The sequence below is a fragment of the Agrobacterium sp. 10T429 genome, assembly GCF_056393925.1.
This window is the reverse complement of record NZ_JBFTGV010000002.1, coordinates 53,689-164,940: the sequence shown is the minus strand read 5'-3', so window position 1 is coordinate 164,940 and position 111,252 is coordinate 53,689. Positions and strand designations below refer to the sequence as shown.

The 111,252-nt window shown below is 58.5% G+C and carries 114 protein-coding genes, 3 tRNA genes and 1 pseudogene (2 of these 118 cut by a window edge); 51 read left to right on the top strand and 67 right to left on the bottom strand.

All coding sequences use genetic code 11. The features are described 5' to 3' along the window. Nucleotides 1-254 carry the beginning of an invasion associated locus B family protein gene (locus tag AC1DCP_RS05800; protein WP_013636323.1) on the bottom strand. The gene continues 400 nt to the left of window position 1, outside the view, so 254 of the gene's 654 nt are visible here — the first part of the coding sequence; it begins with the start codon at nt 252-254; the stop codon falls past the left edge of the window. Between the two features lie 322 nt (nt 255-576). Between AC1DCP_RS05800 and AC1DCP_RS05795 the strand changes: the two genes are divergently transcribed. The 3 genes from AC1DCP_RS05795 to AC1DCP_RS05785 are packed head-to-tail and all read left to right on the top strand — an operon-like array spanning nt 577 to nt 4,116. Then, on the top strand, nt 577-2,424 hold the full coding sequence (locus AC1DCP_RS05795) for an extracellular solute-binding protein (protein WP_065687279.1): 1,848 nt from the start codon (nt 577-579) through the stop codon (nt 2,422-2,424). A gap of 39 nt (nt 2,425-2,463) precedes the next feature. After that, complete coding sequence (locus AC1DCP_RS05790) at nt 2,464-3,132, top strand: DsbA family oxidoreductase (protein WP_003515731.1); 669 nt, start codon at nt 2,464-2,466, stop codon at nt 3,130-3,132. A 51-nt stretch (nt 3,133-3,183) separates the two neighbouring features. Further along, entirely contained in the window at nt 3,184-4,116 is a 933-nt protein-coding gene (locus AC1DCP_RS05785) for a DMT family transporter (protein ID WP_003515734.1), read from the top strand. Nucleotides 4,117-4,173: 57 nt separating this feature from the next. Here the strand turns inward: AC1DCP_RS05785 and AC1DCP_RS05780 are convergent, their stop codons facing one another. The 3 genes from AC1DCP_RS05780 to AC1DCP_RS05770 form a co-directional block, all read right to left on the bottom strand. Next, on the bottom strand, nt 4,174-4,518 hold the full coding sequence (locus tag AC1DCP_RS05780; protein ID WP_065687278.1) for a hypothetical protein: 345 nt from the start codon (nt 4,516-4,518) through the stop codon (nt 4,174-4,176). A 378-nt stretch (nt 4,519-4,896) separates the two neighbouring features. After that, nucleotides 4,897-8,394 (bottom strand): transcription-repair coupling factor, encoded by a 3,498-nt coding sequence (gene mfd / locus AC1DCP_RS05775; protein ID WP_476774181.1) that lies wholly within the window; start codon nt 8,392-8,394, stop codon nt 4,897-4,899. Between the two features lie 3 nt (nt 8,395-8,397). Further along, complete coding sequence (locus tag AC1DCP_RS05770) at nt 8,398-8,709, bottom strand: FAD assembly factor SdhE (RefSeq protein ID WP_003515739.1); 312 nt, start codon at nt 8,707-8,709, stop codon at nt 8,398-8,400. Nucleotides 8,710-8,896: 187 nt separating this feature from the next. On the opposite strand from AC1DCP_RS05770, the gene recG reads away from it, so the two are divergent. The 4 genes from recG to AC1DCP_RS05750 are packed head-to-tail and all read left to right on the top strand — an operon-like array spanning nt 8,897 to nt 11,979. After that, nucleotides 8,897-11,002: an ATP-dependent DNA helicase RecG gene (gene recG / locus AC1DCP_RS05765; RefSeq protein ID WP_065687276.1), complete on the top strand. Its 2,106-nt coding sequence runs from the start codon at nt 8,897-8,899 to the stop codon at nt 11,000-11,002. 12 nt (nt 11,003-11,014) lie between these two features. Next, entirely contained in the window at nt 11,015-11,287 is a 273-nt protein-coding gene (locus AC1DCP_RS05760; RefSeq protein WP_019566116.1) for a hypothetical protein, read from the top strand. A 54-nt stretch (nt 11,288-11,341) separates the two neighbouring features. Next, entirely contained in the window at nt 11,342-11,599 is a 258-nt protein-coding gene (locus AC1DCP_RS05755) for a type II toxin-antitoxin system Phd/YefM family antitoxin (protein ID WP_003515745.1), read from the top strand. Further along, the gene (locus tag AC1DCP_RS05750) at nt 11,596-11,979 is read left to right on the top strand and encodes a type II toxin-antitoxin system VapC family toxin (protein WP_035198363.1); all 384 of its coding nucleotides are present in this window, start codon (nt 11,596-11,598) and stop codon (nt 11,977-11,979) included. Before AC1DCP_RS05755 ends, AC1DCP_RS05750 begins: the two co-directional genes overlap by 4 nt. A 3-nt stretch (nt 11,980-11,982) precedes the next feature. On the opposite strand, the gene AC1DCP_RS05745 is transcribed toward AC1DCP_RS05750, so the two are convergent. From AC1DCP_RS05745 to pcsA, 10 genes are all read right to left on the bottom strand, one after another. Beyond that, nucleotides 11,983-12,651, bottom strand: coding sequence for a DUF502 domain-containing protein (locus tag AC1DCP_RS05745; RefSeq protein WP_003515749.1), 669 nt, complete (start codon nt 12,649-12,651; stop codon nt 11,983-11,985). Nucleotides 12,652-12,664: 13 nt separating this feature from the next. Then, entirely contained in the window at nt 12,665-13,168 is a 504-nt protein-coding gene (locus AC1DCP_RS05740) for a GNAT family N-acetyltransferase (protein WP_112152884.1), read from the bottom strand. Next, on the bottom strand, nt 13,165-14,991 hold the full coding sequence (glmS, locus tag AC1DCP_RS05735; RefSeq protein WP_003515753.1) for a glutamine--fructose-6-phosphate transaminase (isomerizing): 1,827 nt from the start codon (nt 14,989-14,991) through the stop codon (nt 13,165-13,167). Before glmS ends, AC1DCP_RS05740 begins: the two co-directional genes overlap by 4 nt. A gap of 204 nt (nt 14,992-15,195) precedes the next feature. Further along, a complete protein-coding gene (glmU, locus tag AC1DCP_RS05730; protein WP_065687274.1) occupies nt 15,196-16,557 on the bottom strand; it encodes a bifunctional UDP-N-acetylglucosamine diphosphorylase/glucosamine-1-phosphate N-acetyltransferase GlmU in 1,362 nt (453 codons plus the stop codon). A 206-nt stretch (nt 16,558-16,763) separates the two neighbouring features. Next, entirely contained in the window at nt 16,764-17,501 is a 738-nt protein-coding gene (locus tag AC1DCP_RS05725) for a FadR/GntR family transcriptional regulator (RefSeq protein ID WP_003515757.1), read from the bottom strand. Nucleotides 17,502-17,733: 232 nt separating this feature from the next. Beyond that, the gene (locus AC1DCP_RS05720) at nt 17,734-18,807 is read right to left on the bottom strand and encodes a BMP family ABC transporter substrate-binding protein (RefSeq protein ID WP_003515759.1); all 1,074 of its coding nucleotides are present in this window, start codon (nt 18,805-18,807) and stop codon (nt 17,734-17,736) included. Between the two features lie 37 nt (nt 18,808-18,844). Next, nucleotides 18,845-19,765, bottom strand: a complete 921-nt coding sequence (locus tag AC1DCP_RS05715; RefSeq protein WP_019566110.1) for an ABC transporter permease — start codon at nt 19,763-19,765, stop codon at nt 18,845-18,847. Next, entirely contained in the window at nt 19,765-20,856 is a 1,092-nt protein-coding gene (locus AC1DCP_RS05710) for an ABC transporter permease (RefSeq protein ID WP_065687273.1), read from the bottom strand. Before AC1DCP_RS05710 ends, AC1DCP_RS05715 begins: the two co-directional genes overlap by 1 nt. After that, on the bottom strand, nt 20,846-22,402 hold the full coding sequence (locus AC1DCP_RS05705; protein ID WP_013636337.1) for an ABC transporter ATP-binding protein: 1,557 nt from the start codon (nt 22,400-22,402) through the stop codon (nt 20,846-20,848). Before AC1DCP_RS05705 ends, AC1DCP_RS05710 begins: the two co-directional genes overlap by 11 nt. A 212-nt stretch (nt 22,403-22,614) precedes the next feature. Then, a complete protein-coding gene (gene pcsA, locus AC1DCP_RS05700) occupies nt 22,615-23,340 on the bottom strand; it encodes a phosphatidylcholine synthase (RefSeq protein WP_041694542.1) in 726 nt (241 codons plus the stop codon). A 209-nt stretch (nt 23,341-23,549) separates the two neighbouring features. Between pcsA and AC1DCP_RS05695 the strand changes: the two genes are divergently transcribed. After that, nucleotides 23,550-24,758: a UbiH/UbiF family hydroxylase gene (locus AC1DCP_RS05695; protein WP_065687272.1), complete on the top strand. Its 1,209-nt coding sequence runs from the start codon at nt 23,550-23,552 to the stop codon at nt 24,756-24,758. On the opposite strand, the gene AC1DCP_RS05690 is transcribed toward AC1DCP_RS05695, so the two are convergent. Both AC1DCP_RS05690 and AC1DCP_RS05685 read right to left on the bottom strand, forming a co-directional pair. Beyond that, on the bottom strand, nt 24,742-25,680 hold the full coding sequence (locus tag AC1DCP_RS05690; protein ID WP_025593716.1) for an AEC family transporter: 939 nt from the start codon (nt 25,678-25,680) through the stop codon (nt 24,742-24,744). The two genes, AC1DCP_RS05695 and AC1DCP_RS05690, sit on opposite strands and share 17 nt — an antisense overlap. A 35-nt stretch (nt 25,681-25,715) precedes the next feature. Continuing rightward, nucleotides 25,716-26,462: a cytochrome c biogenesis CcdA family protein gene (locus AC1DCP_RS05685; RefSeq protein ID WP_025593718.1), complete on the bottom strand. Its 747-nt coding sequence runs from the start codon at nt 26,460-26,462 to the stop codon at nt 25,716-25,718. 341 nt (nt 26,463-26,803) lie between these two features. On the opposite strand from AC1DCP_RS05685, the gene AC1DCP_RS05680 reads away from it, so the two are divergent. The 4 genes from AC1DCP_RS05680 (at nt 26,804) to AC1DCP_RS05665 (ending at nt 28,808) form a co-directional block, all read left to right on the top strand. Beyond that, a tRNA-Lys gene (locus AC1DCP_RS05680) sits at nt 26,804-26,879 on the top strand. Between the two features lie 310 nt (nt 26,880-27,189). Then, complete coding sequence (locus AC1DCP_RS05675; RefSeq protein WP_019567118.1) at nt 27,190-27,771, top strand: DUF1003 domain-containing protein; 582 nt, start codon at nt 27,190-27,192, stop codon at nt 27,769-27,771. Nucleotides 27,772-28,007: 236 nt separating this feature from the next. Next, a complete protein-coding gene (locus tag AC1DCP_RS05670; protein WP_155846286.1) occupies nt 28,008-28,295 on the top strand; it encodes a hypothetical protein in 288 nt (95 codons plus the stop codon). A gap of 33 nt (nt 28,296-28,328) precedes the next feature. Beyond that, entirely contained in the window at nt 28,329-28,808 is a 480-nt protein-coding gene (locus AC1DCP_RS05665) for a pyridoxamine 5'-phosphate oxidase family protein (RefSeq protein ID WP_236735593.1), read from the top strand. Nucleotides 28,809-28,819: 11 nt separating this feature from the next. Here the strand turns inward: AC1DCP_RS05665 and AC1DCP_RS05660 are convergent, their stop codons facing one another. The 3 genes from AC1DCP_RS05660 to AC1DCP_RS05650 all read right to left on the bottom strand — a co-directional run bounded on the left by AC1DCP_RS05660 (nt 28,820) and on the right by AC1DCP_RS05650 (nt 31,561). Beyond that, nucleotides 28,820-29,563 (bottom strand): glycosyltransferase family 25 protein, encoded by a 744-nt coding sequence (locus AC1DCP_RS05660; protein WP_112152885.1) that lies wholly within the window; start codon nt 29,561-29,563, stop codon nt 28,820-28,822. Nucleotides 29,564-29,706: 143 nt separating this feature from the next. After that, a complete protein-coding gene (locus AC1DCP_RS05655; RefSeq protein WP_162696065.1) occupies nt 29,707-30,963 on the bottom strand; it encodes a YcbK family protein in 1,257 nt (418 codons plus the stop codon). Nucleotides 30,964-31,120: 157 nt separating this feature from the next. After that, nucleotides 31,121-31,561: a VOC family protein gene (locus AC1DCP_RS05650; RefSeq protein WP_065659292.1), complete on the bottom strand. Its 441-nt coding sequence runs from the start codon at nt 31,559-31,561 to the stop codon at nt 31,121-31,123. Nucleotides 31,562-31,751: 190 nt separating this feature from the next. Here AC1DCP_RS05650 and AC1DCP_RS05645 point away from each other — a divergent pair, with 190 nt between their 5' ends. Both AC1DCP_RS05645 and AC1DCP_RS05640 read left to right on the top strand, forming a co-directional pair. Beyond that, nucleotides 31,752-32,330, top strand: coding sequence for a cold-shock protein (locus tag AC1DCP_RS05645; protein ID WP_112152886.1), 579 nt, complete (start codon nt 31,752-31,754; stop codon nt 32,328-32,330). Continuing rightward, nucleotides 32,330-32,815: a DUF192 domain-containing protein gene (locus AC1DCP_RS05640; protein ID WP_162696067.1), complete on the top strand. Its 486-nt coding sequence runs from the start codon at nt 32,330-32,332 to the stop codon at nt 32,813-32,815. The genes AC1DCP_RS05645 and AC1DCP_RS05640 overlap by 1 nt, the downstream gene beginning before the upstream one ends. Nucleotides 32,816-32,874: 59 nt before the next feature. Here the strand turns inward: AC1DCP_RS05640 and AC1DCP_RS05635 are convergent, their stop codons facing one another. Further along, the gene (locus tag AC1DCP_RS05635) at nt 32,875-33,123 is read right to left on the bottom strand and encodes a BON domain-containing protein (protein ID WP_003515953.1); all 249 of its coding nucleotides are present in this window, start codon (nt 33,121-33,123) and stop codon (nt 32,875-32,877) included. Between the two features lie 211 nt (nt 33,124-33,334). Here AC1DCP_RS05635 and AC1DCP_RS05630 point away from each other — a divergent pair, with 211 nt between their 5' ends. Together AC1DCP_RS05630 and AC1DCP_RS05625 are read left to right on the top strand one after the other, a co-directional pair. Beyond that, nucleotides 33,335-33,604: a DUF982 domain-containing protein gene (locus AC1DCP_RS05630; RefSeq protein WP_003515956.1), complete on the top strand. Its 270-nt coding sequence runs from the start codon at nt 33,335-33,337 to the stop codon at nt 33,602-33,604. 583 nt (nt 33,605-34,187) lie between these two features. Further along, nucleotides 34,188-35,330 carry a ceramide glucosyltransferase gene (locus AC1DCP_RS05625; protein ID WP_065687267.1) on the top strand — a complete coding sequence of 381 codons (1,143 nt, stop codon included), beginning with the start codon at nt 34,188-34,190 and terminating at the stop codon, nt 35,328-35,330. Between the two features lie 237 nt (nt 35,331-35,567). On the opposite strand, the gene AC1DCP_RS05620 is transcribed toward AC1DCP_RS05625, so the two are convergent. From AC1DCP_RS05620 to AC1DCP_RS05595, 6 genes are all read right to left on the bottom strand, one after another. Beyond that, entirely contained in the window at nt 35,568-36,275 is a 708-nt protein-coding gene (locus AC1DCP_RS05620) for a hypothetical protein (RefSeq protein ID WP_476774180.1), read from the bottom strand. Between the two features lie 25 nt (nt 36,276-36,300). Continuing rightward, nucleotides 36,301-36,633, bottom strand: a complete 333-nt coding sequence (locus tag AC1DCP_RS05615) for a hypothetical protein (protein ID WP_476774179.1) — start codon at nt 36,631-36,633, stop codon at nt 36,301-36,303. 254 nt (nt 36,634-36,887) lie between these two features. Next, nucleotides 36,888-37,028 (bottom strand): hypothetical protein, encoded by a 141-nt coding sequence (locus AC1DCP_RS05610; RefSeq protein ID WP_476774178.1) that lies wholly within the window; start codon nt 37,026-37,028, stop codon nt 36,888-36,890. 365 nt (nt 37,029-37,393) lie between these two features. After that, nucleotides 37,394-37,690, bottom strand: a complete 297-nt coding sequence (locus AC1DCP_RS05605; protein ID WP_476774177.1) for a DUF2293 domain-containing protein — start codon at nt 37,688-37,690, stop codon at nt 37,394-37,396. A gap of 891 nt (nt 37,691-38,581) precedes the next feature. Next, on the bottom strand, nt 38,582-39,169 hold the full coding sequence (locus AC1DCP_RS05600; protein WP_476774176.1) for a hypothetical protein: 588 nt from the start codon (nt 39,167-39,169) through the stop codon (nt 38,582-38,584). 59 nt (nt 39,170-39,228) lie between these two features. Further along, complete coding sequence (locus AC1DCP_RS05595) at nt 39,229-39,651, bottom strand: hypothetical protein (protein ID WP_476774175.1); 423 nt, start codon at nt 39,649-39,651, stop codon at nt 39,229-39,231. Between the two features lie 446 nt (nt 39,652-40,097). Between AC1DCP_RS05595 and AC1DCP_RS05590 the strand changes: the two genes are divergently transcribed. After that, the gene (locus AC1DCP_RS05590) at nt 40,098-40,550 is read left to right on the top strand and encodes a hypothetical protein (RefSeq protein WP_476774174.1); all 453 of its coding nucleotides are present in this window, start codon (nt 40,098-40,100) and stop codon (nt 40,548-40,550) included. Between the two features lie 3 nt (nt 40,551-40,553). On the opposite strand, the gene AC1DCP_RS05585 is transcribed toward AC1DCP_RS05590, so the two are convergent. Genes AC1DCP_RS05585 through AC1DCP_RS05555 form a run of 7 tightly spaced genes read right to left on the bottom strand, consistent with a single transcriptional unit; the run spans nt 40,554 to nt 46,696 of the window. Continuing rightward, nucleotides 40,554-43,226 carry a hypothetical protein gene (locus tag AC1DCP_RS05585; RefSeq protein ID WP_476774173.1) on the bottom strand — a complete coding sequence of 891 codons (2,673 nt, stop codon included), beginning with the start codon at nt 43,224-43,226 and terminating at the stop codon, nt 40,554-40,556. 11 nt (nt 43,227-43,237) lie between these two features. After that, entirely contained in the window at nt 43,238-44,860 is a 1,623-nt protein-coding gene (locus AC1DCP_RS05580; RefSeq protein ID WP_476774172.1) for a terminase large subunit, read from the bottom strand. After that, entirely contained in the window at nt 44,860-45,252 is a 393-nt protein-coding gene (locus tag AC1DCP_RS05575) for a P27 family phage terminase small subunit (RefSeq protein WP_476774171.1), read from the bottom strand. The genes AC1DCP_RS05580 and AC1DCP_RS05575 overlap by 1 nt, the downstream gene beginning before the upstream one ends. Continuing rightward, nucleotides 45,249-45,563 (bottom strand): head-tail adaptor protein, encoded by a 315-nt coding sequence (locus AC1DCP_RS05570; protein WP_476774170.1) that lies wholly within the window; start codon nt 45,561-45,563, stop codon nt 45,249-45,251. The genes AC1DCP_RS05575 and AC1DCP_RS05570 overlap by 4 nt, the downstream gene beginning before the upstream one ends. Further along, nucleotides 45,563-45,976, bottom strand: a complete 414-nt coding sequence (locus tag AC1DCP_RS05565) for a DUF3168 domain-containing protein (RefSeq protein ID WP_476774169.1) — start codon at nt 45,974-45,976, stop codon at nt 45,563-45,565. The genes AC1DCP_RS05570 and AC1DCP_RS05565 overlap by 1 nt, the downstream gene beginning before the upstream one ends. Further along, nucleotides 45,976-46,404, bottom strand: coding sequence for an HK97-gp10 family putative phage morphogenesis protein (locus AC1DCP_RS05560; RefSeq protein WP_476774168.1), 429 nt, complete (start codon nt 46,402-46,404; stop codon nt 45,976-45,978). Before AC1DCP_RS05560 ends, AC1DCP_RS05565 begins: the two co-directional genes overlap by 1 nt. Continuing rightward, entirely contained in the window at nt 46,394-46,696 is a 303-nt protein-coding gene (locus tag AC1DCP_RS05555) for a head-tail connector protein (RefSeq protein ID WP_113048679.1), read from the bottom strand. The genes AC1DCP_RS05560 and AC1DCP_RS05555 overlap by 11 nt, the downstream gene beginning before the upstream one ends. A gap of 145 nt (nt 46,697-46,841) precedes the next feature. Between AC1DCP_RS05555 and AC1DCP_RS05550 the strand changes: the two genes are divergently transcribed. After that, complete coding sequence (locus AC1DCP_RS05550) at nt 46,842-47,309, top strand: hypothetical protein (RefSeq protein WP_476774167.1); 468 nt, start codon at nt 46,842-46,844, stop codon at nt 47,307-47,309. Between the two features lie 38 nt (nt 47,310-47,347). On the opposite strand, the gene AC1DCP_RS05545 is transcribed toward AC1DCP_RS05550, so the two are convergent. The 7 genes from AC1DCP_RS05545 to AC1DCP_RS05515 form a co-directional block, all read right to left on the bottom strand. Further along, a complete protein-coding gene (locus tag AC1DCP_RS05545; protein ID WP_476774166.1) occupies nt 47,348-47,692 on the bottom strand; it encodes an HNH endonuclease signature motif containing protein in 345 nt (114 codons plus the stop codon). After that, nucleotides 47,689-48,315 carry a hypothetical protein gene (locus AC1DCP_RS05540; RefSeq protein WP_476774165.1) on the bottom strand — a complete coding sequence of 209 codons (627 nt, stop codon included), beginning with the start codon at nt 48,313-48,315 and terminating at the stop codon, nt 47,689-47,691. The genes AC1DCP_RS05545 and AC1DCP_RS05540 overlap by 4 nt, the downstream gene beginning before the upstream one ends. A 4-nt stretch (nt 48,316-48,319) precedes the next feature. Further along, entirely contained in the window at nt 48,320-49,873 is a 1,554-nt protein-coding gene (locus AC1DCP_RS05535) for a phage major capsid protein (protein ID WP_476774164.1), read from the bottom strand. Then, a complete protein-coding gene (locus AC1DCP_RS05530; RefSeq protein ID WP_476774163.1) occupies nt 49,870-50,265 on the bottom strand; it encodes a gene transfer agent family protein in 396 nt (131 codons plus the stop codon). The genes AC1DCP_RS05535 and AC1DCP_RS05530 overlap by 4 nt, the downstream gene beginning before the upstream one ends. A 67-nt stretch (nt 50,266-50,332) precedes the next feature. After that, nucleotides 50,333-51,481 carry a phage portal protein gene (locus AC1DCP_RS05525; protein WP_476774162.1) on the bottom strand — a complete coding sequence of 383 codons (1,149 nt, stop codon included), beginning with the start codon at nt 51,479-51,481 and terminating at the stop codon, nt 50,333-50,335. A gap of 619 nt (nt 51,482-52,100) precedes the next feature. Continuing rightward, nucleotides 52,101-53,780, bottom strand: coding sequence for a site-specific integrase (locus tag AC1DCP_RS05520; RefSeq protein ID WP_476774161.1), 1,680 nt, complete (start codon nt 53,778-53,780; stop codon nt 52,101-52,103). A gap of 20 nt (nt 53,781-53,800) precedes the next feature. Beyond that, nucleotides 53,801-53,877: transfer RNA gene (locus AC1DCP_RS05515), tRNA-Pro, on the bottom strand. A 265-nt stretch (nt 53,878-54,142) separates the two neighbouring features. Between AC1DCP_RS05515 and AC1DCP_RS05510 the strand changes: the two genes are divergently transcribed. Further along, nucleotides 54,143-54,448: an ETC complex I subunit gene (locus AC1DCP_RS05510; RefSeq protein WP_003495468.1), complete on the top strand. Its 306-nt coding sequence runs from the start codon at nt 54,143-54,145 to the stop codon at nt 54,446-54,448. 51 nt (nt 54,449-54,499) lie between these two features. Continuing rightward, nucleotides 54,500-54,576, top strand: a tRNA-Arg gene (locus tag AC1DCP_RS05505). 7 nt (nt 54,577-54,583) lie between these two features. Here the strand turns inward: AC1DCP_RS05505 and AC1DCP_RS05500 are convergent. Next, nucleotides 54,584-55,321 (bottom strand): DUF429 domain-containing protein, encoded by a 738-nt coding sequence (locus tag AC1DCP_RS05500; protein WP_065659271.1) that lies wholly within the window; start codon nt 55,319-55,321, stop codon nt 54,584-54,586. Between the two features lie 64 nt (nt 55,322-55,385). Further along, nucleotides 55,386-55,541 (bottom strand): hypothetical protein, encoded by a 156-nt coding sequence (locus AC1DCP_RS05495; RefSeq protein WP_003515963.1) that lies wholly within the window; start codon nt 55,539-55,541, stop codon nt 55,386-55,388. A gap of 237 nt (nt 55,542-55,778) precedes the next feature. Here AC1DCP_RS05495 and AC1DCP_RS05490 point away from each other — a divergent pair, with 237 nt between their 5' ends. From AC1DCP_RS05490 to AC1DCP_RS05475, 4 genes are all read left to right on the top strand, one after another. Continuing rightward, a complete protein-coding gene (locus AC1DCP_RS05490; RefSeq protein WP_065687401.1) occupies nt 55,779-57,077 on the top strand; it encodes an efflux RND transporter periplasmic adaptor subunit in 1,299 nt (432 codons plus the stop codon). A 14-nt stretch (nt 57,078-57,091) separates the two neighbouring features. Next, entirely contained in the window at nt 57,092-57,811 is a 720-nt protein-coding gene (locus tag AC1DCP_RS05485; RefSeq protein WP_476774160.1) for an ABC transporter ATP-binding protein, read from the top strand. Next, on the top strand, nt 57,801-59,009 hold the full coding sequence (locus AC1DCP_RS05480; RefSeq protein WP_003515968.1) for an ABC transporter permease: 1,209 nt from the start codon (nt 57,801-57,803) through the stop codon (nt 59,007-59,009). Before AC1DCP_RS05485 ends, AC1DCP_RS05480 begins: the two co-directional genes overlap by 11 nt. 62 nt (nt 59,010-59,071) lie before the next feature. Next, the gene (locus AC1DCP_RS05475) at nt 59,072-59,353 is read left to right on the top strand and encodes a hypothetical protein (protein WP_019567106.1); all 282 of its coding nucleotides are present in this window, start codon (nt 59,072-59,074) and stop codon (nt 59,351-59,353) included. Nucleotides 59,354-59,374: 21 nt separating this feature from the next. On the opposite strand, the gene sufA is transcribed toward AC1DCP_RS05475, so the two are convergent. The 7 genes from sufA to AC1DCP_RS05440 form a co-directional block, all read right to left on the bottom strand. Next, the gene (sufA, locus tag AC1DCP_RS05470; protein WP_003515971.1) at nt 59,375-59,764 is read right to left on the bottom strand and encodes a Fe-S cluster assembly scaffold SufA; all 390 of its coding nucleotides are present in this window, start codon (nt 59,762-59,764) and stop codon (nt 59,375-59,377) included. A 112-nt stretch (nt 59,765-59,876) separates the two neighbouring features. Further along, on the bottom strand, nt 59,877-60,260 hold the full coding sequence (locus tag AC1DCP_RS05465) for an SUF system Fe-S cluster assembly protein (RefSeq protein ID WP_003515972.1): 384 nt from the start codon (nt 60,258-60,260) through the stop codon (nt 59,877-59,879). A 23-nt stretch (nt 60,261-60,283) separates the two neighbouring features. Beyond that, nucleotides 60,284-61,534, bottom strand: coding sequence for a cysteine desulfurase (locus AC1DCP_RS05460; protein WP_003515973.1), 1,251 nt, complete (start codon nt 61,532-61,534; stop codon nt 60,284-60,286). Next, nucleotides 61,527-62,798: a Fe-S cluster assembly protein SufD gene (gene sufD, locus AC1DCP_RS05455; RefSeq protein WP_476774159.1), complete on the bottom strand. Its 1,272-nt coding sequence runs from the start codon at nt 62,796-62,798 to the stop codon at nt 61,527-61,529. Before sufD ends, AC1DCP_RS05460 begins: the two co-directional genes overlap by 8 nt. A gap of 24 nt (nt 62,799-62,822) precedes the next feature. Next, nucleotides 62,823-63,578, bottom strand: coding sequence for a Fe-S cluster assembly ATPase SufC (sufC, locus tag AC1DCP_RS05450; protein WP_003507958.1), 756 nt, complete (start codon nt 63,576-63,578; stop codon nt 62,823-62,825). 72 nt (nt 63,579-63,650) lie between these two features. After that, nucleotides 63,651-65,120, bottom strand: coding sequence for a Fe-S cluster assembly protein SufB (gene sufB, locus AC1DCP_RS05445; protein WP_065687246.1), 1,470 nt, complete (start codon nt 65,118-65,120; stop codon nt 63,651-63,653). Between the two features lie 200 nt (nt 65,121-65,320). Beyond that, a complete protein-coding gene (locus AC1DCP_RS05440) occupies nt 65,321-66,490 on the bottom strand; it encodes a cysteine desulfurase family protein (RefSeq protein ID WP_065687400.1) in 1,170 nt (389 codons plus the stop codon). Nucleotides 66,491-66,701: 211 nt separating this feature from the next. On the opposite strand from AC1DCP_RS05440, the gene AC1DCP_RS05435 reads away from it, so the two are divergent. After that, nucleotides 66,702-67,379: an alpha/beta hydrolase gene (locus tag AC1DCP_RS05435; protein ID WP_003507952.1), complete on the top strand. Its 678-nt coding sequence runs from the start codon at nt 66,702-66,704 to the stop codon at nt 67,377-67,379. A gap of 73 nt (nt 67,380-67,452) precedes the next feature. Here the strand turns inward: AC1DCP_RS05435 and AC1DCP_RS05430 are convergent, their stop codons facing one another. Continuing rightward, the gene (locus AC1DCP_RS05430; RefSeq protein ID WP_112152887.1) at nt 67,453-68,574 is read right to left on the bottom strand and encodes an anhydro-N-acetylmuramic acid kinase; all 1,122 of its coding nucleotides are present in this window, start codon (nt 68,572-68,574) and stop codon (nt 67,453-67,455) included. A gap of 150 nt (nt 68,575-68,724) precedes the next feature. Here AC1DCP_RS05430 and tyrS point away from each other — a divergent pair, with 150 nt between their 5' ends. Beyond that, nucleotides 68,725-69,978, top strand: coding sequence for a tyrosine--tRNA ligase (gene tyrS, locus AC1DCP_RS05425; RefSeq protein WP_013636378.1), 1,254 nt, complete (start codon nt 68,725-68,727; stop codon nt 69,976-69,978). Nucleotides 69,979-70,023: 45 nt separating this feature from the next. Here the strand turns inward: tyrS and AC1DCP_RS05420 are convergent, their stop codons facing one another. Next, nucleotides 70,024-73,407: a YhdP family protein gene (locus AC1DCP_RS05420; RefSeq protein ID WP_013636379.1), complete on the bottom strand. Its 3,384-nt coding sequence runs from the start codon at nt 73,405-73,407 to the stop codon at nt 70,024-70,026. Between the two features lie 118 nt (nt 73,408-73,525). Here AC1DCP_RS05420 and AC1DCP_RS05415 point away from each other — a divergent pair, with 118 nt between their 5' ends. The 14 genes from AC1DCP_RS05415 (at nt 73,526) to AC1DCP_RS05350 (ending at nt 86,278) form a co-directional block, all read left to right on the top strand. Beyond that, on the top strand, nt 73,526-73,993 hold the full coding sequence (locus AC1DCP_RS05415; RefSeq protein ID WP_013636380.1) for a peroxiredoxin: 468 nt from the start codon (nt 73,526-73,528) through the stop codon (nt 73,991-73,993). A gap of 14 nt (nt 73,994-74,007) precedes the next feature. After that, complete coding sequence (locus AC1DCP_RS05410; RefSeq protein ID WP_013636381.1) at nt 74,008-74,838, top strand: ferritin-like domain-containing protein; 831 nt, start codon at nt 74,008-74,010, stop codon at nt 74,836-74,838. A gap of 89 nt (nt 74,839-74,927) precedes the next feature. Further along, nucleotides 74,928-76,244, top strand: coding sequence for a peptidoglycan DD-metalloendopeptidase family protein (locus tag AC1DCP_RS05405; RefSeq protein WP_038491369.1), 1,317 nt, complete (start codon nt 74,928-74,930; stop codon nt 76,242-76,244). Between the two features lie 219 nt (nt 76,245-76,463). Continuing rightward, nucleotides 76,464-77,978, top strand: a complete 1,515-nt coding sequence (locus AC1DCP_RS05400; protein ID WP_019567097.1) for a DEAD/DEAH box helicase — start codon at nt 76,464-76,466, stop codon at nt 77,976-77,978. Nucleotides 77,979-78,010: 32 nt separating this feature from the next. Further along, nucleotides 78,011-78,439 carry an NUDIX domain-containing protein gene (locus tag AC1DCP_RS05395; protein ID WP_065687241.1) on the top strand — a complete coding sequence of 143 codons (429 nt, stop codon included), beginning with the start codon at nt 78,011-78,013 and terminating at the stop codon, nt 78,437-78,439. 874 nt (nt 78,440-79,313) lie between these two features. Next, nucleotides 79,314-80,393, top strand: coding sequence for an ABC transporter substrate-binding protein (locus AC1DCP_RS05390; protein ID WP_065687399.1), 1,080 nt, complete (start codon nt 79,314-79,316; stop codon nt 80,391-80,393). 132 nt (nt 80,394-80,525) lie between these two features. Further along, nucleotides 80,526-81,203: a ribulose-phosphate 3-epimerase gene (rpe, locus tag AC1DCP_RS05385; protein WP_003515995.1), complete on the top strand. Its 678-nt coding sequence runs from the start codon at nt 80,526-80,528 to the stop codon at nt 81,201-81,203. 61 nt (nt 81,204-81,264) lie between these two features. Next, entirely contained in the window at nt 81,265-81,801 is a 537-nt protein-coding gene (locus AC1DCP_RS05380) for a hypothetical protein (protein WP_013636387.1), read from the top strand. 107 nt (nt 81,802-81,908) lie between these two features. Further along, nucleotides 81,909-83,216 (top strand): adenylosuccinate lyase, encoded by a 1,308-nt coding sequence (gene purB / locus AC1DCP_RS05375; protein WP_025593893.1) that lies wholly within the window; start codon nt 81,909-81,911, stop codon nt 83,214-83,216. Nucleotides 83,217-83,285: 69 nt separating this feature from the next. Beyond that, nucleotides 83,286-83,849, top strand: coding sequence for an alpha/beta hydrolase (locus tag AC1DCP_RS05370; protein ID WP_003516000.1), 564 nt, complete (start codon nt 83,286-83,288; stop codon nt 83,847-83,849). A gap of 183 nt (nt 83,850-84,032) precedes the next feature. Then, nucleotides 84,033-84,797 carry a phosphoribosylaminoimidazolesuccinocarboxamide synthase gene (purC, locus tag AC1DCP_RS05365; RefSeq protein ID WP_003516002.1) on the top strand — a complete coding sequence of 255 codons (765 nt, stop codon included), beginning with the start codon at nt 84,033-84,035 and terminating at the stop codon, nt 84,795-84,797. Nucleotides 84,798-84,852: 55 nt separating this feature from the next. After that, nucleotides 84,853-85,095: a phosphoribosylformylglycinamidine synthase subunit PurS gene (gene purS / locus AC1DCP_RS05360; RefSeq protein ID WP_003495372.1), complete on the top strand. Its 243-nt coding sequence runs from the start codon at nt 84,853-84,855 to the stop codon at nt 85,093-85,095. Between the two features lie 20 nt (nt 85,096-85,115). Then, nucleotides 85,116-85,787 (top strand): phosphoribosylformylglycinamidine synthase subunit PurQ, encoded by a 672-nt coding sequence (purQ, locus tag AC1DCP_RS05355; protein ID WP_003516005.1) that lies wholly within the window; start codon nt 85,116-85,118, stop codon nt 85,785-85,787. 83 nt (nt 85,788-85,870) lie between these two features. After that, a complete protein-coding gene (locus AC1DCP_RS05350; RefSeq protein ID WP_065687238.1) occupies nt 85,871-86,278 on the top strand; it encodes a hypothetical protein in 408 nt (135 codons plus the stop codon). Nucleotides 86,279-86,410: 132 nt separating this feature from the next. Here the strand turns inward: AC1DCP_RS05350 and AC1DCP_RS05345 are convergent, their stop codons facing one another. Then, on the bottom strand, nt 86,411-86,716 hold the full coding sequence (locus tag AC1DCP_RS05345; RefSeq protein WP_003516008.1) for a DUF1127 domain-containing protein: 306 nt from the start codon (nt 86,714-86,716) through the stop codon (nt 86,411-86,413). Nucleotides 86,717-86,809: 93 nt separating this feature from the next. Between AC1DCP_RS05345 and AC1DCP_RS05340 the strand changes: the two genes are divergently transcribed. The 4 genes from AC1DCP_RS05340 (at nt 86,810) to AC1DCP_RS05325 (ending at nt 91,525) form a co-directional block, all read left to right on the top strand. After that, complete coding sequence (locus AC1DCP_RS05340; RefSeq protein ID WP_003516009.1) at nt 86,810-88,228, top strand: aminotransferase-like domain-containing protein; 1,419 nt, start codon at nt 86,810-86,812, stop codon at nt 88,226-88,228. Nucleotides 88,229-88,335: 107 nt separating this feature from the next. Then, nucleotides 88,336-88,926, top strand: coding sequence for an acyloxyacyl hydrolase (locus tag AC1DCP_RS05335; RefSeq protein WP_112152888.1), 591 nt, complete (start codon nt 88,336-88,338; stop codon nt 88,924-88,926). 114 nt (nt 88,927-89,040) lie between these two features. Beyond that, nucleotides 89,041-91,275: a phosphoribosylformylglycinamidine synthase subunit PurL gene (purL, locus tag AC1DCP_RS05330; RefSeq protein ID WP_065687236.1), complete on the top strand. Its 2,235-nt coding sequence runs from the start codon at nt 89,041-89,043 to the stop codon at nt 91,273-91,275. A gap of 16 nt (nt 91,276-91,291) precedes the next feature. Then, complete coding sequence (locus AC1DCP_RS05325) at nt 91,292-91,525, top strand: BolA family protein (RefSeq protein WP_003516012.1); 234 nt, start codon at nt 91,292-91,294, stop codon at nt 91,523-91,525. A 136-nt stretch (nt 91,526-91,661) separates the two neighbouring features. Here AC1DCP_RS05325 and AC1DCP_RS05320 read toward each other — a convergent pair whose 3' ends face one another. Continuing rightward, nucleotides 91,662-92,810, bottom strand: coding sequence for a hypothetical protein (locus tag AC1DCP_RS05320; protein WP_367078819.1), 1,149 nt, complete (start codon nt 92,808-92,810; stop codon nt 91,662-91,664). 109 nt (nt 92,811-92,919) lie between these two features. Between AC1DCP_RS05320 and AC1DCP_RS05315 the strand changes: the two genes are divergently transcribed. From AC1DCP_RS05315 to AC1DCP_RS05305, 3 genes are all read left to right on the top strand, one after another. Beyond that, a complete protein-coding gene (locus AC1DCP_RS05315; protein ID WP_013636391.1) occupies nt 92,920-93,171 on the top strand; it encodes a hypothetical protein in 252 nt (83 codons plus the stop codon). Nucleotides 93,172-93,341: 170 nt separating this feature from the next. After that, nucleotides 93,342-93,677 (top strand): Grx4 family monothiol glutaredoxin, encoded by a 336-nt coding sequence (gene grxD, locus AC1DCP_RS05310; RefSeq protein ID WP_003516034.1) that lies wholly within the window; start codon nt 93,342-93,344, stop codon nt 93,675-93,677. A 138-nt stretch (nt 93,678-93,815) separates the two neighbouring features. After that, nucleotides 93,816-95,024: a multidrug effflux MFS transporter gene (locus tag AC1DCP_RS05305; RefSeq protein ID WP_065687398.1), complete on the top strand. Its 1,209-nt coding sequence runs from the start codon at nt 93,816-93,818 to the stop codon at nt 95,022-95,024. Between the two features lie 73 nt (nt 95,025-95,097). Here the strand turns inward: AC1DCP_RS05305 and AC1DCP_RS05300 are convergent, their stop codons facing one another. From AC1DCP_RS05300 to rpsD, 5 genes are all read right to left on the bottom strand, one after another. Continuing rightward, on the bottom strand, nt 95,098-95,922 hold the full coding sequence (locus AC1DCP_RS05300; RefSeq protein ID WP_065687234.1) for an inositol monophosphatase family protein: 825 nt from the start codon (nt 95,920-95,922) through the stop codon (nt 95,098-95,100). 30 nt (nt 95,923-95,952) lie between these two features. Further along, nucleotides 95,953-96,780, bottom strand: coding sequence for an inositol monophosphatase family protein (locus tag AC1DCP_RS05295; RefSeq protein WP_003516037.1), 828 nt, complete (start codon nt 96,778-96,780; stop codon nt 95,953-95,955). A 16-nt stretch (nt 96,781-96,796) separates the two neighbouring features. After that, nucleotides 96,797-97,711, bottom strand: coding sequence for a tRNA 2-thiocytidine(32) synthetase TtcA (ttcA, locus tag AC1DCP_RS05290; RefSeq protein ID WP_003516038.1), 915 nt, complete (start codon nt 97,709-97,711; stop codon nt 96,797-96,799). Between the two features lie 63 nt (nt 97,712-97,774). Then, entirely contained in the window at nt 97,775-98,704 is a 930-nt protein-coding gene (locus AC1DCP_RS05285; RefSeq protein ID WP_003495341.1) for a glutaminase, read from the bottom strand. A 69-nt stretch (nt 98,705-98,773) separates the two neighbouring features. Next, nucleotides 98,774-99,391 (bottom strand): 30S ribosomal protein S4, encoded by a 618-nt coding sequence (rpsD, locus tag AC1DCP_RS05280; protein WP_003516040.1) that lies wholly within the window; start codon nt 99,389-99,391, stop codon nt 98,774-98,776. Between the two features lie 451 nt (nt 99,392-99,842). Between rpsD and AC1DCP_RS05275 the strand changes: the two genes are divergently transcribed. Further along, a complete protein-coding gene (locus AC1DCP_RS05275; RefSeq protein ID WP_003516041.1) occupies nt 99,843-100,826 on the top strand; it encodes a TerC family protein in 984 nt (327 codons plus the stop codon). 131 nt (nt 100,827-100,957) lie between these two features. After that, entirely contained in the window at nt 100,958-101,476 is a 519-nt protein-coding gene (locus AC1DCP_RS05270) for a hypothetical protein (RefSeq protein ID WP_065687233.1), read from the top strand. A 3-nt stretch (nt 101,477-101,479) separates the two neighbouring features. Here the strand turns inward: AC1DCP_RS05270 and AC1DCP_RS05265 are convergent, their stop codons facing one another. From AC1DCP_RS05265 to AC1DCP_RS05235, 7 genes and pseudogenes are all read right to left on the bottom strand, one after another. Continuing rightward, nucleotides 101,480-102,997 carry a helicase HerA domain-containing protein gene (locus tag AC1DCP_RS05265; RefSeq protein WP_025593912.1) on the bottom strand — a complete coding sequence of 506 codons (1,518 nt, stop codon included), beginning with the start codon at nt 102,995-102,997 and terminating at the stop codon, nt 101,480-101,482. 126 nt (nt 102,998-103,123) lie between these two features. After that, nucleotides 103,124-104,011, bottom strand: a complete 888-nt coding sequence (locus AC1DCP_RS05260) for an O-acetylserine/cysteine exporter (RefSeq protein WP_013636398.1) — start codon at nt 104,009-104,011, stop codon at nt 103,124-103,126. Nucleotides 104,012-104,048: 37 nt separating this feature from the next. After that, nucleotides 104,049-104,686: pseudogene (locus AC1DCP_RS05255) on the bottom strand (LysE family translocator). A 445-nt stretch (nt 104,687-105,131) separates the two neighbouring features. Then, a complete protein-coding gene (locus tag AC1DCP_RS05250) occupies nt 105,132-105,371 on the bottom strand; it encodes a DUF1127 domain-containing protein (RefSeq protein ID WP_013636401.1) in 240 nt (79 codons plus the stop codon). A gap of 380 nt (nt 105,372-105,751) precedes the next feature. Further along, entirely contained in the window at nt 105,752-106,573 is an 822-nt protein-coding gene (gene murI, locus AC1DCP_RS05245) for a glutamate racemase (RefSeq protein ID WP_013636403.1), read from the bottom strand. Beyond that, nucleotides 106,557-107,399, bottom strand: a complete 843-nt coding sequence (locus AC1DCP_RS05240) for an RNA methyltransferase (protein ID WP_013636404.1) — start codon at nt 107,397-107,399, stop codon at nt 106,557-106,559. Before AC1DCP_RS05240 ends, murI begins: the two co-directional genes overlap by 17 nt. A 174-nt stretch (nt 107,400-107,573) precedes the next feature. Further along, nucleotides 107,574-108,104 (bottom strand): hypothetical protein, encoded by a 531-nt coding sequence (locus AC1DCP_RS05235; protein WP_013636405.1) that lies wholly within the window; start codon nt 108,102-108,104, stop codon nt 107,574-107,576. Between the two features lie 216 nt (nt 108,105-108,320). On the opposite strand from AC1DCP_RS05235, the gene AC1DCP_RS05230 reads away from it, so the two are divergent. Together AC1DCP_RS05230 and AC1DCP_RS05225 are read left to right on the top strand one after the other, a co-directional pair. After that, the gene (locus tag AC1DCP_RS05230) at nt 108,321-109,535 is read left to right on the top strand and encodes an NADP-dependent isocitrate dehydrogenase (RefSeq protein ID WP_003516051.1); all 1,215 of its coding nucleotides are present in this window, start codon (nt 108,321-108,323) and stop codon (nt 109,533-109,535) included. A 335-nt stretch (nt 109,536-109,870) separates the two neighbouring features. Next, nucleotides 109,871-110,497, top strand: a complete 627-nt coding sequence (locus tag AC1DCP_RS05225) for a glutathione S-transferase family protein (RefSeq protein WP_003516054.1) — start codon at nt 109,871-109,873, stop codon at nt 110,495-110,497. Between the two features lie 77 nt (nt 110,498-110,574). Here AC1DCP_RS05225 and AC1DCP_RS05220 read toward each other — a convergent pair whose 3' ends face one another. Both AC1DCP_RS05220 and alaS read right to left on the bottom strand, forming a co-directional pair. After that, complete coding sequence (locus AC1DCP_RS05220) at nt 110,575-110,958, bottom strand: VOC family protein (protein WP_013636406.1); 384 nt, start codon at nt 110,956-110,958, stop codon at nt 110,575-110,577. A 75-nt stretch (nt 110,959-111,033) separates the two neighbouring features. After that, nucleotides 111,034-111,252 carry the 3' end of an alanine--tRNA ligase gene (gene alaS / locus AC1DCP_RS05215; protein ID WP_065687231.1) on the bottom strand. 2,445 nt of this gene lie beyond the right edge of the window, so 219 of the gene's 2,664 nt are visible here — the last part of the coding sequence; the start codon falls outside the window, past its right edge; it ends in the stop codon at nt 111,034-111,036.

The window sequence follows — 111,252 nt, the reverse complement described above, 5'->3', positions numbered from 1 at the left end:
TTGCCCTCGACAGTGATGAGGCCGACGGCAGTGATCATCTGGCCGTTCTGGGCAAGAACCACGTTCTGCACGACGCAGACATCGTTGTCTTCCTGCTTGGAGCAGGTCTTGAACCAGCCGAGCGGCGGAGCGCCAGCGCCCTGATTGGCGGGAGCATCCTGTGCCTGCGAGATGGCCGGAGCGGAAACCGCGCCCAGGGAAAGAACGAGAGCGGACAGAGCTGTCCGGGTGAATGTGTTTGCCTTTTGCATCATAAGAGTTCCGTCTCCTGAATGTCTGCCAGAACAGAACCGCGGGTCCTGCTCGCCGATGGCGGTATCCTTCTGCCCGTTCAACTGTCGTTTAAATGAGGCAAATGCGTGACCCGTCTCTTCCGGCCACCCTGTTACATGCCGTTGGCGGCGATATCCAGCACTTCTTTAACTTTTTCTTGAGGCAACCCAAGATTTCCCGCCCTCGCATGGGTCCAGCCATGGGCTTGTGCTACATATTCGCCAGAATCATAACAAAAAACCAATCATGACGATAATCGACCACGACGACAAAACGGACCGACAGTTGAGACAGGATAGTGACATGCGCAAGCTTGCGGCCCTCATCCCCGCATTGTTTCTTTGGGGAACGGCCCTGCTTTCTCCGGAAATTGCCGTGGCGCAGCCGCTTCACGCCATTTCCATGCACGGCACGCCGGCACTTCCCGCCGACTTCCGGCACTTCCCTTATGTCAATCCGGACGTGAAAAAAGGTGGTCGCATATCATACGGTGTCGTCGGCACCTTCGACAGCCTCAACCCCTTTGTTCTCAAGGGAATGCGCACCACGGCGCGCGGCGTCTGGGACCCTGAATTCGGCAATCTCCTCTACGAGCCGCTGATGCAGCGCTCGAGCGACGAGCCTTTCAGCCTTTACGGCCTGCTTGCGGAAACCGTGGAGTGGGACGAGGAACGCACCTTCACCCAGTTCAACATCAATCCCAAGGCCAAGTGGTCGGATGGCGAGCCGGTGACGCCTGACGATGTTATCTTCACATTCAATCTCCTGAAGGAAAAAGGCCGTCCGCCGTTCAACAGCCGCCTAGACGGCGTGGCGAAGCTGGAAAAGATCGGCGAACACGGCGTCCGCTTCACCTTCAACGACAAGGCGAACCGCGAAACGCCGCTCATTCTCGCCTCTTCCACCCCGATTTTGCCGAAACACGCGATCGATCCGGAAAAATTCGAGCAGGCGGGCCTTGGCGCTGTCGTTGGCTCGGGTCCATACCGAATCAAGACATTGCGACCGGGTGAACGAATCATCTGGGAGCGAAACCCGGACTATTGGGGCAAGGATATCCCGAGCAAGGTCGGCTTCGAGAATTACGACGAGATCAGCATCACCTATTTCCTTCAGGTCACCACCATGTTCGAGGCCTTCAAGAAAGGTGATATCGACATCTATCCCGAAGGCGACGCCATCAACGGCACCTCCGATACGTCCCATTGGGGCCAGGCCTACAACTTCCCCGCCGTTCATCGCGGCGATATCGTCAAGGATGTGTTCCAGCCACGTCTGCCATCGGGCATGTTCGGCCTTGTCTTCAATACCCGCCGCGCGGTCTTTGCAGACGAAAAGGTGCGCGAGGGCCTGTCCTATGCACTCGATTTCGAGTGGATGAACAAGAACATTCTCGGCGGCGCCTTCAAGCGTACGCAAAGCTACTGGCAGAACTCCGCGCTCGGTGCCTATGGCAATGCCGCAGATGAGCGCGAACTTGCGCTGCTTGGCGATGCGGCCAAGAGCATGCCGCCGGAACTTCTGGCGGGAACCTACGCCATGCCCACCACCGACGGGACCGGCGCGGACCGCAAGGTCCTGAAGCTCGCCGTCGATAAGCTGAAAGAGGCCGGATACAGCATCAAGAACGGCAGGATGTCCGATGCCAATGGCCGCCAGCTCGCATTCGAAATCATGACGCAGAACCCGGCGCAGGAACGCATAGCGCTTGCCTATCAGCGTTCGCTGAATCTGATCGGCGTCGCCATGGGCATCCGCTCCGTTGACGATGGCCAATATCAGGCACGCTCCAACAGCTTCGATTACGACATGATCATCCGGTCCCTGCCCTCATCGCTCTCGCCCGGCGCCGAGCAGCTCAACCGCTGGAGTTCATTGTCGCGGGATGCGCAGGGCAGCTTCAACTATGCGGGTGCGGCCAGCCCCGACATCGACCGCATGATCGAGGCCCTGTTGCAGGCCCGATCCACGGAGAATTTTCAGGCGGCAGTGCGTGGTTATGATCGTCTTCTCGTCGCCGGCCACTATGTCATTCCGCTCTACTACATCGGCGCGCAATGGATAGCCCGCTGGAGATATATCGACCGCCCGGATATGACCCCGATATCAGGCAATCAGAAACAGACCTGGTGGGATGCGCGGGCGCAATAACCCGCCCCTGCCCGGTCCAAGACAACGGAAGATAAAGCCATGGAACGCATCGTTATCGACGTCGTATCGGATATGGTCTGCCCCTGGTGCTATCTGGGCAAGGCAAGGCTCGATCTTGCCATTGCCGAGGTGCAGGACGAAATCAGCGTCGACGTGAACTGGCGACCTTACCGGCTCAACCCGGATTACCCGCCTGAAGGCGTTGACCAGAAGGCCGCGCTTGAGGAAAAGCTCGGCAAGGAGCGTCTCGAGCAGGCCCATGCCTCTCTGGTTGAACTCGGCAAACAGGTCGGAATCCACTACGATTTCGATGCAATCAAGATTGGCCCGAACACGCTCGACGCACATCGCCTGTCGCTCTGGGCCCATGCTGAAGGCCGTGACGTTCAGGAAAGGATCGTCACCGCTTTGTTCAAGGCGAATTTCGAGGAAGGCCGCAATATCGGCGATCACGCCGTGCTGACCGATATCGCCGAAAAGGCGGGCATGGACGCCAAGGTGGTAACACGGCTTCTGGCGTCGGATGCAGACAAGGACACGGTGATTGCCGAAATTGACGCGGCGCAGCAAATGGGTGTTTCCGGCGTACCGTTCTTTATCGTTGACCAGAAATACGCCATCAGCGGTGCACAAACGCCTGATGTATTGATTGCTGCACTGCGGGATATTGCAAAAATCAAGGCGGACGAGCATAAGTCGATGAACTGACGGTCGAACACCGGCAGCTTGCCGTAATCGATAAACTGTTGGTGTTTTCCCGTGTCCGACCAGACCCTGAAAGGCATTCTGCTTGCCTTTGCCGCCTTCGCTGCCTACGCATGGAGCGACGCGAGCGTTAAACTCATAGAAGGCCAGATTTCGCCGATCGAATCGGCCTTCTTCGGCGCCCTGTTCGGCCTCATCGCCCTGCCCTTCATCCGCAAGCGCAATGATCGCTGGGTGGATGTGGTGAAGACGACCAACCGGCCTTTATGGATCATCCGATTTTTTGCCGCAGGTACGGGTGCCGTCGGCAGCGTCACCGCTTTCACCCATCTTTCCATGGCCGAAGCCTTTGCGCTGATCTTCCTTCTTCCTTCTTTCGTCACCATCATGTCGGTGGTGTTTTTGAAGGAACAGGTGGGCATCCGCCGCTGGTCTGCGGTCATCATCGGTTTCCTCGGGGTGCTGGTCATCCTGCGGCCGGGTTTCCGTGAACTCGGCATCGGCCATATCGGCGCCATCATCGGTGGCTTCAGCGGCGCGCTCAGCATCGTCATCTTCCGCGCCATGGGTCCGTCGGAAAAGAACGTCTCGCTGTATGGGGCCGGCGTACTGGGCTGTCTTACCATCAGCGGCATCGCCATGGTGCCGACCTTCATCATGCCGGGCGGCGAACAATGGTTGCTGCTGGCGGGATATGGACTGTTAGGGGCACTTGGCAACGTGCTTGTCATGTATGCTGCCCAATATGCACCCGCCGCCATGATCGGCCCAACGCAATATAGCCAGATGCTCTGGGCGATTCTGTTCGGTTACCTGATTTTCGGCGACCGTATTGATGGCTGGATGTTGATGGGCATCGCCCTGATCGTGGGCTCCGGCTTGCTGACGCTGATCCGCGAGAAGCAGCGAAAAGTGCCGCTTCCCGCCTCCATCGCCGCGACCGACCAGAATGTCGCCGTCGGGATCACGCCGGAAGACGAGCGCTAAAGTCAAAAATGCATGAGAACCAGCGACGCATGTTTGCGTCGCTGGCATGGCATTCGATCAATCACAAACCCTGACCCGATACATGTCGCCCCAGGCGTTCTGTCGCCAGGCCACGTGGCAGCGAGGATAAACCGGCTGGTAAACAACAGGCGGTCCATAAGCTGGCACGGCGTAGACGGGTGGACCGTAGGCCGGTGCATAATAAGCGGGGCCATAAGCGTAACCGGGATGCCTTGCCCCGGCGATGAGCGCTCCGCCAATGATCGTTCCTGCGATCCCGGCGGCAAGGCCGCGGCCGAAATTATTGCGCGCTTCCGCCTGACTGGTGGTGGCAATTGTGGTGCCCGCAATTGTCAAAGCAACCAGACCAGCGGTGGCAAACCTGTTGATGTTGGTCCACATCGTCCTGCTCCTTCAAGACCCGGCGGCTTTACGATCCGCCGCACCGGGTATGAAGGAAAGATTACGCCCGCGAAGACTACCGATACATGTCCGTTTCGTTACATCGCGGTAATTTTCGCTGAAGGCAGTGAGTGGAGTTTTCGAGGGATTGGCTAATGGAAATGAGCCGACGATGGGTGGCTTACCCCCTCTGCCCTGCCGGGCATTTCCCACACAGGTGGGGAGATCGATATGCGGCAAGGTTTTGCCTATATCAACGTTAGAGAATGAAGTGGTGACAGCGCGTCTCGCCGATCTCCCTCCTTGTGGGGGAGATGCCCGGCAGGGCAGAAGTGGGGTAAGCCACACCCACCGCCGCCCCCCCCCAAAGGCTTAAATCTACGACCGAGCCAGCTCCGCCAATTGCGTCATGACCATCGCCGCACCCGCCAGCCGTTTTTCCGGCGTCGGCAGATCGCGGTTCAGGAACAGGCTGTGGTCCGGGCGGATCTTCGCCATCGAGCCCTGCTTGCCGATATAACCGACAAGCGCTGCCGGATTGGGGAATTCCTTGTTGCGGAACTGCACAACCACGCCTTTCGGCCCGGCATCCACCTTCTCGACATTGGCCGTGCGGCAGAGCGACTTGATGTAGACGATCTTGAGGAGATGCTGCACTTCCTTCGGCAGCGGGCCGAAACGGTCGATCATTTCTGCGCCGAAACCGTCGATCTCGCCTATATCCGCAAGCTCGCCGAGACGGCGGTAGAGACCCATGCGCAGATGCAGATCCGGCACGTAGTCTTCCGGGATCATCACCGAGGTGCCGACAGAGATTTGCGGCGACCAGCCGCTGTCGCGCACCTCTTCGTCACCCTTCACTTCGGCCACGGCCTCCTCCAGCATCTGCTGGTAAAGCTCGAAGCCGACTTCCTTGATGTGGCCGGACTGTTCTTCGCCAAGCAGATTGCCAGCGCCGCGAATATCGAGATCGTGGCTGGCAAGCTGGAAACCGGCGCCGAGTGTGTCGAGCGATTGCAGCACTTTCAGCCGCCGCTCCGCCATCGTCGTCAACACCTTGTTGACCGGCAGGGTGAACAGCGCAAAGGCGCGGACTTTGGAACGACCAACACGGCCACGCAGCTGGTAAAGCTGGGCGAGACCGAACATGTCGGCACGATGCACGATCAGCGTATTGGCGGTCGGCACGTCGAGGCCGGATTCGACGATGGTGGTCGAAAGCAGCACATCGTATTTGCCTTCATAGAAGGCGTTCATGATGTCTTCGAGTTCACCCGCCGCCATCTGGCCATGCGCCACCGCCACTTTCAGTTCCGGCACATCCGACTGCAGGAATGCATGGATATCGGCGAGATCGGCAAGGCGGGGGCAGACATAGAAGCTCTGGCCACCGCGATAATGCTCGCGCATCAACGTTTCACGGATTACCAGCGGATCGAAGGGCGAAATGAAGGTGCGAACCGCCATGCGGTCCACTGGCGGCGTGGTGATGAGCGACAGCTCGCGCACGCCGGTCATGGCCAGCTGCAAGGTGCGCGGAATGGGCGTCGCCGACAGCGTCAGCACATGCACGTCGCTTTTCAGCTCCTTCAGCCGCTCCTTGTGCTTCACACCGAAATGCTGCTCCTCATCGATGATCAGCAGGCCGAGATTGGCGAAGCTTATGCCCGCACCGAGCAGCGCATGGGTGCCGACGACAATGTCGGTCTTTCCATCAGCCACTTCTTTCTTGGTGAGCGCAAGCTCCTTCGAACCCACAAGGCGCGAGGCCTGCTGCACCCGGATCGGCAGACCGCGAAACCGTTCGGAAAAGGTACGGAAATGCTGTCGCGCCAGAAGCGTGGTCGGCACCACCACCGCCACCTGAACGCCATTCATGGCGGCAAGGAAGGCGGCGCGCAAGGCCACTTCGGTCTTGCCGAAACCGACATCGCCGCAGATCAGGCGATCCATCGGCCGCCCGGCACCGAGATCGTCGCGAACAGCGTCGATGGCGTTCAGCTGGTCCTCGGTCTCGTCATAGGGGAAACGGGCGGCAAACTCGTCGTAAAGCCCGTCCGGTGCGATAAGCGCCGGCGCGTGGCGCACCAGACGCGCGGCTGCAATGCGGATAAGCTCGTCGGCCATATCGAGCAGGCGCTTCTTGAGCTTGGCCTTGCGCATCTGCCATGCGCCGCCACCGAGCTTGTCGAGTGTGGCTTCCGCGGCATCAGAACCATAACGCGAGAGAAGATCGATGTTTTCGACCGGTAGGAACAGCTTGGCGTCGTCGGCATAATGCAGTTCCAGACAGGCGCGCGGCGCGCCCGCTGCCTCGATGGTCTGCAAACCGACGAAGCGACCGATGCCGTGTTCGGCGTGAACCACGAGCGAGCCTTCGTCCAGCCCCGCCACTTCCGCGATGAAATCCGCGCCGCGCTTGCGGCGCTTGGAACGGCGCACCATGCGGTCGCCAAGAATATCCTGCTCGCCGATGATAGCGAGCGTTCCGGTCTCAAACCCGGCTTCGAGGCTCAGCACCGCCGAAGCCGCCTCACCCTTGCCGAGTTTCTCCACCTCTTTCAGCGATGTCACCGGCTTGATCTTCTCAAGCCCGTGTTCGTTCAAGACCTGCAACAGCCGGTCGAGCGAACCTTCCGACCAGCCGGTGATCAAAACCTTCCAGCCCTTGGCCCGGCGCTCGGCAATGTGCTTTACCGCCAGATCGAAAACATTGACCCGCTCTTCGCTGTCGCCTTCCGTCGGTGGACGTGCCCAGCGCGGACCAACATGGGCATCAAGCGTCGCGACCGGGCGACCTTCGCTATCGTGTTCGTTGAAAGGCGTCAGCCGCACCGCATTGACGCTCGCAAGCGCCGCCTCGAAGCTCTTGCCGTCGAGATAGATTTGCCCAGGCGATACCGGCTTGTAAGGCGCGCCCTGCGTCGAGCCCTTGGTCTCGCCGGAAGCCCGCCGCGCCTCGTAATAATCGAGGACCAGCTTGGAGCGTTCCTTCGCCGCCTCGCGCGCCGTATGTTCGGTGACGATACGGAAACCGCTGAGATAATCGAAGGCGGTTTCCAGCTCTTCGTAAAACAGCGGCAGCCAGTGCTCCATACCGGCATAACGGCGGCCTTCGGAGACGGCCTGATAAAGCGCGTCGTCGCGCGTCGCCGCACCGAATAGCGACAGGTAATTCTTACGGAACCGGCCGATCGTATCCGGCGTCAGCGTCACTTCGCTCATCGGATTAAGATCAAGCGAGCGCGCCTGTGCGATGGTGCGCTGGCTGGCCGGATCGAAGGTGCGGATGCTTTCCAGCGTATCGCCGAAGAAATCGAGCCGCACCGGCTCTTCGGTGCCCGGCACGAAGACATCGAGAATGCCGCCGCGCACGGCGAATTCACCCACTTCACGCACCGTCGCCACCCGGTCGAAACCGTTGCGCTCCAGCCGCGCGGCGATGTCCTCCATGCGGATCTGGTTGCCGGGCTTGGCCGAAAAGCCCAGGCTCTCGATAACGTCGCGCGGCGCCATCTTCTGCAGCATGGCGTTGACGGTGACGAGAACGATGGCCGGATGCGGTTTCTTGGCGTGATTGATGAGGCCGGCAAGTGCCGCGAGCCGGCGCGCCGAGGTGTCCGCACTCGGTGACACGCGGTCATAAGGCAGACAATCCCAGGCCGGCAGCGTCAACACCGGAATATCCGGCGCGACAAAACCAAGAATCTGTTCGAGATCGGCGACCCGCTGGCCGTCCGACATCACGTAAGCCACCGATGTTCCCGCCCGCGCCATATCGGCGAGCAGTAGGGCTTCCATGCCGGAGGGCACGTTTCCGATGGTCAGCGGCGTATCGGCCGACGCCACCAGCTTTGCATCGAATCCGGCTATCATGTTTCAGGCCTTCAGGGTTTCGGCTGTGACGAGATCGAAATCGGGACGGTAAGAGGCGATCTTCTCGAACAACGGGGTCTGGAATTTTTCCGGCACCGGCAGGGCACCCGTCACCATCTTGACGAGGTCGTTATCCTCTTCCGCCATGATGATTTCCAGCTCGTCGAGCTGATCGTCGGAAAGCCCGGCAATATTGTCTTCCGCAAATTGCCCGAGCACCAGATCCATCTCGCGAATGCCCCGGTGCCAGCAGCGGTAAAGTATCCGCCTGCGCCTCGGATCGAGGTCGGCGCTCGTGCGCACCAGTCCAGTCATCGCATTCACCTTTCGGTTGGCTATTCAACAGGATGTTGATTGCGCCCTCCTATAGAACAGGAGGCGAACGCTTGGAACCGGTTTTTATCGAAATAATGCCACGGCGGCTAAAATCTGCCGGTGATAAACAGCCTTTGTCGGGCGCCACGTCTTGCATAACGCGTCCCCTTCCCCGATTTTGCTGAGCATGCGTCCCGCCATTCTCGATCCGCTATTTGCTTCCGTCTCCACCCTTGCCGGTGTGGGGCCGAAGCTTGCCGACCTTCTGGCCAAACTGCTGAGCCGGGAAAATGCTGACGACACCCGCGTGATCGATCTTCTGTTCCACGCACCATCAAACGTCATCGACCGGCGCAACCGCCCGGGCATCGCACTTGCCGCTCCCGGCGCCATTGTCACCATCCAGGGACGTGTCGACCGGCATCAGCCAGCTCCACCAGGCAATCGTTCCGCGCCCTACCGTGTTTTCCTGCATGACGAGACCGGGGAACTGGCGCTGACCTTCTTCCGCGCCAAGGGAGACTGGCTTTCCAAGGCCTTGCCCGTCGATGAAGAGGTTCTCGTCAGCGGCAAGGTGGACTGGTTCAACGGCCGCGCCTCCATGGTGCATCCGGATTTCATGGTGAAGCTCTCCGAGGCCGAGAACCTGCCGCTGGTCGAAGCCGTTTATCCGATGACAGCCGGGCTGTCTCCGAAGGTGCTGCGGCGGGCAATTGAAGGCGGACTTTCGAAACTGCCGGTCTTTCCCGAATGGATCGACGAAACGCTGAAGACCCGGCAGGGGTTCGGCGACGTGGCATCGAGCTTCCGTGAGTTGCACGATCCGCGCGACAGCGCCGATATCGATCCTCAGGCCCCGGCACGCAGACGGCTCGCCTACGACGAATTCCTGGCCGGGCAGCTGTCACTGGCGCTGGTGCGGCAAAGACTGCGCAAGGTCGCGGGCCAGCCGATCCGCGCCAAGGGGGACATTGCTGCAAAAATCCTGTCGCAACTGCCCTTCTCCCTGACGCCGAGCCAGAATGCCTCGGTGAAAGATATCCTGACCGATATGGCCAGCGAGGACCGTATGTTGCGGCTGTTGCAGGGCGATGTCGGCGCGGGCAAGACGCTGGTGGCGCTGATGGCTATGGCAACCGCCGTCGAGGCCGGAGGACAGGCGGTGTTGATGGCCCCGACCGAAATTCTTGCCCGGCAGCATTTCGCCACCATCTCCAAACTCGCCAATGCCGCGGGCATTACGGTTGAGGTGCTGACCGGCCGCACCAAGGGCAAGGAGCGTCGCGAGATCGAAGAACGCGTGGCCTCCGGTGAGGCACAGATCGTCATCGGCACCCACGCGCTGTTCCAGGACAGCGTGAGTTACAAGAACCTCGTGCTGGCCGTGGTGGATGAGCAGCACCGTTTCGGCGTACACCAGCGCCTGCGTCTCACCGCCAAGGGCATCACGCCGCATATGCTTGTTATGACCGCCACGCCCATTCCGCGTACGCTGGTGCTGGCCGCCTTCGGCGACATGGATGTATCAAAACTCACCGAAAAACCGGCTGGCCGAAAACCCATCCAGACCGTGACGATCCCCACAGAGCGCATCGGCGACATCGTCGAGCGGCTGCGCGCCGCGCTGAAGGAAGGCAAGAAGGCCTACTGGATCTGCCCGCTGGTGGAGGAGACGGAAGAGTCCGACCTGATGTCGGCGGAAGAACGACATGGGGTTCTCTCGCAGATGCTCGGTGCCAATATCGGTCTCATCCATGGGCGCATGAGCGGCCCTGAGAAGGACGCCGCCATGCTGGCTTTTAAGAACGGCGAAACCCGGCTGCTGGTGGCAACGACAGTGGTGGAAGTGGGTGTCGACGTTCCGGACGCCACGATCATGGTCATCGAACATGCCGAACGTTTCGGCCTGGCCCAGCTTCACCAGCTGCGTGGCCGGGTTGGACGCGGTGACGAGGCCTCCACCTGCATCCTGCTCTACAAGGGGCCGCTCAGCGAAAACGGCCGCGCCCGACTTTCCATCCTGCGCGACAGCGAGGACGGCTTCCTGATTGCCGAAGAGGATTTGAAGCTGCGCGGCGAAGGCGAACTCCTCGGCACCCGCCAGTCCGGCACCCCGGGCTTCCGCATCGCCAGCCTCGAAGCCCATGCCGATCTCCTGGAAATCGCTCGCAAGGACGCCGCCTATGTCATCGAGCGCGACCCCGAACTGACCGGCCCGCGCGGCGAAAGCCTGCGCACCCTGCTCTATCTGCACCGCCGCGACGAAGCTATCCGCTTCCTGCACGCCGGCTGAAAGTGAACCGCCATGAACATGATCGACCCACGCCGCCCACCGCCCGCCTTCAGAAAGGGCTACGCGCTCTGCTCACCGCAAAACATCCTGCAACCCGACACCTTCGCCAAAAGCCCGAAGAAAGCAATCGGCAAGGCCTTCAAAAAGCCCGGCCGCAAGAAGGCATGGACAGAGGCACTGGAACAGGGCTGGAGCGTGCGGCTGGTCTATATGCGGCTTTTCGTTCCCGTGTTCCATGCGACCACGACGGGAACAGAGGTGGATGATCTCGATGACGAGGATTGATTTGGTCCATTCAATAGACTAATCTAAAGCGAGGTTTAACGCTTAAGGTTAGCCATGCAGATATCCGTAACTGATGCAAAAGGCCAACTGACAGAATTGGTACGACGCGCCGAGGCCGGGGACGAAATCATTCTCACCCGGCATGGTCATGCAGCAGTGCGGCTGGTTCCGGTGGTTGTTGTGGCGGATAAAAAATCCCGCAGGGCCGTGCTAGATAAAGTGCGCGCGGCCGTCGCGACCAAGAGCGACGATGGCCCGGATGCCGCGCATAGTCAGGATTTCCTTTATGACGAGCACGGCCTTCCAAAATGATGGTCATCGATACATCTGCTCTGCTTGCAATCCTGCTTGATGAACCCACAGCAGATGCATGTGCCATGGCTCTCGATACGGATGAACCATTGCTGATATCCGCCGGTACGCTTGCCGAAGCTGTGATCGTAGCGCAAAGACGTGGCCGCAGCCGGGAACTCGAGATGCTGATCGAAGGGCTGAGCGTCGAAATCAAACCCGTTACTGCTAAATCAATCCGTGGCATTTCGGAAGCCTATCGCATCTGGGGAAAGGGTATTCACCCCGCCGGGCTGAATTTCGGAGATTGTTTTGCCTATGAGCTGGCAAAAGCTGAAGGCTGCCCTTTGCTTTATGTCGGCAACGACTTTTCGCAAACAGATATCAGCGGCCTCCTGTAACGCTCAAACCGGCGCAATCATTTTCGGCGGCGTGAAATCCGGAGCCACCAGTCCACCTGAAATCAGCAGTTTCGCCGCGTCTTCCGGTGTCATGTCCAGCATCACGATCTTGTCCTTCGGCACGAACAGCAGGAAACCCGCCGTCGGCACCGGAGTCGGTGGCAGGAAGACGGCAACCATCTCCTGGCCCATCTCGTTGAAGCGATGGGCAAGCTCTCCCTTGACCTCCGAGGATACGAATACCATCGCCCAGGTGCCGGGTGACGGAAACTCGATCAGGCCGACCTTCTTGAAAGAGTTCGAATGCTCTTTCAGGACGGATTCGAACAGCTGCTTGATGCTCTTGTAGATCGGCCGCACCAGCGGCATGCGGTTGAGAACGGATTCGCCGACGCCGACGATCCATTTGCCAATGAGGTTGTTGCCGAGAAAGCCGATGAGCGTGATGCCGATGACGGCGATCAGCAGGCCGAAGCCGGGGATCGCCACATCGAAATATTGCTCGGGATCGTAACGGGCGGGAATATAGGGCTTAACCCAGCTATCCGCCCATTGCAGGAAGCTCCATACCAGCCACATGGTGATGGTGACAGGCGCAAGGATGAGGACGCCCGTGAGGAAGCTGTTGCGCAGACGGGCTGCGAATGAAATTTTGACTGGAATATCGGTCATTTACCGTTCGGAATTAAGCGTTGTCGCTATCGAAACCCGGATGAAAACCGACAATGCCGGATGGAGTTCCGCCATGCAAGCGAAGAACTATGAAATATTCGTCAGGAATCCCCTTGCCGCTCAGGCCCTCAATATGGCGAAAACCGAAGCGGCCGTAATAGTCCGGATCGCCAGCGACAACTGCGCCAGAAGCACTCAGACGGTCCAGCGCGGCAAGCCCTTCCCGAACCAGCCCTGAGCCGACACCCTGCCTTTGCCGGTCCGGCGCCACCGATAAGGGCGCAAGACAGAACCAGCCGGTCTCGCCGCCCGACAGTGTTACCGGTGAAAAACCGATATGGCCGATGATGCCTTCGCTGTCCTCGGCAACCAGAGAAACAGTCAGCGCACCGGCCTTGCGAAGCCGTTCGATGATCACATGTTCCGTCTTGTCGCTGTAGTCGACGTCACGGAAGGCATCTTCCGTAACGCGAGCAATCGCCTCTTCATCACCTTGCCGCTCCGGCCGGATGATCATTCCACCGTCACCGATTTCGCCAGATTGCGTGGCTGGTCCACATCCGTGCCCATGAAGACGGCGGTGTGATAGGCCAGCAGCTGGATCGGCAGCGAGAAGACCATCGGCGCGATCAGCTCGTCGACATTGGGCAGCGTGATCGTCGCCATGGTGTCGAGCTTGGAGGCAGCGGCACCCTTCTCGTCGGTGATGAAGATGATGCGGCCACCGCGCGCGGCCACTTCCTGCATGTTAGAAACGGTCTTTTCAAAGAAGCGGTCATGCGGTGCGATGACGATGACAGGCATGTTTTCGTCGATCAGTGCGATTGGCCCATGCTTCAGCTCGCCGGCTGCATATCCTTCGGCGTGGATATAGGAAATTTCCTTGAGCTTCAGTGCGCCTTCCAGCGCCAGCGGGAAGCTGGTGCCGCGGCCGAGATAAAGTACATCCTTGAAGCGCGACAGATCGCGCGACAGCGCCTCGATCTGCGGCTGGATGAGGTTCAGCACCTTGCTCATGATGCGCGGCATCTCGATAAGCTGCTGCACAAGCTCCTTTTCCTCGCCCGGCTTAAGCGTACCGCGCGCCTTGCCCGCGGCAACCGCGAGCGAAGCGAGCACGGCAAGCTGGCAGGTGAAGGCCTTGGTGGAGGCCACGCCGATTTCCGGGCCGGCGAGGATCGGAAAGATCGCATCCGATTCGCGCGCCATGGTCGATTCACGTGTATTGACCACTGCGCCGATCTTCAGTCCCTCTTGCTGGCAATATCGCAAGGCCGCCAGCGTATCGGCGGTTTCGCCCGATTGCGAAATGAACAGCGCGGCCTGCGTGGGAACGAGCGGGATCTCACGGTAACGGAATTCCGATGCGACATCGATTTCCACCGGCAGGCGCGCGTAACGTTCGAACCAGTATTTGCCGATCAGGCCGGAAAGATAGGCCGTGCCGCAGGCAGAAATGGCAAGGCCGGAAAGCCTGGCGAAATCGATTGCCTTATCGGCATCCTTCACGGTTTTGGAGGCGAAATCCACATAGTGGCTGAGCGCATGGGAAATGACTTCCGGCTGCTCATAGATTTCCTTTTCCATGAAATGGCGGTGGTTGCCCTTGTCGACCACGAAAGCCGTCGCCTGCGAAATCTGGCGCTCGCGTTTCACCGGCTTGCCGGAGAAATCGATGATTTCCGCACCGTCACGGGTCACGATGGCGCAGTCGCCATCCACCAGATAGGTGATCTCATTGGTGAAAGGCGAAAGCGCGATTGCGTCGGACCCCAGGAACATCTCGCCCCTGCCGTAACCGACGGCAAGCGGCGGGCCGGAGCGCGCCGAAAGCAGCGTATTGGGATCGTCCTGAAACATCACCACCAACGCATAGGCACCGGTCACGTGGTTCAGCATCTTCAGCATCGCCTCGCGATGGCCAAGCCCTTCGCGGGTGTATTTTGCCAGAAGCTGCGCCACCACTTCGGTGTCGGTCTGGGTGGTGAAGGTTGCACCCTCGGCGCTCAGTTCCTCGCGCAATTCGGAGAAGTTTTCGATGATGCCGTTATGAACGACGGCAACGCCTTCGACGAAATGCGGGTGGGCGTTGGTTTCGTTCGGCACGCCGTGCGTCGCCCAGCGCGTATGCGCGATGCCGACGACACCTGGCAGCGGCTTTTCAGAGACCAGCTTTTCCAGATTGAACAGCTTGCCTTCCGCCCGGCGACGGTCCATCGCGCCATTGTCGATGGTGGCAACACCCGCCGAATCGTAACCGCGATATTCGAGGCGCTTCAGCGCATCGACAAGCCGTTCAGCAACGGGCTGCGTTCCGACAATTCCGACAATTCCGCACATATATTTCTCCAGACGGCGATCTCTTCACCGAAACTTCCAGAGTATTTCCGCCTTTCCCTGAAATGCGAAAATACACCACTTTTTTGTTCTGATGCATTTCCGGACGTAAAACCGCTGCGCACCTTTACTGGAAATGCTTTAACCGTTTCTCTGAAATCGGCAATTATCCCGCCGGTCACTTTCAGTATCGCTCGGTAACGTCATCTAAGAGGATTTTTTCTTCGCTTCCTTCAGCGCTTTCGCCCGCTCGCGCAACGCGACCGCCCTGCCCGGTTTCACCTCCTGGCGCGCGCGCCCGAAAGCCAGCGCATCGGCAGGCACGTCATCGGTAATCACGCTGCCGGAGGCGATATAGGCCCGCTCTCCAATGGAGACGGGAGCAACCAGCGACGAATTCGAGCCGATGAAGCTGTTGGCTCCGATCCGCGTTTCGGACTTGTTGTAACCGTCATAATTGCAGGTGATGGCACCCGCGCCGATATTGCTGCCTGCACCCACGAAAGCATCGCCGATATAGGTCAAATGGTTGACCTTTGCGCCCTCGCCGATCTCGGCCTTCTTGACCTCACAGAAATTGCCGACCTTGGCATTGGGATGCAGGTTTGCACCCGGACGCAACCGCGCAAAGGGACCGACAACCGCACCCTCGGCCAGATAGGCCCCTTCCAGATGCGAAAATGCATGAATGATCGCACCCGGCTCGATCGTCACGCCGGGACCGAAAACGACGTTGGGCTCGATCAGGACATCCTGACCGATCTTCGTATCGAAGGAAAGGAATACTGTCTCAGGCGCGATCATCGAAACACCGTCGACCATCAATTCGTGACGGCGGCGCTCCTGCCAGAGCCTCTCGATGAAGGCGAGTTCGGCGCGGTTGTTGCAGCCGGTCAATTCCTTTTCCGGCGCATCGATGGCAATGGCGCGGCGGCCGAGAGAACGGGCGATCTCGACGATGTCAGTCAGATAATATTCGCCCTTAACATTGCTGTTGCCGATCCGATCCAGCAGATCCAGCGCATTGCGGCCGTTGATGGCCATCAATCCGCTGTTGCACCAGGTGACCTTGCGCTCCTCGTCGGTGGCGTCCTTTTCCTCGCGGATCGCGACCAGCTCGCCATTCTCGACCAGAAGCCGCCCGTAACCCGTGGGACGGTCGGTATGGAACCCGATAACGGCGACATCGGCACCGTCGGCAATCGCCTCGCGCGCCCTGTCGAGCGTGGCTGAGGTGATGAGCGGCACATCGCCATAAGCGACGATGACATCGTCAAAACCGCGTTCGATCGCCTCGCGTGCGGCAAGAACCGCATGACCGGTGCCCTTGCGTTCCTTTTGCAGGAAAGCCTCGACCTGCAGGCCCTTGAGACTTGCCGCAGCAGCGACATTGTCGGCATCGCGCCCGACCACCAGCGCCACCGCGCCGACGCCCGCTCCAGCAACAGCCTCCACCACATGCCCGATCATCGGGCGTCCAGCGACCGGATGAAGCACCTTGGACTTCGAAGACTTCATGCGCGTGCTGTCGCCCGCTGCGAGAATAACGGCTAGAGAGCTGCGCTCCATAAGACCTCCAACACCCCGTCACCGGCCACAGGCGGCCCGGACAGGGGCAATGTTTGACTTTACGCCGGCCGGCACTGCGGACGGGCGTATGGGTGATTTCTTTCCGGCACTGCTATAACGGCGCCCCACTTAAGAAACCATGCAAATCTCCACCAAATTTCCACGCCGATTTTCATCAAACGTGATCAGCGGCAGGCTGGCATGATCTATGGGCGGGAGTTACGGGCCGTGAATTCGAGTATCTGCTGACGGCCGTTTTCAATCAGCCTTTCCATCTCGCGCCGGGCTGCCCCCTCATCGCGCAGGCGAAACGCTTCGACGAGTCGCAGGTGAGAGGCGGACACGTCGGAAATCTCGTTGGGATCGGCTTCCGGGTTGCTCATCCGGAAAATGCCCGCCAGCGCCGCCTTTATCAGCGAACCGACGGTGCGCATGAACGGGTTGCCGGACATTTCGGTGATGAGAACGTGGAAATTCATATCCGCAAGCGCGCGCTTTTCCTTGGAATAAGCCGTGTTGCCCATCTCGTTGGCGTAAGCGACAAGCCTTGCGATATCGGCGTCTTTTGCCCTGGCGGCAGCAAGACCCGCGCCATAGGGTTCGAACGCCTGGCGGATATCGTAGAGATGCAGCAGGAATTCCTCGCTGACACCAGCCTCGAAGTGCCAGAGCAGCACCTCGCTGTCGAACATGTTCCAGCTTTCGCGCTCCGTCACACGGGTACCGATGCGCGCCTTGGGGGAGATCATGCCCTTGGCGGTGAGCGTCTTCATCGCCTCGCGAAGCACCGTTCGAGAGACTTTCAGCCGCTCCATCAACTCGGCATCGCCCGGCAGGATGTCACCCGTCTTGAAAACTCCGGACACGATATCGAGACCGAGCTTGTGAACGACCTGAGCATGATTTGTCCGCAACTTTCGAAAACCGATCGCCGCATCGAGCATTCCGCGCTGCAAATTCCATGTCCTTCCGTTCGGTTGAAGATGTAAAAATCGCGCCTGACTTGTGTAATCCAGGAAAGCAGCCCGATTTTCAACGCAGAATACAGTGAAAAACATCAACGCGCGTGAAAAGCAAAGCCAAACTTCGTTCGAACAATAAAACACATCAAAATAACAAAGACCGCGCATGAATTGCATGCGCGGTCCCGTTAGCAGCTAGTACCTGCGTGTCATATTATTGCGGCAACTTGTCGTCCACGCCGGCAACGTAGAAGTTGAGGCCGAGCAGAACGCCGTCTTCAGCCTTCTCACCCGCCTTCAGCCATTCCGAACCGTCCTGCTTCTTCACCGGACCGGTAAAGGGGTGCAACTCGCCCGACTTGATCTTGGCTTCGGTTTCCTCAGCCATCTTCTTCACGTCATCAGGCATGTTGGTGTAAGGCGCCATGGTCAGGATGCCGTCCTTCAGGCCGTCCCAGATGGATTCGGACTTCCACGTGCCGTCAAGCAGGGCCTGCGTGCGCTTGATGTAATAAGCGCCCCAGGTATCCTTGATCGCGGTCAGCTGTGTCTCCGGACCGGCCTTGATCATATCGGAAGCCTGACCGAAGGCCTTGATGCCGCGCTCGGCTGCAACCTGCATCGGAGCCGTCGTGTCGGTGTGCTGCGTCAGGATATCGACGCCCTGGTCGATAAGCGCCTTGGCAGCATCGGCTTCCTTGCCGGGGTCGAACCAGGTGTTGGCCCAGACAACCTTGACCTTGAACTCAGGATTGACGGACTGCGCGCCCAGAACGAAAGCGTCGATGCCCATCACCACTTCCGGGATCGGGAAGGAAGCGATATAGCCGGCAACACCCTTCTTCGACATCTTTGCGGCGATCTGGCCCTGAATGTAGCGGCCTTCATAGAAACGCGAATTGTAGGTCGCGACGTTTTCGGCGGTCTTGAAGCCGGTGGCGTGCTCGAACTTCACCTTGGGGAACTTCTGGGCAACCTTAACGGTCGCATCCATGAAGCCGAAGGAAGTGGTGAAGACCAGCTCACAGCCGGAACGTGCCATGCGCTCGATGGCGCGTTCGGCATCCGGGCCTTCCGGAACGCTTTCGAGGAACGGCGTTTCTATCTTGTCGCCGAAATGCTTCTGCAGCTCTTCGCGACCGATTTCGTGCGCCTGCGTCCAGCCGCCATCGGTGCGGCTGCCGACATAGATGAAGCAGACCTTCTTTGCGTCGGCGGCCTCAGCCGAAGAAACGACGCCTCCAAGAGCCGCTATGGAAGCAGCAAGTGCGATGACCAGTTTTTTCATTTTTACCCCTGTTTGGTTTGGAGACTGGAAGTTTTTCTCACCGGTCCGGCACGAAGGATTTGCCCAGTGATGCCGGCGTGTTGATCAAGGTCGTGCGGCGATTATGCGAGATGATGACCAGCACGACAATAGTTGCGATATAGGGCAGCGCCGAAAGCAGTTGCGACGGCACGCCAATGCCGAATGCCTGGGCGTGCAACTGCCCGATGGTGACAGCGCCGAACAGATAACCGCCCGCGAGCACCCGCCATGGACGCCAGGACGCGAAGACGACGAGCGCCAATGCGATCCAGCCACGCCCGGCCGACATGTTTTCCACCCATTGCGGCGTATAGACCAGCGAAAGCTGCGCGCCGGCAAGCCCCGCGCACGCACCGCCGAACATGACAGCCAGATAGCGTGTGCGGATGACGTTTATGCCAAGCGCATGGGCAGAACCGTGATTGTCGCCGATGGCGCGGATCTTGAGACCCGTGCGGCTCTTGAACAGAAACCAGCTTATGCCGGCAACGAGCGCGATGGACATGTAGAAGATCAGGTCTTGCCGGAACAGCAAGGGGCCGATGAAGGGTATCTCCGACAGCACCGGAAAGACGATGGGCTGCAGCTTGACGCCCGGCAGGCCAACGAAGCTTTCGCCCAGCATGCCTGAAACGCCAAGACCGAGAATGGTCAGCGCAAGTCCCGTCGCCACCTGGTTGGTAACGAGCGTCAACGTCAGGAAACCGAAGAGCAGCGAGAAAACCGCGCCCGACGCGATACCGGCCAGAATGCCGAGATAGGGCGAACCGGTCATATGCGCAGCAGCGAAAGCGCAGACCGCACCCATGATCATCATGCCCTCGACGCCGAGATTGAGGACGCCGGAGCGTTCCGCCACCAGCTCGCCCGAGGCGGCAAGGACGAGCGGTGTGGCGGCAGTGATGACCGTGAGAAGGATGGCCTGAAGCATATCCATCATGCCGCTCCTTGGCTGTTATGCGCCTTGCCGGTGAAGACGATCCTGATGCGGTAAAAGATCAACGTATCGCAGGAGAGTACGAAGAACAGCATCAGCCCCTGAAACACACGCGTCACCTTGTCAGACACACCGATGGAAAGCTGCGCCGCCTCACCACCAAGATAGGTCAGTGCAAGCACCAGCCCGGAGAGGATGATACCGAGCGGATTGAGGCGGCCGAGAAAGGCGACGATGATGGCGGTGAAGCCGTAACCCGGAGAAATGCTGGGCTGAAGATGGCCGATGGAGCCGGAGGCTTCCGAAATGCCCGCAAGCCCGGCAAGCGCGCCGGAAAGCAGCATCGAAAACCAGACCATGCGGCTCGATGAGAAACCGGCAAAACGCCCTGCCCGCGCCGATTGGCCAAGAACCGTGACCTCGAAGCCTTTCAGCATGTAACGCATCATGAACCACAGCGCGATGGCCGCCACGATGGCAAACACGAAACCCCAATGCGCCCGGCCCGATGCCAGCATTTCCGGCAGCACTGCGCTCTCGTTGAAGGGTTTCGTCTGCGGGAAGTTATAGCCGCCCGGATCGCGCCAGATGCCGCGCGTCAGCCAGTCGAGAAAAAGCTGCGCGACATAGACCAGCATCAGGCTGACGAGGATTTCGTTGGTGTTGAACTTCGTCTTCAACAGCGCCGGAATACCGGCATAGAGTGCGCCACCGATGGCGCCCATAACCAGCATCAACGGCAGGATGAGTGGCGAATGCCAATCCGGATAAAGCACCGGCAGGATGGAACCGGTGATCGCGCCAATGGTGAATTGTCCTTCCGCGCCGATATTCCAGTTGTTGGAGCGATAACAGATAGACAGGCCAACCGCGATCAGGATCAGCGGTGCGGCCTTGATCGCCAGCTCATGCAGCGACCAGACCTCCAGCAGTGGCTCGATGAAAAAGGCGTAAAGCGCATCGAGTGGATTTTTGCCGAGTATGGCGAACATGATGGCGCCGACAAGCAGCGTCAGCACCAGTGCCAGAAGCGGCGAGAGAAGGGTAAATAGCTTCGAGATCCCTGCCCGTTTTTCAAGCTCAATGCGCATGCTGGGCGGCTCCTAACTGTGTGTGGACGCCGCCCATCAGCAGGCCGATCTTTTCAAGCGTCATGTCTTCCACCGGATAGGCCTGCGAAAGCTGCCCATCGGAAATGACCGCGATATTGGTGGCGACCTCGAAGATTTCATCGAGGTCCTGGCTGATGACGATGACGGCCGAGCCGGCTTTGGCGAGATCGACCAGCGCCTGCCGGATACGGCTCGCCGCCCCCGCATCCACACCCCATGTCGGCTGGTTGACAACAAGTACGGCCGGTTGACGATCGAGTTCGCGCCCGACGATGAATTTTTGCAGATTGCCGCCCGACAGCGATCCCGCCAGCGGATCGGCCCCGCTTTTGCGCACATCCATGGTTTCCGATATGCGCCGCGCCGCCGCCTTGATAGCTGAGCCCCTGACGATGCGCAGGAAACCGCCCGTCAGAAACGCCTTGCGGTCGGAGCGCGCCCGCGCCAGCAGAAGATTGTCGGAAAGGCTCATGCCGGGAACGGCGGCATGGCCGTGGCGCTCCTCGGGTACGAAACCGGCGCCCATCAGCCGCCGGCCATTGATGCCGATGCGACCGACCGGCTTGCCGCGGAGATGGATCGCATCATTATTATAGACGGGATATTCGCCCGAAAGCGCATCGAACAACTCGCCCTGCCCGTTTCCGGCAACCCCGGCAATCGCCAGCACTTCGCCGGCGCGCACAGTCATGGAAACCGCTTTCAACGCCACGGCAAAGGGCGTGCGTGGCGCAACGGAAAGCCCCATGACTTCGATCTGCGGTTGACCGAGGGCGTCGCCCGTCGGTCGCGAAACGCTTGCGACATCGCTGCCCACCATCATGCGCGCCAGAGATGCCGGTGTTTCCTTGCGCGGATCGCAGGCGCCCGTAACCTTGCCATGGCGCAGAACGGTGGCGCGGTCACAGATACGCTGCACCTCTTCCAGCCGGTGGCTGATATAAAGCACCGAACGGCCTTCGGCCTTCAGCTTCGCCAGCGTCTCGAACAGCTTGTCCGCCTCCTGCGGCGTCAAAACCGAGGTCGGCTCGTCGAGAATGATAAGGCGCGGGTTCTGCAACAGGGCGCGCACGATCTCGATACGCTGCCGCTCGCCAACCGAAAGATCGGCGACATGCGCATTGGGATCGAGAGGCAGGCCATAGGCGCGCGAAAGCTGTTCCGCTTCCTTGGCGATTTCCTTCAATGAAATTTTCGGGTCCAGCGACAGGGCGATGTTTTCAGCAACCGTCAACGCCTCAAACAGGGAGAAATGCTGGAACACCATGCCGATGCCGAGCCTGCGTGCCTCGCTTGGCGAACCTATGGAAACCGGCTGACCCTGCCAGACGATATCACCCTCGCTCGGCGAGAGCACGCCGAACAGCATCTTGACGAGCGTGGACTTGCCCGCGCCGTTTTCACCCAGAAGCGCGTGGATTTCGCCCGGCGCTATATCGAGGTCGATGCCGTTGCATGCGGCGAAATTGCCGAACAGCTTGGTCAGCTTGCGAACGGACAGGAGAGGCACGGCCTCCGGCGCCATAGTTCCAGTCACGAATTCCCTCTCTACACCGGCTACCCATGCTTTCTTCGAAGCATTTCAGCAACCGTGGTCATTGTTCCCAATCAGGCTACAACACGTATGCAATGCTGCGCGATCATGATTTATTGATAACTGTTTTGCTGCTGCGCACAACTGAAAAAGACGTTGCTTAAATGCAATTTGCACAAGCAATAAACGGCTTTACGCTTTTCTTATTTCGCGCCGAGCGCGGGGAAAAACTGCAATATTCCGCCGATGCAATAGAGATAAAGCCCGCTCGCCACAAAGCCGATCACCGCCCAGGACGGCATTTCGAAATGCATCAGCAACGCATAACCGCCAAGCGCGCACCAGACGAACACGATTGCCAGATTAAGCGGCCGCAATCGCTTCACGCGCACCGGATGCAGGAAATTGATCGGCAGGAATGTCAGGAACACCGAGATGGTAACGACCGTCATGGCTGTTGTGGCGCTGGCATCCATGACGAACAGCGTGAACACCACCATGTTCCACACCACCGGAAAGCCGGAGAAGAAATATTCGTCCGTCTTCATGCCCATGTCGGCATAATAGATGGCGCTCGACACCACGATCATACCAGCCGCAACGAAGGACAGCGGCTCGCCGATCATGCCGCTCTGGTAAAGCGCAAAGGCGGGCAAGAGCACATAGGTGACATAGTCGATGATATTGTCGAGCGTATCGCCGGACCAGTTAGGCAGAACTTCCTTCACCCGAACCTTGCGGGCGATGGGTCCGTCAATGCCATCCACCAGCAGCGCAAGCCCCAGCCACCAGAACATGTCGACAAAGCGGTGTTCGGAAGCGGCGACGACGCCAAGAAAAGCCAGAAACGACCCGGATGCCGTCAAAATATGAACGGAAAAGGCGCGGATTTCCGCGTAGGGAACACGCTTGTAGTTGAAAATTTTCATGGTCAGCGTCTGCGCCCCGCTTTTCATCCGCCCTGTTCATTCCGGTATGCGGCCATTCACCACGCTTTGCAACCGGCTGATCTGGCTTATCCTAGGACTAATATAGCGGTACAACCAACGAATGTTTACGCCGGGATGTTCCGGGGTCAAAGTGGATTTACCCGCGCAAAGCCTTTATGATGCCTTGGAAATAACAACGGATCAGGACCATGAGACACTTCGATATCGCCATCACTGGTGCGGGACTTGCGGGCCAGATTGCGGCCATAGCGCTTGCGCGGGCGGGCCGCCACGTGGCGCTTGTTGCGCCCCCCAGCGAAAAGAAGGACCGGCGCACGACGGCGCTGATGGACCAGTCGATCCGCTTCATGGACCGCCTTGGCCTCTGGTCGCGCATAGCCCCTGCCGCAGCCCGTCTTTCCACCATGCAGATCATTGACGGCACCGACCGCCTGCTGCGCGCGCCCACCGTGCAGTTCCGCTCCTCTGAAATCGGGCTGGATGCATTCGGCTGGAATATTCCCAATGAGGCGCTGCTTGGCGTGCTTAGCGAAGCGGTCGAACAGGAACACAATATTACCCGCTTCGAAACCACCGCCGAGACGATTGATATCGGCAACGACCGTGTATCGGTAACACTTGGCGATGGTGAAGCGCTCTCCGCAGATTTTCTGATCGGCGCGGATGGCAGGAAGTCGATGGTGCGGGATGCAGCCGCAATTGGCGTCAAATCCTGGTCCTATCCGCAGACGGCCATCGTTTTGAACTTCAGCCATAGCCGGCCGCACGGCAATGTCTCGACAGAATTCCATACACCCACGGGACCTTTCACGCAGGTTCCCCTGCCCGGCGACCGCTCCAGCCTCGTCTGGGTTGTCACTCCAGCGCAAGCGGAAGAGCTGATGGCACTGCCGCTTGAAGCGCTCAGCCTCAGGGTGGAGGAGCGCATGCAATCCATGCTCGGCGCCGTTACGGTGGAAGACAGCGTGCAGGCATGGCCGCTGTCTTCCATGACCGCGCATCGCTTCGGCAAGGGCCGCGTCGCCCTGATCGGCGAGGCTGCACATGGTTTCCCGCCCATCGGCGCACAGGGTCTGAACCTCAGCCTGCGCGACATCATCGCCCTCACCGAACTGCTCGGCGCCGTCTCCGACCGCCCGATTGCGGCGGATGCCGGCAGCAGCTTCGACCGCAAGCGGCGGGCGGATGTCTACACCCGCACCCTCAGCGTCGATCTCCTCAACCGGTCGCTGCTTTCCGATCTACTGCCGGTGCAGATGGCGCGTGCGGCTGGTCTGCATGTGCTATCCGGCATCGGCACGCTCAGAAGCATAGTCATGCGCGAAGGCATCGAGCCGGGGCGCGGGCTGAAGGCCCTGCCCTCGCTGCTGTTCGGCAGCTTCAAAAAGGCTGGATGAAATAAACCACGCCCGTCAGCGTGAAGACCGAAAGCACCGTCGAGATCAGGATCGTCGCCGACGCCCTCTCCTGCCAGACGTGATATTGCTGACCGATGACGAAGACATTTGTCGCGGTCGGCAAGCCCGCAAGCAGCACGGCGGAATATATCCATACCGGTTCGAACCGCCCGAGCGACGAGAGCACAAGATAAGCGGCAAGCGGATGCAGGATAAGCTTTGCCGGGACGATATAGCTGATTTCGACCGGCACCCGCTTCATTGGCCTCAGCGCCAGCGTGACACCCATGGCAAACAGAGCGCATGGTGCTGCCGATTGCGCCAGATAATCCACCAGCCGCTGCACCGCCTCCGGCGGCTGCCATGACAGCGAAGCGGCCAGAAAACCGGCGATTACCGACACGATGAACGGGTGAGTAATGACCTTGCGCGCCACATCCAGCGCAAGCCTTGCTACAGAGCGCTTGTCACCGCCCGCAACCGCCATCATTGCCGGTGCGACGATGAAATGAGCGGCGTTTTCGAGACAGACGATCAGCGCGACGGGCACTGCCGCTTTCTCACCGAGCGCCAAAAGCGCAAGCCCCGGACCCATATAACCAATATTGCCGTAGCTTGCCGCGAAACTCTGGATCGTCGTTTCGGCGAGATTGTTCTTTCTCACGAACCGGCCGATCAGGAACACAGCCAAGAAAATGCCGTAGGTGCAGGCAAGACTGGCGGCAACGAAATCCATGCGCGTCAGTTCTTCCACCGGCGTTTTCGACACCAGCTTGAAAAACAGCGCCGGAAGCGCCGCATAGATGATGAAGGTGTTCAGCCAGCCCATCGCCTCGACCGGCTGTTTCGTTATGCGCGCCGCGCCGTAGCCGATGAAGATCAGGCCGAAAAACGGCAAAAGCAATCCGACGATATCGGCCACAGTCTTTCCCCCGCGTATGAAATACGCGGGGAGGCTTAGCCGATTTTCATCAGGATCGGAAAGGTCTCCTGGAACCAGATCGCCACATTGGTGATGAAACCGGTCATGAAAGCGAGGCCGGTGAGCACCAGCAACACACCCATCAGCTTTTCCACAAGACCGAGATGGCGGCGGAAACGGACGAGGAAACGCATGAAGGAACCGGAAAAGGCTGCAGCAATCCAGAATGGCACCGCAAGGCCAAGCGAATAGACCGCAAGCAGCATCGCGCCATCGCCAACCGTGTCACGCGAGGCGGCAACGCCGAGGATCGCGCCGAGGACAGGACCGATGCAGGGCGTCCAGCCGAAGGCAAAGGCAAGGCCCATGACATAGGCGCCGGAAAGCGTGGCCGGTTTGCCCGCCCCCTGAAACCGCGCCTCACGCGAAAACAGGCCAATGCGGAAAACACCGAGAAAGTTAAGGCCCATCAGGATGATGATGAAACCGCCAATCTTGGCGAGAATATCGAGGTTCTGGCGCAACAGCGTGCCGATCGTCGAAGCACCGGCACCCAGCGCCACGAAGACCGTGGCAAAACCGAGCGTGAAGAAGAAAGCCGAAAACAGCACGGCCCGGCGGATTTCAGGCCGCGGCGCGGTATTCTCCGTCCTGAACTGCTCCACCGAAACACCGGCCATATAGCAGAGGTAAGGCGGCACCAACGGCAGGACGCAGGGCGACAGAAATGACAGGGCACCGGCCAGAAGCGCGCTGAACAGGGAAATATCGGCAATCGACAAGAAAGAACTCCGCATTGACGCATGTCTCCCAAAAGCGGGAATCGGTTTTGGGATAACGTCACGCGCAAAAAGATCAGCAAGGCACGTCGCGATTCCCGAGATTCGCCGCGTTTCACGCTCTCATTTTGGCGCATGCCATTGCCGCAAAACGATTTCACCCGTTTGCCAGACATGTCTGACGCCGCTTTTATCCCCAGCCGCCCCCTCTCTCCAATCACCTTTTCGGGGGTGCGACAAAAAAAAACGGATTGATTGTAGAAAGCGCTTTTTTTGGGTTGACCGAACGGATCGCTCTACCTATGTTCCGCGCACTTCCGAAGGGCATCCCAGCCCCGACACGGGAGAGCGTAGCTCAGCCGGTAGAGCAACTGACTTTTAATCAGTAGGTCCAGGGTTCGAATCCCTGCGCTCTCACCACCTTCATCAAAGATATCAGTAAGTTAAGACGCATAATGCTCATCGATATGTTCGCTGGCGGTAACGATATGCGCTTGCGCCGCGTGACATGAAGTTGCGTCCCGACAGACCTCGTCCCTGAAACTGCCCCCCAGAAGAACGCAAATCGCCGCCCTCCCCGACACGCCGTCCCCTGGCTCGCGAACCGGCCGATAAGGCCGCTCAATGCAAAGCATGGTACGATGGCGTGTGCTAATACCTGATCCGTGTAGGGGCGGCCTTCGGTCCGGAGTCGGTTGTCGGATTGGCGCGAGCCAAGGGAGAAAGAACAATGGCAACCCATATCGAAGACGACAGTGACATCCTCATACCTCAGGACCTGGCGCAGGGAGCGAGCCGTTATCTGGGGAAACCGCTTGAGCTGCTGCCAGACAGGGAAAAAGCAATATTTCGTCGTCTTGCAGCAAGGCGCACCATCTCGACTGACGCGAATGCGGTTTTCGACGAGAGACTGACGCCCGGCCAGCGGCTTGCGGATGCGGTTGCCAAATTCGGTGGTTCCTGGACCTTTATCCTTATATTTGCGGCTTTGCTTGCGATATGGCTGAGCGCAAACATTATCGCGACTTCGAACGCCTTCGATCCCTACCCGTTCATTTTCCTCAATCTCATCTTATCCATGCTCGCAGCGGTTCAGGCGCCGGTGATCATGATGAGCCAGAACCGCCATGCGGCCAAGGATCGGATCGACGCCGCACATGACTACGAGGTCAATCTGAAGGCAGAGATCGAAATCATGGCGCTGCACGATAAGTTCGATCGGATGCGCTCTATCGAGCTGAAAGCTCTCGTCGATAAACAGCAGCAGCAGATCGACCTTTTGACAAAACTCGTGCTGAAACAAACAGGCTAGAAAATTTACGTCAGAATACGGAAAATCGCGCCCGCGCGCCGATTCCATGTGCAACGGAACGCGCTTTGTGTGCCGGTCGTACAGTAGCAGCTGCAGCACTTCATGGATGGTTTCCAGACAAGCTATGTGCTTGCGCATCCCTCATATAGAGCGCAGAATAAATCAATGGCAGCATTTGAAGCGGGCGCTGTTGTGTAAAGGTGCATCTGCCTTGGCCCCAACCAAAGGAGGACGAAATGTCTTCCATCAATCGAAAACGAAATGTCGATCCAGATCGTGCGCCACTGCTCGTCAAGGCGATCGACAGGCTTGAAAAAGGTGCTGCAACGTTATGCGGTTCGTCGAAATTCGACGCGTGCAGGCCAGTTCTGATCGCCGCCATTCGACGTGGTTCCGGCAGGCGTAAACCAATCCCGGCTGCGTCGGCTCCTCACCATAAGAACCGGGACATATTTCAGTCTACCCAAAAATCCGGAAGCCCGGCTGTCGAGAGATGGGAAAATGAAGGCGGCGCGATCAGATGATCGTTGTCACCTGCCCAGAACGGAGTGATCATCATGGCGTCAAGTGTCCATCTAGAAGAAATGACATCGGCGGAATGCATCGCATTCCTTTCCCGGATGAGCTTCGGGCATCTTGCCTGTATCGATCATGACAGGCCCTATGTGGTGCCGATCCATTTCGTGTTTCACGAGGGTGGAGTCTACAGCTTCTCGATGATGGGAGCCAAGATAGAGAATATGCGCCTGAACCCTCATGTTTGCCTTCAGGTTGATGAGGTCAAAAACACCAGCACATGGACAAGCGTAATTCTCCATGGCCTCTATCAGGAGCTTGAAGATAACGAGCAATGGCAAAGCGAGCGGATCTACGCCTGGTCTCTGATCCAGAAACACCCGAACTGGTGGGAGCCGGGAGGCTCAACGATCCATCCGCACGAAAATGGAACGGACTCCACCAAGCCGATTTTCTTCAGCATCCAAAAAGAAAGCCTCACGGGCCGCAAAGCGGTCCAGAGGGAAGATTTCGTGCGTTAAGCGGCCTCCCTCTACAGATAGGCGTACACATACCGCGCAATATTGTCATAAAAACTGGAGAGATAGGCTGGCACCCGGTTCAACCGGGCAAATTTGCTGCCGCGATATTCCGCGCGCGTGCCGACCAGCGTGTCCGGATCGCCGAAAGGCAGAAAATCCTTTTCGGTGACGTAGACATGCGTGCCGTAACCCCAGCCGCATTCCAGCGCCCGGTCGAAAGGCAGCGTCATCACCCTTGCCGCTTTCAGAAACTCCTCCGCTCCACCGCGTGAGATGATATAGCAGGCCGACGATCCCTGTGGCCCGTATATGCAGCGCCCCAGCTTGTCTCCGAGAGCGCTGGTCTTCCTGGCTCTGAAACCTCTGTGGCGGTGATTGGTCAGCTTTACGATGGAATTCTCAGGCATGATCGCGATCATTGCCTTGACCCGATCGGAGAAGTCAGGCGTGAAGGCAACATCATCCTCAACGATCACGGCAACCGGCGCATCCGTGGCGAGGAAAATCTCCAGTGCCTTGATATGGCTGGCATAACAGCCATACTCCCCAGGCAAGGCATGACGGCCGTTGCGAAGCTCAAAGCCGCGCCTGTTAAAATCCGTCCATTCGGCAGCGGGAATGGTCTTACCGTCAACACCTTCCACCGGGCGCAAATCCAGCCCAAGACCTGATGCTCCGTTCAGCATCTTTTCAAGACGGGCGCGCGCTCTGGCGATGGAGATGATGTAAACGGGAAAAGCGGATATCGGCAGCATTCGGAAAGCACCATGCGCATAGGGTCGGGAAACCGTCTCCTACAGCATGTGGCGCACCCTGTCTGCATGCCGTGATTTCCACGCCGGCAAAATTTCGGGCGAGCAACGCGCAAGCTTTGATGGTTCGAGAATGCGGCGCGAGATTATTTACGCGGGGCGGTGCGGCGGCAGCGCCAGTTCCAGTCTCTGGCTTCGCCCGTATCCATGTGAACCGATTCGGTGTGGCAATAGGTGCCTACACCACCACGTTGAGGCATCGAGCGCAGATAGGACGCAAGCTCCCATTTGGAAACGCCCTTGATCTGGATGTCGGCTGCATCGCAGGTGTAGTGCTTGGAACCCTGCCTTATGCCCTTTGGCGGGCGATAACCCGAGGTGACGATGGCCGGGCTGTTGTAGTGGCGCTCGACATCCTTGATCATGCGCACCAGTTCCGGCTTGAAACAACCGACTTCAACATGATCGGTCTGCAGGAAAAGCCCGTTCGGAGAAACTCGAGTGAGGCCGGAGAGCGAGGCAAGCTTCATCAGGCCGGCCGGCTGGTCATCCTCGTCTTCAAGATGCGCATCGTCGAATTCGTCAGACATCATCGAACGGCCGGAAAGCGCTATACCCATCGTCCTGTCCGACCCGCCGGAAAGCGCGGCAACCTGCGTATTCTCCGCCGTACCGTTTTCGATCATTTTCGGAAGGCGCTTCTTGGCCGCACCGGCGAAGAAAGCTGCCAGCGGCACGACTGTGCCCTCACTTTCCTGCCCCTCGCCTGCCCGTTTTCCGGCTCCAGAAGACTGTGCTGAAGCAGCTGCGAGCTGTTCCGACGCATTTTGCGGCGCTGGTACGGGAACCGCCTGACGGTTTTCGCTGTGCTGTTCTGCCGGTACCGGCACGGCAGTCGGCGCTTGTCCTGTTGCGGATACCGGTTGCGGCTGTGTCGCCTGCACCGGTGCCGAGTAGACGCTGCTGACGGCGGGCGCGATTCCCTGGGAAGGTGCACCCGCTGCGGCTGTAGCCCCCGCCGCAACGGCAGGTCTGCTTGAATATATGCTTGATGTACCCGCGGAAATCGCCGTCGGCTGCGTCGTCAGGCCGCCGATATCGGCGGCGGCACCGTAACCCTGTGCGGGGCCACCGGGCGCCTGCGGCTGGGCCGCAACGGCCCCGCCGGTTGCGGAGGCCACGGCGGGATCCACGTAATGCCCCTGCTGCTGTTTGGCGGCCGGATTATGAACCGCCGATGCCGCCTGCGCCTTCTGCTCGGCGGAAATCGCCGGCTTTTTGCTGTTGGCAGCCATGTCGTCATCCGTCACCGCTGAAACGCATCCGGCAAGCCCGAGCAACGAAACCGCGACAACAAGACGCTGACAGGCAACGCGTCCTTTCGCGCTATCGACAGCTTTCATGGGTGGCCTCCGTATCTTGCATTTACAACAGCAGCACGGGAACGGAATCGTCTGCTTTTTCAAAACAGGACATGCCGTTTCGATTCGCGGACTATGCCTCAACCCATCCGGACAAGGCAAGAGTGACCGAAATCGTCGCTTCTGGTCGGGAAAACCCCTACCAGGAACCCGTATTCTGCATAGATATCCACGGTTCGGCTGGCGCGAGGCTTTCGCCCTTCTGCAAGATTTCGAAAGAAATACCGTCGGGCGAACGAACGAAGGCCATGTGACCGTCACGCGGCGGCCGGTTGATCACGACGCCATTTTGCTGAAGGTGTGCACAGAAGTCATAAATATTGTCGACCTCATAGGCCAGGTGCCCGAAATTGCGGCCGCCGGTGTAATCTTCGGTGTCCCAATTGTAGGTGAGTTCAAGGGAAGGCGCCTTTTTTTCCCGCGCCGCAGAGACATCGTCGCGCGCTGCAAGAAAAACCAGAGTGAAACGGCCTTTTTCGTTTTCGATCCGGCGTATTTCCTCGAGACCCATCAGGTCGCAATAGAATTTCATTGATTCGCCAAGGTCTTTGACGCGAACCATCGTGTGCAGATACCGCATTTTCTTCCTCTCCAATACGCTTTTCCGGGCCATAAACGCATGATCGCAAGCCCCGGACAAGGGCGGCGACATAAAAGCAGCTACGCAAATCAAAAACTAGGGCTTGCGTGGAACCGTTACCAAGATGTTAATCTGGTACACAGGAATCAGTTGACCGGTGTGTGGCGCGTAATCGAGGGGTTGGCAGGATATGGCTGATAGGATGTCATCGAAAACGATAGTCGATGTCGAGGACCTTTCGGCCGATGCCGTGGACCTGACCGAAATCACCGGCGCGGTGAAATGGTTCGACGTTGCCAAGGGTTTCGGCTTTATCGTGCCTGACAACGGCATGCAGGACGTGCTGCTGCATGTCTCCTGCCTGCGCCGCGATGGGTATCAGACCATTCTCGAGGGTACACGCATCGTTGCCCTCATCCAGCGGCGTGACCGCGGCTTTCAGGCCTTCCGCATCCTGTCGATGGATCAGTCCACCGCCGTTCACCCGTCGCAGCTGCCGCCGGTGCGCACCCATGTGCAGGTTACGCCGTCAAGCGGGCTTGAGCGTGCAATCGTCAAGTGGTTCAACCGCACCAAGGGTTTCGGCTTCTTGACGCGCGGCGAAGGCACGGAAGATATTTTCGTGCATATGGAGACGCTGCGCCGTTTCGGCCTCACGGAACTGCGTCCGGGCCAGGTGGTGCTGGTGCGCTTTGGCGATGGCGACAAGGGTTTGATGGCGGCGGAAATCCACCCCGACAACCCGACCCCGATCGGGATGTCGCACTGATGGCCGCTGTGTTTCGCAACTTGATGAAGAGCGCCGTTCTGGCGCTTCTTTTTTTCACGCTCTCAAGCGCAGCACAGGCTCAACAGCAGCAGACGTTTCAATCCGAACCGCTGACGATAGAGACCGCCTCCGGAGAAACCCACGAATTTGTTGCGGAACTGGCGCTGGACAACGCCCAGCGCGAACAGGGCCTTATGTTTCGCAAGTCCATGCCGCTTGGAAGCGGTATGCTGTTCGATTTCGGCAAGGAGCGGGACGTGGCCATGTGGATGAGGAATACTCTCATTCCGCTCGACATGGTGTTTATCGCCCGGGACGGGCGCATAACCCATATCCACGAAAACGCCGTGCCACATTCAGAAGCGATCATCAGCTCCCGTGGGTCGGTCAAATTCGTGCTTGAACTGAATGGCGGCACTGCCAAACGCTACGGCATCAAACCGGGCGATGTGGTTCGCAGTGCACAAATCGGCAACCGGAAATGACATTGCCGCGTTACTGCGTCTGAAAAGGCCGAACGACGTTTCGCCCGGCCGGCAAGATCTCAGTAGACCGGCTCGATATGGCTCAAAATCCGGCAATTGGAAATAGATGCGGCAAGATTGATGGCAATGTCGATTGCCTCGACCGAATCCGCCGTCCCTTCGAGATAGATCACGTCATTTTCGACGGTTGCGGAAATCCGCGACTTCTCGAGACCGTTTTCGAAAGCCAATGCAGAGGTGATGGCCTCGCATACACCCGCCATGCGGTCTCCAAAGAAGCTTTCCTGAATGCCTGACAAATTGAACATGTGCGTTCTCCTTCTTGGCTATTACAACGCCCGAATCACGGTTTTGTTCATCTCCGGTTCATCAATTCGTTCATCTTCCATTCATCTTGGCAAATTGGAACCCCCTGCCCGATCACATTTTAGGTGATCGGGAACCATTTCGTGAGGTGAGCATTTCGCGCATGGGAGTGAAATCTGCCGTCAAGGCGCATGAAACAGGGAGGAGAATGACATGCTGATTAACAAAACGGAGCCGTGTCACCACGCCTCGTGGATGAAGCCGGTGGCTATCCACCTGCCGCTATCCGCAGCGGTGGAAATCTACAGCCCTCTGGTGGCGCTGGACATGCTGATGTACCGCTGGCCGGACGAACACGGACCGGAATATGAGGACGCGCGCAGGAACTGTCTCGATGCTATCGCCGGAAAATGCGACATCGAAAAAGCGCGGGAATCGTTTCTGGTCGCAAGCAGCCACGCGCATATTCTGAACATCCACTAGGTCGTCACGCGGAAGGCTTTGTGAATATTATAGACTAAATATCAGACACTTACGGTGATGACAATCGGATGAGCGGCAAGTCGATCTGCAGTCATCAACTCACCTCCAGAGGTCAAAACAACGGGCAATCCACCTGCGTGGATCGCCCGTTTGATTGAAGCCTGAGCTTCGTCCTATTCAAATGGCCGGGCGCACAGGGATCGGGAGGTTGCTGTGAGATACACCGTCTTAATTTTCCCCATGCACCGGCAGTCAATACTCGGATAGATTTCTGTCTTACAATCGGTGTTTCGACGTGACTATTCCTGATAGCGCGACACGCCCGCTTCGTCGTTATGGCATTCAACCAGGCAAACGACCGTCTCCCCTAGCGAAGAGGTAGTCTGCAAAAACCGTTCACGCTTTCTCGGTAACAAACGCGGCATCGACCCGTGCGCCAGGGGCGCATGAACGACCGAAGTCGGATCCTGCCTGCGGAACATGACATGTAACTGTCATGCAAACGTTATAATCCGCAATGACGAATTCCATGGAATCGGTTGGCGGGTAAACCGCTGAAAGCTTGGGAGTGGAACTGGCCAGCATGGAAACTGTTTTTGCCCTTTGCGCAATTCTGCTCCTCGCCTTCAATCTTCTCGGCGTCGTTCTGGCAGGCTGGCGGCTGAAAAGATGCGATACGGACAACGCACTTGTCCGGCAGAAACCGCCGGTATCACTGGTGGTGCCGCTGCGCGGCATCGAAACTTTCACACCGCTGACGCTGTCGCGCGCCTTCCAGCTCAACTGGCCGGACTATGAGCTTCTGTTCTGCGTCGCCGACGAGTTCGATCCCGTGATCGAGGAAGTGCGCAAGGCAAGCGCGGCCTTCCCCGCAGTTTCAGCGCAATTGCTCATCGGCGATGATCGCATCAGCGCCAATCCCAAACTGAACAATTGCGTCAAGGGCTGGCGTGCTGCTCGGCACGAATGGGTCATTCTGGCCGATTCCAATGTTTTGATGCCGCAATCCTATATCGAAACCATGATGTCGGCCTGGCGGCCGGATAGCGGACTGGTCTGCTCGCCACCGCTCGGCTCCCGGCCGGATGGCTTCTGGGCGCATGTGGAATGCGCCTTCCTCAACGGCTCGCAAGGCCGCTGGCAATATGCGGCGGAAGCCATCGGCATGGGCTTCGCGCAGGGCAAATCGATGTTGTGGAACAAGCCGTTCCTGGAAGAGCGCGGCGGCATCCGCGCGCTCGCCGCCGAAATCGCCGAAGATGCCGCTTCCACGAAGCTGGTCAGAAATGCCGGTCGCAAGGTACACCTGGTGTCGGCCCCGTTCGAGCAGCCGCTCGGACAGCGCCATGCCGGTGAGATATGGTCGCGGCAGACCCGCTGGGCGCGGCTGCGGCGCGTCACCTTCCCGCAATATTTCGCCCCGGAAATCCTCACCGGCGCGCTTCCCCCGCTCCTCTTCGCACTCGCTGCCGCCGCTGCCGCCGATGTGAACCTTGCCGTCACCGCGATTGCCGTACTCGCCATCATGTATGGCCCGGAACTGGCGCTCGCAGCTCTCAACCGGTGGCCGGTATCACTCTATACCCTTCCGGCAATGGTCGCGCGGGATGTCATCATGCCATTCGTCTGGGTACGCAGCTGGATCGGCAGCGCGGTTGCATGGCGCGGCAATGTCATGACGATCGGCACGGCCGAAAGCACATTGGCCGGACCTTCAGCGGACTGAACGGAAGCTATTATTTGAAAGGGTTACACCGACAAGCGAATGTTTCGCTTTAAATGGTCGGAGTGGAGAGATTCGAAATCGACTATGTCGTTGAATTTCAACACTTATTTCCAGCACTTTGTAGGCTTGTAATGCACTCTTGTTTGTAACGAACAGGCTTCGATCATCCGCTATTTGTTTTGGTTGAGCAACATAAATTTTCAGTTTTATATTTAGACGATAAACCGGAGGAGACACCTAAGAGGTCGTGAACATTGCTATAACCAGAGCGATCAATTTCTGGATCGCCATCTTAGCTGTTTCGTCTGCAACTTTTTTTCCTAGCCAATTCAGCGAAGGAAGAAGGACGCGTAGAACTAGTCCGCCGTCCGCCTGATCCGCTTTAATAAGCGCTCGGCCTGCCTCAAGTTCAGCCAATCGTTGACTTGCTTCAGGTCCGTTAAATTCGATCAGCGCGTTGTTTCCGCGCAAGTCTTTGATGGTTATGGCCATTTGCTCATCAAGCTCACGGAAAGCAATGGAAAGCGGATCGAGTTTTATGATATTGTGAGACTGAACAGGTCCACTCGTTATTCCTACAAGTGCGTTGCCATCCTCGCTAGACAGCGCTTGGCCATTCTCATCTACGGTGCTGAAAATTCCTCGTTCTGCCTGTATCAATTCATGAAGATGAGTCCCTTGAGCCAGCGCAATTTCTTCAGCTCGCTCGATACCCTTCCCGGTTAAAGAATATGATCCTTCACCGCTCAATAGCCTCATCCCCTTCAGCAGACCATCAGCGGCGAGAATTTCAACAGCTTCATATATCCAGCTTCCCGGGTGGCTTGCCCTAACTAAAGCGGCTGCCTCCGCCGGATCCTTGTTGACGCTAGTATCCGCCCCAACTGACACGGCAAAGTTTAGCAGAACAAGTTCTTTGAACTCACGAAAACTGATGCTGATCATGCCTAGAATGCCTTTAATTTGAAGCTTAAAATGTAGATTCCGGGAGACAGGTTATCGAACCGAAGCCAGTCTTCTCGTTATATGTTCCCAAGGCTTCAGCGACAGCCTTCAGTTCCACTTTCTGGCTGTCGCACCCACGTTTTGAAAGTCCTCGCGCTGCTTCTTTCTCGTCACTTCCAATTGCGTGAATCAGCCGGTAGGTCTCAGTTGATACCCCGGAACCTTGAGTGGACGACGCATCACTCGGACGCGAGTTTGGCGGCGTCATCTTTGACAATGCAAAAATTGCGACGAAGATTATCGCAATGCCTAAGAAGACCCTCCCGAATCCGGGCTTCTTCTCATGGTAATCTGTCATGTGCCTGTCTCCCCACACCCGCATCACCCTTCGCACATTTCACGGCCTCACAAGCCGCGCGCGTGCAAGTTATTCTAACAGTGAAATCCGCCGGGTTTCCCCGGCGGACTCCTATTATCGATTACCCTTCTTTTCATCTTGTGAAAGAACGGAAGCGGCTAGCTTCTTTGCATCCGCCGGGGACGCCTTTTTGCTGCCATTGAGGATTTTTGCAGCAAGGCTGGACGTAGATGATGAAGATTGCTTTTTCGCCATCACGCACCGCCCGCCGGAACTTCGGCAAACCGCGTCCCGTTTTTGATCTCGCTAACTCGCCCTTGGTTGATACCGAAAATAGCCGCGATATCGTGCTGGTTAAGGTTATCGAGAAGGTAGCGTTTGATCTTCGCTGCCATGTCTGGAGTCACCTTCGGCGACCGTCTGCGTTTAGTCATGTTGTTGCCTTTCGCAACGAACCGACTTGTTCAGCATCGCAAATCACTATAGGGCTGGTCTTGTTCAAGGAGTGGCCTCATAGAGTCTGCTTGCCTGCCGCGTCGGCTTTCTGAGTGTGCGGCCCACGGGTGCCTAAAGCGGGACTATCCCGCTCGGGCGCTCGACGGCGATTCGCGTCGAACAATCTCAAACTAGCTGAACTCGAGGCTGCAAAAAAGCTGTCAAGCACGCTACACACAGGAATCTTGGTTTAGAGCTACATTTCCTGTGGACCCAGTGTGGATAACTTGGAAAGCACTTTTAGGGGCTAGACTTAGCAAGCGAATCAAAGATCGCAGAAACTTGGCTTTTGCTGCCATTTCGATATCATCGCATCAATCTTCGGCTGCACGCGCCGCCTAGCCTCTAGTCGGTCAACGCCCTCAAGAAGCATCTGGTCGTAGTCTGTCATGAGGTGGCGCAAGCTGGTTTGCATGGTGATGCCGACTACTTTGCCCAATGAAGCACCGTGCCAATCCCTATCCACGATCTCGCCGACAAAGAACGCCGTCGCGAAATCAGGGCAACCGGGATGCTTCTTTCGAATGTGTTTCTCTACCGCTTGGGCGCTGAAGCGTGTCATGGCGCACCCCGCATCCGATTTTGAACGGCGTAGTAGATTGCGCTGGCGAAGTAGTGTGGCACATGGCACATATCGCGCTCATCCCATTCTTTTCGCGTCATTGCCCTAGCCTCGTCCATTGCTTCGGCGACGAGAAGGCCAATTATCCCGATCATGAGGTCGTCTGCTTCCTCTGCGGGTAGTCCGTGGTATTTGCTCGGCATCACATACCTTCGAAAAGAGAACGGCCCGCACAAGGCGGGCCGGTTGCTAATCTTTTAGTTCTTGAGCTACGATCCCTCTGAGAATGTCCAACGCAAGGACTTCGTTGACCTTATCGTTGTCACTCGCCTGTGCGCGTTTTTCGTGATGACCATACCGAACTACTATCATTCGGCCCTCACGCTCCCATGTAGCAACGAGTTTGCCGAAGGTGGAGTGGTCAAGCGAGACTGTCCTCATCACGCTGCCTCCACATCAAGGACGACAGACAAAGGTGAGCAAGTCTTAGGCCACACGCCGAGATCGCCTACGGCTTCAATGATCCGAGTGCGCAGGTCGTCTGGCGCGGCTGGTTCGAAATCCCTTGCGATGTCCTCAAGGCGGTCAATCACCGCGAAGTAAATCTCATTCTCAAAGTATGCGGATGGTTGCATTTTGATTTTAATCCCTTGCCCATGATTGAGCTACACCTTCATGATTCAGGCGATGTGATTTGGCAAGCAGAAATTCCTTCCAAGTTATTGATTTATATATGTAAATATATAAATCAGGAAATCAGTATTTCAGTATTAGGAGATACGAAAAAGCCCCCACGCTCTCAATCGCAGGGGCTTTTTCTATCCACGTATCGCCGGGACCAAAACCGCCGATATGTTCCTTATAGCGACCATGAGGCCGGGATGCAGACGATTATCCGAACATTCCGTAAGTTGGGTCTTGTTCCATTTCACGGCTGCCCTCAGCTTCCGGCGACCGGGACGCTAGGCGCGCCTCTACACGGACGGCAAGTGCTGCCGTAATTTGTTCTTCGCTCCAGCCCTTCGCAGCGCGTGCCTTCTTCCAATTCGCATCCGAACGTTGGTCCTTCTTCCGCTGCGCCTTCTGTTCGGGCGTCAGGTCCGTCAACCTCTCATTCGGTGCGCGTCGGCTCTGTCGTCGTGAGGCATTGTAAAGCTCCTTGCCCTCACCACCGCGCCAACTGTCGATGCCGCGACGCTTCCGCCACAAGTCATCGCTTCCACGCTTCACCTCGCTGTCGAGCCGCTCTTTCGCCTTTGCGACCCGAGCCTCAAGGATCACAAGCTGCTTCACTTCGGCCTGCGTGCGTTCAGGCAATGCCGCAATCACGTCACGCTTCTCTTCCGCATCACGCAATTCCGCACGGCGTCGGTCGTATGCCGTCAGCTTCACCGGTTCGTAAATTACCTCGCACGTCGGCTCATCATCGTTCATTAAATGTTGACGATCTTCGTAATTTGAGCTATCCATTGTGAACAATCAGTCATCGGGTTGTGAGCATCAAAACCCCGGCGTTTTAAGCACGCGCCGGGGTTTTCTTATGAGGCAAGTTCGATGAGGTCAGCCAACTCAAGAGCAAGGTCGCGGGAGAGACTATGTTCTTCGCCTCCGAACGGAATTGACAGCTTGTAGCCAGCGCCACGACGCATGAACATGAAGCCGTGATCCATGTCGATGACGCCCGACTTCCCCGCGACCGCATCACGGATCACCTGCACGAGGTAGCGAGCGCTCGCGGTGCGCATCACCTTTGCCGGACCTTCATCAATCTGGATTGAAACGCCGTTTTCCACCTTCGTGATGATGATGCCGGGAATCTGGGCCGGGATAGTTCCAGCCAGCACTTCCTTTCGGATCATGTGTGCGATGGTATCGGCAACGGAAAGGTTCAGCTTCGCGCCAATGGCGCGAAGCTGTTCGAGGCGACGAGGCGGAACGCGAACGACATCTGACTTGATCATAAGTATCTCCTTGCTATTGGTTTATTGATAAACCAATAGCAAGCACTCGTCAACTGTGATGCTGAATCACCTACTCCCTAAAGGTTTGCCCGCTTCGCCCTCGCTTCCCCGGAAGGGATTTCCGTGAACTTTTGCACGTATGTTATATACCTCAAGAAATTATATTATCTAATATAAGAATATAGATGTAACGTGCAAAAGTTCACGCATGCTGACGAACCTTCCGGGGAAGGCAAGCGGACTCCCCGGCCAAGAATTTCGTGTTTCCGTCATAAAGACTCACACAGAAGCGTTCAGGGTTAGGCGCGCGCGATGAGACACGCCTGCCCACGAAACGCGCCTATGCTGCCCAGTGAGTCAAAGAACGTTGGTTACGAATACTTTGCCATGTTATCGAAACAACCAGACGCGTGCATGAAGGTCAGAAAGCGAATTGGGGGCAGAAAATGACCAGTATCAACCATGTGAAACAGACATTCATCGACGCATACGGTGGATTCGCTGACAGGCGGATCAAAAAGCTGGAGAGCGGCTCGTTCTTCCATGTCGATGGTCGTAGCTCCGGCGACTATGATGCGAGGAAACAGCTATTCCTTTGGTTTTGCACCGTGACCGCAAGAGTAAAATCGGGGGAGGAAGTCATCGTCAACGTCGGTTCGGCCATTCCGAAAAATGCCGCGGTCGAGAAATGGTTATTAGAAAATCAAGTGCTAAGCGAATACAACCTACCGGCTATCGTCATCAAGAAGGGTGAGCAGGGAAAGCTCGTTGAATTGGCTGGGCTTGTCGCCAGCGTTATCAAGAAGCCCTATCCTGTTAAAGCATACAAATATGTTGCGCCGAACACTGCATCGGCGCTCAACCATCTTAAGACGGTTCTGGATAAAGCTTGGGCCTAGCCGTTACCGGCTCCTCGTGTTCATGTAATTGCCCGGCTTGTTCTGCTTGCGCATTTCGTCGGCAATGACACCGCGAACGGTCGTTTCCATCTGCTTCGCCAGCTTCCCCGCAAGGTCGTTGTTCTGTTCCGGCGTCCCGGCACTGCCGTTGACGGTGATCGGCGCATTGATGGAAATCGCCTGCACCGCTGCATTGCCGTTTGCTGCCTTCGGATCCGGCGTGCGGATAGAGGGTGCATTGCCGACGAAACCACCTTCGGCAAATCCACCAAGCGCGCTGCGGTGCATATCCTCAAGATTGCCGACGCCGATCCGGCGCGTTGCCTTCTTGCTCATAACATACTCGCCTCGATGCACCACGCCAGCCGGTTCATGCTTCCCGCCATCGCCGGTGTAGCCACCGTCAGCGAAGCCAAAGAGAGCGCCGAACAAACCACCCAATGCAGGCGTCACACCATCTGCATTAGGCTTAGGGGCCGTGCCGAAGATACCCGCGAGCGGTCCCTTGCCGAGAAGCGCGGCCTGAAGCGTTGCATCGATCAAGCTGTTTAGCAGGCTGCGCACGGCACCGTTTAACGTCTGGGTGCCGGTCAGCAAGCCCGACAAGCTGCTGGTGAAACTCTCGGCGAAAAACTGCTGTGCGTCCTGCAATCCTTCCGACGACGCGACGACTTCCTTGTTCTGTCCGTCAAGCTGCTGGGTGAGCGTGATCTTCTCACGAATCTTCGCAAGTTCCTGATCGGTTAGCACGATGCCTGCACGCTTGGCTTCCTGCTGGGTCTGATACACGGCAAGTTCAATGCGCTGCTGTGATGCAGACATGCCGGAAATCGACTGCTCGAACCGGGCAAGGTCAAGACCTTCCTGCACTGACTGGTTCAAGCTCTTGCGGGCTGCGTCCTGCTGCTTGATGAGATCGGTCTTCGCCTTCTCGCTATCTGTCGGCGCAAGCGGCTGGGCGGCGGTCGGCGTGCCGTTATAGGCGTCCCGAATGGTGCCATCATCGACACGGCGCAAACCCTCCCATTCATTGCGAAGGCCAGCCGGATCATTGCCACGACGACGCATGAGGGCGCGGGCAAGTTCGTCCTGGGTATCCTGATCGTAGAGCCGATCACCGGACAAACCGAGTTCCTTAATAAGCCCCTCAAGGGTCGCGCCCGTGATCTGGTAGCGGCCAAGTGCGGACGAACCCTTGCCGTCGCCGTAGAGGGCGCGGTTCGCCGGATTGGCAAGCATGGTGCGCTGAAGGTCACGGACCTGATTAAGCGTCATCCCGACAAGGTTCTGTGCGCCGCCGGTCCACCGGCCATTATCGAGGGTTGAATTATAATCGCCACCGCTTTCAACAGAGGCGACCAGATCAAGGAAATTATCGTGCTTGCCGAACCGGGCGATGCTCTTGGCGCGGTTCGCAAGGTCGGTGGCGTTCATAACTTCGCCCATCGTGCGGGCGTTGCCGACGGCGCGCTGGTATGCGGCATCAATGCCGTCCGTTGTGGCAAGGCTATCCAGTTCTGCCTTCAGTTCCGGCACAAGCTTCTTCAGGTCGGCGAGCGCGGCCTTAAAGTTCGCGGTTGCGGTGACATTGCCGCCGAACGCGCCGGACAGGCTGTTGCTTGCTGACGACAATTCCTTGAGCGCCTGCTTGAATTCGTCACTGCCTCCCTTCGCCTCATCAATCTGGGCATCCACGGCGGACAAGGCGGCACGAAGCTGGCGAAGTTCGACTTCCTTCATCAAATTGAGCGGATTAGCTTCTGTATCGGCAATCTTACGGAGGATGCGGGCGCGCTGATCCTGAAGTCGCTTTAGCTGCTGTTCCGGCGTATTGTAGGCCGCAACAGCCTTGTCACGCGCACCGCCGGACGGGTCATTGATTGCACCGATGATGTGCGATGCGACGTTGACGCCTTCGATAGCTGCCTGCTTGGCATATATCGTGAAGTTCCGCCACATGGTGGAAAACTCGCGATCAATCTTCTTCGCGGCCTCAATCTGTTCGTCGGTGAAGGTCGCGGCCTCGCTACGCATCTTCTGGATTTCGGCGACGTTCATACCGAGAATCTTGCCAAGCTGCTCCTGACCTTCGCCACCAAAAATTTCGTCAAGGGCGCGTGTCTGTCCTGCGCGGTCGAGCTCCTGAATCTTGCCGATCAGTTCATCAAGGAAGGCATTCGGCTCCTGAAGCTTGCGGCCTACCTCTTCAGCGGTATAGCCGAAGCGAGTGAACCATTCCTGCGCACTACCCTTGCCGGTGCGGGCGAATTCGTCGCCGCGAATATTGAGTTCCTTGAGTGCGTCGGTCACGCCGTCGATGCTCATGCCAGTTGCGGTTGCAACGTATGACCACTGATGCCATACCTTCGCAGAGACACCAGCCTTGCGGGCCTCACGATCAACTTCGGCCACGCTGTCGGCGATCTGCTTGAGGGCGATAGCCGCACCACCGATACCGGCGACCATAGCGCCGCCGCGCATCAGCGGCGTGAACATGCTTTCGAGCTTCCCGGAGACGCCGCCAATCGACTTTTCCATGTTCTGGGCGGACTGCCGGGCGCGGCTTTCCATCTTCTTGAAGTTGTCGTTGGTCGCGTTGCGGGCGCGAGCCATGTCCTTTTCATACTTGTTCATGCGAGCCTCAAGGCTCACGACAAGGCGCTGTTCGTCGTTCATTGCGTGTTTCCTTATGCTGCTTCTGACCAAAGGCGGTCGTATTCGTCGGGGTCCATGTCGAGGATTGAGCGGCGGCTATCGTTCGCGGCGGCGCGTGATACGGCCATTGCTGCGGCAACTGCACCGTCAATGCGGTCGGTCTTCTTGCCCTTGTGCATCCGAACAAGGCCGGTATCGTTCCGGCTGGCGACAACGCTATCGAAGTGATGGCGAAGAACCGGGTGTCCGTTGTGGCGGATGCTGAAGCCGTTCACGACGCGCTCAAGGGTGCCGATGGCCGGTCCCATAGTGAGCGGCCCCTGCCGCATCTCGATTGCGGGCAAGCCATCATCATGAAGGCGCTGCATCGTCATGCGGGCAAGATGCGGGTCGAACGCGATTTCCCGCACGTCGAACCGGGCGCAAAGCTCGCGAATATGGGCTTCGACGGCTTCCGGCTGAATAACCGGCCCATCAACCGCAATAATGAACTTGTCGTCGCGCCAACGCTCATAAGGAACCCCGTCGCGAATACCACGCTCGCGCAAATCATCGCCCGGAACAAAGAACCACGGGTGAGTGAAAACACGCCCGTCGCTGTGACGCCACGCGCCCACAACTGCGGTCAGGTCGCCGTTGACGCTCATGTCTACGCCGAGATAGGCCGGAAGTGACTCAAGATCGGTAAGGTCGAAGTTCGGATCATGTCCGGCATCGTATGCGGCCATACTGAAAAGCGGTTCGCGGGAAGCGGCCTGCCAGGTGTTGAGGTTATACTGAAGGAAGGCATAGCGTTCCTGCGGACGGTCGCGGGCGTCGGCTACAAGGTCGCGGAATTCTTCGACCGACACGAAACCGTCTGCAAGGCCGGGGTTCGCCTTGTGCCACGTCGCCGGGTCTTCCCAATCGTCGCCGGGTTCGGCCATAAACAGGATAGGCAGATAGGACGGGTTAACCTTCTCGCCGCTGGCGATCTTGCAAGCGTTTAAATACTCGTCATAGAGCAAGTTTTCCTGTCCAGCGCCTGCCGTGGTGCAGATGATCGTCAGGGGGCGCTTCTTCACGCGRGAAGACTTCAGGGCCTCCCAAAGCTCGCGGCCCTTCCATACGTGCAGTTCGTCGGCGAGGATGAAAGTCGGGGAAAGACCGTGCGCCTTGCCACCGTCTGAAGACATGACTTCAAGCGTGGCCTGCTTCACCGGACATTCGATCAGCTTCTTTGCATTCTTGGCGTCATAGATGCGAGTTCCGGCAATCAGCCGCTTATCCATAAGGATAATGTTCCGGGCTTCCTCGAAACCAATCTTGCCCTGATCGCGATCCTTTGCCGCGAAGATTGCCTGTCCACCGGGAGCGGCTTCCGGGCCGATGGTGTGAAGCAAGGCGAGCGCTGCGGCGAGGCTGGTCTTGCGGTTGCCACGCGGAAGAAACAGCAAGACCGTCTTCACGATCATCGTGCCGTCAGAATTGCGCGGCCCGTATATGCGGCGAATGATACGTTCCTGCCACCGGGTCAAGGTGAAGAAGCTGCCCGGCGCACTGCTGGCAGGATGCTTCAGAAGGCGAAGAAAGCGCACGGCGCGCTCGCCGTGGCCGAAAGGATCGTCAATCGGACTGTTGTCGAATACCCATGCCGGATAGGTGCTGCCCGCCATTACTGCACCATGAAGGGGTTGCTGGCGTCGTCATCGTTACCGGATGCACTGCCGACGCGGGCGCGCGATACTGGCGACAGGCCATATTCGGCGGCAAGCTGCCGTGCCGTCTGCATGGCGCGGTTCTGCATTCCGAAGAGAACCTTGTCGAGCGGGTCCGGCGATGCCCGGCGCGCTGCTTCAATCTCACGGATGATGCCGCGCGACATGCAAAGTTCTTCAATGCCGCTAAGGTCTGACTTCGTGACGATGCCGCGTTCAATGAGGCCCGGCATAATTCGCTTCCATTCGTCGCGCGCGTAGCCGGATAGGTGCTTCGGTGCCGAAGGTGCCGTCTTGAGCGCGTCACTGTCACGGGAAATAGCGGGCTTCACACCACGGGTATGCGTCATGACGTGGCAACCGCCCGCAGTTCGAGGCCGCGCCGCCTGCCGATTTGAGTGATTTCCTTCAGGTCATAGGCCGCGCCGTTGTAGGAAATCCTGTTTGCAGTCGTGATGCCCGGCAGATACCGGATGCGGAAAATCACACTGCCGTTCTCTGCCGCGCCATAGCCGGTCAAGAATTCGGTCGCCGACTGCTGCACGATCTCGGCGCGCGCGGTGTCAATAATCGTCCAGGCGGATGAAACCGCGCCGGTCGGGCCTACGGTTTCAAGCTGCCGTTCAAGGGTGATGGTGCGATCAAGCTTCCCGGCACGCATCAGATAATCCACCGGATGAGGGCTTCAACGGACAGAACGCCGTGACCATATGACGGGTCAGGGTCGCGCGGATAGACCGCCCGCGTGATGCGGAAATGGTCGCAATACCCGCCTTCGACGGTCATGGGCTTGTCGAGGGCGGTGGTCACTGCGAACGCGATTTCCTTGGCCGCGTCCTCGCCCGCGTCCAATGTCCAGACATGCAGGTCCATGTAGACCCACGCCGCGCGCTGGGCGGTGTAGTCCTGCCCATGCAATTCGGTGGTGCCGTTGCTCATGATGATGCACGGCGTCTTGTCAGGTCGCGAACCACCGGCCCGGATATGGTCTGCCGGAACAAAGGCGCTCACTGCCGGATTGGCGACAAGGGTGGCACGGATAGCCGTCTGAAGTGCGAGGGACGGTTCGATCATTACTTATTCCATGCGTCCTTCACCGCCTTCTTGGCGGCACGGGTTAAGGCCTTTTCGTTCTCATCGCGGGTAAGCCGGAAGCCGGGCCAAAAGAATGCCTGCGCTTCGGTGTCTGCGGTGCCGTATTCGACAAGGTGTGCGTAACGGACATCGGCGTCGCCAACCGTCACAATCACTTCGGTTTCACCGGCAACACGCGAGCCGCCCGGCTGAGAATATGGCGGGGTAGACCGTCCCGGTAGCGTGACGGAAATGCTATCGATAAGCGCGCCGGTATCGCGACTGCGCTCCGCAAGCAGTTCAATTGCATTTGCGAGGTTGTGGCCTGCCTTGATCAGCGCCGGGCGCACGGCCTCACGCGGGGCGCGCTTGATGCGGTCGAAGGCTGCGAGGGTCGAAGCAAGGCCGTTGTCGTTCTTATTCGCCATTGCCGAACCAGTTTTCGCGGTAAGAATTGGCGATATTGGTCACGCCGAGCGGCGCAAACTGCATGGAAATGCCCGCCGCGATGGCTTCCCGCTGCTCATAATAATAGGCGACAAGTAACAGCGCCGCGCGCTTCAGGTCTGCCGGAACGGGATCAAGATCGTCGAGCGGCTTGCCGATGTAGTTGGAAATCCAAGCATCTGCGGCTTCGATGTAGAACGAAATCAGTTCGTCGTCGGTCGTGCCGTCGATATTCAGGTGTGATTTCGCAAGCGAAAGCGGGACGCTGTTCATGCGTTTTCGGCCTTTCCAGAAAAAGTTATATTCGGCGTCTCTTGTAAGGTGCTCCCCGCGCCGGTCCCCTCGATGCACGGAAAATTCATGACCACCCCGCTATAGGGCGAACGCATTCGTTTGTTTCGTTATCGGGGTATTTTGCGTGAGTGGGGAATTCTGGAGTGCGGTGGGTGCTATTGCCACCATCATGGGCGCGGCATTTGCGTATAGACAGTTGCGAGGACAAAGGGCGAAACTGGCCATTGAAGTTTTCGCTCGAGGGACCATTCAAGATGGTGTGCCAATCCATGATGGCCCACTTCTTTTGGTATCCATTGTAAATACGGGCGGAACGGTAATCGGTATCGACCGACTTGAGGTTCATCGCTACCGAACCACCCTTGATCGGTTGATGGCGCGCGTCGCCAAAGTTCATCGATGCGAAGAGCCAAGTATTCGAGGGAGCAACGCAGCAGATGCTCTTCCATACGGATTGAAACCGGGCGAGCGCTGGACAGGGACGCCGAGAACGGAAGCATTGTATAGTGAATTCCGCAGCGGTGATCATTGGTTCGCAATTTACATAGCGGGTCAAAAGCGTCCGCTTTTGCGGCGAATACCCAAGTCGTGAGGCAACTCTAGAACGGAGGCAGCGCAATCCCGTAGACGTCATGGCTTGTGTTCCTGCCGCTGCTTGATTGAGTTGTGGCAAGGTGCGCAAAGGGGCTGCCAGTTGGCGCGGCTGTTGAACAGGTTCCGGTCGCCACGATGCGGGATGATGTGATCCACGACGGATGCAGGCTTGCCGCAACGGGGCATGGCGCAATGCGGGTGCATGGTGAGGTATTCGGCGCGGGCCTTGCGCCATGTGTGGTCATAGCCACGCGCACGCGCCGAAGGGCGGCGTGCATCGTGGCGGGCGTTGCGCTCGCGGGTCGCGGCGCGCTGGCATTCACAAAGAACGCCATGCGGCACAATGCGGCCACAAGAACAGATGCGTGGCGGCAAGCTCATGCGCGACCACCGATCTTTGCCTTGAGGGCGCGAAGCCCGGCGCGGTCAAATTCGGGATCAAGGCCAGCTTCCACGTTACGTGCGGCCTGTTCGGGGTCGGTCTGCTTGTCTTCCTTGGCGTCGCTGCTGCCGTGAATGGCATTCAGCTTGCCGATATGGCCGGAATAGGCGCAGTCGATTTCAGTAGGCGTGGCGTTCCATGCCGCATCCGGTGTCCAGCCAAGCCAGCCGGTCGCCTTCTCATAGAGGTCGGCGTAGTAATCCGGCCATGACACGGGCTTCCCCGGTAAAGTAAGAGCGGACTTACTTGCCTCCCTCATCGGGGCCGGGCGTAACATCATGACAAGCTGAAGGAGCGGTGCTTGCACGGCGTCGAAGAAAGAGGAAAGCGGCTTTCCGGGTATGCCAGCCAAGAAAGCCGCCGCATCCTGCGCGGAGGATGAAGCCGCAAGGATGATTTCGGAAATGATCGTGAAGCTGCCTTCGTCCAGCGCCCGGAACATTGCGGGGAAGCCGGAGCGTGCTTCAAGGGTAGTTGCGGCCCGCAAGGTTGGGCGAAGCGTCACGGTGTTGCCACCGTGCGCAATCGTTACCTGCTCATATGCGGGCCGCTGGTAGGTCATGGGATTACGCCGCTACCTTGAGCTTCACGAAGCGGTCGGGATGCGTCACGTCAGCGCCAACGCGCTTACGGGCGTGGAAGCGAACCTGCCCCTTCGCTGCAAGGCTGTAGGGGTCGCGGAGCGTGGACAGACCTACGCGGTCGATGATGCGATAGCCGGACAGGTCGCCGAAGAGGATCGGGAACTTGCCAGCGCCGATGTCGTCCATGTCGGGCATTTCGACAATCGGACGGCCAAGCAGGGTCATGACGCCACCTGCCGTGATCGGATCAAGCACGAGATAGCGGCCCGTGCCGTCCTTCCACTGCCGGATGAGGGACAGGGTGTTGCGGTTCATGAGCCAAGCGCCGTTCTGGGCGTGCGACGTGGCAATCTGGTGATACATGCCGATGATCACGTCGGCAGGGTTCGTGGACGGGAAGGCAGCGGCAACGCCGGTCTTCACTTCCTTGATGCCCGTTGCGGTCATGATGCCGCGCGGCTGGCCGGTGCCAGTTCCCTTCACGAATGCAACGCCTTCGGTCTTGCCGAAGCTTTCGGCGTAGTCGGCAAGAAGCTCGCCTTCGAGGCCATAGGCATTGTCTTCGAGAAGCTGGTTCGAAACGTCGGTGAACGTCGCTAGTTCGAACGGGGTCAGCGTGACCTGTTCGAAGGTCATGCCGCTTTCGGTGCGGTCTTCGGTTTCCGCAACCCACGTTGCGGCAGTGCCGGACACGCGGCGCGGATACTTGATTTCCGGTGCCGAGATATTGACGACGCGGGCATAGGAGCGGATCGGCGAGTATTCGTTCAGCAGCTTGATAAGCTCGCTGCCGAATTCTTCCGGTGCCAGGTATCCGCCGTTTGCGTCGGTCGAGACCGTGAGCGCCTTGACTTCATCCGGGCTGATACGTTCGATTCCACGACGGAGATAGGAGACGAACGCCTTCTTCTCGCTGTTTTCGTTGTCGCTTACCGGATGGTTGTTGTTCGCTGCGAGCGGGCGGTTCGCCTTGGCTTCCAGCTTGTCCATGCGGGCCTTGATGGCCTTCACGTCTTCTGCGGAGATAACCGGGTCAGCCTTGGCTTCCGGTGCGTTCTGCATTTCTTCTTCCATGTGGTTTCCTTCGATGATTGACTTGACGACGTTGACGCGCGCGCCCGGATGAACCGGACGACGGCAAAGACTGATTTCGTTGACTGTGATGGACTTGAAGACGCGGCCACCTGCGGCGCGCGGATCAAAGCCGGTGTGACGGAAGCCGATAGACAAGCCGCCGATCTTCCCGGCCTTTAGCTGCCGGTGTGCATCGCGTGCGGGACCAATACCTTCCACAAACAAGCGGCCCTTCACTTCAAGGCCGTTGTCTGTTTCAGTGTAGGTTTCCCAGACGCCGACAACCTTCTGCTGGTCATGCTCCATGACCATAGGGACGCTGTTCGCGAAGGCTATTGTTCCCTTCTCGATCACGTCACCAACGCTATCGGGGGAACCGAAAGGCCATGCGATGCCGGTCACAGCGCCAGTATCATCGATAGAGACTTCAGCCTTGATTTCGAGGTTCTCTGCTGCGATCACAGGCCGGTGTCCTTCAGGGCTTCATTGACGGCGGCGCTCATGTCACCTGTGGCTGCGGCCTGTCGCAATTCGTCCTGGGATATCGCCGGGGTGTCCGGCGTGCCGTTCCAACGGGCGTCCAGAATGTCGAAGGCCAGCGGAAAAACTTCCATGATCGGGCGCGGCTTTGCGTAGGTGTCGACAAGGGTCTGGGCGGCCAGCGGGGACGTGCCGCCACCGATAAGGCCGGTGCGGATGATCTCGATCATGTCAGCGAAATGAAAATGCTGCCGCATGAACCGGGCATAGAGCGCCGCGATACCGACGCCGGTCGTGCGCTCCAATTCGAGAATCATTTCGGTCGTGAGGGCGAAGGTCTTTTCGCCGTCACCAAAATAGGCGGTATGGCGCATCAGGACTTCGTTGCCTTCTCATAGGCTGCAAGGCGAGCTTCGAGCGAAGCCACAAGCTGGGCGATGGTCATGCGTTCTCCTTCGGCGGCTGGCGATCTGCCGGGCCGGTCGTTGTGGTGGTCGTGTAGGGGTTTGCCAGTTCGTCACCGCCCGGCATTGCAGGCAGGTTCATGGCGGCGCGCACTTCGTTAGAGGTCATGGCGCGCATGGCGACAAGCTTACCGAAGATTTCGGCGCGGCCCGCTGCATCGGCGCGCTGAAGGTCGTCAATGACGAATTCGAAATAAAGGGTGTCGCGTTCTTCGTCGGTCAACAGGACCGTAGCGAAAGCGTCCTGCCACTTGTCGAGCCAAGGCCGAAGGCAAAGCTGAAGGAAGGAAGCCGCCATCTGTTCGGCGTTGCTCCATGTCGCACGCTCAAGCTGATAGAGCATGTGCGGCGGGACGCCGAAGATACGAGCAATTTCGTTGATCTGTTCGAGGCGGTTTTCGATGAACTGCGCATCGGTGCTGGTCATGGCAGGCTGTTCGAACTTCCAACCGCCGTCGATAATCAGCGGATCGCCGTTCACGCTAGCCTTCCACTTTCGAAACGACTTCAGAATGGCAGTGATCGTCGCTGTTCCGGCATCGCCGCCCTGCTTCTGCTCGTTCGTGAAAACGCCGCTGGGCCGTGCGCCGGAACCGAAGAACTGCGAGGCATGGCGTTCCAGAACGGCAGCAACGCCAATAGCTTCCCGGCCAAGCTTGACGGGCGAGACGCCACCGAATGCCGGGATGTAGAGAACGTCACGATAGGAAAGGCGCACCTGCCCGCGCGTGGTCGAAACCAAGTAATAGGGTTCGCCGTCATCCTCGACGTTGCGCTGCACCTTCGACGGGTCGAGGCGGTGAAGTTCAAGGGGGCGATCATCGGAGGCGCGGACAACCTGCGCATAGCCAGCACCATGCAACAGCGCGTCGATGGTGAGATCGATGCGAAGCTGCCCGGCGCTCGTCCAGTCGTTCGCCCGGCTATGGGCAATCTTGTGTGCGCTGTGATCCTTGGCGGCTTCCTTGCTGTCACCTGCTTCGCGGTAGAGCTTGCAAGGGAGCGATCCGATTGTTTCGGATATCAGTCGGACGGCATGAAGAACTGCCGGGACGTGCATCGCGGAGTTACCAGTAATGACAACGCCGGATGCAGTAGGGATCGACCCGAAGATTTCGCTGATCATAGGATCAGTGAGGGAATACGCCTTCTGTTCTGCCTGTAAGCCAATAGCCCTCTTTGCATTCGATACGATATTGGCAAGCAGCAAGCGATCCGTCCTCAATTAACTTGAGGAGAGAGTCTCATATCAGGACTCACTTGTGAATCCCAAAAATGATTATTTTCCTATTGAATAGGAATTATTTCTTATATTTATTGTTATGGACCGAGGCTGACTCCCTGTCGCACAAGCGCATACACAATTCCCGTAGACACCCCTATGCTCCAAACGGTTGACACGACAAACAAAGATATGAAGACGCACTTCGCAATCACACCACGCCCTTGAAGTAAATACAGATAGTGTTCAGTTGCCCATCGGATGGAGAAAAATACGAATACAACCGAGAGACAGGCGAATGTTATGCCAATGACAGTTCTCGCGCCCGAAAGTGAGAACCTCAGCCAACTTGTAAATAGATTGCCATCTTTAGGAGTTGCATCGTAAAATTTTGAAATAAAAACAAAAAAAACAGCTAGAAAACCTAATCTGGTCATAACTCCCGCAAAATCTGATATGCGTTTCAAAACATCGAAGCTACTTAAAGATAGGAATGCTCTCTTCAAAAATGTTACCACGGCAATCACTCCACCACAGTATTGTTGACAATAATATCTCGCACCTTGTGCATCTGTTCGGCAATTTCGAGCAACCGGAGATCGCTGCCACCATAATCATCTGCGGAAGAACCGGATGAGCGACCGGTGATATAAAGCGCCGCCTTGTGGCTCACGCCCGCGAACAAGGCGTCTTCGAACAAGTGCCGGAAGCCGTGATTCGGCGGCGGCATGTCCTTCCGGTTTGGGAACACCTTCTCGTGAATCCATTCCCTGATGCGCTGGTCTTCATTCTCACCGCCCGGAAAGAGCTTGCCCTCTGGCTGCTGGTTCACCCATTCAATGAAGCCTTCGTTGATGAGCGCGCGATGCACCGGCACCTTGCGGCCCTTATGTGTCTTAGTGTCCCTGCCCTCACCGACACGGATATGGATGAACCAATGGCCTTCAATCTTTGAGATGTCTGCCTTTTCCAACGGCGTGATTTCATTCACCCGTGCGCCGGTATGGGCAATGATCCACGGTATCCAACGATTGCTTGCACGTGTGGCGGTGCGGGCGAACTCCAGAAAGTGCCGGGCGTCTTTCAACGAATAGGTGCGATCAGCGCCATCGCCCTTCTCAACGTGCGGAAGCTCCAGCGCCGCCCATGGATCACCTAGCGGAAACATCCGCTTTTCCGATTGCATGTTCGCCCAGCCCATTAGGGTGCGGATAACGGTGATTTTGTCCTTAACCGTCTTCCGGGACAGCTTGCCAGCCTCAAGCATATGGTCGCGCCACGCCTTGCCATCGGCAAGCGTGATCGTCCCTACTTTCTTGTTCCTGCGGAAATGCTCAAAGTCGTATTGTGCGACACGATATTTTTCGAGAGTGGATTTGGATTTCGGGCGACCCAAGCCCAAGGCGGCGCGGCGCTCTTGCTCGTCGATCACCATATCGAACGTCCAATGATCGAACGGCTGGATTTCGCGCTCGGTAGCCCGCTCTGCTTCTTCCTGCTCGATGGCTTCGACCAAAGCAGGATGTTCCGGCTTGCCGGTGAAATCGCCGTCGTCACGCTCCGCTATTCGAGAAAGCCCCTCAAGTTGCGCAATGGACAGCGCACGGGCAACCGTGCGGAAGTCGGGTGCATCCGGTCGAGCGTTCGGCGCATCTGCGACGTGCAGCGCCTGAAGGCTGGCACTGACGAGTTCGTGATACTCTTGATCCGAAAGACGCCCGGTAACGCCATCACGAAGCCTCGCCACCACCTGCTCGTCGGGATAGCCGTGCCGGGAATATCGGTGGTCGGCATTGCGCATGTCCTCGTCATATTCGATCATGCTGCGATACTGCCGCACCATGAGCTTCGCCGGGTCTATAGGATCGCTGACCACGGCCACCTGCCTTCCGGTGTCCAGCGCGTAGGCTCTAGCAGCCTTGCGAAGTTCTTCCTTGAAGACCGCGACATGATAGTGGCTGTTCTCCTTAGCCGTGCGGAGATCGCCACCGAGAGCCTGATAGAATTGGTGCTTGCCGGAAAGGTATGGTCGAAGCTCAGGCTTGATCGCACACGGACACAATATCGTCCGTCGATAAAATGCAGATATTGGGGAAGCTTGCGTGTCTTGTTTTTGCTCATGTCCGAACCCGTTTTGTAACGAGATTTGTAAGGGTAGTTCGGACAAACATGCTGGAAAATCAATATGATTCCAGAATTTCAAGCACTTACATTACAAGAAAATGGTCGGAGTGGAGAGATTCGAACTCCCGACCCTCTGGTCCCAAACCAGATGCGCTACCAGACTGCGCTACACTCCGCCGAGGCGATGGCTGGGGAATACACGGTTCACCCGCAGTCCGCAACAGGGAAATTCATCTTTGTTGAGCCCATTGTCTCGATTATTGAAAACTCATGCAACGCGGTGGGACCGTGAAGAGGTCGCAAAGGATAATCGTCTTGACTCTCACATGGAGTCGGTCCATTTCAAATTCAGCGTTCCTGACACGATTTGGTTATTCTATTCAGGTACGTGAATAGTAATCCGGGGCGCATGCCCCACCGCCCAACCGGAGCAGTTTCGACATGTCTGCGAAGATTTACCGCCCTGCAAAGACCGCCATGCAATCCGGCAAGGCGAAAACCAATGTCTGGGTTCTGGAATTCGACGCTGAGGTCCCGCGCAAGATCGATCCGATCATGGGATACACCTCGACATCCGACATGAAGCAGCAGGTCAAGCTGACATTCGAGACGCAGGAACAGGCCGAAGCCTATGCGCAGCGCAAGGGCATCGAATACCGCGTCATCCAGCCAAAGGAAGCAACCCGCAAGGTTGTATCCTACACGGATAATTTCCGCTTCAACCGCACCCAGCCCTGGACGCATTGAAGAAGACGCACTGAACGATTTTCAGCCGGAGCAACAATAGTCCGGCACGACGGCCCCTTAGCTCAGCTGGATAGAGCGTCGACCTTCTAAGTCGAATGTCGCAGGTTCGAATCCTGCAGGGGTCGCCATCTTGATCTAAACTGCCGCTTTCGGAATCCAGATCGCGGAAATGTCGTCGCCATACGGCACTGCCTCACTCTCCAAAGCACAAATCCCGACCCAGGCGCACACGACGGCATCCATCTTGTCCTCGAAAGCCTTCATCTCCCATCCCTTTGCATTCGTCGCGGGAATGATGAGTGCATCGGCAACCCCACCTATCCGTCGATCCAGATGTGCGATGATGAAAGACCAGACCTCGAGGAGTTTGGCGCGACGGTCTGCGGACGTATCCGACCGCCAGTAGCTGCCGACTTTTCCCTGCTTATACGGAAGCCGTTTCGCGGCGTTGGTCAGTTCAACGAGCGCAGGGTGCGGGTAGACTTCGAGCAGACCAGGACTGCTGATTTCCCTGGTTAATAACGGATATCCCGCAAGTTCAAACCCCATTTTAAGATCATCACTGACCTTGCCGGGCCTGATTGCATTTGGGGTGTGGGTGCCGCATTGCCGGGAACCATAGGCGGAAGACACCAGATTGTCAGAAGCACGGCGGGCAGTAATCGGTTGATGCGAGAGCGGCATATCAATCGTAACGAGATCGATCTTGCATCCCGCAAGGGCTTCTGCGGCCGCCAGAAGCGCCGATGCTTCAGCAACTGATCCCCTTGGGCGATCAGCGAGAACCGGGATATCGGTTCCACAGGCAAGGAAGCCGACGTAGGAAGATGCGGCGGCACGCAGCGTCCAGCCTGTTCCATCGTTGATGACCAAGGCGACCCCGCTTGGCTGGGTAACAGTCCATGCGGCATCTATACCCAATACGGCTTTCAGAGCGTCACCCCTGCCCGAACAGCGTAAAATACCCCCAGGCGGCGGCAAAAAAAGCGATGATGGCGGCGATCGTCAGGGCTTTTTTCGATTTTGGCCCAAGCGGCTGGCGCGGCTTTTTCGGGGGCGCCGGTTTGCGGAACTTCACCACATTGTCGTTCATTATATCATCGTCCTGCATGTCGCTGCTGAAAACCGGCGCCACATCAATGGCATCGGCCTTTTCGGATTTATCTCTAGCAGACCAGAGCTATCATAAATATTACCAAGTTTTCACTTCCCCCTTTGGGCAAGCTATGTCACTTCCCACAATCAGAGGAATACAAACAGCGACAGACGGACCGGAAACAGGGGTTGGAAACAATCCTCTGTGGTATTTTGAATTTTGCGGGTGACGAAAATGAATGACGCCAACACCAATGGCCGCGACACGGAAAACAGCCAGCCCGATCTGCGGGACATTCTGGGTACCAGCAGGTCAGGTAGAAAGAAGAAGTCGCGCCGCTATCTCTATGCCGCAGCAGCCGTGGTGCTGATCGGCGGGGGCCTTGGTTATTATTACCAGTCGCGTGCCGCAGGAGTCGCCTATACCTACACCACGGAAGCGGCGAGACAGGGCGACCTTTCCGTCATCGTAACCTCCACCGGCTCAGTCCAGCCGACCGATCAGGTCGACATATCCAGCGAATTGTCCGGCACCATTCGCAAGGTCAACGTTACCTATAACAGCCCGGTCAAATCAGGCGATATTCTGGCGGAACTGGACACCAACAAGCTGGAGGCCGACGTGCAGAGCGCCCGCGCCAAGCTTGCCTCCGCCAAGGCCAATGTGCTGAAGGCGCGCGCCGATCTCGGCTCAGCGAAAACATCGATGGAGCGTCTGCGGTCCCTCGTCCAGAGCCGGGTCTCCAGCCAGCAGGATCTGGATGCCGCGCAGTTCAACCACGATGCCGCCGGCGCCACGCTGCAGGTCAACGAGGCGACCGTGCTTTCGGCGGAAGCGGATTTGCGGCTGGCCGAGGTCAATCTCGGCAAGGCGAAGATCGTCTCGCCCATCGATGGTGTCATCCTCACCCGCAGTGTCGATCCCGGCGCCACCGTTGCCTCCTCGCTCAACGCTCCCGTGCTGTTCACCATTGCTGGCGATCTGCGCCATATGGAATTGCAGGTGTCGGTGGATGAGGCGGATGTCGGCAAGGTTGAAACCGGGCAGAAGGCCACCTTCAACGTCGATGCCTATCCCGACCGTAGCTTCCCGGCTGAAATAGAGACCGTGCGTTTCGCCTCCGAGACCGTGTCTAACGTAGTGACCTACAAGGGCATATTGACGGTGGACAATGAGGAATTGCTGCTGCGCCCCGGCATGACGGCAACCGCCAATATCGTCGTCGAGGAGATCAAGGATACCCTGCTTGTGCCGAATTCCGCGCTCCGATATACGCCGCCGCGCGAATCCGCCTCCCGTGGCGGTGGCTTGATGAGCCTGTTCCGCCCTCCCCGCATGGGCCGGTCGCAGAACCGCGATGCCGGTCCGGCCGCGACAGGCAAAAGAACGGTGTGGGTGCTGCGTAACAACACACCAGTCTCGGTTTCGATCGAAACCGGCTCCACCGATGGCCAGCATACCGTGGTAAAATCGGGCGAGTTGAAGGCCGACGATCTGGTGATTACCGACGCCTCAGCCCGCAACGCCGGCTGACGGAGGAAAACCACATGCAACAGCCGCCGCTCATAGAATTCCGCGATGTCGTCAAGCAATATGGCCGGGGCGAAGCGACGATCCGCGCGCTTGACGGCGTCAGCCTGTCGATCCACGAGAAGGAATTCGTCGCCATCGTGGGGCCATCCGGCTCCGGCAAATCCACCTCGATGAACATCATCGGCTGCCTGGATGTGCCGACATCGGGCGAATATTTGTTTCAGGGCGTGCCGACCAGCGGTTTCGACAATGAACATCTGACGCTGCTGCGCCGCCACATGCTGGGTTTCGTGTTTCAGGGCTTCAACCTCCTGTCGCGGACCTCGGCGGTGGAAAATGTCGAGCTGCCGCTCGTGTACCGGGGCATGAAAGCCTCGGAACGGCGCGCGCGCGCCATGGAGGCGCTGGCACAGGTGGGTCTGAAGGGCCGCGAGCACCACACGACGCAGGAGCTTTCCGGCGGTCAGCAGCAGCGTGTGGCCATTGCGCGGGCCATCGTCACCCGCCCCGCTCTGCTTCTGGCCGACGAACCCACAGGCAACCTCGACACCAAAACCAGCGCCGAGATCATGGAGCTGATCACCACGCTCAACCGCGACAAGGGCATTACGGTCGTCATGGTCACGCATGAAGAGGATATCGCAGCCCATGCGGGACGCCTCCTGCGTTTCGTGGACGGCCATCTCGCCTCCGACAGCGCAGCGGAAAACAAGGAGACTTCCGATGTTCTTTGAAACGTCGCGTCTTGCGCTGCGCGCCATCAGCCGCAACCTGCTCCGCTCCTTCCTCACCGTGCTCGGCGTCGTCATCGGTGTTGCCGCCGTCATCGCCATGGTAACCATCGGCAACGGCACGACCGAACAGGTGAAATCGGAATTGTCGCGGCTCGGCACCAACATGCTGTTCGTGCGCCCCGGCCAGTTCGGGCCCGGCCGCGCCAGCACGGAAGCCAAACGTTTCGATGATCGCGATGTCGAGGCGATCCGCAACCAGATCAGCGGCCTGCGCGCCGTTGCTCCGCAAAACCGCAGCTCCGCCGCAACGGTCATTTTCGGCGGCAAGAACCACCAGACAAGCGTCATCGGCACCACCAATGATTATCTTGTGGCACAGGACTGGACGCTTGCGCTGGGCCGTGACTTCCAGCCGGCCGAAGATCGCGGAGGGCAGATAGGCTGCATCATCGGCGAAACGGTGCGGCAGGAACTATTTGGCGCTGAAAACCCTGTCGGCCAGACGATCCGCGTCAGCAACATCTCCTGCCCCGTCATCGGTGTTCTCGCCCGAAAAGGCCAATCCGGCCTCGGCGACGATCAGGATGACACGATCATCATGCCGCTCAAAATCCACCAGCGGCGCATCGGCGGCACCACCACCATTTCCTCGATCATGGTCTCCGCGCAGGACGGCGTTTCCACCGCCAAGGTGCAAAGCGACCTGCAGAACCTGCTGCGCGAGCGGCGGCGCATCAACATTGGCCGCGAGGATGATTTCACCGTCAACGACATGACGCAGATCGCCTCGGCCATGACCGGCACGACGACGCTGCTCACCGGGCTCCTGGGTGCGGTTGCAGCCGTCAGCCTGCTGGTCGGCGGCATCGGCATCATGAACATCATGCTGGTTTCGGTAACCGAGCGCACCCGCGAGATCGGCATTCGCCTCGCCATCGGTGCACTGGAAAAACAGGTACTGACGCAGTTTCTGGTGGAAGCCGTCATGCTCTCTGCCCTGGGCGGCACCGTCGGCATATTAACGGGCCTTGGCCTTGCCTACGGCGTCGTCAGCTTCCTCAACGTGCCCTTCGTCACCAGCCCGTCGATCATCTTCCTCGCCTTCGCCTTCTCGGCTGCCATCGGCGTGATTTTCGGCTATTTCCCGGCGCGGCGGGCAGCGAGTTTGAGCCCGATCGAGGCGCTGCGGCACGAGTGAGACGAGCCGTCGAGGCTGCAACGGCCTCAACGGAAAAGGTTCATGATTTACGGAGAGTTTCGATGTTCAAATCGGTATCGGATAGCGCCGCTGCCGCAGACGGCGGTTCGCTTGCGCTCTTCGTGGAACGAATTGACGGGCAAACGGAACTGTTTGTGATCAATCGCTCCCTCGCGTCACGCGGAACGCCCGACTACAACAAAGTCAGCTCCAGCCTTCGACCACTTGCCGAGGAGGATTGCGGGAAGATTGCAGCAGCTCTCGAGCCGCTTTTGACAACGACGCCATCGATTCATCCGCTGGCGGATTTTATCGATACGCTGAAACAGCAAACATCCCGCTGATCGGAAAAATGGCGCAGCCAATCAAACGCTGGCTTCAGCCTCGCGCTGCTTCGCCAGCGCCGCCAGATCGGCAGGCTTCAGTTCCACCGACTCACCGCAGCCGCAAGCGGACGTCTGGTTCGGGTTGTTGAAGGTGAAGCCGGAGCGCATCTTGGTCACTTCAAAATCCATCTGGGTGCCGAGCAGATAGAGCACGGCGGAGGGCTGAACCCACACCTTGGCTCCATCGAATTCGACCAGATCGTCCTTCGCATCCGCTTCCGTCACGAGGTCGATGGTATATTCCATGCCCGCGCAGCCGCCCTTCTTGATGCCGACGCGCACACCCTTGGCGTCCGGGCCGGAATTCTCGACGATTGCTTTAACGCGCGAGGCAGCAGCGCCGGTCATGGTCATGATCGCAAAGCCCATGGGCTTAATTCTCCTTCGACAATCGAGTTCAAGGCTCGATGTTTATGGATTTCAATTTAATAGCGCTTGAAGGCGCCATCAAGGGATGACGCCTGTCAAAATCACGTCAGTCTCAATACCAGCCGACGGCGACCTGAGCCTCTTCCGACATACGGTCCGGCGTCCACGGCGGATCGAAGGTCATCGACACTTCGACACCGGAAACACCTTCGACAGCGCCGACGGCATTTTCCACCCAGCCCGGCATTTCGCCGGCCACCGGGCAGCCCGGTGCTGTCAGCGTCATGACGATCTTGACCATCCGGTCGTCCTCGATGTCGATCTTGTAAACGAGACCGAGTTCGAAAATATCGGCCGGAATTTCCGGATCGTACACGGTTTTCAGCGCCGCGATCACGTCGTCGCTAAGACGCGCCAGTTCGTCGGGCGCAATGGAAGACGGCTTTGCAGCGTCTTCGGTCACATCATGGGTCTTTGCAGTGGCTTCGGCAGTCATGGTCCTGAACCTCAATCCTGATATCAGGCGAAAAATTTGCGCGCATAGTCAAGCGCCTCGACAAGACGATCTACTTCGGCGCGGGTATTGTAAAGGCCGAACGATGCCCGGCATGTGGAGGTGACGCCGAACCGTTTCAAGAGCGGCATGGCACAATGGGTGCCGGCACGCACGGCAACACCGCGCCGGTCTATCACCATCGACACGTCATGGGCATGGATGCCCTCGAGTTCGAAGGAGAAGATACCGCCCTTATCAGGCGCATTGCCGATGATTCGCAGTGAGTTGACCTCGCGCAGCCGCTCGGCAGCATAAGCCGCAAGATCAGCCTCGTGGGCTGCAATTGCGGCGCGGCCGAGATTGTCCATGTAATCAAGCGCATAGCCAAGACCGATAGCCTGCACGATGGGCGGCGTTCCCGCTTCGAAACGATGCGGCGGCTCGTTATAGGTCACATTGTCTTCGGACACGTCGAGGATCATCTCGCCGCCGCCCTGGAACGGCCGCATCTCGCTCAGGCGGTCAGCCTTGCCGTAGAGCACGCCGATGCCCGAGGGACCGTAAAGCTTGTGGCCGGTCATGACGTACCAGTCGCAATCAATATCGCGCACGTCGACCGGCATGTGAACCGCGCCCTGAGAGCCATCGACAAGCACCGGAATGCCGCGCTCATGGGCGATGCGGCAGATTTCCTTGACCGGCACGATGGTGCCCAGCGCATTCGACATATGGGTGATGGCAACGAGCTTGGTGCGCTCCGTCAGGCTTTTTTCGAAAGCCTCGATATGGAACGCGCCGTCATCATCGACAGGCACCCAGACGAGCTTGGCGCCCTGCCGCTCGCGAATGAAATGCCACGGCACGATGTTGGAGTGATGTTCCATGATCGAGATGACGATCTCGTCGCCCTCGCCGATCTTTGGCATGCCGTAACCGTAAGCAACCGTATTGATCGCCTCGGTGGAGGATTTGGTGAAGACGATCTCGTCCACCGAACCGGCATTCAGGAAACGGCGCACCTTTTCGCGCGCCGCCTCATAGGCGTCAGTTGCGGCATTGGAGAGGAAATGCAGGCCACGATGCACATTCGCGTATTCATTGGAATAAGCATGCGAAACGGCGTCGATCACCACCTGCGGTTTTTGAGCGGACGCGCCGTTGTCGAGATAGACCAGCGGCTTGCCATAGACCTCGCGCGACAGGATCGGGAAATCCTTCCGCACGGCTTCAACGTCATAAGGGGCCGCCAATGCGGCGCGTTCGCTCTCAGGCATGATGTTCCAGCCAGCCGGAGATGATAGTCTCCAGCGCCTCTACCAGATTTTCTTCTTCCAGTTCCTCGGCGATCTCAGCGACAAAGGCGTTGACGAGCATCGCCCGCGCCTTTGCCCGCGGCACGCCGCGCGCCATCAGATAATAGAGATGGTTGTCGTCAATATCGGCAACCGTCGCACCGTGACCGCACTGAACGTCGTCGGCGAAGATTTCAAGCTCCGGCTTTGCCGAGAACTCGCCATCGTCAGACATCAGCAGCGTATTACACGCCATCTTCGCATCGGTCTTCTGGGCATCGGGGGCAACCCGGATCATGCCCTGGAAAATGCCCTTTGCACGGTCGAAGACCACGTTGCGGAACACTTCCGTCGAGGTCGTGTTCGGCACGTTGTGGCCAAGAACCATCGTCACGTCGGTATGGGTTTCGCCGCCCAACAGGTTGACGCCGCGAACGATGAGGTCAGTACCCTCGCCGTCCACGTCGATGCGCAGTTCCTGCCGCACCAGCTTACCGCCGGCATTAATGACGAATAGACGAATCTTGGCGTCCGCACCGATTTTCATGCGCAGCTGGCCAAGATGAATATCGGCCGCACCCTGTTGCTGCAGGATGATCCAGGTCACTTCCGCACCGTCTTCGACAACGATGTCGGTGACGGAGGAAACCAGGGCGGCATCCGAAGTCACCGAAAGGTGACGCTCGATGACGGTCGCCTTGGAACCCTTGCCGAAGCGCACCGGGAAGCGGCTGTGAACCTGACCTGCGCCATGGATCGCCTGCAATTCGATCGGCTTTTCGATCTCGGCATCGGCGGGAATGTCGAGCGTCAGGCCGTCGCGCACGAAGCTGCCGTTGATACGGCCGATCACGTCGTCCTTGCTGGCTTCCGCAAGGCCTGTGGCGGCCGAGCCGTCAAGCAGCCTCTCGGCAAAACTGGAAACGCTGATATCTTCGATCTTGCCGACATTGGCCGTGCCATGCAGCACGTAGGCGACGGACGAGCCGGCGACAACAGACGCCTGCTTTTCGATAACAGGTGCGGGCTGGTCCTCGGGAATGGCACGCAACAGGCTCTTGAGATCGGTATAGTGCCACGCCTCGATGCGGCGGGTCGGAAGACCGCCGGTCTTCAGATCGTCGAACAGCACGTCACGGGCGGCGACAACCGCACCATTGCCCGGCAATTCGCTGAACTTGGCGGTATAGGCGTCGATCAGCGCGGTTTCCGTTGGCGTCAGCCGATTGGTCGTTTGAATGTTCATGGACATCACCTCCTGGCCTCTGGCTTAGGCCGCTTCACCGATGATGTCGGCGTAACCATTGTTTTCCAGCTCCAGCGCCAGGGCCTTGTCGCCCGAACGGATGATCTTGCCCTTGTAAAGAACGTGAACGCTATCAGGCACGATGTAATCGAGCAGGCGCTGGTAGTGGGTGATGACGACAGTGGCGCGATCCGGCGACTTCAGCGCATTGACGCCATCAGCCACGATCTTCAGCGCGTCGATGTCGAGGCCGCTATCGGTTTCGTCGAGAACGCACAGCTTCGGCTCCAGCAGCGCCATCTGTAGGATTTCGGCGCGCTTCTTCTCACCGCCGGAGAAACCAACGTTCAGCGGACGCTTCAGCATGTCCATGTCGATCTTAAGATCGCCGGCAGCTTCCTTGACGCGACGGATAAAGTCCGGCGTCGTCAGCTCGGCCTCGCCGCGCGCCTTGCGCTGCTCGTTCATAGCAACCTTGAGGAACTGCATGGTGGCAACACCGGGAATTTCGACCGGATACTGGAAGGCCAGGAAAATACCCTTGGCAGCGCGCTCGGCGGCATCCAGTTCCAGAATGCTTTCGCCGTTGTAGAGGATGTCCCCGGAGGTGACTTCATAGTCTTCGCGGCCCGACAGGATGTAGGACAGCGTCGACTTGCCGGAACCGTTCGGGCCCATGATGGCCGCAACTTCACCGGCAGCAACCTTCAGGTTGAGGCCCTTGATGATCTCGGTTTCGGTATCGGCGATCTTTGCGTGCAGGTCGATGATTTCAAGCATGGTTTTATCCTAAGAATAGTGTGAGCGAAGGTGCGCGAAACCGCGCACTCAAAGTGCGTATTCGTATGACGATCAGCCGACCGAACCTTCCAGCGAAATGCCGATCAGCTTCTGCGCTTCAACCGCAAACTCCATCGGCAGCTGCTGGATGACATCCTTCACGAAGCCGTTGACGATCAGTGCGATGGCCGACTCCTCGGGAATGCCGCGCTGCAGGCAATAGAACAGCTGGTCTTCGGAAATCTTCGACGTGGTCGCCTCATGCTCGAAATGAGCAGACGAGTTCTTCGCCTCGATATAGGGCACGGTATGGGCGCCGCACTTGTCGCCGATCAGAAGCGAGTCGCACTGCGTGAAGTTGCGCGTGTTGGTCGCCTTGCGGTGAGCCGAGACCTGTCCGCGATAGACGTTTTCCGAGAAACCGGCGGCAATGCCCTTGGCGATGATGCGGCTCGACGTGTTCTTGCCGAGATGGATCATCTTGGTGCCACTGTCGATCTGCTGATGGCCGTTGGAAACCGCAATCGAATAGAATTCGCCACGGCTGTCGTCGCCGCGCAAAATGCAGGACGGGTATTTCCAGGTGATGGCAGAACCGGTTTCAACCTGCGTCCACGAAATCTTCGAACGGTTGCCACGGCAATCGCCGCGCTTGGTCACGAAGTTGTAGATGCCGCCCTTGCCGTCCTTGTCGCCCGGATACCAGTTCTGGACTGTGGAATATTTGATTTCGGCATCGTCGAGTGCCACGAGTTCCACCACGGCGGCGTGAAGCTGGTTCTCGTCGCGCTGAGGTGCCGTGCAGCCTTCCAGATAGGAGACGTAGGCGCCCTCTTCGGCGATGATCAGCGTGCGCTCGAACTGGCCGGTGTTCTTTTCGTTGATGCGGAAATAGGTGGAAAGCTCCATCGGGCACCGCACGCCCTTCGGCACGAACACGAAGGAACCATCGGTAAAGACGGCCGAGTTCAGCGTTGCGTAAAAATTGTCGGTCTGCGGCACGACCGAGCCGAGATATTTCTTCACCAGATCAGGATACTCGCGCACGGCTTCGGAGATCGACATGAAGATCACGCCGGCCTTTGCCAGTTCCGCCTTGAAGGTGGTGACAACCGAGACGCTGTCGAACACGGCATCCACGGCCACACGACGATTTTCCACGCCGGCCAGGATTTCCTGTTCCTTCAGCGGAATGCCCAGCTTCTCGTAAACCTTCAGCAGCTCCGGATCGACTTCGTCCAGCGACTTCGGGCCGGGCGTGCTTTTCGGTGCGGCATAATAATAGAGATCGTTGAAGTCGATCTTGGGGTAGCTGACGCGCGCCCATGTCGGCTCTTCCATCGTCAGCCAGCGCTTGTAAGCCTCAAGACGCGATTCCAGCATCCATTCCGGCTCCTGCTTCTTGGCCGAGATGAAGCGGATCACCTCTTCCGAAAGGCCCTTCGGGGCCTTGTCGACTTCAATTTCGGTTTCGAAGCCGTATTTATACTGGTCCACATCGATCTGGCGAACCTGATCGATCGTTTCCTGAACCGCTGCCATGTCGTTCTCCAATCTCGCCGGAGCCAAGGTCCGGTGGCTTGTCAACGTATCAAGGCGGATAGCCGCCTTCATCCATCTTCGGGCAAATAATCCGGGCCCGTATAAACGGGGCGGAGCTTATACCCATGTAAGTGCGGGATGGCGCTTTTCACACATCCCGGCAAGCGGAAAATTGCTATTCCGCAATTCTTTGCCGCATTTTAAGCGGCCTGACCGGTCAGCCTGCGCCGCCCGGCAATTTTCGTAAAGGCTGCGAGCGCGTGCTCGATATCCGCCTCATCAGTCGCATGACCAAGGGAAATCCTGAGTGCGCCAAGCTTGGGATCGCGTCCCATCGCCGTCAGCACATGGCTTTCACCCACCTTGCCGGAATAGCAGGCCGAACCGGCCGAGAGCGCAATGCCTTCGATATCGAATGCAATCTGGCCCGTTTCCGCCTTCAAACCGGGCAAGGTGAAAAACGTGGTATTGCCGACACGGCCGACATCCTCACCGTAGATGATCACGTCAGGCGCGACTGCCCGCATGCCGTCTTCCAGCCTTGCGCGCAGCGCTGCAAGACGCGTCGCTTCGGTCTCGAGGTTTTGCGCAGCAATAGCGGCGGCGGCACCGAAACCGATGACCGACAGGGTATTTTCAGTACCGGAACGATGTCCCTTTTCCTGACCGCCACCATGGATCAGCGGCTTCGGCATCATCACCTCGCCGCGGGACACCAGCGCCCCAGCACCCTTCGGGCCACCAAGCTTGTGGGACGAGATCACAAGGAAATCGGCATCCAATGCATTGATATCGAGCGGAACGCGGCCGGCAGCCTGTACGGCATCGACGACCATCAATCCCCCAGCTGCATGTGCAAGCCGCGCCGCTTCAGCCACCGGCTGAAGAATGCCGGTCTCATTATTGACCAGCATGCAGGCGACCATCGGCAGACCAGTGGACTTGTCGTGCGCTGACAGCAGCGCCTCAAGGGCCGCAAGATCGATGACACCCGCTGACGTAACGGGAATTTCCGTAACGTCAGCCTTGTCGAACCGGCCACCTTCGCGAAAAGCCGGGTGTTCGATCGCCGAAACGTAAAGACGACCATAGCGTACGGGAGCGCGCCCCATCTTGAATTCAGGCGAAAGCACCAGATTGGCCGCTTCGGTCGCACCGCTCGCAAAGGTCACATGCGACGCCTGGGCGCCGCAGACCAAAGCAACGTCACGACGCGCGGCCTCGACGGCCGCACGGGCTGCGCGCCCTTCCCGGTGTACGGAGGACGGATTACCCGTGATATCGAGAGCGCGGACAAGAGCATCCCGCACGGCAGGCAAAAGCGGCGCCGTGGCGTTCCAGTCCATATATGTGCGCGTCAAAACCGTCATCGCGGAAAAGCTTCGCTCAATCTTCCATGCGCCAAAACGCATTTTTCTTGAAATTACAGTTGCGCTTGCCTTATGACACGGTCCGAGTGCTTAAGCACACGCAAAGTTTCGAATTATTCTAAACTGCGTTCTAGAAAAGATGACACAGTTCGTCAAGTCTTCTCGTCGGAAGAATGCGGTTGGAGAATGAAAAAACACGACCGGAGTACCAATGCCCGAAGTCATTTTTAACGGCCCTGCGGGTCGCCTCGAAGGCCGTTATCAACCCTCCAAGGAAAAGAGCGCGCCGATAGCGATCATCCTTCATCCGCACCCGCAGTTCGGCGGCACGATGAACAACCAGATCGTTTATCAGCTCTTCTATCTTTTCCAGAAGCGCGGTTTCACGACGCTCCGGTTCAACTTCCGCTCCATCGGCCGCAGCCAGGGCGAGTTTGACCATGGCGCCGGCGAGCTTTCCGATGCCGCATCCGCTCTCGACTGGGTGCAGAGCCTGCATCCCGATTCGAAAAGCTGCTGGGTCGCCGGTTATTCCTTCGGCGCCTGGATCGGCATGCAGCTTCTGATGCGTCGCCCGGAAATCGAAGGTTTCATGTCGATTGCGCCGCAGCCCAACACCTACGACTTCTCTTTCCTCGCCCCCTGCCCGTCTTCCGGCCTCATCATCAATGGCGACGCCGACAAGGTCGCGCCTGAGAAGGACGTCAACGGTCTGGTCGAAAAGCTGAAGACCCAGAAGGGCATCCTCATCACCCACCGCACCCTTCCCGGCGCCAACCACTTCTTCAACGGCAAGGTTGATGAGCTGATGAGCGAATGTGAGGACTACCTCGACCGCCGCCTGAATGGCGAACTGGTTCCGGAACCGGCCGCGAAGCGTATTCGGTGATTTAGGAGCGCAGCTTAGGTCATTGTTGATCTACCTACAATGATCGACGGCGGGCTTGGCTCGCCGTCGTCTATTACGCCCTGACCAAAACCCCACCCGTAACCGGCTCATTCACACCGGTCGTCCCCGGATATGTTAGCGGCAGCCCCTTCAGCGATCGCACCGCCAGATAGGCCCAGGCCTCCGCCTCCATCGCCCCGCCGTCGAACCCCGCCTCTTCCGCCGCGATTACCCGCGCACCCTGCTTGGCAGCAAGGCTCGCAAACTCTTCCATGATAACAGTATTGAGCCGCCCGCCGCCGCAGATCACATAGGTCTTAGCCGCTTCCGGCAGATAGCTCGCCGATTTGAGGATCGCGGCACCCGTCAGATGCGACAGCGTGCGTGCGCCGTCCGCCAGCGAAACCTCGCCCTTTTGCGGCGGCACGAAATCGCTGCGGTCAAGCGAGCGGCGGATATTGGCCGAGAAGAACGGGCTTTCCATGTAGCGCGTGACCAGCGAGGCAACGACGCTGCCGCCCGCCGCCGTCCTGCCGCCCTTGTCGAAGGCTTTGCCCGTATGCGCCTCGATCCACTGGTCGATCAGCATATTGCCGGGACCGCTGTCGAAAGCCGCAAGCCGCCCTCCCTCCCCGATATAGGTGAGATTGGATATGCCGCCGATATTGACGAAGACGGCGGGCGTTTCGAAGCCTTCAGGCAGATTGGCGGAGAGCGCCATGTGGTACGCAGGAATGAGCGGTGCGCCCTGCCCGCCATGCACCATGTCGTTGGCACGCATGTCGTACACCACATCGATACCGGTTTCCTCAGCCAGAAGCGCGCCGTCGCCGATCTGCACGGTCAACGCCTCATCCGGCCGATGCAGCACCGTCTGGCCATGAAAACCGATCACGTCTATATCGCTGGCTTCAAGCCGGTGGCGGTGGAGGAAGGATTTGACTGCCGCCGCATGGGCAAGCGTCAGCTTGCGTTCCGCATCCGCGAGGTCACCCGGACGCTCGCGCCGTTCGCGAATGGCTTTGGCCGTAACCAGCGCCTTCTGCCACGTGGCGCGCAGGCCCGGATCATAGGGGAAATAACCGCTCGGCCCATGCCGGACCACGTTTTCGCCATCCGTGCGCAACAGGGCGATATCGATGCCGTCCATCGACGTCCCGCTCATCAGCCCGATTGCCGTTTTGACCTCGCCCACGCGCTGCTCCCTTTCAATATCGAATCATGCGGAGATGAATCGCCGTTATTCATGGCCGAAACGGGTGCACTTTTCAAAAAACAATGGTAAAGCCCCCCGCGTTCATTGACAGACAATGACGGCAAAGGTCCAACCAGAAAGAAAAAGGTTATGTCCAGGTTCAAGTCCGATTTCCTCCGCACGCTGGATGAGCGCGGCTTCATTCACCAGATCTCCGACGAGTCGGGTCTCGACGAACTGTTCGCCAAGGAAACCGTGACCGCCTATATCGGCTATGACCCGACGGCCTCCAGCCTGCATGTCGGCCACCTCACCCAGATCATGATGCTGCACTGGATGCAGAAGACCGGTCACCAGCCGATTTCGCTGATGGGCGGCGGCACCGGCATGGTTGGCGATCCCTCCTTCAAGGAAGAGGCCCGCAAGCTGATGACGATCGACATGATCGAGGACAACATCACCTCGCTCAAGCACGTCTTCGCCAACTACCTCGATTACGACCGCGCGGAAAACCCGGCGCTGATGATCAACAATGCCGACTGGCTGCGTGGGCTCAACTACCTCGAATTCCTGCGCGACGTCGGCCGCCACTTTTCGGTCAACCGCATGCTTTCCTTCGACAGCGTGAAGACGCGCCTCGACCGCGAGCAGTCGCTGTCCTTCCTCGAATTCAATTACATGATCCTCCAGGCCTACGATTTCGTGGAGCTGAACCAGCGTACCGGCTGCCGCCTGCAGATGGGCGGCTCTGACCAGTGGGGCAACATCATCAACGGCATCGATCTCGGTCACCGCATGGGGACACCGCAGCTCTATGCGCTGACCTCCCCGCTTTTGACCACCTCTTCGGGTGCGAAGATGGGCAAGTCCGCGTCCGGTGCCGTCTGGCTCAACAAGGACCTGCTGCCGGTCTATGATTTCTGGCAATACTGGCGCAACACGGAAGACGCGGACGTGGTTCGGTTCGCGAAGCTCTTCACCACGCTGCCGATGGATGAGATCGAACGCATCGCCGCCCTTGGCGGATCTGAGATCAATGAGGCGAAGAAAATCCTCGCAACGGAAGTGACGGCTATCCTGCATGGCCGTGCCGCTGCCGAAGAAGCTGCCGAGACGGCGCGCAAGACTTTCGAGGAAGGCGCGCTTGCTGAAAACCTGCCCTCCATCGAGGTTCCGGCATCCGAACTCGATGCCGGCGTCGGCGTCCTGTCGCTCATCGTTCGCGCTGGCCTTGCCGGCTCGAATGGCGAAGCCCGCCGTCACGTTCAGGGCGGCGCGGTAAAGATCAACGACAAGGGCGTATCCGACGATCGCCAGATGATCGGTTCCGCCGAGATCACAGGCGATGGCATCATCAAGCTTTCGGTTGGCAAGAAGAAGCACGTTCTCGTTCGCCCGGCGTAACACCCGCGCAAATCATCAGATGAAGGGCCGCGGAAGCGGCCCTTTTTATTGAAACTCGAAAATCTGCCTGAAGACGCCCGGCGCTATCAGCGACAGCGGGTTTATAGTCAGCTTCGGCTGGTCCGTCTGGCCGGAAAGCTTGAAGGTAATGCCGAGCAGCCCGCGGTCTCGGCCGTTGCCGAGGAAGATGCCGATAAAGGGCAGCTCGCCGAACAGCCGGTTCAGGCCATAGGCGGGCATGAAGGTGCCGGTCATGTCCATACGGCCGTTCTGGTCTTTCAGCAGGCCCTGGAAGGTCGCCCCGATCTGTTCGCCGCGCACCACGCCGTTTTCCACCGCAACCGAGCCGTTGACGTAAACGAGCCGGGCAAAACCGCGCTGGAATTTCTCCGAGCTGACATCGATATTGCGGCGGACCGCCGTGTTGAGGCTCCGGCCGTCATCGCCCGTCGGCGTGGCGACGATATCCTGAAGCTTCGCTTCGTTGACGACGGCGAAATTGCGCAGATCGAGCGAGCCGCTCCAGTCGCTGCCGTTGACGGTCGAGAGTGCGAGATTGAGAAGACCACCGCGAATGCGGGTGTAGATATTGGTGAAACGGGCAAGAGAACCGGCGTCGCTGCTGGTAAGCGTCACGGTTCCCGTCGCGCCGCGATTGGTTGTCTGGGCCACAACCGCCTGGCCCCTGCCGGTGACGCCGCGAAAATCAACCGAACGGACCTTGCCGTCACGCACACTGACATCGGCACTGACATTGGAAAGGATCTCGTCGTTGAAGCCGTAGACCTTGTCGAGTTGCGCCTTGATGGCAAGGGACGGCTGCGAACGCGACGTGCCGTCACCTGCCCCTGAGGAACTGCGAAGCTTTGAGAGGAAAGGCCGGAGATCGGCCGATTTTCCCGAAGCGTTGATGCTATATCCGTTTTTGGAGGCAGTGACGGCGACGGCGTAATTGTCGGAAGGTGACAATTGCACGCGGCTGAGATCGGCCGAAATCAGCCCGTTCTTGGTGAAGGTGACATCTCCGGCAGCGCCGAAGCCGTCCCCGGTTAGGGAGAAATCACTGATCGTCGTGCGGCCATCGCTGGTTTCCAGGGTAAAGGTCGCTTTTGCCGGAATACCGACGCCCTTGCTCCATCCAAGCCCCGGCAGAATGATAGACGCCTTCGCCAGATCGAGCTGTATCTCCTGACTTTTCGTATCCGCGCCATCGATTTCCACGACGGTCGTGCCGCCAAGAACCGTCGAAAGCTCCGGTGCGAGCTTGGCGACCTGCGTCTCGTTCAGGGTTGCTTTCAGCGACAGCGTTGGAGCAACGTCGCTGTTCTTGCGCACCGGCTCCGTCATCTCGATAGACATCGGCACATCGTCCACCCGGCCCTTGCCTTCAAGCTTGAGCTGCCGGTCGTTGATGGACATGAAACCGTCAAGCGCGGTCACCTTGCGGCCGGCAAACGGCTTTGTCAGCGACAGGTTCTTCAGATCGAGATCGGCCGTCCATACCGGCGGCGGTGGATTTTGGCTGGAAAGCATGCCGACGGTCAGCTTTGCATTCGCCGTCACGTCGCCGGTGAAGTCATCCGGCTTGAACTGCGTATCCTTGAGCGCATTGATAGGCTTCAGCGTCGCAAGCTCCGCCACGGCATCGGCCGAGCCCGAAACGTTCAAATCGAGATTTCCAAGCAGGGGCTTTGCATAGACGTCGGACATGGAGAACCGGCTGTCCTCCAGCGCAAGCGACCGATTGGAGGCGAAATAGGATGTCGCGTTCTTGAGATCGACATTCATCCGGCTGCCGACGAGATTGAAATGCGCATCAACGTCGCGCAGCGGCGGAATGTCGCCGGTGGTATTGAGACGCGTACCGTCGATATCGAAGCGGATCTGCATTTCGCTCTCGCCCAGCACCAGCGGGCAACCGGGACCGCACATCCGTCCCTGCGGAATGAAGATCGCAATCGAGCCGTTCGTGACCGTGCCGCCATAAAGATTGGAGACCACCCACTCGCGCGGCTTGTGCGCCATCCAGAACGGCCAGAGCTGTTTGACCGCCGTGGCCTCCATCTTGGGAATCTGTCCGGCGAAACTGATTTCAGGCGAGCCCTGGCCGAAGCGGATTTTCAGCGAGCCTGCCATGTCTCCAAGCGGGCCGGTAACGTATAGCGAGGGTACCTCAAGCTGCCTGGTCGCGACATTGAATTGCCCGTCCGCCTTCAAGCTGAAAGGAACGGGGTCTTCGCCAGAGGCTTCAGCCGAGGCAACCGCATTGTCGATCCGCAGCGAAAGACCGAAGCCCTCTTGGGTATCCGTGATTTCCCCAGTGACCGGAATAGCCGTTCGCCCAAGGTCGATCCGCGAATTCCCAATGACAAGACTGTTTTTCTGAAAATCGTAGCGCGCGTTGACGGTGCCGGCAGTGAAGGGCTGAGCCTCGCCGCCGATAAGAAGCATTCCATTGCCCATGCCGAGCGAGATTTCCAGCCGCGGCTCATGTCCGGGCATGGAACGCCGGGCGAGGATGCTGACACCGGTCTTGACGTTCAGCCCCTCATGAAGATTGCCTTCAGGATCGAATTTTTCCAGAAAAGGACCGATGTCGAAACCGTCGATGCGCGCGTCGAAACCGTCTATCACACCGCCTGATCCCGATGTCTTTAGCGACAGGCTGGCGATTTCGCCGTTAAACAGCGTTTCACCCTCAAGCGAATATCCGCCCTGCTGGTCAGGGGTCAACGAAAGTTCACGCACTTCAACGACGCGTGGCTTGCCGGCTTCGCTCGGCGGCAAGTGGATCGAAACGCTGGAAATATCGATTTCCTCTGTTCCGCTGCTTAAAAACGCCTGCGCCAATTTGTCCAGCTGGGAAAACGCCGCCTGCAACTGCTGCGGAACCGCGTCCAGCCGGATGCTGGCGAGATCGAAACCGTTACCCTTCGGCAAAAGGGCCGTATCGAGTTCCATCCCGTCGGCCTCGAGACTTTGCACGGAGACGCGTCCGGTCAAAAGCGCTAGCGGATCAAGCGCCATGCCGATAGCCCTCGCCCGGCTCAAATGCTGGCCGGATTCCTTCTCGACGATATCCACATCCTCGGCCACCAGCGCAAGCCGCAGCCCGGTCGAGAACCTGATGGCGGACGAACCGATTCGCGCGCTGTAGTGGGGTCCGAGCGCCCGTTCGAGCGCCTGCTGCGCCTGGCTGGAAAGGGCATTGTCGATCGATCCGGTTTCGACGGAGACAATGATGCCGCCGATGGACAGGAAGGCCAGTACGAAAAGAGCAGCGAAAATCTTGATGAGAGCACGCGCCATGGAGCGCGGCGCCGGGCAATGCACGATGAGAGGATCTTCGGCCTGCGCCGAAGGAAGATCATGCAGCGCAACGATATCGCGCTTGCTGAACTTGACCTTTTCACCCCTTACTTCAGCCATACGCCCGTGTTTGCCCCTGAATAGCTTTTGTTTCGCCTCAACACTGGACGACGCCCGGTTTCGCTATATATCGAATGTGGCGACTTTCACTCAACATCCCGGCGAAAGAAAGATGATTATGACAGAACTGACGATTGGCAGCCCTGCACCGGATTTTACTTTGCCCCGCAACGGTGAAGGAACGGTGACATTGTCCGGCCTGCGAGGCAAGGCGGTCGTTCTCTATTTCTACCCGAAGGACGACACATCCGGCTGCACCGCCGAAGCGATAGATTTCAGTGCCCTTGGCGCGGAATTCGAGGCCGCCAATACTGTCGTCATCGGCATTTCCCCTGATAGCGTCAAAAGCCACGACAAGTTTGCTGCAAAACACAAGCTTTCGGTGATGCTGGCCGCCGACGAGGAACGGAAGGCGCTCGAGGCCTACGGCGTCTGGAAGGAAAAAAGCATGTATGGCAAAAAATACATGGGTGTCGAACGCACCACCGTCCTCGTAGCACCTGACGGTACGATCGCGGAAATCTGGAACAAGGTGAAGGTTCCGGGCCACGCACAGGCCGTTCTCGACGCCGCACGGAAGCTCTGAGAGACGCCCCTGTCGTGCCGCCCACCTTCAGGATCATCTCGCTGCGCGGCGGCGCCACCGAGGCGATTGCCTGCGCCGATCTCGACAGAAAAACCGCACTGGCGCAGGAAACGGCGACACGATGGTTCGAGCGCCGCCTGTCGCTGCGCTCCCCCCTAGATCCACCCCTGCCCGAACGTCCGGGCAGGCCGGATAAACCGGAACTCGTTCCGCCGACCGCCGTGGAGCGCCGCTCCCTCCACAGCGTCAAGGGTCGCATAGCGCTGCTGCACGCCATCGCCCATATCGAGCTGAACGCCGTTGACCTCGCGCTCGACATTGTGGCCCGTTATGCCAGCGAGCCGGTGCCGCATTCCTTTTTCAACGGCTGGATGCAGGTTGCCTTCGAGGAGGCGAAACATTTCCGGATGGTGCGGGAAAGGCTGCAAAACCTCGGCGCGGATTACGGCGATCTGCCCGCCCATGACGGGCTCTGGCAGGCGGCGCATTCAACCCGCAACGACCTCACCGCGCGGCTCGCAGTCGTGCCGCTCATCCTCGAGGCGCGCGGACTGGACGTGACGCCCTCCCTGCAGGCGAAGATGCGCGAAACCGGAGACCTTGAAAGCGCCGCCGTTCTCGATGTCATCTACAATGACGAAAAGGGCCATGTCGCCATCGGCGCCAAATGGTTTCGCTTCCTGTGCGCCCGTGAAAAGAAGGACCCGGCAGCAACCTTCAGGCAACTGGTACGTGCCAATTTCCGCGGACCGCTGAAACCGCCCTTCAACGACCTCGCCCGCGCCGAAGCCGGGTTGACGCCATCCTTTTACCGCTCCCTCACCGCTGTCAGCAACAGCGGCTGACGCCCGCAGCCCGGCGCATGGTGCAAAACTTCGTTAACCTTAACGAAGTATGATTTCCTGTGAGAAATCGGCCAGTCCGGAGAGAGATTTTGACTGATACAGCGGAAAACCGGGTATTCGGCAAAAAGCGGCAGCAGCACGTTCTGGTGCTGGCAAGCGGTGACAAGGTCCGGCACATGACGATCCGGCCGTGGATGACGGCGCTTGCCGGCTGCACGATCGGCCTTTTCTCGCTCGGTTATCTGGGCGCCACCGGCTATCTCATCCTGCGTGACGACCTGATCGGCGCGACCATGGCGCGCCAGACCCGCATGCAGCACGATTACGAAGACCGTATCGCCGCACTGAGGGCGCAGGTGGACCGCGTTACCTCAAGACAATTGCTCGACCAGCAGGTGGTTGAAAAGAAAGTGGAAAAGCTGCTGCAACAGCAGGCGGCACTCACGTCCAGACACGGGCGCATGAGCGAATTGCTGGAGCGCGCGGAAAATTCCGGCATCGCCGCCTCCACGGCCACGGCGCCCATTCCAACCGCGCCCTCCTCGCTCTCGAACGCGATGGCGCCGGAAAAGCGCGCCGATCTGACAGGTGGCCTCTCCGCCATAGAAAATCTGATGGCGCCCCGCCCGTCGCAGCCGGAAAAGCCAGCCGGAACCGACAAGCGGGCGTCCTATGTGCCCGAAAACGGCGAAACGCCTTCCGACCGCGCCGACCGCGTGTTTTCCAAGGTCACGCTGTCGTTGAAGGATATCGAACGCCAGCAGATATCACGGATCGCCAGACTGACCAGCGACGCCGAGGACAAGGCGAGCGCGATGCAGGATATCATCCGGCAGGCGGGTCTGAAAATCGACGAAAGTGGCACCGACGGCGTCGGCGGCCCCTATGCGGATCCGCAGGGGAATGAAACCGATCCCTTCAATATGTCTCTGACCAATCTAGACAATGCGCTCAACCGGCTGGATATCGTGAAGGAAACCGCAACCGCCCTGCCCTTTGGCAATCCGGCTCCCGGCAGGGCGATCACCAGCCGATTCGGAAACCGGCTCGACCCTTTCCTTGGACGGCCTGCCTTACATACCGGCATCGATTTTCGCGCCGAAACAGGCGCCGACGTCAAGGCGACGGGCGCTGGAAAGGTAACGGTTGCGGAAAATTCCGGCGGCTACGGCAATATGGTCGAGATCGATCACGGCCAGGGCGTATCGACGCGATTCGGCCATCTCTCCACCATTCTGGTCAAAGCCGGCGACAAGGTGGAGGCCGGCGACATCGTTGGCCGTGCTGGGAGCACCGGCCGCTCCACCGGTCCGCACGTACATTACGAGGTCCGCCGCAACGACACGCCTGTTGATCCGATGCGGTTTCTGGTCGCCGGGGCCGAGCTTAAAACCTATCTCAAATAGCAGTCCGATTTTAACGCTTTTTTCGCCCTTTTTGCGATAAATCGCCCGAAACCGCGTCCAAGGCTCAAAAGCCTCGCCAACGTCTCGCCGTTTCGCGCGCATTTCCGGTTGTTTCCTTGACTTTCTGGCAATTTGGGCATATCCCCGCGCCAAGTCTTTGCAAGTGTCGCAGCGGCACGCAGGTATTCTTACCGAACCAGAACGGAAAAAGTTCTTCCTTTGACAACATTCTCTGATCTTGGCCTGAGCCAAAAAGTTCTTTCCGCTATTGCAGATGCCGGCTACACGACGCCGACACCCATTCAGGCTGGCGCAATTCCGCCCGCTCTTGAAAAGCGTGATATCTGCGGTATCGCACAGACCGGCACGGGGAAAACCGCATCCTTCGTTCTGCCGATGCTCACACTGCTGGAAAAAGGCCGCGCACGCGCCAGAATGCCGCGCACGCTGATCCTCGAGCCGACCCGCGAACTGGCGGCACAGGTGGCCGAAAACTTCGAGAAATACGGCAAGAATCACAAGCTGAACGTCGCCCTTCTGATTGGTGGCGTTTCTTTTGAAGATCAGGACCGCAAGCTTGAGCGCGGCGCCGATGTTCTCATCTGCACGCCCGGCCGCCTTCTCGACCATTGCGAGCGCGGCAAGCTCCTGATGACCGGCGTTGAAATCCTCGTGATCGATGAAGCCGATCGCATGCTGGATATGGGCTTCATTCCCGATATCGAACGCATCGCCAAGATGATTCCCTTTACCCGGCAAACCCTGTTCTTCTCGGCCACCATGCCGCCGGAAATCCAGAAGCTTGCCGACAGGTTCCTGCAGAACCCGACCCGTATCGAGGTTGCCAAGCCCTCCTCCACGGCGAAGACCGTTACCCAGCGCATCGTCGCTTCGCACAACAAGGACTATGAGAAGCGCGCTGTCCTGCGCGATCTCGTCCGTGCCGAAGAAGCCGAACTCAAGAACGCGATCATTTTCTGCAATCGCAAAAAGGACGTTGCCGACCTCTTCCGTTCGCTGGATCGTCACGGCTTTTCCGTTGGCGCGCTGCATGGCGACATGGACCAGCGTTCGCGCACGACCATGCTGCAGAACTTCCGGGACGGTCAGCTGACGCTGCTGGTCGCTTCCGACGTTGCAGCCCGCGGTCTTGATATTCCCGATGTCAGCCACGTCTTCAACTTCGACGTTCCCATTCATGCCGAAGACTATGTCCACCGCATTGGCCGTACCGGTCGTGCTGGCCGTTCGGGCAAGGCCTTCACCCTCGTCACCAAGAGCGATGCGAAATATCTCGACGCGATCGAAAAGCTGATCACCGAGAAGGTCGAATGGCTGAACGGTGACCTGTCCTCCCTCCCCGCGCCCATGGAAAGCTTTGAAAGCAATACCGGCCGCCGGGGCACCAAGGAACGTGGCGGCAGAGGCCGCGACAGAAACCGTCGCGATGCACCTGCATCGCCGGTCGAAAACATCAATCAGGGTGCACAATCCACCACTGTGGATACGGACATCGCGGCTCACGGAGAAGACAAGGTGAAGGCAGAACGCAGACCGGAAAAGACCCCGCGCAATTCCGAGCGCAACAGCCGCAACCTGAACCCGCTGCACGCCAATGACGACAACCGTGACCGTCGCCGCCATTACCGTGACCATGACGATGGCCCGACGCCTGTTGGTTTCGGCGATGACATTCCCGCTTTCATGCTGATCGTGGCCAACGCCAAGGGCTGAGCCCCGACGGCCTGACGCAGGAAACAATACGCATGACGCCGACGATCAAGCCAGGACAAGATTTTCCAGGCGTCGGCGTTGGGCTTGCCATATTGCGTGATGGCCGCCTGCTTTTATGCCGGCGCTTGAAAGCGCCGGAAGCCGGATACTGGAATATTCCGGGCGGCAAAGTCGATCACCTTGAATCATCCCTCGCCGCAGCACGGCGAGAAGCTGAAGAAGAGACCGGGCTGACAATCGGCAAGGTCGAATTTCTCTGTCATAGCGAATATATCAATGTCGCAGACCGGCACCATTGGGTCTCGCTGATCTTCGTCACCCGCGACACGCAGGGTGAGCCGGTACTGACAGAACCGGACAAGCTTTCCGATATCGGCTGGTTCGACCCCGATAATCTTCCCGAACCCATCTCTGCCTTTGCAAAAGACGCGCTGGCTGCTCTGACAAAACAAAGCCGCTAGCGGACGGAAGCGGCATCAGCGCTGACCGGCGTGGGCTTTTCGCGGCTTTCAACGGCGCCTTGAGCTACACTAAAAACAGGCCTCGCCTGCGACAGACGCGACGCTCCTGCGCGATTTGCTTTCGGAAAACCCAATGCTGGAAGAATATCTTTTCGCGAAGCTTTTCGAATGCAATTTAAAATTGCTTAAATTAGCATCACATAAAAAACCGCCCCGGTTGCCCGAAGCGGTTTATACGTAATGAAAATAATAGAATATAGAATGTAATATAGTTTGGCAGTGCTTACGTTCGGAACACTTCCGAGGCTTGTTACAGCCAATTTCAGTCGTCCCCTGAAACACCTATATCTAATCTAACCATTTACTTTTCGTCAAGCAGATCTTCTCGCAAATGCGAAAAAAACATGGCAAAGCACAAATAAAGCGCAGGGAAATATGTATATTCTCTTTTTATATCAATAAATTAGATGAGTGGAAATAAAATGTGCATTTTATTGGGGTGCACTATAAAAGGCAAAATCGTAAACCCGCCCTTATAAAACTGTGCTTATACGCACTGCATGTTACAGTTTTATAAAGTAAAAATGCTCTAAACCATGACGAGCAGTACTTCCGCTCTTATGAAATTACAGAGTGAATTGCCGACCTTAAAAAGATGAATCTCGGCAAAAAACAATCGCGCGCGATCACATTGAATATATACAACCATAACGCGTCATTGCAGACTGTTGTTTCAAATTGGATGAGTTGCGATCAAAACGGCCGTGCAGTGAACGATGATGTGCGATTATGATGGGTATCAGCGATTTTTCCTTTGGAAAACCAGTTGTTGCCGATAAACATCAAACCGGGACAACAGGATTTCGCGCACGTCATGCTTTCACTTCGCCTGCTAACGATCATCGCCGGTTTTGCCTTTGCGGGCTCAGCATGCGCGGCGTCGATCGGCATCGTTGCCCCACAGAACGGCCCATACGAACTGCTGGGGCAACAGGTCAGGCAGGGCGCGAAGGCCGCGGCCGCCAAGCTCGGCCTAGATGTCGTCGAAATCCATGAAAGCTGCGAAGACGGCAGCGGCGGCGCGATTGCCGATGGTCTTGTGGCCGCCAAGGTTAGCGCGGCAATCGGTTTTTTGTGCACGGAAACGCTTCAGGGCGTTCTGCCACCTCTGAAGTCAGCCGCCATTCCAGCAATCACGCTTTCCAGCCGTGCCCCGATCCTGATGGAAGACGCTCTGAAATATAGCTGGCCGCTTTTCCGCCTAGCGCCATCGGACAAGGCCGAATCGGACCGGGCCTCAGAAATCATCCTGCGCGACTGGAAGGGACATTCCATTGGACTCGTGGATGATGGCACGATCTTCAGTCGCGATCTGGTAGATCGCATCCGTTCGGCGCTGGAGGAGAACGGGCTGAAACCGACACTCACCGATACGCTGCGCCCGGCACAGGAGCAACAGGTGGCGCTTGTGCGCCGGCTGGGGCGCACCGGCATCACCCATGTCTTCATCGGCGCGGAACGCAACGACGTCGCGATTGTCGCCAGAGACGCCGGCTCCGAAAACATTCCGCTCACCATCATGAGCGGCGACGCCATGAATGCGGCAAACAACCCCGTGCCACTTGCAGCAAATGTGCTAGCGGTCACGCGCCCGGCCTATGACACATTACCTTCGGCACAGGCCGTCGCCGGCGAATTGCGTGCCGCCAATATCGAGCCGGAAGGTTACGTCCTGCCCTCCTATGCGGCTGCGGAACTGACTGCGGCGCTTGCCGAAGCAGCCCAATCCCAAGGGAAACCCGCACCGGAGATACTGGCGAACGGTACCGTCTTCAAAACCGTGCTTGGCGATATCGCTTTCAACCCTTCGCATGAGCTTGCAGACAATCCCTATCGCCTGCAGCGCTGGAACGGCCAGCGTTTCGAACAGGCGGACAAGGCCGAAAGACAATAGGTGAAGCCGGTATCGCTGGAAATTCAGTAAGCCGCGGCTGAAAACCGGCGGCAACCGCGCGACAAGCCGTTTCAAACCCTGATACTTGATGCTAAAGGCAGCTTACGCAACGCGTCGAGAGGAGTTTGCCCCATGTCCCTGCCAATCCGGATTGCACCGTCCATTCTGGCGTCCAATTTCGCCAAGCTGGGACAGGAAGTCGCCGATGTGACGGAAGCGGGAGCAGACTGGATCCACCTCGATGTCATGGACGGCCATTTCGTGCCAAACATCTCCTTCGGTCCTGACGTCATCAAGGCGCTCCGCCCGCACAGCAATGCCTTTTTCGACTGCCACCTGATGATTGCCCCCGTCGATCCCTACCTCGAAGCCTTCGCCAAGGCCGGCTGCGACGGCATTACCGTCCACGCGGAGGCAGGCCCGCATCTCCATCGCTCACTCCAGACCATCCGCACGCTCGGCAGGAAGGCCGGCGTAACGCTCAACCCCGCCACGCCGCTTTCGGTCATCGAAAACGTGCTTGACGATGTCGATCTCGTGCTGATCATGAGCGTCAATCCCGGTTTCGGCGGACAGAAATTCATTCCGGCCATGCTCGACAAGATCCGTGCGGCAAAGGCCATGATCGGCGACCGGCCGATCGAACTTGAAGTGGACGGCGGCGTGACGGCGGAGACAGCCGGCGCCATCGTCGCAGCCGGTGCCAACGCACTGGTGGCCGGTTCGGCCGTCTTCAAGGGTGATGGCGTCGCAGACTATCGCAAGACGGTTTCGTTGTTGCGCTCGGTGTCGGAAGCCGCCCGGTCCTGACCCGCCACAGCAGCCGGAGACACCGGAGACGGGACGGCAGGGCGTTTGGGTGGGGGCTTTGATGAACAGCGACAGGCGGAATTTCCACGACGTCATCCCGGCAGCGCTGTTTTCGCTCCTCGCTCCGCTTGTCTGGGCCGCCATCTCGGCAGCCACCGCTACCCTCGGCCTCTATCTCCGCAACCGGCTGGAAACCGACCATGCCGCCGATATCGCCGTGCTGTTCTTCTTCGGCGGTCTCCTGGGCTGGCCGCTGGCCATGGTTGCCTTGCGCTTCCTGCCCGCATCCACCAGCCTGCCGCTGCGTTTTGCGGCAAGCTGCCTTGCCATCGCTTTTTTCACGATCGCGGTGGCGGCGGCATTTTTCGCGCTCCAGTACCGCATCTTTTATGCGCAATGGCACGCGCCGGCATTTTCCCGCATCTGGTTTTTCCAGCAATTTTTCACCTCGCTTGGCGCGATCTACCAGTTCTGCATTCTCGGCCTCGGCCTCTATTTTCCGTTTGCCGCCATTCCGCTTGCGCTGGCAGGCGCCATCCTTTGCCGCCGTGCGCACAGAGCGCCACGCGTCCGTTCGGACGTACACCGGACGCTCTAGCATTTTGAATGTACGCATCGAGCCGATGCGAAGGCTTGATAGATTGAGATTCGCGGAACACTTTGCTAAACGGGCAGCAAAATTCCTCCACAAAGAAAGTCATTGCCATGATCCCTCGTTACTCCCGGCCGGAAATGGTCGCCATCTGGTCGCCGGAAACAAAATTCCGCATCTGGTTCGAGATCGAGGCGCATGCCTGTGACGCGCTGGCCGAGCTCGGCGTCATTCCGAAATCGGCCGCACAGACCATCTGGGAAAAAGGCGGCAGCGCGACTTTCGACGTCGCCCGCATCGACGAGATCGAGGCCGTCACCAAACACGACGTCATCGCCTTCCTGACGCACCTTGCGGAATTCGTCGGTCCCGACAGCCGCTTCATCCACCAGGGCATGACCTCGTCCGACGTGCTTGACACAACCCTCAACATCCAGCTCGTCCGCGCTGCCGATCTCCTGCTGGCCGATATGGACCGCGTGCTGGCGGCGCTCAAGACCCGCGCTTTCGAACACAAGAACACGGTACGCATCGGCCGCAGCCACGGCATCCACGCCGAGCCGACCACGATGGGCCTGACCTTCGCCCGCTTCTACGCCGAGATGCATCGCAACCGCGAGCGTCTCGTCAATGCGCGCGCGGAAATCGCCACGGGCGCGATCTCCGGTGCTGTCGGCACCTTCGCCAATATCGATCCGCGCGTCGAGGAACATGTCTGCGCAAAGCTCGGCCTCGTGCCCGAGCCGGTCTCCACGCAGGTCATCCCGCGTGACCGCCACGCCATGTTCTTCGCCATCCTCGGCGTCATCGCCTCGTCGATCGAAAACGTCGCCATCGAAATCCGCCACATGCAGCGCACCGAGGTTCTGGAAGCGGAAGAGTTCTTCTCTCCCGGCCAGAAGGGTTCGTCGGCCATGCCGCACAAGCGTAACCCGGTTCTCACCGAAAACCTCACGGGCCTTGCCCGCCTGGTGCGCATGTCGGTCGTTCCCGCGCTTGAAAACGTGGCGCTCTGGCATGAGCGTGACATCAGCCACTCCTCCGTGGAGCGCGCCATCGGCCCCGACACCACAGTCACCCTCGATTTTGCGCTGAACCGCCTTGCCGGCGTCATCGAAAAGCTGGTGATCTATCCCGACAACATGCTGAAGAACATGAACAAGTTCCGCGGCCTCGTGCACTCGCAGCGCGTTCTTCTGGCGCTGACGCAGGCCGGCGTGTCCCGCGAGGACGCCTACCGTCTGGTGCAGCGCAACGCCATGAGGGTCTGGGAACAGGGTGCGGATTTCCTTGAGGAACTGCTGGGCGACGAGGAAGTGCGCGCCGCCCTTCCCGAAAGCGTCATCCGCGAAAAATTCGACCTCGGTTACCACACCAAGCATGTCGACACGATCTTCGCCCGCGTCTTCGGCAACGCCTGAGGCGAGGCTCCCGAAGTTAATGCCGTCGCGACCTTGATCGCGACGGCATGAAACCACAGATATGGGCCCATGAAAGTTTCAGAAGCAGATATTCTCATCGTACCGGGTTACACCAATTCCGGTCCTGACCACTGGCAGACACGCTGGGAGCGCAAGCTTTCGACAGCGCGCCGCGTCGAGCAGGCTGAATGGTCAAAACCGGTGAAGGAAGACTGGATCGCGCGGCTGGTGGAAGAGGTTAACGCCTCGACCAAGCCCGTTGTCATCGTCGCCCATTCGCTGGGTGTGCCGACCGTCATCCACGCCCTTCCGGAAATCGGCAAGAAGGTTGCAGGCGCGCTTCTGGTGGCGCCACCGGATGTCGCCAATCCCGATATCAGGCCGAAACATCTGATGACCTTCGGTCCCTATCCGCGTGATCCATTGCCGTTTCCGGCAATCACAATTGCCAGCCGCAACGATCCCTTTGGATCCTACGAACATGCCGACGATATTGCCGCCGCCTGGGGTGCGATGCTGGTGGATGCAGGCATGTCCGGCCATATCAACGCCGAGTCTGGCCATGGCCCCTGGCCCGAGGGTGGCATGGTATTTGCCCAGTTCCTGAGCCGCCTCAAGGTGAACGAGCCCTGACCATCGCGGCCAGCCGCTGAAGCCGGTCGATTTTCGGCCGGGCAACATTCTTCCGCCCGACACAAGAATTGAAGGGAAGATATGCGAGCCGCATTGTAGAATGCACTCTTTTCCTTTATGGGACCGCTCAAAGACAGAAACGCAACGCCACCAGAATCGGCGTGAACCAAGAGACCTGCCATTATGAACCGTCGCCGCCGTATTTACGAAGGCAAGGCCAAGATCCTCTACGAAGGTCCGGAGCCAGGCACGCTTATCCAGTTCTTCAAGGACGATGCGACTGCCTTCAACAAGAAAAAACACGAAGTCATCGACGGCAAAGGTGTGTTGAACAACCGGATTTGTGAATATGTCTTCACCCATCTGAACAAGATCGGCATTCCCACACACTTCATCCGCCGCCTCAACATGCGCGAGCAGTTGATCAAGGAAGTCGAGATGATCCCGCTCGAGATCGTCGTGCGCAATGTCGCCGCCGGCTCGCTGTCGAAGCGACTCGGCATCGATGAAGGCGTGGTTCTGCCGCGCTCCATCATCGAGTTCTACTACAAGTCCGACGAGCTGGAAGACCCGATGGTCTCCGAAGAGCACATCACGGCCTTCGGCTGGGCCAACCCTGCCGAGCTTGACGACATCATGGCACTGGCGATCCGTGTCAACGACTTCCTGTCCGGCCTGTTCTTGGGCGTCGGCATCCAGCTGGTCGACTTCAAGATCGAATGCGGCCGCCTGTTCGAAGGCGACATGATGCGCATCATCCTCGCCGACGAGATTTCGCCCGATAGCTGCCGCCTGTGGGACATCGAGACCCAGAAAAAAATGGACAAGGACCTGTTCCGCCGCGACATGGGCGGCCTCGTGGAAGCCTATTCCGAAGTGGCACGCCGTCTCGGCATCATCAATGAAAACGAACCGATCCGCGGCACCGGCCCTGTCCTGGTAAAGTAATTTCGGCCTCGTGAAATAATATCGGCCTAGCAAGGTAAAATCAGGAGAAGATCAGGTGATCAAGGCACGGGTGACTGTTACGCTGAAGAACGGCGTTCTCGATCCGCAGGGCAAGGCAATCGAAGGCGCACTCGGCAGCCTCGGTTTCGGTGGCGTCGGCCATGTCCGTCAGGGCAAGGTCTTCGACCTGGAACTGGAAGGTGCAGACAAGGCCAAGGCCGAGACCGACCTGAAGGCGATGTGCGAAAAGCTCCTGGCCAATACGGTTATCGAAAACTACTCTATCGCCATTCTCTAAAGCCGCAGGAGCCGCCGACCATGAAATCCGCTGTCGTCCAACTTCCCGGCCTCAACCGCGATCGCGACATGATCGCGGCACTCACGAAAATCTCCGGCAAGGCGCCCGTCACCATCTGGCAGACGGAGACGACTATCCCGGATGTCGACCTGATCGTCATTCCGGGCGGCTTTTCCTATGGCGACTATCTGCGTTGCGGCGCAATTGCTGCACGCATGCCGGTCATGCAGGCCATTCGCGAAAAGGCTGAGCAGGGCGTCAAGGTTCTCGGCGTCTGCAACGGCTTCCAGATTTTGGTCGAAGCGGGCATGCTGCCGGGCGCGCTGATGCGCAACGCCTCACTGAAATTCGTCTGCCGCGAAGTGAAACTCGAAGTCGTCAACAACGACACCGAATTCACCCGCGCCTATGACAAGGGCCAGGTTCTGCGCTGCCCCGTAGCCCACCACGATGGCAACTATTTCCTCGATACGGATGAGCTTAAGTCCGTCGAAGACAACGGTCAGGTCGTTTTCCGTTATGCAGATGGCACCAATCCGAACGGCTCGCTGAACGACATTGCCGGCGTCATCAACGCCAAGGGCAACGTTCTCGGCATGATGCCGCACCCGGAAAACCTGATCGAAGCTGCCCATGGCGGCAATGACGGTCGTGGCCTCTTCGCCTCGGCGCTTGGCGTTATCGCAGCCTGACAAGCGGGCGGGCCATCCGCCTGCCCTCTTCCCGATGATGCTCTTTATGGCTCCAGTTTTTGGCCCTTACCTTGGATGACGCGATGAACCGCCTGCTCCGTGCCCACGCCCCGAAGGCCGCTGGATTGCTTCTCGCCGCAGCAGCGCTTGCTGCGTGCCAGCCCAAGCCGCAACCGGCATCGTCCTCCGCATCCCGTGCGGCATTACCGACGATGGAGCGAATCGCGCTTGGCGCCAATGCTTGCTGGTTCAAATCGGGCGATCCGGCGTTCAAGGCCTATCGCCTGGCGCCCGAACTCAACTCCTTCTCGGGCCGTCCGCGCATTCTGCTCGTACCGCGCAACAGCCCGGAATCGCGCCCGATGCTGGTTATTCAGGCAGAAGGCAACCCGGCAAAGCTCGACGCTTTCGGCCCCGTTATGAACGAAGCCATCTCCGGGCGCATCGCAACCGACGTCAAACGCTGGGCGAATGGCGGCAAGGGCTGCTGATCGGGCAAAACTGCGCTAAAAGCCTACCAAATACAAAAAAGACCCGCCGACGCCGGTTGGGACTGGCGTGGCGGGCCTGCCGAATGGCTGTTCAGGCACCGGGGAAAGATGGCGCCGCTCTCCGGCAGAAAATCAAAGCGGCCGCGACGGCCATGAAAACAGCTGCGATCTCGCGGCCTCCTTCAAGGCCTCGTCCCGCGTAACGCCGATATCGTCCAGAAGATCGTCGGACAATTCCCGCAAGGCAAGCCGTCCCTGACGTTTGCCATGCCAGTTGGACAATCCCGCAATCAGGCGGCCAATAAGCGTGTGAGCGATCCGGGCCGGAAAGGGCGACGGTGCGACCATGTCGCCGGTATCGCGGAACACGCGTTCCCGTTCGTAGCCGTCAGGATAAAGCGTATCCGCTGTCGAAAGGTATTGATCCATCTTGCGCATATTGCACCTATTGTCTCCGTGCGTTTGATCTCATTGACTGCATCCGATAAATACAATTGACTTGCGGATAGATACAATGCATAAATTGTCACCATGACAAATTGGCTTCCCGATATCACCGAGGGCAACGGCCCCATCTACCTTCGCCTCGCGGACAAGATCGAAGGCGCAATTTCGGATGGCATCTTGCAGGCCGGGTCGAAATTGCCGCCGCAACGCAATCTCGCTTTCGATCTGGGTGTTACAATCGGTACAATCAGCCGGGCATATGCCCTCATCCACGAACGCGGCCTCGTCAGCGGCGAAGTCGGCCGTGGCACCTATGTCAACGAGCGTAAGGCTGCCGCCCCGTTATCACGCGTGGAACCGACGGCATCGGCATTCGGCGGCACGCGCTACGCGGTGGACACCAGCGCCGAATTCCGCCTGAACACCACGGCTGCTCCCGATGTCGGGCAGAGCGCGCTGGTCAGCAAACACGTCGAGGCCGTGACGAGAGAACATCCGTTCGAAATTTCCAACTACACCCGCTCCTTTCCCGACAACTGGTGCATGGCAGGCGTTCGCTGGCTTTCCCAGAATGGCTGGTCGCCAAAACCGGAAAACATCGTTTCGACGCTTGGCGCCCATGCTGCGGTGATGAGTGTGGTAACGGCAATGACCGCGCCGGGCGACCGTATCGTTTTCGAACCCCTCACCTATTCCCATATCAGCCGCAGCGCCGCCCTTGCCGGACGGCGGGTGACACTGGTGGAAGTGGATGAGAAAGGCATTATCCCCGATGATTTCGAGCGCGTTTGCGCCCAACAGCATCCAAAGATGATCTTCCTGATGTCGGCGGGCCAGAACCCGACCTGCGCCACCCTGCCCGAGGAGCGGCGGCGGGCGATCGCCGATATCGCCCGCAGATACGGCGTATGGATCGTGGAGGACAATCTCTATGGCGCCATGACGCGGGATGCGATCCCACTCATTGCGGAATTCGCGCCCGATCTTACCTTCGTTGTCGGCGGCCTGTCGAAATCCGTTTCCGCCGGCGTCAGGGGTGGCTGGGTCGCCTGCCCGGCGCAATTCGCCTCGAGAATTCGCATTTCGCATTCGATGATAACCGGCGGACTGCCGTTTATGCTGGCCGAACTGAATGCACGCCTCGTCAACAGCGGTGACGCAGACGACATCCGCAAGGACTGTATCGCCGAGATCAACCAGCGCGAGGCCCTCGCCAGACGCATCTTTGCAGGGCTGGAATTCAACTCCCTGCCGGACATCGCCTTTCTGTGGCTGAGGCTGCCTGAACCGTGGCTGTCTGGAACCTTCCGCAGCGCTGCCATGAAGGAAGGTGTGCTGATAGACGACGAGGACGAGTTCAAGGCCGGGCGCACGGAGAAGGTTTACCACCGTGTCCGCATCAGCCTTTCCGGGCCGTCAAACCAGGAAGAACTGAAGCATGCCCTGGGTATCCTGCGGCATTTGCTCGACAATGGTTCAGCCGGTTACGAAAGCGAGGCGTGAGCGGGAACGAGTCTTTCCTGCAACACGCCCCCTAATTCAGTAACTCATTATTTACCACGCCGACGAATCTGCCATCCTTTCCCTACTTCGGAGCGGGGAATGATTCGATGGCAGCATCCAGTTCCATATCCGCCAGGGCATTTGTTGCTCTCGCGATGGTTTTCGTAGCATGTGTGTTGAGTGACATGACGCCGGCCGCCGCCGCAGACGGCACGGTGTTCGATGAATTGCGTTTCGGGGTCACAACCTCGCTTGCCGATCGCAGTGGTGGCGGCGAAGATGGCGTATTCCCGGCCTTCACTGCCTATTTCGATCCTTTCGCGAGCGCCTCGGCTGTCACTTTTAGCGAAAAACTTGCCCGACCGCGTCTGCATCTGGGTGCGGAAATCGGCACCGAGGGCGAAGCAAATACCATTTACGGCGGTATCAACTGGACCTTCGACCTCAATCCGAAGATTTTCGTCGACCTCGGCTTTGGCGGCCTGTGGCATGACGGCAGGCTGAGAAATGGTACGGGCGAAACTGGCGCGGAATTCGGTTGCCGCGTGCTTTTTCATGAATATGCCGCCATCGGATATCGCTTCAACAGCAACTGGAATATTTCGACCCAGATCGAACATGCCTCCCATGCCAATCTGTGCGACGGCCCCAATGACGGGCTGACGCGTGTCGGACTTATGGTCGGCTACAAGTTCTGAATAACCCAACAAAGCAGCGTTTTGCTGGCAAAACTGCGCATTTTCCTGTCGCACGGAGAGGCCTCTTGCGCTAAAGAACCGGAAACTTTCCTCGGCTCGAACCGCGTGAGACCTATGTCGATTCCAAACTCCATCAAGATCACCCCGGAACTCGTTGCATCCCACGGGCTGAAGCCCGACGAATACCAGCGTATCCTCGACCTGATCGGACGGGAGCCGAGCTTTACCGAGCTTGGCATTTTCTCGGCCATGTGGAACGAGCACTGCTCCTACAAGTCCTCCAAGAAATGGCTGAAGACCCTGCCCACCACGGGCCCGCGCGTCATTCAAGGCCCCGGCGAAAATGCCGGCGTGGTGGATATCGATGATGGCGACTGCGTCGTCTTCAAGATGGAAAGCCACAACCATCCGTCCTACATCGAGCCCTATCAGGGTGCGGCAACCGGCGTCGGCGGCATCCTGCGCGATGTCTTCACCATGGGCGCACGCCCGATCGCAGCCATGAATGCGCTACGTTTCGGCGCACCCGACCATCCGAAGACCCGCCACCTCGTGGCTGGCGTCGTCGCCGGTGTCGGCGGTTACGGCAACTCCTTCGGCGTGCCGACCGTCGGCGGCGAAGTGGAATTCGATCCCCGCTATAACGGCAACATCCTCGTCAACGCCTTTGCCGCCGGGCTTGCCAAGTCCGATGCGATCTTCCTTTCGGAAGCCAAGGGCGTCGGCCTGCCGGTGGTGTATCTCGGTGCGAAGACCGGCCGCGACGGCGTCGGCGGCGCGACCATGGCCTCTGCCGAATTTGATGAGTCGATCGAAGAAAAGCGCCCAACCGTTCAGGTCGGCGACCCCTTCACCGAAAAGTGCCTGCTGGAAGCCTGCCTCGAGCTGATGAAAACAGGCGCGGTCATCGCCATTCAGGACATGGGTGCCGCCGGCCTTACCTGCTCGGCCGTCGAAATGGGCGCCAAGGGCGATCTCGGTATCGAACTTGATCTCAACGCCGTACCGGTGCGCGAAGAGCGCATGACGGCCTACGAAATGATGCTATCGGAAAGCCAGGAGCGCATGCTCATGGTTCTCGAGCCCTCCAAGGAAGAAGTCGCCAAGGCGATTTTCGTCAAGTGGGGTCTGGACTTCGCCATCGTCGGCAAGACCACCGACGACCTGCGTTTCCGCGTGCTGCACAATGGCGAGGAAGTCGCCAACCTTCCGATCAAGGATCTCGGTGATCAGGCTCCGGAATACGACCGCCCGTGGACGCCCGCAAAGGTTCAGGCTCCGCTTGCGGAGAACGACGTTCCTGATGCAGACATTGCCGACGCATTGGTGTCGCTGGTCGGTTCGGCCAACAACTCCTCGCGCCGCTGGGTCTACGAACAGTATGACACGCTGATCCAGGGCAATTCCCTGCAGCTGCCAGGTGGCGATGCCGGCGTTGTCCGCGTTGAAGGCCATGACAAGAAGGCGCTCGCCTTCTCCTCCGACGTGACACCGCGTTATGTCGAGGCAGACGCCTTTGAAGGCGGCAAGCAGGCCGTGGCCGAATGCTGGCGCAACATCACCGCAACCGGCGCTTTGCCGCTCGCGGCCACCGACAACCTCAATTTCGGCAATCCGGAAAAGCCCGAGATCATGAGCCAGCTCGTCCATGCCATAAAGGGCATCGGCGAAGCCTGCCGCGCACTGGAATTCCCGATCGTTTCCGGCAACGTCTCGCTCTACAACGAGACCAACGGTCAGGCGATCCTGCCCACCCCCACCATCGGCGGCGTTGGCCTGCTGAAGGACTGGGGCCGTATGGCGCGCATCCGCTTTGCCGCCGCGGACGAAGTCGTGCTGCTGGCGGGCGCGCCTGCCGGTCTTGGCACCCATATTGCCCAGTCCGTTTACATGCGCGACGTGCATGGCCGCATCGATGGCCCTGCACCGCATGTCGATCTGGAAGCTGAAAAGAGAAATGGCGATTTCATCCGCGCCCTTATCGCAGACGGTCTTGCCACAGCGGTTCACGATTGCTCCTCGGGCGGCCTGGCTCTCGCAGTTGCCGAAATGGCAATTTCCTCCGGCATCGGCGCGACGATCGACGCGGTCGAGGGCCATAATCCCGTCCTCACCTTCTATGGCGAAGATCAGGGCCGTTATGTGCTGACCGTGAAGAAGAGCGATCTGGATGAAGTGCGCGCGGCAGCGAAGGCAGCGGGCGTTTCCTGCCCGGCGATCGGCGTCACCGGCGGCTCAAGCGTAAAGCTGGGCACGGCACGCGCTATCGAGATTAAAGAATTGCACTTGGCCTATGAATCGTGGTTCCCTCAATTCATGGATGGCGAAACTCTAATCGCCGCAGAATGAATTAAGGAGATACACCATGCCCATGAAACCCGGCGACATTGAAGACATGATTAAGGCGGGAATTCCCGGGGCAAAGGTCACGATCCGCGATCTGGCCGGTGATGGCGATCATTACGCGGCGGAAGTCGTCGCGGATGCTTTCAAGGGCAAGACCCGCGTGCAGCAGCACCAGATGGTCTATGACGCGCTGAAGGGCAATATGGGCGGTGTTCTGCACGCCCTTGCCCTGCAGACCTCGGCTCCCGAATGACTGCGCCCGGAAAAGCGTCTCCGGCAGAACGGTTTCACTGTCCTTGCCGCGGCAACGCTTGAAGCCATGGATTGAAAAAGGCCCGCGTGAGACTGTCACGCGGGCCTTTTCTTTTCCGGCAAATGGCGCGTGCCGCTTACAAAACAGGTGGTTGCTGCGATTCCAGATCGGCAAAGGAGGCAGCCGGCAACGGCCCAGCCGTCAGCAGGGTAAAATCGTAACCGGACTTGCGGTCCGGCCCCAGAACATATTGCCGGTGCATGCGCAGGAAGTTGCGCTTGTTCTTTTTGTAGCGTTCGGGTGAAAGCGAGTGCTTGAAACGGATCGGCACGATCTTCGGCTGTGGCGCATCCTTGTGTCCGGTCAGCGCCACGGTGTTGCAGCGGTAGAGGTGGATCGGATCCGTCAGGCACTGGATATCGAACCATGTCACTTCAGGGTGACGCGCAATCACGCCGACGCTCTGGCGAAGCCTGTCCGCACTCGACAGCAGCGCGCATTGCAGCGCAGCGCCACCGAGGGTCGCAAAGGACAGCTTCCGGCCATCCAGCGCATCTGGCCGCAGTTCCAGCACACGACCTATCACGGCGAGCGCCAGGCTGGCGCCCATGCTATGCGACACGACCAGAACCTCCTCAGACGGCTGCTCCAGCGCTTTGAGAACGAGGGCTGCCTTCTCTTCAATCCAGTTGCGGGCAATCGGCTCATCGCGCCCGACGGCCAGCGCAAAGCGCCAGTCGGCATAAAGATGCAACGTATGAAACCGCTGGGCGAAAGGCAGAAACGCCTTCACGAAGAACAAGGCCGCAGCGGGAAGACTGATCGCAAGCAACCAGAGCGGCAAACCGAACAGCCATGGCGAGAGCGCGATCCCCGCCGCAAGTGCACCACCCACCAGCATCAGCAGAAACGGGAAAATGAAGAACAGGCCGAAACGCCAGGCATGACGGAGGTAACGCCCTGCCCCACCTTCCGCGACGATACCGGCCGCAGCCGCAAAGCCTAGTGCGATCTGCCGCCAGAGTGGCGCATCCCGCAGGCGCGATATCACAGCATTGTGGTCGTAGACGAAGATGGTGGAACGCGTCCGCCAGTCGCCGGCCGAGGCCTCCACCGAGAATGTTTCGCCAGCCGGCGAGTTCTCCAGCGCACCCACGGCATAATTGACACCCCACGTCTTGCCAGCAAGCGCTGCCGCCCGCTGATAGCGCAGATGATGCGCAGCCGCATCGAGCGGATCGAAGCCCGGGAAATAAAGAACAAGTCGTGACTTGACGGTCGGCATGCATAAACCCTCGGGCTGGAGACACCCGAAAGGATCGCTTGATACAGTGGGCGATGCACGTATAGTAAAAAACGCGACGGAAATATGATTTATTTGTTGCGAGGGAATTTTGTCTGGGATCGTCGATCAATTGCTAAACGGCGTCGTCAAAGGCGCTCTGTCCGAAGTCCTCGCCAAGACAGGCCTTCGCAAAACCCGCCGCATCCGCCGCCGGACCAAAAGCAACACGTCCCTCGCAGGCGGCATCGTCGGCTCCGTGCTGGAAGCGGCAATCAAAGCAGCCGTCAAACCCAAGCCGGCTAAAAAACAGGTTAGCAAAAGACGCACCGCCGCCGCCCGCAGCAGACAGCGGCTTCGATGATGCATCACCTCAGCGTGCTTCCAACCTGGTAGCCAAGGTTTCGGCCGTCACTTTGCGACTACACAGCAGCGTATTTTTTACGCTTCCCGGGTGGAAATCGCGCCGCGACATGTTATTTAGGGACAAAGTCAAAGCAGCGGCCTTGAACCGCATGTGAAAGGAATAGGCCTATGAGCGGCATTCACGATATGATCGACAGCGAAGTGAAGAGCAACGACATCGTTCTTTTCATGAAGGGCACCCCGCAATTCCCGCAGTGCGGTTTTTCCGGTCAGGTCGTACAGATCCTCGATTATCTCGGCGTCGACTACAAGGGCGTCAATGTGCTCGCCGATGCCGACATCCGTCAGGGCATCAAGGATTATTCCAACTGGCCGACCATCCCGCAGCTCTACGTCAAGGGCGAATTCGTCGGCGGCTGTGACATCGTAAGAGAGATGTTCCAGTCCGGTGAACTTCAAAATCACTTCCAAGAACAGGGTATCAGCGTCCGCGGCGCGGCCTGATTTCGGCCGGTTCATCCGGCCCACCCTGATTGTCAGAAAACTTATGCCAGGCGTTGCTTCATGCAACGCCTTTGCCGTTCTTTTTGGGGCAATCCTGTGACAGAACTTTCACAATCCACCACTTCGCGCGCCGTTTCGATGGGGCGCACGGAATTCATCGCGCTTGCCGCGATGCTGATGGCGATGAATGCGCTGGCCATCGATATCATGCTGCCTGGCCTTCAGGAAATCGGAGCGTCACTTGGCGTCGTGAATGAAAACCACCGTCAATACGTCATTTCCACCTATCTTCTTGGCCTCGGCATCGCTCAGCTTGTGTACGGACCGATCTCGGACCGTTTCGGGCGCCGCAAGCCGATGCTCGTCGGGCTGGCAATCTACATCGTCTCGGCCATTGCCGTCGTCTTCGTACCGTCATTCACTGGCCTGCTGGTTCTGCGCTTCATTCAGGGCATCGGCTCTGCGGCGACGCGCGTCATCACCATTTCGATCGTGCGCGACATCTATGGCGGCCGTCAGATGGCGGAAGTCATGTCGCTGATCATGATGGTATTCATGGTCGTTCCGGTCATCGCACCCGGCACTGGCCAGATCGTGCTGTTTTTCGGTGACTGGCACCTTATCTTCGCCTTCATGGCCGGAATTGCCGCCGTCGTGACCGCCTGGATGTATTTCCGCCTGCCGGAAACCCTGCATGCCGATGACGTCAGGCCTTTCACTATTCGTTCGATCCTCGGTGGCTTCAAGATCGTGCTCACCAACCGTATCGCGCTCTGCTACACGCTCTCCAGCACATTCATCTTCGGTGCGCTGTTCGGCTTCATCAATTCCGCCGAACAGGTCTATAAGGGCATCTACGGGCTGGGCGCATGGTTTGCGGCCGCTTTTGCGGGCGTCGCCCTGTTCATGGCCTTCTCGTCTTTCATCAATGCAAGGCTTGTCGGCAGGTTTGGCATGCGCAAGCTGTCGCACGGATCGCTGCTCGGCTTCATCGCCATCACCTTCGTGTGGCTGGTGGTACAGATGGTCGGGCCGGAACCGATGCCCTTTGCGATCTTCATCGTGTTCTTCGCGCTTGCCATGTTCCAGTTCGGCTGGATCGGCTCGAACTTCAACTCGCTCGCCATGGAGCCGCTCGGCCATGTCGCCGGCACGGCCTCGTCCGTTATTGGCTTCATGGGAACCGTCGGCGGTTCGCTGATCGGTGCCGTTATCGGTCAGGCTTTCGATGGCACAGCGCTGCCAATGGTAGCCGGCTTCTTCACCGTCTCCATTATCGGCCTCGTCTTCGTGCTGATCGGAGAAAAGGGCGTGCTGTTTCAGGCCCACAACAAGCCGACGCACTAAGGGCAGACAGACAAATAAAAAGGGCGCGGAACTCGGTTCCGCGCCCTTTTTATTGATAAAAGCCGAACTTCACTCAAACCGTGAAAATCTTCTCGCGCAGCAATTCCCATGTCTCCTGATCAGGAGCAAGCAGCAGGCCACCTTCAAGGTGGCGCGGCAGGTAAGGCGAGCCGTCGAAACGGGCGGCGTAGGCGCCCGCTTCCTGCGAAAGCAGGGTGCCAGCGAGATGATCCCAGGGCATAAGCTTGTTGTACATCAGGAAATGCATGTGGCCGCCGCAGAACACGCGGTATTCATGCGCAGCACAACGGTAGCTGGTGAAGAGCCGCACATCCGCGAGGTTCATGAGAATCTTGCGGCGGGTCTCCACGTCAAAATAACCGGTGTTGGCGATGCCGACCATCTGCGACAGTGCCGGTGCGGGCACGACGGACATCTGCGTCTGCGAACCATCGGCGGCACAAAGCCATGCGCCGGAACCCTTTTCGGCAATCGCCCAGTCATTGCCCATCGGATCGAAGATGAGACCGGCAACGGTCTCGCCCTTGGAGATGACGCTCATCATCACGCCAAACAGCGGCAGGCCCGACGCGAAGTTGTAGGTGCCGTCGATCGGATCGACCACCACGGCAAGATCCGCATCCGCAAGCTTGCCAAGCAGCGAGGCATCCGCCGCAACGGCCTCTTCACCGATGAACAGCGCCTGCGGCATGATGTCCTGCACGCGGGCGCGGATCAGCCGCTCAGCAGCCTCGTCAGCCTCGGTTACGAGGTCTATCGCCTCGCTCTTTATCCTGACGTCGCCCTCACCCAGATTACGGAACCTCGGCAGGATTTCCACTGCCGCCGCCTCCTGAAGCGCATTGGCGAGAGAGGCGATGTCGAGTTCGATAGCCATGGGCGATATCCTTCTATTTAAGCATCAATATTATAAGGCCACGATTTCCCGGCGCAGCATCTTCCAGCTTTCCTTGTCGGGTGCCGACAGGATGCCGCCTGTCGTCTGTCCTGGCCGGTAGGGCGTATTGTCGAAACGGGCCGTGTAGCCGCCCGCTTCCTGATGAATGAGAACGCCGGCGAGATGATCCCAAGGCATCAGCTTTTCGTGGCCGATGAAGTGCAGCTTGCCAGTCGAGGCAAGCCAATATTCATGAGCCGAGCAATTGATTGAAAGCGCCATCTTGATCTTGGCCATATTGGCGGCGATCACCGGGCGGCGATCTTCATGGCTGTGACCCCAGGAAAATATGCCGACCATTTCGGACAATGGCAGGGGATCGGCAACTTTGAGCCTTGCCTGTGAGCCGTCCTTGCGGTGGAGATAAGCGCCCTCGCCTTTGAGAGCAAGGATGGTATCACCCATGACAGGATCGTGGATGATGCCTGCGACCGTCTCACCCTTGACGGTGACGGCGAGCAGCGTGCCGAAAGCTGGAAAACCGGAAGCATAGTTGAAAGTGCCGTCGATTGGATCGATCACGAAGGCAAATGGTGCATCGGCAAGGGCAGGAATAACGGATTGATCCGCGTCATAGGCCTCTTCGCCGACAATATGGGCCTTCGGAAACCGTTGCAGAAGAGCGGCGGTTATCGCCTTTTCCGTCAGAATATCCGCCTCGGTGACGAGATCGACGGCAGAGGTCTTTTCGGAAATCGCGCCTGCGTCGAGATTGCGGAAGCGGGGCATGATTTCCTGGCGGCCGGCAGCGGCAACGGTGGAAATCAGAAAGTCGATATCTTTATCGGAAAGGGTCATCGCTAAGGGCACTTCTTCATAAGGGAGGGCTGGCCTCCGTACGCTCTTCAGGTGACGCCCCGGTGACAGAAAGCGCCGAGAAATCAAAAAGCTTCGGGTCGAGCAGATGCGATGGATTGACATGGGCAAGCGCCCGCAGCATCACGTCCTTGCGGCCCGGCATACGCCTTTCGATGTCAGCCAGCATCTCCTTCATGGCATTGCGCTGAAGCCCGTCCTGCGAGCCGCAGAGGTCACAGGGAATGATCGGGAATTCCATCGCCGCCGCGAATTTCGCCATATCCTCTTCGGCGCAATAGGCAAGCGGACGCAGCACCATCAGGTCGCCCTCGTCGTTCATCAGCTTTGCCGGCATGCCAGCCAGACGGCCGCCATGGAAGAAGTTCATGAAGAAGGTCTCGAGAATATCCTCGCGGTGATGGCCGAGCACGAGCGCGTCGCAGCCCTCTTCCCGCGCAATACGGTAGAGATTGCCGCGCCGCAGCCGCGAACAGAGCGAACAATAGGTGCCACCCGCCGGCACCTTTTCCTTCACAACGGAATAAGTGTCGCGATATTCGATGCGATGTGCGACGCCGATCTTCGCCAGATATTCCGGCAGGACGTGCTTGGGGAAATTCGGCTGGCCCTGATCCAGATTGCAGGCAATGAGTTCCACGGGCAAAAGGCCGCGCCACTTCAAATCAAGCAGCAGCGCCAGAAGGCCGTAGCTGTCCTTGCCGCCGGAAAGGCCTACCAGCCAGCGCTTCTGGCCGTTCAGCATGCCAAAATCCCCGAAGGCCTGACGTACATTGCGCAACAGCCGCTTGCGCAGCTTGTTGAAGGAGACGGAACGGGGCGCCGCGTCGAACAGCGGATGCGAAGCGCCATTTTCTCCGGCCAGGTCCTGATCGGCCTCGACCTCATCTGCGATGCTGGTGACAATGTTCATGATTAGCCCGCTCTGGCGTTCAGCCATTTTCAATGCAGGAAATGCCCGCATCCGCCCGCAATATCAAGCCCCGAATACCGACCAGCCGGTTTTCGTCGCCAGCATTTCCAGCGCATGCGACCCAAGCGCCGAATTGCCGACCTTGTTCAGACCCGGCGACCAGACCGCAATCGACGCCTTGCCCGGCGCCACTGCCATGATGCCGCCGCCCACGCCGCTCTTGCCCGGCAGGCCGACATGATAGGCGAAATCGCCCGATCCGTCATAATGGCCGCAGGTCAGCATCAGCGCATTGATGCGCCGCGCGCGTCGGTCTGACACAACCGTATGACCACTCAGCGGATTGCGGCCGCGATTGGCAAGGAAAAGACCGGCCCGTGAAAGCTGCGCGCAGGTCATGGACAGCGCGCACTGATGAAAATAGACGCCCAGCGTATATTCAACAGGGTGATGCAGATTGCCGAAGGACCGCATGAAATTGGCAAGCGCGAAATTGCGGAAACCCGTCGCCTGCTCGGATTTCGCCACGGTGTCATCAATGCTGATCGTGTCATCATCAGCGAGATAACGGACGAAACGCAGAAGCTCGCCAATCGCCTCGCGCGGCTGGTGGCCGGAAAGAACGATATCCGTCACCACGATGGCACCGGCATTGACGAAGGGATTGCGCGGAATGCCGTGCTCGTGCTCCAGCTGGACGATGGAGTTGAAGGACGACCCCGACGGCTCACGCCCGACCCGGTTCCACACCGTCTCGCCCGCTTTGCCGAGCGCCAGCGTCAGCATGAAGACCTTGGAGATGCTCTGGATCGAGAACGGCGTGAGCGCATTGCCGGCCGTATAGGTGGTTCCGTCGACAGTGGTGATGGCGATACCGAACTGGTTCGGATCGACCTTGGCGAGTTCCGGAATGTAATCCGCAACCTTGCCCTCGCCCAGGCGCGGCACCATGCTGTCGTAAATGGAATCGACGATCGCCTGAATGTCCTGCATGCAAAGCCTTCCCCAGCAAACAAAAAAGCCGCCCCGAGGGGCGGCTTTCTCAATACTGAAACGCGCCGATTAACGCGAGTAGAATTCGACGACCAGATGCGGTTCCATGACGACCGGGTACGGAACGTCAGACAGAGCCGGGATGCGAGCATAGGTCGCAACCATCTTGTTGTGATCGACTTCGATGTAATCAGGAACGTCGCGTTCTGCGAGCTGAACAGCTTCGAGAACGGTCACCAGCTGCTTGGACTTCTGGCGAACTTCGATAACGTCGCCCGGCTTGCAACGGTAAGAACCGATGTTGACGCGAACGCCGTTAACCGTGACGTGGCCATGGTTGATGAACTGACGCGATGCGAAAACGGTCGGAACGAACTTGGCGCGGTAGACGATGGCATCCAGACGCGACTCGAGCAGGCCGATCAGGTTCTCGGAGGTATCGCCCTTGCGACGGTTTGCTTCGTCGTAGGTGGCGCGGAACTGCTTTTCGCGCAGTTCGCCGTAGTAGCCCTTGAGCTTCTGCTTGGCGCGCAGCTGCGTGCCGAAGTCGCTCATCTTGCCCTTGCGGCGCTGACCGTGCTGGCCCGGGCCGTATTCGCGGCGGTTTACCGGGGACTTCGGACGGCCCCAGATGTTTTCGCCCATACGGCGGTCAATTTTATACTTAGCCGATTCGCGCTTGCTCATCGTATTTCCTTCTCAATAGGTTATGCCGGTTTGTTGCCAAACCGGTTTGAGGAAACACGCCCTCCTCTGAAGCCCGTTTCAGGACCTCTGACAGGTTTCTCACATGCGAATGGAGAGACCACGGGACATGTCGGTGATGTTGACCGCCGAACGTCAGCTTATAAACTGCAAGGCAGTCAACGAAACACACCGGACATGACTGCCCGGCGTTGGGGCGGCTTCTAAACACGTTTTACAAATTTGTCAAACAAAGCCCGCCGCTTTTTTCTCGAACCACCCCTTGAAAAGCTGGAAGGCCCACCCACTTTTAAGCCGTAATCAGGACTCGGGCCCCTCTGGCGTGTTACCGGACAACACGCGATGTCGAGTCTCTTGAAGGTTGGGGCCCACGTTTATTCCTGATACGCGTCCCCATCCGCAAAGCCAACCTCGTCCGGCTAAAGGTTGACTGATGGAGTTCCTCCTCAACGATTTTCTCGGTACCCCCACATGGATGTGGGCGGTCTTCATTTCTCTCGTCCTTGGCCTCTTGGCGCTCGATCTCGGCGTGCTGCACAAGAATTCCAAGGAAATCGGCATCCGTGAAAGCTTGCTGATGTCCGGCTTTTATATCGCCATCGGCTTGGCCTTCGGCGGATGGATCTGGTACCAGTCCGGTGAACAGTCAGCGATGGAATATGTCACCGGCTTCGTGGTCGAAAAAAGCCTCGCCATGGACAATATCTTCATCATCGCGATGATCTTCTCCTATTTCGCCATTCCCCGCCAATATCAGCACCGCGTGCTGCTATGGGGTATCCTCGGCGTGATCGTTCTGCGCGGCATCATGATTGCCGGCGGCGCCGCCATTGTCGAAAACTTCCACTGGGTGCTTTATCTCTTTGCGGCCTTCCTCGTCTTCACGGGCCTCAAGATGCTGTTTTCATCCGACCATGACGAGAACGACATCGGTAATAACCGCATCCTGAAATTCCTGCGCAGCCGCCTTCCGGTAACGGAGAAGCTGCATGGCGAGAAATTCTTCGTCAAGGAGACCGATGCTGCCACAGGCAAGCTTAAGACCTTTGTGACGCCGCTGTTTCTGGCGCTCATCATGGTCGAAATCGCCGACCTTATCTTCGCGGTCGATTCGATCCCGGCGATCTTCGCGATCACCACCGATCCGTTTATCGTCTATACCTCTAACATCTTCGCGATCCTCGGCCTGCGCGCCCTCTATTTCGCACTTGCCGCCCTGATCCACCGCTTTGCCTATCTGAAATACGCGCTGGCTGCGGTTCTGGTCTTCGTCGGCTCGAAGATTTTCGTCGCGGATATGCTGGGCATCGCCAAGATCCCGCCCGCCGTCTCGCTCGGCGTCACCGTCGCCATCCTCGCAACCGGCATCATCGGTTCGCTGATTGCAACTCGCAAGGAAACAAAGGCTATCGAGTAATGATGAGCAAGGAGGAGGCGATTACGCCTCCTCTTTCTTTTTTGATGATGAAATATATAATCTGTATTATTGTTAGCTAGAGCGAAATCTATTTTCTCAGTATTAAAACAAACGTCCAATTCATCGCAAAAATGACTTTTGAAACCGTTGATCAGGCAATCTCAGAAAAGAAACTTTGGCGAGCGAAGGAAATCCTTCAGGGCAGGCTCAGCCATCCCGACGTCGATCTGGCACTCTTTCAAAAATACGGTGAAGTGCTGCTTGAGATGAACGATCTCATTGAAGCGGGACGGATGTTGTTCTGCTCAGGCGCACGCGACGAGCGTTTCAGGGAAGCGATCACTATATTCCTGTCAAGAAGCAACAGGCGTCAACCGCAACGCTTTCTGGCGCAATTGCCTTCTTCCATTAGACGACAACGGCATCTTGCTGAATTTATCGCTTCGCCGGAATTCGAACGTGACGGATGGACAGCGACCCAGCTCTCCCGGCTCGCTCCCTTGCAAACACATGTCAGCACCCGCCCCTATCAACGGCCGCATCGATTGACCTCGGCACTGTTTATAGCCGTTATTGTTTGCGTACTGGCTCTGAGCCTCAGTGGTCTCTACACGACGATCAGTTTCGCAGTGCGGACTTTGACTGAATAGCGATTACTCCGCCGCCAGCCTCGCATCATCCTCAGCCGCATCCGCATCGCCAGGTGCGGTCTTCGCGTCGAGATCGGGGAACGCCACGATGCGCTTGCCGGAGAAATCGGCGTGTACCACCACAAGCTCCTTCTCCTCGAAATAACCGAGAAGACGGCGCGCACGGCGGGCGGAATGGGTACCGTAAGCGCGGGCAATACGGGCGTCGGATGGGCAAGGCTCCTCATTGAGCGCCGCCTTGACCAACAGCAGGAAAACCCCCTGCAGATCGTCGGAGACCGACATCGACAATTCCAGCGCTTTCTCCCAGCCTTCGCTGGCCGCCATTGCCGCATCCACGCCGGAGCGGGCAATCGCCACCTGCCGGCGGAAATCCGCCAGCGTCATCGGCGTGCCGGGAATACGGCGCATGCGCGCGCGCACCAGAAAATCTTGGTACAGCACGGCGTCCGTGCGATAGGCCGATTGCGGATCGTCGAGAATTTCGACCAGCACCGCCGCGATCTTCTCTTCGCGCTCCTCCGGCGTCAGCTCCGGCTGACCTGCACGCGCCGACTGCTCCGGTGAAGGACCGGCGGCGGCGGGGGTGGAGCGGGAGAGTTCAGCGAGGATATCGGTTGTCGGGCGCGGCGCTGGCGGCGTGCGGCGCGTGGCGGGTCGCGTGAACTCTTCCGGGTCCGGCGTGAAGATCAGATCTTCCACATCCTGCGGTGCATCCGGCAGCGGCATCAGCTTCGGCGAGGAAGACCGCGCCGAGGTTTCCACCGCACCGATGACGATGGGCAACGGGCGGCGCGACAGCGCCGGTCCAAGCGCCACGAAATTGCCGCGCTGCAGATCGCGGAACATTTCCGCCTGCCGCCGGTCCATGCCGAGCAGATCGGCAGCGCGCGCCATATCGATATCGAGAAAGGTGCGGCCCATCAGGAAGTTCGAGGCTTCAGCCGCTACGTTCTTGGCAAGCTTGGCAAGGCGCTGCGTGGCGATAACGCCCGCAAGCCCGCGTTTACGCCCACGGCACATCAGATTGGTCATGGCGCCCAGCGACGCCTTGCGCGCATCCTCGGTCACCTCGCCGCCGACGGAGGGCGCAAACATCTGCGCCTCATCCACAACGACAAGCACGGGATACCAGAATTCGCGATCCGCATCGAACAGGCCGTTGAGGAAAGCGGCAGCGGCCCGCATCTGTTGCTCGATATCAAGACCTTCAAGCGTCAGCACGCAGGAAACGCGGTGCTGGCGGATGCGGTTGGCAATGCCCGCAAGCTCGGCTTCCGTGCGCTCTCCATCCACCACCACATGGCCGAACTTGTCGGACAGCGTGACGAAATCACCCTCGGGATCGATAATGACCTGCTGCACCCATTGCGCCGATTGCTCGAGGAGCCGGCGCAGGAGGTGTGACTTGCCGGACCCGGAATTGCCCTGCACCAGCAAACGCGTTGCAAGCAATTCCTCAATATCGAGCTTGGCCTGCTGCCCGCCCGATAGGGTTCCCATGTCGATGCCGACCTGCAATGTTCCGTTCCTCGTGCTGCATGTCATCCGGCCGATTCCCGTAACGGCGGCCGAACATGCTCTTTACCAAAAAATCACCAATTGCGTCTGCCCCGTGCCGATAATGCACAGGCAATTGCGCCACATCTATGCGGCCCCGGACGAGACGCGCGAAAATGATAGCCGCCTGCCGAACACATTCAGCATCAGCCCGATGATGACCAATGCGGCACCGACCACTTCGAAGACGGTAATATGCTCCGCAAAAGCGAGATAGGCGCTGACGAAACCGACAATCGGCACCAGCAGCGAAAACGGTGCCACCGTTCCGGCCGGGTAACGCAGAAGCAGGTAACTCCAGATACCCGCGCCGACGATGGTCGCACCATAGGCCATGTAGATCACCACGAGAGCCATCGTAGGCGTCGCATTGTGCAGCCCTTCCGCAATCGCATCAGGTCCCTCCACCACCAGCGAAAGCAGCACCAACGGCAGAACGGGTACAAGGCTCGTCCATGCGACAAAGGAGACCGCATTCACCTGGCCGATGCGGCGATTGACGATGTTGCCGCAGGCCCAGGCAATGGCCGAGCCGACGCCCATCAGCAGCGGTATCAACGCTGCAGCCGTCATGCGCTCCACGCCGATGACCGCCAGCCCGCCAAAGGCAACGATTGCGCCGACGATCTGTGACGGCAACGGCCGCTCGCCGAGAAACACCACGGCCAGCGCCAGCGTGAAGAAGGCCTGCGACTGCATGACGAGCGAAGCAAGCCCAGCCGGCAGGCCGAGCTTGATGGCCGGGTAAAGCAGGCCGAATTGCACGAAACCCATCGCCATGCCGTAAACGATCATATGCCGCCACGGCACATTGGGTTTGGGAAGGAAGAACACCAACGGCACGGCTGCAAACAGATAGCGCACCCCCGTCAGAAACAGAGGCGGCATGTCGGCGACGCCGATCTTGATGGCAACGAAGTTGAAGCCCCACAAAAACACGGTGATCAGGGCAAGAAGAATATGCGGCAACGCCATTTTGTTATGTCCGAATTTCAGGCGATCGACGGGCGTTTTACGCCGAAACCGCCCTCTTCCAGCCAAATGTAATGAGACCGGCGCCGATCAGGAGACCGCCGCCCGTGCGGTTGACGATGCGCTGAACCTTGGGTTTGCGGATCGTATTGCGGGCGGCACTTGCCAGAAGTCCATAAAGGGCCGCATTGCAGCTGGCAAGCACAAGGAATGTCGCTTCGATAATCAGCACCTGCGGCCAGAAAGGCAGCGTCGGCACCAGAAACTGCGGCAGGAAGGCGACGAAGAAGACAATGCTTTGGGGTTCAGCGCCGTAACGACATAGGCATGCAGGAAGATTTTGAGCGGCCTTTCACGGCCGGTTACGCCTGCGGCTTCACCACCTTCAACGCCAACCGGCGAACGCCACAGCTTGATGCCGAGATAGATGAGGTAAGCCGCGCCGATCCATTTCAGACCGGTAAAAAGGGCCGCCGATGTGGCAAGCAGCGCGCCAAGCCCCAGCATGGAGGCCGTCATCGCAGTGAAATCACCAAGCGCCACACCCGTCACCGTCGCGGTGCTCGCCTTGCGTCCATGCCCCAGAGCATAAGAAATCACCAGCAGGATTGTCGGCCCCGGAATGGCAAGCATGATGGCGGATGCGGCCACGAAGGCCAGCCAGTTCTCCAGTGGCATGATGCAATCTCCCCCGTTCGGTCTTTGGAGCAAGCCACCAAAAGCGCCCGGTATCAAGCCAAATTTTCGGAGGCTGTGCCGCTTTGTCATCCAGCGGACGACAGGCTGCTGCCGCCGCTTCATCGCCTGTGCAAGATCGTAATTTGACGGCATGGCAAGCCATGCCGCGCCGCGCTGCCCCCTGCCCGCTCCAGCCGCAGGGCAAGATCAGGGGTATCGCCCGCCCGGACGTTCCCGAGAATAGTGCAACGCGCTATATGCCAGGCCTTTCCGCAGCTTCCGTTACGGAAAACTGAAGTGCGGCAATGAACTCCTCGCAGACGCACCGTGGGTGGATGCCGGGTCAAGTCCGGCATGACGGAGGCGCGCATTTCGAACATCATTAGAAGTGTGAAACGGACGACGCAGCCTCTCCGGCATTTTCTCGCCGGAGAGACTGTCGCCATCAAAACCGCGGCGCCCAGTAAGGAGGGGCCCACTCCCGCCGCATTTTGCGGTCGGACGGCTCCAGGCCGATATCGTCCAGAAGACGCTCCGGCAGATCGGAAAGATCGGTCGGCGGCGGGCGCGGCACCATTGCCGCGACGAGAACCGCTTTCAGGGTTTTCCAGACGCCGAATGTGACGAACAGGCGGTCGACCGCATCCGGCAGCGCATATGCTACCAATGGTTGATTTTTCTGCATAGGGAATCCGTCCCGGCGCGGCGAAGCAGCCAGGTCCTTTATCGATGATAAAACGACATGCAGGAACGGCGGGCGCAACACGCGGTAGCGCGGACGCACAATTCAGCTGTCAGACGAAGTGAAGATGCCAAACGGCAGGGAAATCAGGCAGGAAGCCTTATCGGAGGTCGATGCCTCGGGACATGTAACCGCCGACGACCATGCCGGAAAAGCCAGACATGCCGGTAAGGCGCATATTCATATAGTCAGTCATTCCACGCCTCCTTTTTATAGCGGTTACAGACAAGATGCATCTTACACGAGATGCCGGACGCGACAAGAGGTCGCAATCTCGAATTGCAAAAGTCCGGCAGAATAGATGCAAAAATGCAACAAGCCGTTCAGCTCAGCGAGACGCTGAGGCCAAAACCCTGCATCAGCCGCCGTGTGGCGAAATCCGGCTTGCCGGAAGTGAAGACGGCGAAATCGAAACCATCTGGATGCTCCGCATCCTGCGGCAGCGGCACCAGGTGGCGCGCGCGACGGGCAATCGCTTCCGCCGGATCGAGCCAGTCCACCGGCCATGGCGCCAGCCGGCGAAACACATTGGCCATGAAGGGATAATGAGTGCAGGCGAGAACAACGATATCGGTGCGCTTGCCGTCGCTATCGATGAAGCAGGGCTCGATTTCCGCCAGCACGGCTTCATCGGAGATCGGTTCGCCCCTGATCCAGCTTTCGGCCATACGCGCCAGATTTTCCGACCCCACGAGGCGAACATGGCATTGCGTGGCGAATGACTGGATGAGATCGCGCGTATAGGCGCGCTTGACGGTGCCGGGGGTTGCCAGCACGGAAACGAGACCGGAACGGGTGCGTTCGGCCGCAGGCTTGATAGCTGGAACTGTGCCGACGAAAGTCATATCAGGAAAGCGCGCCCGAAGATCGGCGCCTGCCAGTGTGAAGGCGGTGTTGCAGGCAATGATGCAGACTTCGGGGCTATAGTCTTCAAGCAGCTTTTCGAAGAGCGAAAGAATGCGCGCTTTCAGCGCCTCCTCTTCCCAGCCGCCATAGGGGAAACCGGCGTCGTCGGCCACATAGATGAAACCGCGCTCGGGCATCAGCACGCGCGCCTCGCGCAGTACCGTCAGCCCGCCAATGCCGGAATCGAATACCAGCACCGGTTTGAGAACATCGGCCAGAGCCTCAGTCGTCTTCAGCATTCTCCCCAGCCCTCTCCGACAATGGTCCCTCCGCCGTTCCGGCCCGGCCTGCCTGCTTAGGCCACTGCCGGGGAAAACGATCGAGTGACCTGATCACGCCACGGAAAACACTGATTTCCTGCTCGGAAAAGCCGCGTCTCGACAGCACCGCACGCAGATTGTCCACCATTTTCGGCTTTTTTTCGGGCGGATGAAAATATCCGCGCGCATCGAGCGCCTCCTCGATGTGTTCGAACAGGCCGAAGACCTGTTCCTTGGTCGAGGGCCGCTGCTCGATGGGATGGAAAAGCGTCTCGTCCAGATCGTCCATGCCGGATTTCATCCACTCATAGGACATCAAAAGCACGGCCTGCGCGATATTGAGCGACGCGAAGGCGGGGTTGACCGGAAATGTCACGATCTCATCGGCCAGCGCCACTTCTTCATTGGTAAGGCCCCAGCGCTCACGCCCGAACAGGATGCCGGTTCTTTCACCCGCCTTGAACTTCGCGCGCAGCGTGCCGGCTGCGGTGACGGGGGCACGAACCGGTTTGAAACCGTAACGCTCCCGCGCGGTCGTGGCATAGACGAAATTGAGATCCTTGATCGCCTCTTCCAGCGTCTCGAACACCTTCGTCCCGTCGATGACATGATCGGCCTTGGAAGCGGCGGCGCGCGCCTTCTCGTTCGGCCAGCCGTCACGCGGCTTGACGAGGCGAAGTTCGGCAAGACCGAAATTGGCCATTGCCCGTGCCACCATGCCGATATTTTCGCCGAGCTGCGGTTCGACCAGAATGATCGCCGGGCCTTCCGCCACAAGTTCAAGCTCGCTGTTTGTGCCTGCCATCGTCGTTTTCCAGTTTCTGAAGCGCCGCATCGATTTTCAGGCCGATGCGTTTTATGGTTTTCGCGCATTTCCAGACTGAAAACCGGTCGCCGCTTTTCCTGAAAATGCTCTAAAGCGCGCTTCACTGGCACAGATCGGCGCCAAAATCAAAGCCGGGGCAGGCAGAACGCCCTGTTATTCGCCCTTGATGATCGCCGCCATCTCTGCGCGCAGCGAATCCCTGCCCTCGTCTCCAACCCGGTGAATGTCGCTGATGACAGGCTGGCCGTTTTCCTCGATGACATCGAAATGCACCTCGTCGACCGTTGCCTTCATCTCTGCCTCATCCATGCAGGCCCAGAGCTTGAACTTCGCCGTCACGTCAGTCACGCCGTCCTTCACCTCACCGGGCGTTACCGAAACATCCACCAGCGGACAGCCATCCTGCGAGTTGGTCACCACATCGTAGCCGAAGGGATCGCCGGTCTCGCCGCTTTCCGCCTCGTAAGCCGGCTTCTTGGAAGCTTCGCGGTATTGGGCAACGAAGTCCCTGCTGAACAGGCTGGTCAGCATGTCCTCGTCGAAGATGTATTTCCAGTTTTCCGCATCGCCGGACCAGTTCTTGACGGTAATGTCCATCACCTTCTGGACGGGATCGGCAGGGCCGGCCGCAAGGGCGCTGTGGGAAAAGAGGACGGCGGCAGTCAGAAGCAGAATATTCCGCATGATGTGATCCCGGAGGTAGGCCCGACGCGCGGGCGAAGCGATTCGCCTGACTGTATTCCGGCAATATGGTTTGGCAATGCGCAAAGCGTTATTGCACCGCGCCAAAAAAGCGCCCCCCATGGCTTTGCCTCAGGCGCGCGCGATGCTATAGCCGCACCGGATATTTTTCCGAATACCGGCGTCACCAGGCGCCACAGCTTCGAAGGTGAGGAATTCATGGCAAAGATCAAGGTAGCCAATCCAGTCGTCGATCTCGACGGCGACGAAATGACCCGTATCATCTGGCAGCTCATCAAGGACAAGCTGATCCTGCCATACCTCGATCTCGACATCGAATATTATGACCTCTCGGTCGAAAACCGCGATGCTACCAACGACCAGGTAACAGTCGATGCGGCACATGCCATCAAGAAGCACGGCGTCGGCATCAAATGCGCGACGATCACGCCGGATGAGCAGCGCGTCGAGGAATTCGGCCTGAAGCAGATGTGGAAGAGCCCGAACGGCACGATCCGCAACATTCTGGGCGGCGTCATCTTCCGCGAGCCGATCATCTGCAAGAACGTTCCCCGCCTCGTTCCCGGCTGGACGAAGCCGATCGTCGTCGGCCGCCACGCCTTCGGCGACCAGTACAAGGCAACCGATTTCAAGTTCCCCGGCAAGGGCAAGCTGACGATCAAGTTCGTCGGTGAAGACGGTCAGGTCATTGAAAAGGACGTCTTCGACGCGCCGAGCGCTGGCGTTGCGCTGGCAATGTACAACCTTGACGAATCCATCCGCGAATTCGCCCGTGCATCCATGATGTACGGCCTGATGCGCAAGTGGCCGGTTTACCTGTCCACCAAGAACACCATCCTGAAGGCCTATGACGGCCGCTTCAAGGACATCTTCGAAGAAGTCTACCAGACCGAGTTCAAGGCGAAGTTCGATGAAATCGGCATCATCTATGAACACCGCCTGATCGACGACATGGTCGCCTCCGCTCTGAAATGGTCCGGCGGTTACGTCTGGGCCTGCAAGAACTACGATGGCGACGTGCAGTCTGATACGGTTGCCCAGGGCTTCGGTTCGCTCGGCCTGATGACCTCCGTTCTCCTGTCGCCGGACGGCCGCACGGTTGAAGCTGAAGCGGCACACGGCACGGTCACGCGCCACTACCGCCAGCATCAGAAGGGTCAGGAAACTTCGACCAACTCGATCGCTTCGATCTTCGCCTGGACCCGTGGCCTCGCCCACCGCGCCAAGCTGGACGACAATGCAGAACTCGCAAAGTTCGCAGCAACGCTCGAAACCGTCTGCGTCGACACCGTCGAAAGCGGCTTCATGACCAAGGACCTCGCGCTCCTCATCGGTCCGGACCAGCCCTGGCTCTCCACCACCGCCTTCCTCGACAAGATCGATGAAAACCTCAAGACGGCGATGGCGGCTTAAAAGAACGGGGCACTGCCCGTTTGAAATATCGACAAAAGGAAACCCGGCCGCAACGCCGGGTTTCTTTTTTTGTTCACAGTATCTTGCTTAGATGTTGCACTAGGCGCAGACTTCGATTCCACAGCGTGCCGCAGTCAGAAAAATAAAAATATATAGCTGAAACAGCATAAAACGACACATAACTTGTCCGGCACAGTCAAAAATTCATGTGGTTACCAGCGCGATCCTTCGGGAAAACAGATAATGCTGTGGACTATAAAAACGCACCGTGTCAGCGCGAACTGCGCGCGGGTTTTCAATGATGCTTTTGCAATTTTGCTTGGGGAGGCAAAGCAATGAGTGAATTGATCTTCTACACCAATCCCATGTCGCGCGGACGCATTGCGCGATGGATGCTCGAGGAAGTGGGCGTTCCCTACAAGACAGAGATACTGGGCTTCTCGACGTCGATGAAATCGCCGGCCTATCGGCTGATCAACCCGATGGCCAAGGTGCCCGCCATCAAACACGGCGACACCATTGTCACCGAAGCGGCAGCGATCTGCGCCTATCTGGCGGATGCCTTTCCGGGCGCCAACCTTGCGCCGACGCCCAAAGCGCGCGGACTTTATTACCGCTGGATGTTTTTTGCTGCCGGTCCGTTGGAAATGACAACCAGCATGAAGGCGATGGGTTTCGAGGTGCCGCAGGAAAAGCTGCGTATGGCTGGCTGCGGCAGCTATGCGGATGCGATCAACACGCTCGAACGTGCCGTCAGCGAAAACCGCTTCATTGCCGGCGATCACTTCACTGCGGCGGATGTCTATGTAGGTGCCCATGTCGGCTGGGGCCTGCAGTTCGGCACAATCGAAAAACGTCCGGCCTTCACGGACTATATGGCGCATCTGACCGACCGCCCCGCCTTCAAGCGGGCCACCCAGCTTGATGAAGCGGCAGCGAAGGATATGCAGGCGGCGGGTTGAGGAAACTGACAGGCATTTCGCCTGACAGCGGAGCACCGGCTCTCGCAAGGGTCACAAAACGGATTTAGGAAGCGGGCTTATTCGTTGGACTGGGCGAGTGGTTCGCCGATCTCGATTGCATGCCCGTCCGGATCATAAAAACGGAACACTCTCTGTCCCCATGCCTGCCGCTCAACGGGATGGATCAACTCCACATGCGGCGCAATATTCCGAAATGCCGCATCGACATCCTCATGTTCGAAATAGAGCAGCAGATTCCGTCTGCCGTAAGGTTCGTCCGTGTCCGGCGATGTCCGCCAGACCGTCTGTTCGAGCGAACGCCCCTCATGGATTGCAAAGCCGCTTTCAAAGAGGACGAAATTTCCGAAATCGTCCAAAACCTTCAGGCCGAGCCTGTCACGATAAAACTCCCTGGAGCGGTTGATATCGCACACGAAAGGGATGGGATTTACAAAGCGCATCACGTTCCTTTCGGAATTCAACATCCAGAATCAAAAAGGCGGGGTAGAACCCCGCCTTTTTTCAATTCATCCAGATCAGGCCGCGAGCGCTGCCGCCACCGCGTCGATGGCGTCCTGTGCCTTGGCGCCATCGGGGCCGCCGGCCTGCGCCATATCCGGGCGTCCACCGCCGCCCTTGCCGCCGAGGGCCGCAGAGGCCGTGCGGACGATATCGACGGCGCTGAAACGGCCAGTCAGATCCTCGGTCACGGCAGCAACAGCACTTGCCTTGCCGTCTTCGGACACGGCGATCAG

Bases quoted from the DNA above. Each gene is read 5' to 3' on its own strand.
- AC1DCP_RS05795 (WP_065687279.1), top strand. From the start codon at position 577: ATGCGCAAGCTTGCGGCCCTCATCCCCGCATTGTTTCTTTGGGGAACG.
- AC1DCP_RS05790 (WP_003515731.1), top strand. From the start codon at position 2,464: ATGGAACGCATCGTTATCGACGTCGTATCGGATATGGTCTGCCCCTGG.
- AC1DCP_RS05780 (WP_065687278.1), bottom strand. From the start codon at position 4,518: ATGTGGACCAACATCAACAGGTTTGCCACCGCTGGTCTGGTTGCTTTG.
- mfd (WP_476774181.1), bottom strand. From the start codon at position 8,394: ATGATAGCCGGATTCGATGCAAAGCTGGTGGCGTCGGCCGATACGCCG.
- AC1DCP_RS05770 (WP_003515739.1), bottom strand. From the start codon at position 8,709: ATGACTGGACTGGTGCGCACGAGCGCCGACCTCGATCCGAGGCGCAGG.
- recG (WP_065687276.1), top strand. From the start codon at position 8,897: ATGCGTCCCGCCATTCTCGATCCGCTATTTGCTTCCGTCTCCACCCTT.
- AC1DCP_RS05760 (WP_019566116.1), top strand. From the start codon at position 11,015: ATGAACATGATCGACCCACGCCGCCCACCGCCCGCCTTCAGAAAGGGC.
- AC1DCP_RS05755 (WP_003515745.1), top strand. From the start codon at position 11,342: ATGCAGATATCCGTAACTGATGCAAAAGGCCAACTGACAGAATTGGTA.
- AC1DCP_RS05750 (WP_035198363.1), top strand. From the start codon at position 11,596: ATGATGGTCATCGATACATCTGCTCTGCTTGCAATCCTGCTTGATGAA.
- AC1DCP_RS05745 (WP_003515749.1), bottom strand. From the start codon at position 12,651: ATGACCGATATTCCAGTCAAAATTTCATTCGCAGCCCGTCTGCGCAAC.
- AC1DCP_RS05740 (WP_112152884.1), bottom strand. From the start codon at position 13,168: ATGATCATCCGGCCGGAGCGGCAAGGTGATGAAGAGGCGATTGCTCGC.
- glmS (WP_003515753.1), bottom strand. From the start codon at position 14,991: ATGTGCGGAATTGTCGGAATTGTCGGAACGCAGCCCGTTGCTGAACGG.
- glmU (WP_065687274.1), bottom strand. From the start codon at position 16,557: ATGGAGCGCAGCTCTCTAGCCGTTATTCTCGCAGCGGGCGACAGCACG.
- AC1DCP_RS05725 (WP_003515757.1), bottom strand. From the start codon at position 17,501: ATGCTCGATGCGGCGATCGGTTTTCGAAAGTTGCGGACAAATCATGCT.
- AC1DCP_RS05720 (WP_003515759.1), bottom strand. From the start codon at position 18,807: ATGAAAAAACTGGTCATCGCACTTGCTGCTTCCATAGCGGCTCTTGGA.
- AC1DCP_RS05715 (WP_019566110.1), bottom strand. From the start codon at position 19,765: ATGGATATGCTTCAGGCCATCCTTCTCACGGTCATCACTGCCGCCACA.
- AC1DCP_RS05710 (WP_065687273.1), bottom strand. From the start codon at position 20,856: ATGCGCATTGAGCTTGAAAAACGGGCAGGGATCTCGAAGCTATTTACC.
- AC1DCP_RS05705 (WP_013636337.1), bottom strand. From the start codon at position 22,402: ATGGCGCCGGAGGCCGTGCCTCTCCTGTCCGTTCGCAAGCTGACCAAG.
- pcsA (WP_041694542.1), bottom strand. From the start codon at position 23,340: ATGAAAATTTTCAACTACAAGCGTGTTCCCTACGCGGAAATCCGCGCC.
- AC1DCP_RS05695 (WP_065687272.1), top strand. From the start codon at position 23,550: ATGAGACACTTCGATATCGCCATCACTGGTGCGGGACTTGCGGGCCAG.
- AC1DCP_RS05675 (WP_019567118.1), top strand. From the start codon at position 27,190: ATGGCAACCCATATCGAAGACGACAGTGACATCCTCATACCTCAGGAC.
- AC1DCP_RS05670 (WP_155846286.1), top strand. From the start codon at position 28,008: ATGTCTTCCATCAATCGAAAACGAAATGTCGATCCAGATCGTGCGCCA.
- AC1DCP_RS05665 (WP_236735593.1), top strand. From the start codon at position 28,329: ATGGCGTCAAGTGTCCATCTAGAAGAAATGACATCGGCGGAATGCATC.
- AC1DCP_RS05660 (WP_112152885.1), bottom strand. From the start codon at position 29,563: ATGCTGCCGATATCCGCTTTTCCCGTTTACATCATCTCCATCGCCAGA.
- AC1DCP_RS05655 (WP_162696065.1), bottom strand. From the start codon at position 30,963: ATGAAAGCTGTCGATAGCGCGAAAGGACGCGTTGCCTGTCAGCGTCTT.
- AC1DCP_RS05650 (WP_065659292.1), bottom strand. From the start codon at position 31,561: ATGCGGTATCTGCACACGATGGTTCGCGTCAAAGACCTTGGCGAATCA.
- AC1DCP_RS05645 (WP_112152886.1), top strand. From the start codon at position 31,752: ATGGCTGATAGGATGTCATCGAAAACGATAGTCGATGTCGAGGACCTT.
- AC1DCP_RS05640 (WP_162696067.1), top strand. From the start codon at position 32,330: ATGGCCGCTGTGTTTCGCAACTTGATGAAGAGCGCCGTTCTGGCGCTT.
- AC1DCP_RS05635 (WP_003515953.1), bottom strand. From the start codon at position 33,123: ATGTTCAATTTGTCAGGCATTCAGGAAAGCTTCTTTGGAGACCGCATG.
- AC1DCP_RS05630 (WP_003515956.1), top strand. From the start codon at position 33,335: ATGCTGATTAACAAAACGGAGCCGTGTCACCACGCCTCGTGGATGAAG.
- AC1DCP_RS05625 (WP_065687267.1), top strand. From the start codon at position 34,188: ATGGAAACTGTTTTTGCCCTTTGCGCAATTCTGCTCCTCGCCTTCAAT.
- AC1DCP_RS05620 (WP_476774180.1), bottom strand. From the start codon at position 36,275: ATGATCAGCATCAGTTTTCGTGAGTTCAAAGAACTTGTTCTGCTAAAC.
- AC1DCP_RS05615 (WP_476774179.1), bottom strand. From the start codon at position 36,633: ATGACAGATTACCATGAGAAGAAGCCCGGATTCGGGAGGGTCTTCTTA.
- AC1DCP_RS05610 (WP_476774178.1), bottom strand. From the start codon at position 37,028: ATGGCAGCGAAGATCAAACGCTACCTTCTCGATAACCTTAACCAGCAC.
- AC1DCP_RS05605 (WP_476774177.1), bottom strand. From the start codon at position 37,690: ATGACACGCTTCAGCGCCCAAGCGGTAGAGAAACACATTCGAAAGAAG.
- AC1DCP_RS05595 (WP_476774175.1), bottom strand. From the start codon at position 39,651: ATGATCAAGTCAGATGTCGTTCGCGTTCCGCCTCGTCGCCTCGAACAG.
- AC1DCP_RS05590 (WP_476774174.1), top strand. From the start codon at position 40,098: ATGACCAGTATCAACCATGTGAAACAGACATTCATCGACGCATACGGT.
- AC1DCP_RS05585 (WP_476774173.1), bottom strand. From the start codon at position 43,226: ATGAACGACGAACAGCGCCTTGTCGTGAGCCTTGAGGCTCGCATGAAC.
- AC1DCP_RS05575 (WP_476774171.1), bottom strand. From the start codon at position 45,252: ATGACGCATACCCGTGGTGTGAAGCCCGCTATTTCCCGTGACAGTGAC.
- AC1DCP_RS05570 (WP_476774170.1), bottom strand. From the start codon at position 45,563: ATGCGTGCCGGGAAGCTTGATCGCACCATCACCCTTGAACGGCAGCTT.
- AC1DCP_RS05565 (WP_476774169.1), bottom strand. From the start codon at position 45,976: ATGATCGAACCGTCCCTCGCACTTCAGACGGCTATCCGTGCCACCCTT.
- AC1DCP_RS05560 (WP_476774168.1), bottom strand. From the start codon at position 46,404: ATGGCGAATAAGAACGACAACGGCCTTGCTTCGACCCTCGCAGCCTTC.
- AC1DCP_RS05555 (WP_113048679.1), bottom strand. From the start codon at position 46,696: ATGAACAGCGTCCCGCTTTCGCTTGCGAAATCACACCTGAATATCGAC.
- AC1DCP_RS05545 (WP_476774166.1), bottom strand. From the start codon at position 47,692: ATGAGCTTGCCGCCACGCATCTGTTCTTGTGGCCGCATTGTGCCGCAT.
- AC1DCP_RS05540 (WP_476774165.1), bottom strand. From the start codon at position 48,315: ATGACCTACCAGCGGCCCGCATATGAGCAGGTAACGATTGCGCACGGT.
- AC1DCP_RS05530 (WP_476774163.1), bottom strand. From the start codon at position 50,265: ATGCGCCATACCGCCTATTTTGGTGACGGCGAAAAGACCTTCGCCCTC.
- AC1DCP_RS05525 (WP_476774162.1), bottom strand. From the start codon at position 51,481: ATGATCAGCGAAATCTTCGGGTCGATCCCTACTGCATCCGGCGTTGTC.
- AC1DCP_RS05510 (WP_003495468.1), top strand. From the start codon at position 54,143: ATGTCTGCGAAGATTTACCGCCCTGCAAAGACCGCCATGCAATCCGGC.
- AC1DCP_RS05495 (WP_003515963.1), bottom strand. From the start codon at position 55,541: ATGAACGACAATGTGGTGAAGTTCCGCAAACCGGCGCCCCCGAAAAAG.
- AC1DCP_RS05490 (WP_065687401.1), top strand. From the start codon at position 55,779: ATGAATGACGCCAACACCAATGGCCGCGACACGGAAAACAGCCAGCCC.
- AC1DCP_RS05485 (WP_476774160.1), top strand. From the start codon at position 57,092: ATGCAACAGCCGCCGCTCATAGAATTCCGCGATGTCGTCAAGCAATAT.
- AC1DCP_RS05480 (WP_003515968.1), top strand. From the start codon at position 57,801: ATGTTCTTTGAAACGTCGCGTCTTGCGCTGCGCGCCATCAGCCGCAAC.
- AC1DCP_RS05475 (WP_019567106.1), top strand. From the start codon at position 59,072: ATGTTCAAATCGGTATCGGATAGCGCCGCTGCCGCAGACGGCGGTTCG.
- sufA (WP_003515971.1), bottom strand. From the start codon at position 59,764: ATGGGCTTTGCGATCATGACCATGACCGGCGCTGCTGCCTCGCGCGTT.
- AC1DCP_RS05465 (WP_003515972.1), bottom strand. From the start codon at position 60,260: ATGACTGCCGAAGCCACTGCAAAGACCCATGATGTGACCGAAGACGCT.
- AC1DCP_RS05460 (WP_003515973.1), bottom strand. From the start codon at position 61,534: ATGCCTGAGAGCGAACGCGCCGCATTGGCGGCCCCTTATGACGTTGAA.
- sufD (WP_476774159.1), bottom strand. From the start codon at position 62,798: ATGAACATTCAAACGACCAATCGGCTGACGCCAACGGAAACCGCGCTG.
- sufC (WP_003507958.1), bottom strand. From the start codon at position 63,578: ATGCTTGAAATCATCGACCTGCACGCAAAGATCGCCGATACCGAAACC.
- sufB (WP_065687246.1), bottom strand. From the start codon at position 65,120: ATGGCAGCGGTTCAGGAAACGATCGATCAGGTTCGCCAGATCGATGTG.
- AC1DCP_RS05440 (WP_065687400.1), bottom strand. From the start codon at position 66,490: ATGACGGTTTTGACGCGCACATATATGGACTGGAACGCCACGGCGCCG.
- AC1DCP_RS05435 (WP_003507952.1), top strand. From the start codon at position 66,702: ATGCCCGAAGTCATTTTTAACGGCCCTGCGGGTCGCCTCGAAGGCCGT.
- tyrS (WP_013636378.1), top strand. From the start codon at position 68,725: ATGTCCAGGTTCAAGTCCGATTTCCTCCGCACGCTGGATGAGCGCGGC.
- AC1DCP_RS05420 (WP_013636379.1), bottom strand. From the start codon at position 73,407: ATGGCTGAAGTAAGGGGTGAAAAGGTCAAGTTCAGCAAGCGCGATATC.
- AC1DCP_RS05415 (WP_013636380.1), top strand. From the start codon at position 73,526: ATGACAGAACTGACGATTGGCAGCCCTGCACCGGATTTTACTTTGCCC.
- AC1DCP_RS05395 (WP_065687241.1), top strand. From the start codon at position 78,011: ATGACGCCGACGATCAAGCCAGGACAAGATTTTCCAGGCGTCGGCGTT.
- AC1DCP_RS05390 (WP_065687399.1), top strand. From the start codon at position 79,314: ATGCTTTCACTTCGCCTGCTAACGATCATCGCCGGTTTTGCCTTTGCG.
- rpe (WP_003515995.1), top strand. From the start codon at position 80,526: ATGTCCCTGCCAATCCGGATTGCACCGTCCATTCTGGCGTCCAATTTC.
- AC1DCP_RS05380 (WP_013636387.1), top strand. From the start codon at position 81,265: ATGAACAGCGACAGGCGGAATTTCCACGACGTCATCCCGGCAGCGCTG.
- purB (WP_025593893.1), top strand. From the start codon at position 81,909: ATGATCCCTCGTTACTCCCGGCCGGAAATGGTCGCCATCTGGTCGCCG.
- AC1DCP_RS05370 (WP_003516000.1), top strand. From the start codon at position 83,286: ATGAAAGTTTCAGAAGCAGATATTCTCATCGTACCGGGTTACACCAAT.
- purC (WP_003516002.1), top strand. From the start codon at position 84,033: ATGAACCGTCGCCGCCGTATTTACGAAGGCAAGGCCAAGATCCTCTAC.
- purQ (WP_003516005.1), top strand. From the start codon at position 85,116: ATGAAATCCGCTGTCGTCCAACTTCCCGGCCTCAACCGCGATCGCGAC.
- AC1DCP_RS05350 (WP_065687238.1), top strand. From the start codon at position 85,871: ATGAACCGCCTGCTCCGTGCCCACGCCCCGAAGGCCGCTGGATTGCTT.
- AC1DCP_RS05345 (WP_003516008.1), bottom strand. From the start codon at position 86,716: ATGCGCAAGATGGATCAATACCTTTCGACAGCGGATACGCTTTATCCT.
- AC1DCP_RS05340 (WP_003516009.1), top strand. From the start codon at position 86,810: ATGACAAATTGGCTTCCCGATATCACCGAGGGCAACGGCCCCATCTAC.
- AC1DCP_RS05335 (WP_112152888.1), top strand. From the start codon at position 88,336: ATGGCAGCATCCAGTTCCATATCCGCCAGGGCATTTGTTGCTCTCGCG.
- purL (WP_065687236.1), top strand. From the start codon at position 89,041: ATGTCGATTCCAAACTCCATCAAGATCACCCCGGAACTCGTTGCATCC.
- AC1DCP_RS05325 (WP_003516012.1), top strand. From the start codon at position 91,292: ATGCCCATGAAACCCGGCGACATTGAAGACATGATTAAGGCGGGAATT.
- AC1DCP_RS05320 (WP_367078819.1), bottom strand. From the start codon at position 92,810: ATGCCGACCGTCAAGTCACGACTTGTTCTTTATTTCCCGGGCTTCGAT.
- grxD (WP_003516034.1), top strand. From the start codon at position 93,342: ATGAGCGGCATTCACGATATGATCGACAGCGAAGTGAAGAGCAACGAC.
- AC1DCP_RS05305 (WP_065687398.1), top strand. From the start codon at position 93,816: ATGGGGCGCACGGAATTCATCGCGCTTGCCGCGATGCTGATGGCGATG.
- AC1DCP_RS05300 (WP_065687234.1), bottom strand. From the start codon at position 95,922: ATGGCTATCGAACTCGACATCGCCTCTCTCGCCAATGCGCTTCAGGAG.
- AC1DCP_RS05295 (WP_003516037.1), bottom strand. From the start codon at position 96,780: ATGACCCTTTCCGATAAAGATATCGACTTTCTGATTTCCACCGTTGCC.
- ttcA (WP_003516038.1), bottom strand. From the start codon at position 97,711: ATGAACATTGTCACCAGCATCGCAGATGAGGTCGAGGCCGATCAGGAC.
- AC1DCP_RS05285 (WP_003495341.1), bottom strand. From the start codon at position 98,704: ATGCAGGACATTCAGGCGATCGTCGATTCCATTTACGACAGCATGGTG.
- rpsD (WP_003516040.1), bottom strand. From the start codon at position 99,391: ATGAGCAAGCGCGAATCGGCTAAGTATAAAATTGACCGCCGTATGGGC.
- AC1DCP_RS05275 (WP_003516041.1), top strand. From the start codon at position 99,843: ATGGAGTTCCTCCTCAACGATTTTCTCGGTACCCCCACATGGATGTGG.
- AC1DCP_RS05270 (WP_065687233.1), top strand. From the start codon at position 100,958: ATGACTTTTGAAACCGTTGATCAGGCAATCTCAGAAAAGAAACTTTGG.
- AC1DCP_RS05260 (WP_013636398.1), bottom strand. From the start codon at position 104,011: ATGGCGTTGCCGCATATTCTTCTTGCCCTGATCACCGTGTTTTTGTGG.
- AC1DCP_RS05250 (WP_013636401.1), bottom strand. From the start codon at position 105,371: ATGCAGAAAAATCAACCATTGGTAGCATATGCGCTGCCGGATGCGGTC.
- murI (WP_013636403.1), bottom strand. From the start codon at position 106,573: ATGCTGAAGACGACTGAGGCTCTGGCCGATGTTCTCAAACCGGTGCTG.
- AC1DCP_RS05240 (WP_013636404.1), bottom strand. From the start codon at position 107,399: ATGGCAGGCACAAACAGCGAGCTTGAACTTGTGGCGGAAGGCCCGGCG.
- AC1DCP_RS05235 (WP_013636405.1), bottom strand. From the start codon at position 108,104: ATGCGGAATATTCTGCTTCTGACTGCCGCCGTCCTCTTTTCCCACAGC.
- AC1DCP_RS05230 (WP_003516051.1), top strand. From the start codon at position 108,321: ATGGCAAAGATCAAGGTAGCCAATCCAGTCGTCGATCTCGACGGCGAC.
- AC1DCP_RS05225 (WP_003516054.1), top strand. From the start codon at position 109,871: ATGAGTGAATTGATCTTCTACACCAATCCCATGTCGCGCGGACGCATT.
- AC1DCP_RS05220 (WP_013636406.1), bottom strand. From the start codon at position 110,958: ATGCGCTTTGTAAATCCCATCCCTTTCGTGTGCGATATCAACCGCTCC.